The sequence below is a fragment of the Vibrio splendidus genome, from assembly GCF_003345295.1.
GTDB lineage: Bacteria > Pseudomonadota > Gammaproteobacteria > Enterobacterales > Vibrionaceae > Vibrio > Vibrio splendidus_K.
Map to the genome: position 1 here is coordinate 2,997,251 of NZ_CP031055.1, position 115,343 is coordinate 3,112,593.

Annotated in this window: 74 protein-coding genes, 13 tRNA genes, 18 rRNA genes, 1 pseudogene and 1 riboswitch (1 of these 107 cut by a window edge); of the genes and pseudogenes, 23 read left to right on the forward strand and 83 right to left on the reverse strand. The window is 45.8% G+C overall.

From position 1 onward, the window contains the following. Nucleotides 1–856: the 3' portion of a D-2-hydroxyacid dehydrogenase gene (locus DUN60_RS13380; RefSeq protein ID WP_065207437.1), read on the forward strand. Its footprint begins 71 nt before the window's first position; the window shows 856 of its 927 coding nt (coding positions 72–927); its start codon lies off the left edge, out of view; it ends in the stop codon at nucleotides 854–856. Further along, nucleotides 856–1,449, forward strand: a complete 594-nt coding sequence (locus DUN60_RS13385; RefSeq protein ID WP_114634095.1) for a uracil-DNA glycosylase family protein — start codon at nucleotides 856–858, stop codon at nucleotides 1,447–1,449. Before DUN60_RS13380 ends, DUN60_RS13385 begins: the two co-directional genes overlap by 1 nt. A 108-nt stretch (nucleotides 1,450–1,557) precedes the next feature. On the opposite strand, the gene hemE is transcribed toward DUN60_RS13385, so the two are convergent. After that, nucleotides 1,558–2,625: a uroporphyrinogen decarboxylase gene (gene hemE, locus DUN60_RS13390; protein ID WP_004729761.1), complete on the reverse strand. Its 1,068-nt coding sequence runs from the start codon at nucleotides 2,623–2,625 to the stop codon at nucleotides 1,558–1,560. 299 nt (nucleotides 2,626–2,924) lie between these two features. Beyond that, the gene (gene nudC / locus DUN60_RS13395; protein ID WP_054548254.1) at nucleotides 2,925–3,734 is read right to left on the reverse strand and encodes an NAD(+) diphosphatase; all 810 of its coding nucleotides are present in this window, start codon (nucleotides 3,732–3,734) and stop codon (nucleotides 2,925–2,927) included. Between the two features lie 165 nt (nucleotides 3,735–3,899). Between nudC and DUN60_RS13400 the strand changes: the two genes are divergently transcribed. Continuing rightward, on the forward strand, nucleotides 3,900–4,397 hold the full coding sequence (locus DUN60_RS13400) for an Rsd/AlgQ family anti-sigma factor (RefSeq protein ID WP_054548255.1): 498 nt from the start codon (nucleotides 3,900–3,902) through the stop codon (nucleotides 4,395–4,397). 349 nt (nucleotides 4,398–4,746) lie between these two features. Here DUN60_RS13400 and rpoC read toward each other — a convergent pair whose 3' ends face one another. The 13 genes from rpoC to DUN60_RS13465 form a co-directional block, all read right to left on the reverse strand. Further along, complete coding sequence (rpoC, locus tag DUN60_RS13405; protein ID WP_029222058.1) at nucleotides 4,747–8,949, reverse strand: DNA-directed RNA polymerase subunit beta'; 4,203 nt, start codon at nucleotides 8,947–8,949, stop codon at nucleotides 4,747–4,749. Between the two features lie 90 nt (nucleotides 8,950–9,039). Next, a complete protein-coding gene (gene rpoB, locus DUN60_RS13410; RefSeq protein WP_029222057.1) occupies nucleotides 9,040–13,068 on the reverse strand; it encodes a DNA-directed RNA polymerase subunit beta in 4,029 nt (1,342 codons plus the stop codon). A gap of 235 nt (nucleotides 13,069–13,303) precedes the next feature. Continuing rightward, nucleotides 13,304–13,669 carry a 50S ribosomal protein L7/L12 gene (gene rplL / locus DUN60_RS13415; protein ID WP_054548256.1) on the reverse strand — a complete coding sequence of 122 codons (366 nt, stop codon included), beginning with the start codon at nucleotides 13,667–13,669 and terminating at the stop codon, nucleotides 13,304–13,306. Between the two features lie 57 nt (nucleotides 13,670–13,726). Continuing rightward, complete coding sequence (gene rplJ, locus DUN60_RS13420; protein WP_017077558.1) at nucleotides 13,727–14,221, reverse strand: 50S ribosomal protein L10; 495 nt, start codon at nucleotides 14,219–14,221, stop codon at nucleotides 13,727–13,729. 243 nt (nucleotides 14,222–14,464) lie between these two features. Then, nucleotides 14,465–15,169 (reverse strand): 50S ribosomal protein L1, encoded by a 705-nt coding sequence (rplA, locus tag DUN60_RS13425; RefSeq protein ID WP_017077557.1) that lies wholly within the window; start codon nucleotides 15,167–15,169, stop codon nucleotides 14,465–14,467. A 4-nt stretch (nucleotides 15,170–15,173) separates the two neighbouring features. Next, nucleotides 15,174–15,602, reverse strand: a complete 429-nt coding sequence (gene rplK / locus DUN60_RS13430; protein ID WP_010435555.1) for a 50S ribosomal protein L11 — start codon at nucleotides 15,600–15,602, stop codon at nucleotides 15,174–15,176. 212 nt (nucleotides 15,603–15,814) lie between these two features. After that, nucleotides 15,815–16,363: a transcription termination/antitermination protein NusG gene (gene nusG, locus DUN60_RS13435; protein ID WP_012605006.1), complete on the reverse strand. Its 549-nt coding sequence runs from the start codon at nucleotides 16,361–16,363 to the stop codon at nucleotides 15,815–15,817. A 13-nt stretch (nucleotides 16,364–16,376) separates the two neighbouring features. After that, complete coding sequence (secE, locus tag DUN60_RS13440; RefSeq protein ID WP_017073785.1) at nucleotides 16,377–16,754, reverse strand: preprotein translocase subunit SecE; 378 nt, start codon at nucleotides 16,752–16,754, stop codon at nucleotides 16,377–16,379. 223 nt (nucleotides 16,755–16,977) lie between these two features. Further along, on the reverse strand, nucleotides 16,978–18,162 hold the full coding sequence (gene tuf, locus DUN60_RS13445; protein ID WP_012604914.1) for an elongation factor Tu: 1,185 nt from the start codon (nucleotides 18,160–18,162) through the stop codon (nucleotides 16,978–16,980). A gap of 95 nt (nucleotides 18,163–18,257) precedes the next feature. Continuing rightward, a tRNA-Thr gene (locus tag DUN60_RS13450) sits at nucleotides 18,258–18,333 on the reverse strand. 14 nt (nucleotides 18,334–18,347) lie between these two features. Then, nucleotides 18,348–18,422, reverse strand: a tRNA-Gly gene (locus tag DUN60_RS13455). Nucleotides 18,423–18,460: 38 nt separating this feature from the next. Continuing rightward, nucleotides 18,461–18,545 (reverse strand) — tRNA-Tyr (locus tag DUN60_RS13460). A gap of 45 nt (nucleotides 18,546–18,590) precedes the next feature. Next, nucleotides 18,591–18,666, reverse strand: a tRNA-Thr gene (locus tag DUN60_RS13465). 210 nt (nucleotides 18,667–18,876) lie between these two features. On the opposite strand from DUN60_RS13465, the gene coaA reads away from it, so the two are divergent. Continuing rightward, nucleotides 18,877–19,800, forward strand: a complete 924-nt coding sequence (gene coaA, locus DUN60_RS13470) for a type I pantothenate kinase (RefSeq protein WP_065605265.1) — start codon at nucleotides 18,877–18,879, stop codon at nucleotides 19,798–19,800. A gap of 7 nt (nucleotides 19,801–19,807) precedes the next feature. Here coaA and birA read toward each other — a convergent pair whose 3' ends face one another. Together birA and murB are read right to left on the reverse strand one after the other, a co-directional pair. Then, on the reverse strand, nucleotides 19,808–20,773 hold the full coding sequence (gene birA / locus DUN60_RS13475) for a bifunctional biotin--[acetyl-CoA-carboxylase] ligase/biotin operon repressor BirA (RefSeq protein WP_114634096.1): 966 nt from the start codon (nucleotides 20,771–20,773) through the stop codon (nucleotides 19,808–19,810). Further along, on the reverse strand, nucleotides 20,770–21,816 hold the full coding sequence (gene murB, locus DUN60_RS13480; protein WP_114634097.1) for a UDP-N-acetylmuramate dehydrogenase: 1,047 nt from the start codon (nucleotides 21,814–21,816) through the stop codon (nucleotides 20,770–20,772). The genes birA and murB overlap by 4 nt, the downstream gene beginning before the upstream one ends. Nucleotides 21,817–21,882: 66 nt before the next feature. On the opposite strand from murB, the gene DUN60_RS13485 reads away from it, so the two are divergent. Both DUN60_RS13485 and pssA read left to right on the forward strand, forming a co-directional pair. Next, entirely contained in the window at nucleotides 21,883–22,314 is a 432-nt protein-coding gene (locus DUN60_RS13485) for a GNAT family N-acetyltransferase (RefSeq protein ID WP_114634098.1), read from the forward strand. Between the two features lie 91 nt (nucleotides 22,315–22,405). Then, entirely contained in the window at nucleotides 22,406–23,746 is a 1,341-nt protein-coding gene (gene pssA / locus DUN60_RS13490) for a CDP-diacylglycerol--serine O-phosphatidyltransferase (RefSeq protein ID WP_114634099.1), read from the forward strand. Nucleotides 23,747–24,367: 621 nt separating this feature from the next. Here the strand turns inward: pssA and DUN60_RS13495 are convergent. The 18 genes from DUN60_RS13495 to DUN60_RS13595 form a co-directional block, all read right to left on the reverse strand. Then, nucleotides 24,368–24,444, reverse strand: a tRNA-Asp gene (locus tag DUN60_RS13495). A gap of 67 nt (nucleotides 24,445–24,511) precedes the next feature. After that, nucleotides 24,512–24,627, reverse strand: a 5S ribosomal RNA gene (rrf, locus tag DUN60_RS13500). Nucleotides 24,628–24,722: 95 nt separating this feature from the next. Continuing rightward, nucleotides 24,723–27,615 (reverse strand): 23S ribosomal RNA (locus tag DUN60_RS13505). A 370-nt stretch (nucleotides 27,616–27,985) separates the two neighbouring features. Continuing rightward, nucleotides 27,986–28,061 (reverse strand) — tRNA-Val (locus DUN60_RS13510). Nucleotides 28,062–28,093: 32 nt separating this feature from the next. Continuing rightward, nucleotides 28,094–28,169: transfer RNA gene (locus DUN60_RS13515), tRNA-Lys, on the reverse strand. A 2-nt stretch (nucleotides 28,170–28,171) separates the two neighbouring features. Then, nucleotides 28,172–28,247: transfer RNA gene (locus tag DUN60_RS13520), tRNA-Glu, on the reverse strand. A 90-nt stretch (nucleotides 28,248–28,337) separates the two neighbouring features. Further along, nucleotides 28,338–29,892: ribosomal RNA gene (locus DUN60_RS13525) — 16S ribosomal RNA — on the reverse strand. A 397-nt stretch (nucleotides 29,893–30,289) separates the two neighbouring features. Then, nucleotides 30,290–30,405, reverse strand: a 5S ribosomal RNA gene (gene rrf / locus DUN60_RS13530). 95 nt (nucleotides 30,406–30,500) lie between these two features. Further along, nucleotides 30,501–33,394, reverse strand: a 23S ribosomal RNA gene (locus DUN60_RS13535). 300 nt (nucleotides 33,395–33,694) lie between these two features. Next, a tRNA-Ala gene (locus DUN60_RS13545) sits at nucleotides 33,695–33,770 on the reverse strand. Between the two features lie 21 nt (nucleotides 33,771–33,791). After that, a tRNA-Ile gene (locus DUN60_RS13550) sits at nucleotides 33,792–33,868 on the reverse strand. A 67-nt stretch (nucleotides 33,869–33,935) separates the two neighbouring features. After that, nucleotides 33,936–35,490, reverse strand: a 16S ribosomal RNA gene (locus DUN60_RS13555). Between the two features lie 413 nt (nucleotides 35,491–35,903). Further along, nucleotides 35,904–36,019 (reverse strand): 5S ribosomal RNA (gene rrf, locus DUN60_RS13560). 98 nt (nucleotides 36,020–36,117) lie between these two features. Beyond that, nucleotides 36,118–39,010: ribosomal RNA gene (locus tag DUN60_RS13565) — 23S ribosomal RNA — on the reverse strand. Between the two features lie 355 nt (nucleotides 39,011–39,365). Next, nucleotides 39,366–40,920 (reverse strand): 16S ribosomal RNA (locus tag DUN60_RS13575). 397 nt (nucleotides 40,921–41,317) lie between these two features. Beyond that, a 5S ribosomal RNA gene (gene rrf / locus DUN60_RS13580) occupies nucleotides 41,318–41,433 on the reverse strand. A 95-nt stretch (nucleotides 41,434–41,528) separates the two neighbouring features. Further along, nucleotides 41,529–44,422, reverse strand: a 23S ribosomal RNA gene (locus DUN60_RS13585). Between the two features lie 355 nt (nucleotides 44,423–44,777). Beyond that, a 16S ribosomal RNA gene (locus DUN60_RS13595) occupies nucleotides 44,778–46,332 on the reverse strand. The 16S, 23S and 5S rRNA genes sit together here with 6 tRNA genes alongside, the layout of an rRNA operon. A 627-nt stretch (nucleotides 46,333–46,959) precedes the next feature. On the opposite strand from DUN60_RS13595, the gene DUN60_RS13600 reads away from it, so the two are divergent. Next, nucleotides 46,960–47,412: an RNA recognition motif domain-containing protein gene (locus tag DUN60_RS13600; protein WP_004736687.1), complete on the forward strand. Its 453-nt coding sequence runs from the start codon at nucleotides 46,960–46,962 to the stop codon at nucleotides 47,410–47,412. Here DUN60_RS13600 and murI read toward each other — a convergent pair. Genes murI through DUN60_RS13615 form a run of 3 tightly spaced genes read right to left on the reverse strand, consistent with a single transcriptional unit; the run spans nucleotide 47,375 to nucleotide 50,806 of the window. Then, a complete protein-coding gene (gene murI / locus DUN60_RS13605; protein ID WP_114634101.1) occupies nucleotides 47,375–48,181 on the reverse strand; it encodes a glutamate racemase in 807 nt (268 codons plus the stop codon). The genes DUN60_RS13600 and murI overlap by 38 nt on opposite strands. A 60-nt stretch (nucleotides 48,182–48,241) precedes the next feature. Continuing rightward, nucleotides 48,242–48,907, reverse strand: coding sequence for a Dph6-related ATP pyrophosphatase (locus tag DUN60_RS13610; RefSeq protein WP_114634102.1), 666 nt, complete (start codon nucleotides 48,905–48,907; stop codon nucleotides 48,242–48,244). A 48-nt stretch (nucleotides 48,908–48,955) separates the two neighbouring features. Continuing rightward, nucleotides 48,956–50,806 carry a TonB-dependent receptor domain-containing protein gene (locus tag DUN60_RS13615; RefSeq protein ID WP_114634103.1) on the reverse strand — a complete coding sequence of 617 codons (1,851 nt, stop codon included), beginning with the start codon at nucleotides 50,804–50,806 and terminating at the stop codon, nucleotides 48,956–48,958. A gap of 40 nt (nucleotides 50,807–50,846) precedes the next feature. After that, nucleotides 50,847–51,050, reverse strand: a riboswitch (cobalamin riboswitch). Between the two features lie 155 nt (nucleotides 51,051–51,205). Between DUN60_RS13615 and trmA the strand changes: the two genes are divergently transcribed. Then, the gene (gene trmA, locus DUN60_RS13620; protein ID WP_102482035.1) at nucleotides 51,206–52,315 is read left to right on the forward strand and encodes a tRNA (uridine(54)-C5)-methyltransferase TrmA; all 1,110 of its coding nucleotides are present in this window, start codon (nucleotides 51,206–51,208) and stop codon (nucleotides 52,313–52,315) included. A gap of 97 nt (nucleotides 52,316–52,412) precedes the next feature. Here trmA and DUN60_RS13625 read toward each other — a convergent pair whose 3' ends face one another. From DUN60_RS13625 to DUN60_RS13635, 3 genes are read right to left on the reverse strand one after another with little or no spacing between them, the layout of a single operon-like run. Next, nucleotides 52,413–52,784 carry a YijD family membrane protein gene (locus DUN60_RS13625; protein ID WP_004736696.1) on the reverse strand — a complete coding sequence of 124 codons (372 nt, stop codon included), beginning with the start codon at nucleotides 52,782–52,784 and terminating at the stop codon, nucleotides 52,413–52,415. Next, nucleotides 52,784–53,425, reverse strand: coding sequence for an HTH-type transcriptional repressor FabR (gene fabR, locus DUN60_RS13630; RefSeq protein ID WP_004736697.1), 642 nt, complete (start codon nucleotides 53,423–53,425; stop codon nucleotides 52,784–52,786). The genes DUN60_RS13625 and fabR overlap by 1 nt, the downstream gene beginning before the upstream one ends. Further along, nucleotides 53,422–53,613, reverse strand: coding sequence for a hypothetical protein (locus tag DUN60_RS13635; RefSeq protein WP_004736698.1), 192 nt, complete (start codon nucleotides 53,611–53,613; stop codon nucleotides 53,422–53,424). The genes fabR and DUN60_RS13635 overlap by 4 nt, the downstream gene beginning before the upstream one ends. A gap of 139 nt (nucleotides 53,614–53,752) precedes the next feature. On the opposite strand from DUN60_RS13635, the gene sthA reads away from it, so the two are divergent. Further along, nucleotides 53,753–55,153 (forward strand): Si-specific NAD(P)(+) transhydrogenase, encoded by a 1,401-nt coding sequence (sthA, locus tag DUN60_RS13640; RefSeq protein ID WP_004736699.1) that lies wholly within the window; start codon nucleotides 53,753–53,755, stop codon nucleotides 55,151–55,153. 190 nt (nucleotides 55,154–55,343) lie between these two features. Here the strand turns inward: sthA and dinF are convergent, their stop codons facing one another. The 4 genes from dinF to DUN60_RS13665 form a co-directional block, all read right to left on the reverse strand. After that, a complete protein-coding gene (dinF, locus tag DUN60_RS13645; protein WP_208638344.1) occupies nucleotides 55,344–56,699 on the reverse strand; it encodes an MATE family efflux transporter DinF in 1,356 nt (451 codons plus the stop codon). Between the two features lie 117 nt (nucleotides 56,700–56,816). Next, complete coding sequence (locus tag DUN60_RS13650; RefSeq protein WP_029404910.1) at nucleotides 56,817–57,695, reverse strand: class I SAM-dependent methyltransferase; 879 nt, start codon at nucleotides 57,693–57,695, stop codon at nucleotides 56,817–56,819. 97 nt (nucleotides 57,696–57,792) lie between these two features. After that, nucleotides 57,793–58,413 (reverse strand): transcriptional repressor LexA, encoded by a 621-nt coding sequence (lexA, locus tag DUN60_RS13655; protein WP_004736702.1) that lies wholly within the window; start codon nucleotides 58,411–58,413, stop codon nucleotides 57,793–57,795. A 94-nt stretch (nucleotides 58,414–58,507) separates the two neighbouring features. Then, complete coding sequence (locus DUN60_RS13665) at nucleotides 58,508–58,870, reverse strand: diacylglycerol kinase (protein ID WP_114634104.1); 363 nt, start codon at nucleotides 58,868–58,870, stop codon at nucleotides 58,508–58,510. Between the two features lie 220 nt (nucleotides 58,871–59,090). Here DUN60_RS13665 and plsB point away from each other — a divergent pair, with 220 nt between their 5' ends. Beyond that, nucleotides 59,091–61,514: a glycerol-3-phosphate 1-O-acyltransferase PlsB gene (gene plsB / locus DUN60_RS13670; RefSeq protein ID WP_004736704.1), complete on the forward strand. Its 2,424-nt coding sequence runs from the start codon at nucleotides 59,091–59,093 to the stop codon at nucleotides 61,512–61,514. A gap of 103 nt (nucleotides 61,515–61,617) precedes the next feature. Here the strand turns inward: plsB and ubiA are convergent. Next, nucleotides 61,618–62,471 (reverse strand): annotated as a pseudogene (gene ubiA, locus DUN60_RS13675) (4-hydroxybenzoate octaprenyltransferase). Beyond that, a complete protein-coding gene (locus tag DUN60_RS13680) occupies nucleotides 62,472–63,014 on the reverse strand; it encodes a chorismate lyase (protein ID WP_004736706.1) in 543 nt (180 codons plus the stop codon). 162 nt (nucleotides 63,015–63,176) lie between these two features. Between DUN60_RS13680 and DUN60_RS13685 the strand changes: the two genes are divergently transcribed. After that, complete coding sequence (locus DUN60_RS13685; RefSeq protein WP_004736708.1) at nucleotides 63,177–63,584, forward strand: flagellar basal body-associated protein FliL; 408 nt, start codon at nucleotides 63,177–63,179, stop codon at nucleotides 63,582–63,584. Nucleotides 63,585–63,670: 86 nt separating this feature from the next. Here DUN60_RS13685 and glpG read toward each other — a convergent pair whose 3' ends face one another. The 6 genes from glpG to ftsY all read right to left on the reverse strand — a co-directional run bounded on the left by glpG (nucleotide 63,671) and on the right by ftsY (nucleotide 69,323). After that, complete coding sequence (glpG, locus tag DUN60_RS13690; protein ID WP_114634105.1) at nucleotides 63,671–64,516, reverse strand: rhomboid family intramembrane serine protease GlpG; 846 nt, start codon at nucleotides 64,514–64,516, stop codon at nucleotides 63,671–63,673. 58 nt (nucleotides 64,517–64,574) lie between these two features. Next, entirely contained in the window at nucleotides 64,575–64,895 is a 321-nt protein-coding gene (gene glpE, locus DUN60_RS13695; protein WP_004736711.1) for a thiosulfate sulfurtransferase GlpE, read from the reverse strand. Nucleotides 64,896–65,324: 429 nt separating this feature from the next. Next, nucleotides 65,325–66,182: an RNA polymerase sigma factor RpoH gene (gene rpoH, locus DUN60_RS13705; protein ID WP_026012297.1), complete on the reverse strand. Its 858-nt coding sequence runs from the start codon at nucleotides 66,180–66,182 to the stop codon at nucleotides 65,325–65,327. 177 nt (nucleotides 66,183–66,359) lie between these two features. Beyond that, nucleotides 66,360–67,328: a permease-like cell division protein FtsX gene (gene ftsX, locus DUN60_RS13710; RefSeq protein ID WP_114634106.1), complete on the reverse strand. Its 969-nt coding sequence runs from the start codon at nucleotides 67,326–67,328 to the stop codon at nucleotides 66,360–66,362. After that, nucleotides 67,315–67,992, reverse strand: a complete 678-nt coding sequence (gene ftsE, locus DUN60_RS13715) for a cell division ATP-binding protein FtsE (protein WP_004736585.1) — start codon at nucleotides 67,990–67,992, stop codon at nucleotides 67,315–67,317. The genes ftsX and ftsE overlap by 14 nt, the downstream gene beginning before the upstream one ends. Nucleotides 67,993–68,069: 77 nt before the next feature. Beyond that, nucleotides 68,070–69,323 (reverse strand): signal recognition particle-docking protein FtsY, encoded by a 1,254-nt coding sequence (gene ftsY, locus DUN60_RS13720; RefSeq protein WP_114634107.1) that lies wholly within the window; start codon nucleotides 69,321–69,323, stop codon nucleotides 68,070–68,072. Nucleotides 69,324–69,553: 230 nt separating this feature from the next. Between ftsY and rsmD the strand changes: the two genes are divergently transcribed. Both rsmD and DUN60_RS13730 read left to right on the forward strand, forming a co-directional pair. Then, the gene (gene rsmD, locus DUN60_RS13725; RefSeq protein WP_016796095.1) at nucleotides 69,554–70,156 is read left to right on the forward strand and encodes a 16S rRNA (guanine(966)-N(2))-methyltransferase RsmD; all 603 of its coding nucleotides are present in this window, start codon (nucleotides 69,554–69,556) and stop codon (nucleotides 70,154–70,156) included. Nucleotides 70,157–70,166: 10 nt separating this feature from the next. Continuing rightward, nucleotides 70,167–70,433, forward strand: a complete 267-nt coding sequence (locus DUN60_RS13730; RefSeq protein ID WP_004736590.1) for a DUF1145 domain-containing protein — start codon at nucleotides 70,167–70,169, stop codon at nucleotides 70,431–70,433. Between the two features lie 73 nt (nucleotides 70,434–70,506). Here the strand turns inward: DUN60_RS13730 and DUN60_RS13735 are convergent, their stop codons facing one another. The 4 genes from DUN60_RS13735 to DUN60_RS13755 form a co-directional block, all read right to left on the reverse strand. Further along, entirely contained in the window at nucleotides 70,507–71,091 is a 585-nt protein-coding gene (locus DUN60_RS13735; RefSeq protein ID WP_009848232.1) for a YhgN family NAAT transporter, read from the reverse strand. Between the two features lie 218 nt (nucleotides 71,092–71,309). Further along, nucleotides 71,310–71,546 (reverse strand): YecH family metal-binding protein, encoded by a 237-nt coding sequence (locus tag DUN60_RS13740; RefSeq protein ID WP_017061034.1) that lies wholly within the window; start codon nucleotides 71,544–71,546, stop codon nucleotides 71,310–71,312. A gap of 90 nt (nucleotides 71,547–71,636) precedes the next feature. Beyond that, a complete protein-coding gene (locus tag DUN60_RS13745; RefSeq protein ID WP_054548363.1) occupies nucleotides 71,637–72,257 on the reverse strand; it encodes a lysoplasmalogenase in 621 nt (206 codons plus the stop codon). 927 nt (nucleotides 72,258–73,184) lie between these two features. Then, nucleotides 73,185–73,559, reverse strand: a complete 375-nt coding sequence (locus tag DUN60_RS13755; protein WP_004736595.1) for a hypothetical protein — start codon at nucleotides 73,557–73,559, stop codon at nucleotides 73,185–73,187. Nucleotides 73,560–73,803: 244 nt separating this feature from the next. On the opposite strand from DUN60_RS13755, the gene DUN60_RS13760 reads away from it, so the two are divergent. After that, a complete protein-coding gene (locus DUN60_RS13760; RefSeq protein WP_114634108.1) occupies nucleotides 73,804–74,133 on the forward strand; it encodes a DUF2500 domain-containing protein in 330 nt (109 codons plus the stop codon). A gap of 59 nt (nucleotides 74,134–74,192) precedes the next feature. On the opposite strand, the gene DUN60_RS13765 is transcribed toward DUN60_RS13760, so the two are convergent. The 7 genes from DUN60_RS13765 to rhtB all read right to left on the reverse strand — a co-directional run bounded on the left by DUN60_RS13765 (nucleotide 74,193) and on the right by rhtB (nucleotide 80,823). Beyond that, nucleotides 74,193–75,206: an acyltransferase gene (locus DUN60_RS13765; protein ID WP_114634109.1), complete on the reverse strand. Its 1,014-nt coding sequence runs from the start codon at nucleotides 75,204–75,206 to the stop codon at nucleotides 74,193–74,195. A 169-nt stretch (nucleotides 75,207–75,375) separates the two neighbouring features. Continuing rightward, nucleotides 75,376–76,596 carry an organoarsenical effux MFS transporter ArsJ gene (gene arsJ / locus DUN60_RS13770; RefSeq protein ID WP_108118488.1) on the reverse strand — a complete coding sequence of 407 codons (1,221 nt, stop codon included), beginning with the start codon at nucleotides 76,594–76,596 and terminating at the stop codon, nucleotides 75,376–75,378. Between the two features lie 97 nt (nucleotides 76,597–76,693). After that, nucleotides 76,694–77,185, reverse strand: a complete 492-nt coding sequence (locus tag DUN60_RS13780) for a cyclin-dependent kinase inhibitor 3 family protein (RefSeq protein WP_114634110.1) — start codon at nucleotides 77,183–77,185, stop codon at nucleotides 76,694–76,696. Nucleotides 77,186–77,341: 156 nt separating this feature from the next. Further along, on the reverse strand, nucleotides 77,342–78,343 hold the full coding sequence (locus DUN60_RS13785) for an ArsJ-associated glyceraldehyde-3-phosphate dehydrogenase (protein ID WP_012605037.1): 1,002 nt from the start codon (nucleotides 78,341–78,343) through the stop codon (nucleotides 77,342–77,344). A gap of 157 nt (nucleotides 78,344–78,500) precedes the next feature. Next, a complete protein-coding gene (locus DUN60_RS13790) occupies nucleotides 78,501–78,842 on the reverse strand; it encodes a metalloregulator ArsR/SmtB family transcription factor (RefSeq protein WP_017104736.1) in 342 nt (113 codons plus the stop codon). 99 nt (nucleotides 78,843–78,941) lie between these two features. Then, nucleotides 78,942–80,162, reverse strand: a complete 1,221-nt coding sequence (locus DUN60_RS13795) for an EAL and HDOD domain-containing protein (protein ID WP_102461879.1) — start codon at nucleotides 80,160–80,162, stop codon at nucleotides 78,942–78,944. A 43-nt stretch (nucleotides 80,163–80,205) separates the two neighbouring features. Beyond that, nucleotides 80,206–80,823 (reverse strand): homoserine/homoserine lactone efflux protein, encoded by a 618-nt coding sequence (gene rhtB, locus DUN60_RS13800; RefSeq protein ID WP_004736604.1) that lies wholly within the window; start codon nucleotides 80,821–80,823, stop codon nucleotides 80,206–80,208. 81 nt (nucleotides 80,824–80,904) lie between these two features. Between rhtB and DUN60_RS13805 the strand changes: the two genes are divergently transcribed. Then, nucleotides 80,905–81,885: an alpha/beta fold hydrolase gene (locus DUN60_RS13805; protein WP_114634111.1), complete on the forward strand. Its 981-nt coding sequence runs from the start codon at nucleotides 80,905–80,907 to the stop codon at nucleotides 81,883–81,885. Nucleotides 81,886–82,092: 207 nt separating this feature from the next. Further along, a complete protein-coding gene (locus DUN60_RS13810) occupies nucleotides 82,093–82,920 on the forward strand; it encodes a Cof-type HAD-IIB family hydrolase (protein ID WP_114634112.1) in 828 nt (275 codons plus the stop codon). Nucleotides 82,921–83,007: 87 nt separating this feature from the next. Here the strand turns inward: DUN60_RS13810 and DUN60_RS13815 are convergent, their stop codons facing one another. Further along, entirely contained in the window at nucleotides 83,008–83,475 is a 468-nt protein-coding gene (locus tag DUN60_RS13815) for an EVE domain-containing protein (protein ID WP_017096078.1), read from the reverse strand. Between the two features lie 39 nt (nucleotides 83,476–83,514). Here DUN60_RS13815 and DUN60_RS13820 point away from each other — a divergent pair, with 39 nt between their 5' ends. Beyond that, nucleotides 83,515–85,059, forward strand: a complete 1,545-nt coding sequence (locus DUN60_RS13820) for a COG3650 family protein (protein WP_114634113.1) — start codon at nucleotides 83,515–83,517, stop codon at nucleotides 85,057–85,059. A 2-nt stretch (nucleotides 85,060–85,061) separates the two neighbouring features. Continuing rightward, the gene (locus tag DUN60_RS13825) at nucleotides 85,062–85,658 is read left to right on the forward strand and encodes a tRNA-uridine aminocarboxypropyltransferase (protein WP_114634114.1); all 597 of its coding nucleotides are present in this window, start codon (nucleotides 85,062–85,064) and stop codon (nucleotides 85,656–85,658) included. A gap of 180 nt (nucleotides 85,659–85,838) precedes the next feature. Here the strand turns inward: DUN60_RS13825 and DUN60_RS13830 are convergent, their stop codons facing one another. From DUN60_RS13830 to lptM, 8 genes are all read right to left on the reverse strand, one after another. After that, nucleotides 85,839–88,319, reverse strand: coding sequence for a bifunctional diguanylate cyclase/phosphodiesterase (locus DUN60_RS13830; protein WP_114634115.1), 2,481 nt, complete (start codon nucleotides 88,317–88,319; stop codon nucleotides 85,839–85,841). Nucleotides 88,320–88,511: 192 nt separating this feature from the next. Next, nucleotides 88,512–91,010 (reverse strand): bifunctional diguanylate cyclase/phosphodiesterase, encoded by a 2,499-nt coding sequence (locus DUN60_RS13835; protein WP_065205725.1) that lies wholly within the window; start codon nucleotides 91,008–91,010, stop codon nucleotides 88,512–88,514. Nucleotides 91,011–91,180: 170 nt separating this feature from the next. Further along, the gene (gene yigB / locus DUN60_RS13840; protein ID WP_054548356.1) at nucleotides 91,181–91,897 is read right to left on the reverse strand and encodes a 5-amino-6-(5-phospho-D-ribitylamino)uracil phosphatase YigB; all 717 of its coding nucleotides are present in this window, start codon (nucleotides 91,895–91,897) and stop codon (nucleotides 91,181–91,183) included. A 15-nt stretch (nucleotides 91,898–91,912) separates the two neighbouring features. Then, nucleotides 91,913–92,845 (reverse strand): tyrosine recombinase XerC, encoded by a 933-nt coding sequence (xerC, locus tag DUN60_RS13845; protein ID WP_114634116.1) that lies wholly within the window; start codon nucleotides 92,843–92,845, stop codon nucleotides 91,913–91,915. After that, nucleotides 92,814–93,512 (reverse strand): DUF484 family protein, encoded by a 699-nt coding sequence (locus DUN60_RS13850; RefSeq protein ID WP_065205723.1) that lies wholly within the window; start codon nucleotides 93,510–93,512, stop codon nucleotides 92,814–92,816. The genes xerC and DUN60_RS13850 overlap by 32 nt, the downstream gene beginning before the upstream one ends. Before the next feature lie 44 nt (nucleotides 93,513–93,556). Next, entirely contained in the window at nucleotides 93,557–94,387 is an 831-nt protein-coding gene (gene dapF, locus DUN60_RS13855) for a diaminopimelate epimerase (protein WP_004736615.1), read from the reverse strand. Nucleotides 94,388–94,398: 11 nt separating this feature from the next. Then, entirely contained in the window at nucleotides 94,399–95,652 is a 1,254-nt protein-coding gene (gene lysA, locus DUN60_RS13860) for a diaminopimelate decarboxylase (RefSeq protein ID WP_004736616.1), read from the reverse strand. Between the two features lie 42 nt (nucleotides 95,653–95,694). Continuing rightward, nucleotides 95,695–95,811: an LPS translocon maturation chaperone LptM gene (gene lptM, locus DUN60_RS25030; protein WP_407829960.1), complete on the reverse strand. Its 117-nt coding sequence runs from the start codon at nucleotides 95,809–95,811 to the stop codon at nucleotides 95,695–95,697. 75 nt (nucleotides 95,812–95,886) lie between these two features. On the opposite strand from lptM, the gene cyaY reads away from it, so the two are divergent. After that, entirely contained in the window at nucleotides 95,887–96,201 is a 315-nt protein-coding gene (gene cyaY, locus DUN60_RS13870; RefSeq protein WP_114634117.1) for an iron donor protein CyaY, read from the forward strand. 68 nt (nucleotides 96,202–96,269) lie between these two features. On the opposite strand, the gene DUN60_RS13875 is transcribed toward cyaY, so the two are convergent. Further along, nucleotides 96,270–98,798, reverse strand: a complete 2,529-nt coding sequence (locus DUN60_RS13875; RefSeq protein WP_017084846.1) for a class I adenylate cyclase — start codon at nucleotides 98,796–98,798, stop codon at nucleotides 96,270–96,272. A gap of 344 nt (nucleotides 98,799–99,142) precedes the next feature. Here DUN60_RS13875 and hemC point away from each other — a divergent pair, with 344 nt between their 5' ends. The 4 genes from hemC to DUN60_RS13895 are packed head-to-tail and all read left to right on the forward strand — an operon-like array spanning nucleotide 99,143 to nucleotide 103,239. Continuing rightward, entirely contained in the window at nucleotides 99,143–100,081 is a 939-nt protein-coding gene (hemC, locus tag DUN60_RS13880) for a hydroxymethylbilane synthase (RefSeq protein ID WP_009848205.1), read from the forward strand. A gap of 2 nt (nucleotides 100,082–100,083) precedes the next feature. Next, a complete protein-coding gene (locus tag DUN60_RS13885; protein WP_054548359.1) occupies nucleotides 100,084–100,812 on the forward strand; it encodes a uroporphyrinogen-III synthase in 729 nt (242 codons plus the stop codon). A 19-nt stretch (nucleotides 100,813–100,831) separates the two neighbouring features. Then, nucleotides 100,832–102,058: a uroporphyrinogen-III C-methyltransferase gene (locus tag DUN60_RS13890; protein ID WP_114634118.1), complete on the forward strand. Its 1,227-nt coding sequence runs from the start codon at nucleotides 100,832–100,834 to the stop codon at nucleotides 102,056–102,058. Next, nucleotides 102,058–103,239 carry a heme biosynthesis protein HemY gene (locus DUN60_RS13895; RefSeq protein WP_114634119.1) on the forward strand — a complete coding sequence of 394 codons (1,182 nt, stop codon included), beginning with the start codon at nucleotides 102,058–102,060 and terminating at the stop codon, nucleotides 103,237–103,239. Before DUN60_RS13890 ends, DUN60_RS13895 begins: the two co-directional genes overlap by 1 nt. A 920-nt stretch (nucleotides 103,240–104,159) precedes the next feature. On the opposite strand, the gene DUN60_RS13900 is transcribed toward DUN60_RS13895, so the two are convergent. The 9 genes from DUN60_RS13900 to DUN60_RS13940 all read right to left on the reverse strand — a co-directional run bounded on the left by DUN60_RS13900 (nucleotide 104,160) and on the right by DUN60_RS13940 (nucleotide 114,967). Continuing rightward, nucleotides 104,160–104,236, reverse strand: a tRNA-Asp gene (locus DUN60_RS13900). A gap of 67 nt (nucleotides 104,237–104,303) precedes the next feature. Next, nucleotides 104,304–104,419 (reverse strand): 5S ribosomal RNA (rrf, locus tag DUN60_RS13905). Nucleotides 104,420–104,517: 98 nt separating this feature from the next. Beyond that, a 23S ribosomal RNA gene (locus DUN60_RS13910) occupies nucleotides 104,518–107,411 on the reverse strand. Between the two features lie 300 nt (nucleotides 107,412–107,711). After that, nucleotides 107,712–107,787: transfer RNA gene (locus DUN60_RS13915), tRNA-Ala, on the reverse strand. A 21-nt stretch (nucleotides 107,788–107,808) separates the two neighbouring features. Then, nucleotides 107,809–107,885: transfer RNA gene (locus DUN60_RS13920), tRNA-Ile, on the reverse strand. 67 nt (nucleotides 107,886–107,952) lie between these two features. Next, nucleotides 107,953–109,507 (reverse strand): 16S ribosomal RNA (locus DUN60_RS13925). A gap of 411 nt (nucleotides 109,508–109,918) precedes the next feature. Next, nucleotides 109,919–110,034: ribosomal RNA gene (rrf, locus tag DUN60_RS13930) — 5S ribosomal RNA — on the reverse strand. 98 nt (nucleotides 110,035–110,132) lie between these two features. After that, nucleotides 110,133–113,025: ribosomal RNA gene (locus DUN60_RS13935) — 23S ribosomal RNA — on the reverse strand. 387 nt (nucleotides 113,026–113,412) lie between these two features. Further along, nucleotides 113,413–114,967 (reverse strand): 16S ribosomal RNA (locus DUN60_RS13940). Nucleotides 114,968–115,343: the final 376 nt, after the last annotated feature.

The window sequence follows — 115,343 nt, forward strand, 5'->3', positions numbered from 1 at the left end:
CCAAGGGTTACCTGACCTCGAAATCACTCAAAACCCCGAATTAGCTGAGATCGTGCTGGCTTCTCCTCCTTTAATCGCGGAGCGACTTAATGAGTTTAAACATCTAGATTGGGTGCAAAGTACCTACGCAGGAATCAATAAACTCACTCAGCCGGATCTGCGTCAAGATTATACGCTGACCAACGTCAAAGGCATCTTCGGCCCTGCGATTGCTGAATACGTGTTAGGTTACACGATCAGCCACTGTAGACACTTCCCTCACTACCACCAGCAACAAGCACAACGAAGCTGGCAACCACAGCTATATACTAGCCTAACTGACAAAACCATGGTGATTTTAGGGACAGGTTCAATCGGCAGTCATTTAGCGAAAACCGCAGCTGCCTTTGGTATTCATACCATTGGAGTCAACCGTACCGGCATTCCATCAAAGCAAGAGACCTTTAAAGACACTTTCCACATCAATGAGATAGAGGCTGCCCTTAAGCAAGCGGATATCGTGGTCAACACCTTGCCATCAACAGATGAAACCTATCAATTACTCAATCAAACGACCTTAAGTTACTGCTCGAATGTGCTGCTCTTTAATGTTGGCAGAGGAGAGAGCTTAGATAACAAAGCCTTGCTGCTTGCGATTAAGAATAAGTGGGTTGAGCATGCTTTCTTGGATGTGTTTGAAAGTGAACCCCTCTCGCAGGAGCACCCTTTCTGGACATTGCCGCAAGTGACCATCACCCCGCACATTGCAGCGCTGAGTGAGCCAAGGCAGGTGGTAGAGATCTTCGCCGAGAATTACCAACAGTGGCGAGATGGCTTTAAACTTAACCATGTCATCGATTTTGATAAAGGCTACTGATGCCCTCATCGTTACTCAAAGAGATTCGACAGTGCCGAGCTTGTGAACCTCACCTATCACACGGTGCTAACCCGGTGATTCAAGCGAATCCAAACGCGCGCTTGCTTATTATTGGGCAGGCACCCGGCATCAAGGTTCATGAGTCATCGATCCCTTGGAATGATGCCAGTGGCGAACGATTAAGAGAATGGTTAGGGATAGATAGCGATACGTTTTATGACGAACAAAAAGTCGCGATTGTTCCTATGGGGTTTTGTTATCCGGGAAAGGGAAAGAGTGGCGATCTCCCACCACGTAAAGAGTGTGCGGAGCTTTGGCATAACAAAGTGCTGCAATCGCTACCCAACATCCAAATGACACTGCTGATTGGTCAGTACGCACAAAACCATTACCTAACAAACAAAACCACCAGCACACTGACCGCAACCGTACGTGATTGGCAAAGGTGGGCGCCTGAGTTTTTGCCTCTACCTCACCCTTCGCCACGCAATAATATCTGGCTAAAGAAGAACCCTTGGTTTGAGAGTGACGTTATTCCTTACATCCAAAAGCACATCTCGGAGCACTTGGCCTACTATGATCCAAATACCTAATTAGCTGCACATCCACGATGATTAAGCCGATATTGGATGTAGATAAACAGATAATAAAAAAGCGCTGCCGATTTCTCGACAGCGCTTTTTCTAAAAACACATACTGAATTACTTATGGTATGGCTTAGATAGGTCGTGAACTGCGTCCACAAATACACCAGCATTTTCTGGTGGCACATCTAGGTGAATACCATGGCCAAGGTTAAATACGTGACCAGTACCGCCGTCACCAAAACCTTCAAGGATAGTGCCGACTTCTTCACGAATACGCTCAGGTTGTGCGTAAAGCACTGATGGGTCCATGTTGCCTTGTAGAGCCACTTTATCGCCAATACGCGCTTTTGCATCCGCAATATTGATTGTCCAGTCTAGACCCACCGCATCACAGCCAGTCGCTGCGATAGATTCTAGCCACATGCCACCGTTCTTAGTGAACAGAGTAACCGGTACACGGCGACCTTCGTTTTCACGGATTAGGCCATCTACAATTTTATGCATGTACTGTAGTGAGAACAGGTTGTAGTCACGCGGAGTAAGTACACCACCCCATGTGTCGAATACCATTACCGATTGTGCACCCGCTTTAATTTGCGCGTTCAGGTATTCAATAACGGTGTCAGCCAGTTTATCTAGAAGTAAATGCAGTGTTTGTGGCTCTGCGTACATCATCTTCTTGATCTTAGTAAACGCCTTCGAGCTGCTGCCTTCAACCATGTAAGTTGCCAGTGTCCAAGGGCTACCAGAGAAACCAATCAATGGCACTTCGCCTTTCAGATCTTTACGGATCTGACGAACGGCATTCATTACGTATTGAAGCTCTCCTTCTGGATCAGGTAGGCCAATCTTCTCTACGTCAGCTTTACATGTGATAGGACGTTCAAACTTAGGACCTTCACCAGTTTCAAAGTACAAGCCTAAGCCCATTGCATCAGGGATAGTTAGGATGTCAGAGAACAAGATTGCCGCATCAAGCGGGAAACGACGTAAAGGTTGAAGTGTTACTTCTGATGCCAGTTCAGCGTTTTTGCACAAAGACATGAAATCGCCAGCTTCAGCGCGCGTTGCTTTGTACTCTGGAAGATAGCGGCCAGCTTGGCGCATCATCCATACTGGTGTGTAATCAACAGGCTGTTTTAAAAGTGCGCGTAAATAGCGATCGTTTTTTAATTCGGTCATTCCGTTAAATTCCAATTCAATCTTGTCTAGTTTTGATGGCAAGTATTCTAACACTGATTGAAGGGTAAAAGCTGTGTGCTTTGCAACCTAGATCAAGTTATTAACTTTTAAATCAATGCTTAATTTGCACCCAATTGCAGGAGCATGTTAAAAATTTGTTCGCTAGCGAAAATTACAATTATAACACCTGAGTAGTCACTACTCAGCATCTCATAACGACATCTTACTTACCCCCTCCACTTGTGGAGGGTTTTTTTTAGCTTTTGACCACCTATAGGCCAAATACTATCATAGGTATATTAGTACTCTATCGTCTGCTCCGTCACATCATCTTTCGCCACGTCACCCACAGTTTTCTCAATCAATTGTCTCGCAATCGTTCCTACAGGTGCAACATCAGGCAGGCTTGTTACATCAAACCATTGGGCATCCGACAATTCACTATAATCTGGTTTAAGCGTTCCACCAGCATAGTCAGCCAGAAAGGCCATCATCATACTCGACGGAAACGCCCATGGCTGGCTGCTAAAGTAACGAATATTAGCAACATCGATACCAGTTTCCTCTTTGACTTCTCTTGCCACACACTGCTCTAAGGTTTCTCCGACCTCTAGGAAGCCCGCTATCACGGTATACATACCAGTTTTATGCCTTGGGTGCTGTGCAAGCAATATCTTGTTGTCGTTACGTACAGCGACAATGATGCACGGGAAGATACGAGGATAATGAAGCGTTCGGCAATCTCCGCATTGCATCGCCACCTGATTATGATTGAGGTGATTACGACCGCCACACTGAGGACAAAAACGCATACTTTGCGTCATGTGCCCATACTGGATAGCTTTGCTTGCTGTCAGAAAACTCGATTCAGGCCAGTGTAATAACTCACGTAGGTTTATCATGGTCAACTCACTCTCAACATCACAGTCGTTGAGCCAATACACCTTACGACCTTGATGCTGACCAATACAGATTGCATGCTCGACACTCAGCCCTAGCTCCTCTGCTGAGCCATAAGGAAACTGATCATTATTAACCCAAATATCACTACCTGAAACGACGCACCAATAAGCTTGCTCTGTCATTTTGTTATCACTTTTTTTTAACATCCCTATGCCTCATTGCTTGCAGTTCGTTCATTTTACTGGCAATCTAATTTCATACTAGAGTTGTAGCAGAGAATATTTCAAGCTATTACTTTTAGTAGTTACCAATAAACGGACCTTGCTTAGGCAATTACCATGATCACAAGGTTGTGATCAGATCATGAGGACATGGTCATGCTAAATAAATTCAAACAAATACAAGAACAATGGGGTGGCTCTAATGAGGTCATCGATCATTGGCTCGAAACTCGACAGTCTCTAATCGTTGAGTATTGTAAGCTTGCCGCTCTACAGCCTTCATCGTCGAAAGCAACGGCAATCACCGAACTGCCTTCTCCAGAAGAACTCCAAAAATTCAGCCAACACCTTGTTGATTACATCTCCGAAGGTCATTTCAAAATCTATGACATGGTGATGGACAAATGGCAGTCTACTGGCTTCAAAGCAACAGACGAAATCAACCAGTCTTATGGTCATATCGTCCTTACCACGGACCCTCTGCTCAACTTCACCGATAAGTACGCCGCCATTGAAGCTAGTGATACATTAGAAAGCTTTGATAGTGAGCTGTCACTTATAGGTGAGATTCTTGAGGCTAGGTTTGCGGTTGAAGACCAGCTGATACAACAAATTGCCGACAGCCTAGCGGTTCCACCAGGAGCTTAATGGCTTAACACCTTCTAAGCTTGCCTCTGTGCAAGCTTTTTGTTTTGTCTGTAGCGTTACCTAACACATCCAACTCTTTTACCAGAGCCTATTGGTTCCTCCCTACTCTGATGTTTTGCGATAACCCGACGTAACACTTCTCACCAGTTTCATCCTCAGCGCCTCCCTGTAAACACGTAAACTACCTTAGAGAAAGTACTATCGACTAAGTCCACCAGCCAAGCAATCGACAAGCAAGCATACCTATCAACTTCGAATCGATAAGCCTCTCGTTAAACACTTATACGCCAGATACAAAAAAGGCACCCGAAGGTGCCTTTTCTTATCTCTTAGAGACTACTCGTAGAGCTTACTCTTCTGAAGAGAAACCAGCGTTTAGAAGTGCTGCTAGATTGTCAGTAGCTTGTTCAGCTGAAGGACCTTCTTGCTCTTCTTCACGTTGCTTTTGACGCTCTTGGTGGTATGCGAAACCAGTACCAGCTGGGATCAGACGACCAACAATTACGTTCTCTTTCAGGCCGCGAAGGTCATCACGCTTACCAGAAACCGCAGCTTCTGTTAGTACGCGAGTCGTTTCTTGGAACGATGCAGCTGAGATGAATGACTCAGTTGCAAGAGATGCTTTAGTAATACCTAGTAGATCACGTTCGAAACGTACTAGTTCTTTACCTTCAGCTTCTAGCTTACGGTTAGCAATCTTAACATTGTGGTACTCAACTTGTTCGCCAGGTAGGAACGGAGAGTCACCAGAATGAGTGATTGTACACTTACGTAGCATTTGACGAACGATAGTCTCAATGTGCTTATCGTTAATCTTTACGCCTTGTAAGCGGTAAACTTCTTGAACTTCGTTCGCGATGTACTGAGTTACTGCGTGGATACCACGTAGACGCAGGATATCGTGTGGAGTTTCAGGACCGTCGGCGATTACATCACCACGTTCAATCTTCTCACCTTCGAACACGTTCAATTGACGATGCTTAGGAATCATCTCTTCGTAAGCGTCACCGCCTTCACGAGTGATTACTAGACGACGCTTACCTTTCGTTTCTTTACCGAAAGACACAGTACCTGTGTGCTCAGCAAGGATCGCAGGCTCTTTAGGCTTACGAGCTTCGAATAGGTCAGCTACGCGTGGTAGACCACCGGTGATATCTTTGTTTCCGCTCGATTTTTGAGGGATACGAGATAGTGTGTCACCAATGCCAACTTCAGCGCCATCTTCGATGTTTACAATCGCTTTGCCAGGTAGGAAGTAGTGAGCTGGCATATCAGTACCAGGGATCATTACGTCGTTACCTTGCTCATCAACAAGTTTGATAGCTGGACGCATATCTTTACCTGCTGCTGGGCGAGCTGCTGCGTCTGTAACTTCACTTGAAGAAAGACCCGTTAGATCGTCAGTGTTACGAGAAACTGTAATACCATCGATCATATCTACGAATTGGATACGACCTGCCACTTCAGTGATGATTGGCATGGTATGCGCTTCCCAGTTAGCTACAACTTCACCAGCAGTAACTGCTGCGTTGTCGCCTTTGGTTAGCATCGAACCGTAAGGAAGTTTGTGCTTCTCTTTCGTACGGCCGAATTCATCAATAATCGTCATCTCAGATGCACGAGAAGTGATAACCAGTTTCTTATCTTTGTTAATTACGAACTTAGCATTGTGAAGCTTCACAGTACCAGTTGTCTTAGCTTGGATGCTGTTCTCTGCTGCTGCAGTAGATGCCGCACCACCGATGTGGAACGTACGCATCGTTAGCTGTGTACCCGGTTCACCGATAGATTGTGCAGCGATAACACCAACTGCTTCACCTTGGTTCACTAGGTGACCACGTGCTAGGTCACGACCGTAACACTGTGCACAACAACCGAAGTCTGCATCACAGGTAACAACAGAGCGCACTTTCATGCTATCTACTGAGTTGTCTTCCATGATTTGACACCACTTCTCATCAATCAGAGTATTACGTGGAATCAGTACATCTTCAGTACCAGGCTTAAGAACATCTTCAGCAACAACACGACCAAGAGCAAGCTCAGAAAGTGCAACTTTAACGTCACCACCTTCGATGTGAGGCATCATGTCGATACCTTCATGCGTGCCACAGTCATGTTCGTGTACTACAACGTCTTGAGCAACGTCTACTAGACGACGAGTTAGGTAACCCGAGTTTGCTGTTTTCAGTGCTGTATCCGCAAGACCCTTACGAGCACCGTGCGTTGAGATAAAGTACTGAAGGACGTTTAGACCTTCTTTAAAGTTCGCAGTGATCGGCGTTTCGATGATTGAACCATCTGGACGCGCCATCAGACCACGCATACCTGCTAGCTGACGAATCTGAGCTGCAGAACCACGTGCGCCCGAGTCGGCCATCATGTAGATGCTGTTGAACGATTCTTGCTGTTCTTCTTCGCCGTCACGGTTAATAACTGTTTCAGAAGATAGGTTATCCATCATTGCTTTCGCAACGCGGTCATTCGTAGATGCCCAGATATCGATAACTTTGTTGTAACGCTCACCCGCAGTAACAAGACCAGATTGGAATTGCTCTTGGATTTCGCGAACTTCTTCTTCAGCAGATTCAATCTCGTCGTATTTCGCTTGAGGAACAACCATATCGTTGATACCTACAGAAACACCAGAAAGAGCCGCGTATGCGAAACCTGCGTACATAATTTGGTCAGCAAATACTACTGTATCTTTTAGACCAAGCTTACGGTAACACTCGTTAAGAAGAGTAGAAATCTGCTTCTTACCTAACTTTTGGTTAACGATGCTGTACGGAAGGCCTTTAGGAACGATCTGCCATAACATTGCACGACCTACAGTCGTATCTACTAGGCCAGTATTCGTTGTGCTATTGCCGTCTTCGTCTACTACTGTTTCAGTGATACGTACTTTAACGCGAGCGTGTAGCTCAGCAGTCTTAGTACGGTATGCCTTTTCAGCCTCAGCAGGGCCAGCAAGGTACATACCTTCACCTTTCACGTTGATCTTGTCACGTGTCATGTAGTAAAGACCCAATACAACGTCCTGAGAAGGTACGATGATCGGATCACCTGATGCTGGCGACAGAATGTTATTCGTCGACATCATTAGGGTACGAGCTTCAAGCTGTGCTTCTAGAGTTAGAGGCACGTGTACAGCCATTTGGTCACCATCGAAGTCGGCGTTGTATGCCGCACACACTAGTGGGTGAAGCTGAATCGCTTTACCTTCGATTAGTACTGGTTCAAACGCTTGGATACCTAGACGGTGAAGTGTAGGTGCACGGTTAAGCAGTACTGGGTGTTCACGGATAACTTCGTCTAGGATATCCCAAACGATCGCTTCTTCGCGCTCTACCATTTTCTTAGCAGCTTTGATTGTCGTAGCCATGCCACGAGTCTCTAGCTTGCTGTAGATGAACGGCTTAAATAGCTCAAGTGCCATCTTCTTAGGAAGACCACACTGATGTAGACGAAGGTATGGACCTACTGTGATTACAGAACGGCCAGAGTAGTCTACACGTTTACCTAGAAGGTTCTGACGGAAACGACCTTGTTTACCCTTGATCATATCAGCAAGAGATTTCAGAGGACGCTTGTTAGAACCCGTGATCGCACGACCGCGACGACCGTTATCTAGAAGGGCATCAACAGACTCTTGCAACATACGCTTTTCGTTACGTACGATGATGTCTGGAGCCGCTAGCTCTAGAAGACGCTTCAAACGGTTGTTACGGTTAATCACACGACGGTAAAGGTCGTTCAGATCTGAAGTCGCAAAACGACCGCCATCTAGAGGTACTAGAGGGCGAAGATCTGGCGGTAGCACTGGAAGTACAGTTAGGATCATCCACTCAGGCTTGTTGCCTGACGAGATGAACGCTTCAACTAGCTTCAAACGCTTAGTAACTTTCTTACGCTTAGTTTCAGAGTTAGTTGTTTCCAACTCTTCGCGCATTTCTTCCACTTCTTGATGAAGGTCCATTGTTGAAAGCAGATCTTTGATCGCTTCAGCACCCATCTTAGCAGTGAATTCGTCACCCCACTCTTCTAGACGATCCAGGTACTCTTCTTCAGTAAGCATCTGAGATTTTTCTAGATCAGTCATACCCGGTTCAGTTACTACGTACATTTCGAAGTAAAGAACACGTTCGATATCACGCAGAGGGATATCCATTAGTAGACCGATACGAGACGGTAGTGATTTTAGGAACCAGATGTGAGCAACTGGTGAAGCAAGCTCGATGTGGCCCATACGGTCACGACGAACTTTAGTTTGTGTAACTTCAACGCCACACTTCTCACAGATAACACCACGGTGCTTCAGGCGCTTGTATTTGCCACAAAGACATTCGTAGTCTTTAACTGGACCAAAAATACGTGCACAGAACAGACCATCACGTTCAGGTTTGAACGTACGATAGTTAATTGTTTCTGGCTTTTTAACTTCACCAAAAGACCACGAACGGATCGTGTCTGGTGAAGATAGACCGATTTTGATTGCATCAAATTCTTCGGTCTTATGCTGTGCTTTTAGAAAGTTTAATAAGTCTTTCACGTTCAGCTCCTGTAAGGAGTTAAAGGAGCTCACCGACTAAAGTGAGCCCCCTTTACCAAGTAATCCAATCTTCTTTATAAAAAAGAAGGATTACTCTTCGTCTTCTAGCTCGATGTTGATACCTAGCGAGCGAATCTCTTTCAACAGTACGTTGAACGACTCTGGCATGCCAGGTTCCATGCTATGGTTGCCATCTACGATGTTCTTATACATCTTAGTACGGCCGTTAACGTCATCCGACTTAACTGTTAGCATTTCTTGTAGAGTATATGCAGCACCGTATGCTTCTAGTGCCCATACTTCCATCTCACCGAAACGCTGACCACCGAACTGAGCTTTACCACCAAGTGGTTGCTGAGTTACTAGGCTGTAAGAACCAGTTGAACGAGCATGCATCTTGTCATCAACCAAGTGGTTCAGTTTCAGCATGTACATGTAACCAACAGTTACAGGACGCTCAAACGAATCACCAGTACGACCATCAAACAGTTTAAGCTGACCAGATTCTGGCAGATCACCCAGTTTAAGTAGTTCTTTGATTAGAGACTCAGAAGCACCGTCGAACACAGGAGTAGCAATCGGTAGACCGCCACGTAGGTTCTTAATCAGTGTACGAACTTGATCATCAGACAGTTCAGCAATATCAACTTTCTGACGAGTATCACCAAGATCATAAACCTTCTGTAGGAACTCACGGAACTTATGCAGTTCTTGTTGTTCCTTAACCATTTGGTTGATCTTGTCACCGATACCTTTCGCAGCCAAACCTAAGTGAACTTCTAGGATCTGACCGATGTTCATACGCGATGGTACACCCAGCGGGTTAAGTACGATGTCTACAGGCTGACCTTTCTCATCGTATGGCATGTCTTCAACAGGGTTAATCTTAGAGATTACACCTTTGTTACCGTGACGACCGGCCATCTTATCACCAGGCTGGATACGACGTTTAACCGCTAGGTAAACTTTAACAATCTTAAGAACGCCAGGCGCTAGATCATCACCTTGAGTGATTTTACGACGCTTAGTTTCAAACTTCTTATCGAAGTCTGCTTTTAGCTCATCCCACTGCTCAGCAAGTTGCTCAAGCTGTGTTTGTAGCGCATCGTCTTCTAGAACTTGCTCTAGCCATTGCTTACGACCGATAGTATCAAGCTTAGCTTCAGAGTAACCACCAGACAGAAGTACAGCTTTAACACGGTTAAGAAGACCACCCTCAAGAATTTGGAACTCTTCAGTTAGATCTTTCTTAGCTTCTTTAAGCTGCATCTGTTCGATTTCAAGTGCACGTTTGTCTTTCTCTACGCCATCGCGAGTGAAGACTTGTACATCGATGATAGTACCCGAAACAGAGTTTGGTACACGTAGAGAAGTATCTTTAACATCAGATGCTTTCTCACCGAAGATAGCACGTAATAGCTTCTCTTCAGGAGTCAGTTGAGTTTCACCTTTAGGGGTTACTTTACCAACTAGGATGTCGCCACCCTTAACTTCAGCACCAATGTAAACGATACCTGACTCGTCTAGTTTAGACAGAGCAGACTCACCTACGTTTGGAATATCAGCTGTGATCTCTTCAGAACCCAGCTTAGTATCACGAGCCACACAAGATAGTTCTTGAATGTGGATTGTCGTGAAACGGTCTTCTTGAACTACGCGCTCAGATACTAAGATCGAGTCTTCGAAGTTGTAGCCGTTCCAAGGCATGAATGCGATACGCATGTTTTGGCCAAGAGCAAGTTCACCAAGGTCAGTTGAAGGACCATCAGCAAGAACATCACCGCGTGCAACTGGTTCACCAGGAAGTACAGTTGGACGTTGGTTAATACATGTGTTTTGGTTCGAACGCGTGTACTTAGTTAGGTTGTAGATATCGATACCAGCTTCGCCAGGTACCAATTCATCTTCGTTAACCTTAACTACGATACGAGAAGCGTCTACAGACTGAACTTGACCACCACGTTTAGCAACCGCTGTAACACCAGAGTCAACTGCGATGTTACGTTCAATACCAGTACCTACTAGAGGCTTATCAGCTCTAAGTGTTGGTACCGCTTGACGTTGCATGTTGGCACCCATCAATGCACGGTTCGCATCATCGTGTTCTAGGAACGGGATAAGCGAAGCAGCGATAGATACTACTTGGTTTGTCGCAACGTCCATGTAGTCAACGTGCTCGCGTGGGTGAAGACCAGATTCACCTTTTTGACGAGCTGTGATTAGCTCATCTGCAAACGTACCTTCTTCTGTAAGAATAGTGTTTGCTTGCGCGATTACGAATTGACCTTCCTGGATTGCAGACAGGTAATCAACTTCTTCTGTTACTACACCATCTACTACACGACGGTACGGAGTTTCTAGGAAACCGTAATCGTTACAACGTGCAAACGCAGATAGCGAGTTAATTAGACCGATGTTTGGACCTTCAGGCGTTTCGATCGGACATAGACGACCGTAGTGAGTTACGTGAACGTCACGTACTTCGAAGCCTGCGCGCTCACGAGTAAGACCACCAGGACCTAAAGCAGAGATACGACGTTTGTGCGTAACTTCTGACAATGGGTTGTTTTGGTCCATAAACTGTGAAAGCTGTGAAGAGCCAAAGAATTCTTTAACTGCAGCAGAGATCGGCTTAGCGTTGATAAGATCTTGAGGCATGATTGCATCAAGGTCACCAAGGCTTAGGCGCTCTTTAACGGCACGTTCTACACGAACTAGACCAACACGGAATTGGTTTTCTGCCATTTCACCTACAGAACGGATACGACGGTTGCCAAGGTGGTCGATATCGTCCACTTCACCAATACCGTTACGGATGCCGATCAGTTTCTTCATCACTTCGATGATGTCTGATTCATCCAGAGTACCGCGCTCTTCTTCTTCTTCACGCTCGATAGAGCTGTTGAATTTCATACGGCCTACAGTTGATAGGTCGTAACGATCTTCAGAGAAGAATAGGCTTTCGAACAATGATTCTGCAGCTTCTTTCGTTGGTGGCTCGCCAGGGCGCATCATGCGGTAGATTTCTACCAATGCAGAGATGCGATCTACTGTGCTATCCGCACGTAGAGTGTCTGACATGAATGGACCATGGTCTAGGTCATTCGTGAACAGCACTTCTAGAGTCTTGTGACCTGCTTGAGACAGGTTAGCAAGTGCTTCTAGGCTAATCTCTTGGTTTGCGCCAACGATGATCTCGCCAGTTGCTTCGTTGATGTAATCTTTCGCAGCAATCTTTTCAACGATGTACTCTACTGGTACTTCGATGTGCTCAACGCCATCTTTTTCAAGTTGACGGATATGGCGAGCAGTAACACGACGACCAGTCTCAACGTAAGTTTTACCGTTTGATTCGATGTCGAATGACGCAGTTTCACCACGTAGACGATCAGGAACCAACTCCATAAGTAGAGTTTGGTCTTTAACTTCGAAGTTCACCTTGTCGAAGAACAGATCTAGGATCTCTTCAGTCGATTTACCAAGTGCACGAAGAATAATCGATGCAGGTAGCTTACGACGACGGTCGATACGTACGAATAAGTTATCCTTAGGATCGAACTCAAAGTCTAACCATGAGCCACGGTAAGGAATTACACGTGCGTTATAAAGAACTTTACCTGATGAGTGGGTCTTACCCTTATCACTGTCGAAGAACACGCCTGGGCTTCGGTGCAGCTGGGATACGATAACCCTCTCGGTACCATTAATTACGAAAGTACCATTGTCTGTCATAAGCGGAATTTCGCCCATGTAGACTTCTTGCTCTTTAATGTCTTTTACAGTGCCTGCTGGTGCGTCTCGATCAAAGATAACTAGACGTAGTTTTACGCGTAGTGGCTTTGAGTAAGTTACACCGCGGATTTGACATTCTTTAACGTCAAAAACTGGCTCACCAAGACGGTAGCTAACGTATTGCAGCTCAGAATTGCCGTTGTAGCTCTGAATTGGAAATACAGAACGGAAAGCAGCTTCAAGACCGTATTGACCTTCTGGATCCTGTTCGATGAATTTATCGAAAGAATCAAGCTGGATCGATAACAGGTATGGAATGTCCAAAACTTGTGGACGAGTACCAAAATCCTTACGGATGCGCTTTTTCTCGGTATAAGAGTAAACCATGGGGTTCCTCAGCTCGCTGATAAGTGACCCAAACCACCCAAAACACTCTTCAGAGGGGGCGGTGACAAACAGCTGTTTACTGTAGTTGAACAATCATTTCGAAAAAATGACTGTTTTTTTGCTCGGATTATGACGGTTAAACAGCGGGAAATTCGTCATAGCCCTACAGCGCAAAAAGGCCGGTGGTTAATAAACCACCAGCCAATAGCCTTGCGGCTAGGAAATTAAGTAATAATTACTTGATTTCAACAGAAGCGCCAACTTCTTCTAGCTGTGCTTTAAGAGCTTCAGCTTCAGCTTTGTCAACGCCTTCTTTAAGCGCTGCAGGAGCTGAGTCTACAAGACCTTTAGCTTCTTTAAGACCTAGGCCAGTTGCGCCACGTACAGCTTTGATAACTTGTACTTTGTTAGCGCCAGCAGCAGTAAGGATAACGTCGAATTCAGTTTGCTCAGCAGCAGCTTCAGCAGAAGCACCACCAGCTACAACTGCAGCAGCAGCAGTAACACCGAATTTTTCTTCCATAGCTTCGATAAGCTCAACAACTTGCATTACAGACATTTCTGCAACTGCGTCTAGGATTTGCTCGTTAGTAATAGACATAACAATTCTCTTTTAAGTCAACAATAAGTTTAAATAGCAACCAGTGAAAAGCAAGGCTTATGCCGCAGCTTCTTCTTTTTGGTCGCGAACAGCAGCGATAGTACGAACCAGCTTGCCAGCAGAAGCTTCTTTCATGCACATCATTAGGCGTGCGATAGCTTCGTCGTAAGTTGGTAGTGTCGCTAGTACATCAGCATCAGTAACTGCGCCTTCAAATGCAGCAGCTTTGATCTCGAATGTTTTGTTCTCTTTAGCGAAGTCTTTGAAAAGACGCGCTGCAGCACCAGGGTGCTCGTTAGAGAACGCAAGTAGGCTAGGACCAGTAAATGTGTCTTGTAGACACTCATACTCAGTACCTTCTACTGCACGGCGTGCTAGTGTGTTACGAACAACTCTCATGTAAACACCCGCTTCGCGAGCTTGTTTACGTAGAGAAGTCATCGCGCCAACAGTAACGCCACGAGAGTCAGCTACAACTGCAGAAAGTGCACCACTGGCTGCTTCGTTGACTTCAGCAACAATTGCTTTTTTGTCTTGAAGATTTAAAGCCATTTGGATTAACCTCTGGTTGTGATTACAGCACTCAATATAAAATACATTGAGCGTTTACGATGTTATTCAAAAATGAATAAATTCATTTCAAACGACAACATCGCCTACGTAGGTTTTATTAAGCTTCACCTTAAAAGGTTCAGCGCCTACGGTCTTGGGATAGACAGTTATGAATTGCTTCAAAAACCACCCAACCACAAATATTAGGCGCAGAAGTATACACTAAATCTGCGCCAAAGCAAATTAGTTTGCTTGAGTGTCAAGACTAGCTTGATCAACAGTAACACCAGCACCCATCGTAGTAGAGATGCTTACTTTCTTCAGGAAAGTACCTTTCGCTGAAGAAGGCTTAGCTTTCTTAAGAGCCACTAGAAGTGCTTCTAAGTTCTCTTGAAGCTGGTTAGCTTCGAAAGACGCTTTGCCGATAGTAGTGTGGATGATACCGTTCTTGTCGTTACGGTAACGAACCTGACCAGCTTTAGCGTTCTTAACCGCTTCAGCAACGTTAGGAGTTACAGTACCAACTTTAGGGTTTGGCATTAGACCGCGTGGACCTAGGATTGTACCTAGTTGACCAACAACGCGCATTGCATCAGGAGAAGCAACAACAACGTCAAAGTCCATTACGCCTTTTTTCACTTGCTCAGCAAGATCTTCCATACCAACGATATCTGCGCCAGCTGCTTTAGCTGCTTCTGCGTTTGCACCTTGAGTGAACACAGCAACGCGGATTTCACGGCCAGTACCGTGAGGTAGCACAGTTGCGCCACGTACGTTTTGGTCAGATTTACGAGCATCGATGCCTAGGTTAACAGCAACATCTACAGACTCAACGAATTTAGCAGTCGCTAGTTCTTTAAGAAGAGCAACAGCTTCGTTGATTTCGTATTCTTTAGTTACTTCAACTTTGTCGCGGATTACGCGCATACGCTTAGTAAGTTTTGCCATGATCTTATCCCTCTACCACTAGGCCCATTGAACGAGCAGTACCAGCAATAGAACGCTTCATTGCTTCGATGTCAGCACCAGTCATATCAGCAGCTTTAGTTTCTGCGATTTCCTGAACTTGAGCGTCAGTTACAGTACCAACTTTCTCAGTGTTTGGACGACCTGAACCAGACTTAACGCCAGCAGCTTTCTTAAGAAGAACAGCAGCAGGTGGAGTCTTAGTTACGAACGTGAAAGAACGGTCGTTGTAAACAGTAATAACTACTGGAGTAGGTAGACCTTTCTCAACAGATTCTGTTTTTGCGTTGAACGCTTTACAGAATTCCATGATGTTCACGCCGTGTTGACCTAGAGCAGGACCAACAGGTGGACTTGGGTTTGCCATACCAGCTGCAACTTGCAGTTTGATATAAGCTTCAACTTTCTTAGCCATGATATTTCCTAATTTTTGGGTACATGCGCTAGCCCTAAGGCAAGCTCCCCTTAATTTCAATTAACTCTTTCTTACTTCGATAGAAGCAAAAAGGCGCGAAATTATAATCATAATTCGCGCCTTTAACAACCCTAAAAAGGTGGTTTTTTATACTCTTTTATTTTGAACAACTTATGAAGCATTTATCCACAGCTTGTTCAAAAGTTAGAGTTTTAGTCTAGCTTTTCAACTTGACCAAATTCAAGCTCAACCGGTGTTGCACGACCAAAGATCGATACAGATACCTTAATGCGGCTTTTCTCGTAATCTACTTCTTCAACTGTACCGTTGAAATCAGCAAACGGACCATCGTTCACACGAACCACTTCACCCGCTTCGAACATTGTCTTAGGACGTGGAGACTCGCTCGCTTTCTCTAGACGGTTCAAGATAGCATCAGCTTCTTTGTCAGTGATTGGTGCAGGACGATCAGAGGTACCACCAATGAAGCCCATAACACGAGGGATACTGCGCACTAAGTGCCATGATTCATCATTCATGATCATTTGCACTAATACGTAGCCAGGGAAGAACTTACGTTCGCTTTTACGGCGTTGACCTGCACGCATTTCCACTACTTCTTCAGTAGGTACTAAAACGTCACCAAAGAACTCTTCCATGTCGTGCATTTTAATATGTTCGCGTAGCGATTGAGATACACGACCTTCATAGCCAGAAAAGGCTTGAACTACATACCAACGTTTTTTTGGAGCTTCACTCATGAATCAGAACCCTCTACACCCCAGTCGCTAGAGAAACTAAACGGACCATAATGCCGTCAATTCCCCAAAGCACTAGAGACATAACAATACATACAGCTAAAACGATCAATGTAGTTTGCATAGTTTCTTGGCGAGTAGGCCAAACAACTTTACGAATCTCCATACGAGATTCTTTTGCAAAATCGATCGCAGCTTTACCTTTAACTGTTGTTGCTGCAACGCCTAGTGCGGCAGCAATCAGCACAACTACACCTGCAGCGCGAATTACAACAGACAATTCACCATACAGGTAATTACCCACAACAGCAGCAGCCAACAGTACAAAAGCGACTACCCACTTCATTGTATCTGCTGCACCTGAGCTATCAGGAGTTTCAGCGTTTGCTTTCATAAAACCAACCTGTGATAAGTCTTAAATATAGACGACAATAACCCCGCTGTTGCAGGGCACATTCCTTTGCGTTGCAAAACAACACATCTAACAGTCATTTTAGTCAAAAAGACCGTTTAATTCTTTGCTAAGAGCTAAAATTGATGCCAAAACATCCAACTCTTTTTTCAGCGAAGAAAAAGGGCATCAAATGATGCCCTTTTTACTAGTGGTTCGTCAAATCTTATGCAAAGATTTTAGCTACAACACCAGCACCAACTGTACGGCCACCTTCGCGGATTGCGAAACGTAGACCTTCGTCCATTGCGATTGGAGCGATTAGCTCAACAGTCATTTGAACGTTGTCACCTGGCATTACCATTTCTACGCCTTCTGGTAGAGTGATATCGCCTGTTACGTCAGTTGTACGGAAGTAGAACTGTGGACGGTAACCCTTGAAGAAAGGAGTGTGACGGCCGCCTTCGTCTTTAGAAAGTACGTATACTTCAGACTCAAACTTAGTGTGTGGGTTGATTGAACCTTTAGCAGAAAGTACTTGGCCACGTTCAACGTCATCACGCTTAGTACCACGTAGAAGTGCACCAACGTTCTCACCTGCACGACCTTCGTCAAGCAGTTTACGGAACATTTCAACACCAGTACAAGTAGTAAGAGTAGTTTCTTTGATACCAACGATTTCTACTTCGTCACCTACACGTAGGATACCGCGCTCGATACGACCAGTAACTACTGTACCACGACCTTGGATTGAGAATACATCTTCAATAGGAAGTAGGAACGGTAGATCAACAGCACGCTCTGGAAGTGGAATGTAAGAATCTAGTGCTTCTGCAAGCTCAACAATCTTGTCTTCCCACTGCTTTTCGCCGTTTAGAGCGCCAAGTGCAGAACCTTGAATTACTGGAAGGTCGTCTCCTGGGTACTCGTACTCAGAAAGAAGTTCACGTACTTCCATTTCTACTAGCTCAAGTAGCTCTTCGTCATCAACCATGTCACATTTGTTCATGAATACGATGATGTAAGGGATACCAACTTGACGACCAAGTAGGATGTGCTCACGTGTTTGTGGCATAGGGCCATCTGTAGCAGCAACAACTAGGATACCGCCGTCCATTTGAGCAGCACCAGTGATCATGTTTTTAACATAATCGGCGTGTCCAGGACAGTCTACGTGTGCGTAGTGACGTTCAGGAGTATCGTACTCAACGTGAGAAGTTGCGATTGTGATACCGCGCTCGCGCTCTTCTGGAGCGTTATCGATAGATGCGAAATCTTTAGCAACACCGCCGTACACTTTTGCAAGTGTAGTACAGATAGCAGCAGTTAGAGTTGTTTTACCGTGGTCAACGTGGCCGATAGTACCAACGTTTACGTGCGGTTTCGTACGTTCAAATTTTTCTTTAGACATGGGGTGTCCCTCTAGGTACGGATTAGGTGGCTTAAAATAAGACCACGCAACCAAAAAAAATGGTTTTTTTATTAAAAGGAGAAGAAGCTTTAGACTGGTGCTAATACCCAGAGTCGAACTGGGGACCTCACCCTTACCAAGGGTGCGCTCTACCGACTGAGCTATATCAGCACACAAAAATGAGTTGGAGCGTGCAGCGGGAATCGAACCCGCATCATCAGCTTGGAAGGCTGAGGTAATAGCCATTATACGATGCACGCAACACGTAACTCTTTTGAGCTATTTAACCTTTAGAATATGGTGGAGGGAGACGGATTCGAACCATCGAAGGCAGTGCCGGCAGATTTACAGTCTGCTCCCTTTGGCCACTCGGGAACCCCTCCAAATTTTGATCTTTCTCTCGCTCTCTATAAATAGAGGGGAGAAAGTGGTGCCGACTACCGGAGTCGAACTGGTGACCTACTGATTACAAGTCAGTTGCTCTACCTACTGAGCTAAGTCGGCACAAGTGGGGCGCATTTTATTGAATGATTTTCCACCTTGCAATAGTAAATTGCAAAAAAGTGAAAAATTCTCTTATCAAATTCATATATACGGTTATTTAGCTCAAGGTTTCTGCCTTTAATCCGCATCTAGTAAAGGAAGATATTTAATTTATCTATCTCTTGATGTATTTTCCATGCACTTGTTTTGTTATCCACTATAGAGTTTTGTATGAGCCCATTTATGTCATTTGACCGCGCGCAGTGGTCTGAACTAAGGAATTTAGTTCCAATGACACTTTCTGAGAGCGATTTGAAAGAGCTTCAAGGCATCAATGAAAAGCTGACAATGGAAGAAGCAGTAGAGATTTATCTACCGCTATCGCGCCTATTGAACCTCTATGTGGCCGCTCGACAAAATAGAAACTCAGTGCTCCATCAATTTCTGGATAAGAAAGAAACTGCGCCACCATTCATCATTGGTATTGCTGGCAGTGTAGCAGTAGGGAAAAGTACAACAGCTCGTCTATTGAAAGCTTTGCTATCTCGTTGGGAAAACCACCCTAAAGTTGAACTGGTTACGACAGATGGCTTCTTATATCCAAATGAAATATTGGAAGAAAAAGGATTAATGAGTAAGAAAGGGTTCCCTGAGTCCTATGATATCAAAGCGCTAGTCAATTTTGTTTCAGACGTAAAGGCATGTAAGCGTAATGTGACTGCACCTGTGTACTCTCATCTCACCTACAACATTACCAAGGAAGTAAAAGAGGTCGACTTACCCGATGTGCTCATTATTGAAGGGCTCAACGTTTTACAAAGCGGTATGAATTACCCACATGAGCCTCATAGAGTCTTCATTTCAGACTTCCTCGACTTCTCATTGTATGTCGATGCTGAAAGCGCTCAAATTCAACAATGGTATGTAAATCGTTTTATGAAGTTTCGTGAAGGTGCCTTCGCTAAACCTGGTTCATATTTCGGGCACTACACTAAATTATCAGATCTTGCCGCTAAGGAAAAAGCAGAAGGTATTTGGCAATCAATCAATGGTTTAAACCTAGAGCAGAATATCCTTCCGACCAGAGAAAGGGCTCACCTGATTTTACGCAAAGGCACAGATCATATGGTTGAGGAAGTGTTACTAAGAAAATAATAACCTCTTAGTCCCCTTTTCTTAGGGATATCTCTCCACCGATATAGCTCTCAACACCGTTCTCAGTTTTAAGCAGCACGGCACCTTGTTCATCGATACCCTGTACAACACCTTCAATTTCTCTAGGTCCAATAATCAACCTTACGTTGCGACCTAAGAAATTATCTAAGCGGTTCCACCGTTCGACAAAATTAGACATTCCTTTCAGCTCATAGTCGGTAAGTGACTTGTCCCAAGCATTGATCAGAGCCTGTGCTAACTGGTTACGGTCGGGCACTTTTCCATCACAGGCCTCTTTGAGAGACGTCCACGGCTGACCAATACCTGATGTTGTCGGGTCCATGGACAGGTTTAGTCCCAAACCAATAACAATATGAGCAGCGCCACCAGACTGTCCTGACAACTCGACTAAAATACCCGCGAGTTTCTTGTCATTATGGTAAAGATCATTCGGCCATTTCAGTTTAACACCTTCAACACCCATCTCTTCCAAGGCTTCAACAACAGCAACGCCAACGACAAGGCTTAACCCCATAGCGGCAGCCATGCCTGCATCAAGCCTCCAATACATTGAAAGGTAAAGATTTGCACCAAATGGCGATACCCACTCTCTTCCACGACGTCCACGACCTGCAGCTTGATATTCAGCAATACAGACCGACCCCGATTCGAGGGTATTAGTACGCTCTAACAGGTGTTGGTTTGTTGAACCTATGATTGGAATGAGTTCAAGAGAAGCATCACGACTCACAGCAGACAATTTTTCTTGGTCAAGCATATCTAAACGACTGGCTAGCTTATAACCTTTGCCTTGTACTCGATAGATATCTAACCCCCACTCTTGGATACCTTTAATGTGCTTACTGATAGCCGCTCGTGATACACCGATCATTTCACCTAAGTCTTCACCAGAATGAAACTCACCATCAGCAAGACATTTTAGCAATGTAAGCTTGGTGCTGTGTTCTCTCATACCATCGCCTCCAAGGCCTTGTCTAAGTTTGTCTCACTGTCTTGACCCATGAAGCGAACTTCGTGTTCCAATGATATGTCGAACTTGTCTAGGACAGCTTGACGTACTCGTGCCGCAAGTCTGAGGATGTCCGTAGCAGACGCTTCATCATAATTGATGATAACTAATGCTTGATTTGGGTGAACTTGAGCACCGCCTTCTGTCACGCCTTTGAACTGGCATTGATCAATCAGCCAGCCTGCAGCTACTTTGATCATGCTATTACTCTCATAGCCGACAATGTTGGGATATAGAGCTAACAAGCGATCAAAATGATCTTTGGTGATCACAGGATTTTTGAAGAAGCTACCCGCATTGCCTTGGACTCTAGGATCTGGCAACTTACTTGAACGGATAGCGCATACTTCATCAAATATAGTACGAGGAGAGAGAGCCTCAGCCGGTAGGCTTTTTAACGGACCATAGTGATTACATGGATTCCACTCTTTAGGTAGGGTCAAACCAATCGCAACAACAATCGCTTTGCCATAGAGAGCGTGTTTAAAAATAGAATCTCGGTAGCCAAAGAGACATTCCTCTTTGCTTAACCGCTTAACTGTATAAGTATCCAGATACAGAATATCAACATATTCGCATACGTCTTGCAGTTCAACACCATACGCACCAATATTCTGAATCGGAGCAGAACCTGAACAACCAGGGATCATTGCGAGGTTTTCTAGACCACCCAGACCTTTATCAACACTCCACTCAACCAAGCTTGGCCAATCCTCACCACCACTCACATGCAGAAGGTGATGACGGTCCGTCTCGGTCAGCTCAATCCCAGCTAATTTATTCACAATGATCAAACCAGCGAAATGCTTGGTAAAAAGCATATTGCTGCCCTTACCCAGAATTAACTTAGGTGAAGTTGACCATTTAGGATTCCTATAAACCGAAATCAGTTCGTCGATCGTAGTTACTTCAACCAACGCATCACAGGTCTGATCGATAGAAAAAGTATGAACATTTTTTAAACTAGCATTGAGATGGAATTGCATGGCGATATTCAATTAACTTACACTGCCATCATTCTACAGCAGATAAACCAATGGCGCAGTGACTGAATGAACAATGTCATCATTACTCAATTAGACCCAATAAAGGTTCCCCTAGTTAAACGTTTCTATAAGGAACATTATCCAACGGGAAAAGCGAACAAGAGTGAACTGATCTATTCGTTATTACTAGATAACGAGCTTTGTGGTGTCGTGCGTTTTCGCACCATTGAAGATAATCGCTTACTTACTGGTATGGCGATATCAAAACAACATCGTGGTAAGCAATTAGGCTCTCTGCTTATGGACTATTGTGTGAAACATACGCTAACAGCAAGCGATTATTGCTTTGCTTATGCTCATCTCACCAACTTTTACTCTCGACACAAGTTCATGCAAGTAGACCCGACAGATCTTCCTAATGGCCTAAGAGTTTTGTACGAGCGCTATTCGAATAGCGGAAAAGATCTCATTCCTATGCATTATCAGCAAAATTGTTAGAGAATGCCTCGATTATCTAGTATTTGATGCTATCCCTTTGGTAAAATTAAAGGTTCGCAATTTTGCATATTTTTAAGGTAAAACAGTCAATATGATTGCCAGTAGGAATCCATTCATACAGTTGCCAACCATAGCGCAGAATCCTGACAAGTTTGAAGTACTACTATCAGCGCAAGAGTTTAGAGCTCGCTTACTTGATGAGATATCTCGCGCAACAACTCGTATTAGTTTAGTCGCTTTGTATCTTGAAGATGATGAGGCTGGCCGTGAGATCCTAACTGCCTTATATGAAGCAAAGCAAAAGAATCCAGAATTAGATGTGAGTGTGTGTGTCGATTGGCACAGAGCTCAACGTGGATTGATTGGCGCGGAGTCTTCTGAAGGCAATGCAGCCATGTATAAAGAATTTGCGGAAAAATATCAGCACTCTGTACCTGTTTATGGCATTCCAGTTCGCGGCAAAGAAGTCTTTGGCGTATTGCACTTAAAAGGCTTTATCGTCGATGACAGCGTGATATACAGCGGTGCAAGCCTTAACAATATCTATTTAAGTTATCATGATCGTTACCGTTTCGATCGCTACCATGTTTTAAACAACACAACACTTGCTGACTCAATGTTCTCCTATGTCCAAGAACAAATGATCTCAGACATCGCTGTTTATGATCTGGCTGATAAGAACAAACCGCTAACTCAAGAGTTAAAGCCAGCAATCCGTCAATTCAGAGCATCGTTAGCACGCTCTCAATACAAGTTCGACTCTCAAGATGTCTCCGCAGAACAAGTGGCCGTAACTCCTTTAGTTGGTATAGGTAAGAGACGTAACCGCCTAAATCAGGGAATTAACCAACTGGTTGCTCAAGCTAAAGATGAAATTTTCATTTGTACGCCATATTTCAATTTTCCGCCTAGCCTAGCGAAAGAAGTGAAGAGAGCACTTAAGCGTGGCGTAAAGGTCACGATTGTTGTCGGCGATAAGACAGCCAATGACTTCTTTATCTCACCAGAGGAAGAGTTTAAAACGATTGGTGGCTTGCCTTACTTATACGAATTGAACCTGCGTCGATTTGCGAAGGCAAATGAAGCGAATATAGCAAGTCGTAACCTGTCTATCCGACTTTGGCAACACGATTCCAACAGCTTCCATTTGAAGGGCATTTGGGTTGATAAACGCTACATGCTACTCACAGGTAATAACCTAAACCCACGCGCATGGAAGTTGGACTTAGAAAATGGCATATTCATCCAAGATAACTATCATCATCTAACGGATAAATTCCAAGCTGAGGTTGATAATATTGTTCAACACACACAGCTAATCTGCACTTATAAGCAATTGGACAAGATTGAGAGCTATCCGATGGAGGTTCAGAAGTTGATTCGTAAGATCACTCGTGTCAAAGCCGATAGAGTCCTTAAACAAATATTGTAGTCGATGTATTAGAAACATTATTTATCAACGCCTAGCAAACGCTAGGCGTTTTTGTATCTGCGAGATAAGTTTGTTTGTTGTAATTTCGCTATTTACTCAAGACTAATGCCAACGCCTAAATCTCAAAGTATCTACCTTTCTAATCAGCCTAATAATTAAGGCTATCAGATACAAATAACAACCAAGTAAGATACCAACTCAATCGACAATTACTTTCTGTATCCTAATCGCCACTCCTTACAGCGAGGAACTAGCATGATAGTCCTCACTTGTACTCAGATTAGTCTAATTTGATGCTCAATTTTCTTTAAAGGCAGTAGCAAAAAGAGTTAGAAGTAATCATCTCAATTCATCAGGTTTAAATGTAAAACAGCACGAGCCTCCCACTATCTAGAGAGATACCTCATAGGTAGTGATAAGGATCTGCGGCCAAACTCCAAAACACATACGTCAGAAACGACGAAAGCCTAGTCGTCAGACTAGGCTTTCTAATAAGTAGCGGAATGGACGGGATTGTGGGCTTCAGGCAAACCCTTTGTGGGACTCTTCGGACGAAGGGCAAAACACTTTTCTTGAGATGTAAAAAAGCCCTGCTATTTCTAGCAGGGCTTTTCTAATAAGTGGCGGAGTGGACGGGACTCGAACCCGCGACCCCCGGCGTGACAGGCCGGTATTCTAACCAACTGAACTACCACTCCGCAGTGGTCAACTCACTAAGTGAGCGTCCATATCTCCAGGTCGGTCAACCTAAAGATTTAATTTAAAGCCTGGCGATGTCCTACTCTCACATGGGGAAACCCCACACTACCATCGGCGCTATTGTGTTTCACTTCTGAGTTCGGCATGGAATCAGGTGGGTCCACAATGCTATGGTCGCCAAGCAAATTTTAAAATTCGGAAAGCTTATCTAAAAGTTATTTCTCTTCAAACGCATTCAAGGTCTGTCTTTGAGTCCACAAAACCCCTTGGGTGTTGTATGGTTAAGCCTCACGGGCAATTAGTACAGGTTAGCTCAATGCCTCGCAGCACTTACACACCCTGCCTATCAACGTCGTAGTCTACGACAACCCTTTAGGACACTTATAGTGCCAGGGAAAACTCATCTCAAGGCTCGCTTCCCGCTTAGATGCTTTCAGCGGTTATCGATTCCGAACTTAGCTACCGGGCAATGCCATTGGCATGACAACCCGAACACCAGAGGTTCGTCCACTCCGGTCCTCTCGTACTAGGAGCAGCCCCTTTCAATTTTCCAACGCCCACGGCAGATAGGGACCGAACTGTCTCACGACGTTCTAAACCCAGCTCGCGTACCACTTTAAATGGCGAACAGCCATACCCTTGGGACCGACTTCAGCCCCAGGATGTGATGAGCCGACATCGAGGTGCCAAACACCGCCGTCGATATGAACTCTTGGGCGGTATCAGCCTGTTATCCCCGGAGTACCTTTTATCCGTTGAGCGATGGCCCTTCCATTCAGAACCACCGGATCACTATGACCTGCTTTCGCACCTGCTCGAATTGTCATTCTCGCAGTCAAGCGGGCTTATGCCATTGCACTAACCACACGATGTCCAACCGTGTTTAGCCCACCTTCGTGCTCCTCCGTTACTCTTTGGGAGGAGACCGCCCCAGTCAAACTACCCACCAGGCACTGTCCGTAATCCCGATTCAGGGACCAACGTTAGAACATCAAAACTACAAGGGTGGTATTTCAAGGACGACTCCATCACATCTAGCGACGCAATTTCATAGTCTCCCACCTATCCTACACATGTAGGTTCAATGTTCAGTGCCAAGCTGTAGTAAAGGTTCACGGGGTCTTTCCGTCTAGCCGCGGGTACACTGCATCTTCACAGCGATTTCAATTTCACTGAGTCTCGGGTGGAGACAGCGTGGCCATCATTACGCCATTCGTGCAGGTCGGAACTTACCCGACAAGGAATTTCGCTACCTTAGGACCGTTATAGTTACGGCCGCCGTTTACCGGGGCTTCGATCAAGAGCTTCGACCGAAGTCTAACCCCATCAATTAACCTTCCGGCACCGGGCAGGCGTCACACCGTATACGTCATCTTACGATTTTGCACAGTGCTGTGTTTTTAATAAACAGTTGCAGCCACCTGGTATCTGCGACTCTCGTCTGCTCCATCCGCAAGGGACTTCACTGATAAGAGCGTACCTTCTCCCGAAGTTACGGTACCATTTTGCCTAGTTCCTTCACCCGAGTTCTCTCAAGCGCCTTGGTATTCTCTACCCGACCACCTGTGTCGGTTTGGGGTACGATTCCTTACAATCTGAAGCTTAGAGGCTTTTCCTGGAAGCATGGCATCAATGACTTCACTACCGTAGTAGCTCGACATCGTATCTCAGCGTTAAGAAAGTCCGGATTTACCTAAACTTTCCGCCTACATACTTGAACCTGGACAACCGTCGCCAGGCCCACCTAGCCTTCTCCGTCCCCCCATCGCAATTGTAAGAAGTACGGGAATATTAACCCGTTTCCCATCGACTACGCCTTTCGGCCTCGCCTTAGGAGTCGACTTACCCTGCCCCGATTAACGTTGGACAGGAACCCTTGGTCTTCCGGCGAGGGAGTTTTTCACTCCCTTTATCGTTACTCATGTCAGCATTCGCACTTCTGATACCTCCAGCAGCCCTTACAGACCACCTTCAACGGCTTACAGAACGCTCCCCTACCCCACATACCCTAAGGTACGTAGCCGCAGCTTCGGTGTATAGCTTAGCCCCGTTACATCTTCCGCGCAGGCCGACTCGACCAGTGAGCTATTACGCTTTCTTTAAATGATGGCTGCTTCTAAGCCAACATCCTGGCTGTCTGAGCCTTCCCACATCGTTTCCCACTTAGCTATACTTTGGGACCTTAGCTGGCGGTCTGGGTTGTTTCCCTCTCCACGACGGACGTTAGCACCCGCCGTGTGTCTCCCGGATAGTACTTACTGGTATTCGGAGTTTGCAAAGGGTTGGTAAGTCGGGATGACCCCCTAGCCTTAACAGTGCTCTACCCCCAGTAGTATTCGTCCGAGGCGCTACCTAAATAGCTTTCGGGGAGAACCAGCTATCTCCAGGTTTGATTGGCCTTTCACCCCTAGCCACAAGTCATCCGCTAATTTTTCAACATTAGTCGGTTCGGTCCTCCAGTTGATGTTACTCAACCTTCAACCTGCCCATGGCTAGATCACCTGGTTTCGGGTCTAATCCTAGCAACTGTACGCCCAGTTAAGACTCGGTTTCCCTACGGCTCCCCTAAACGGTTAACCTTGCTACTAAAATTAAGTCGCTGACCCATTATACAAAAGGTACGCAGTCACACCACGAAGGTGCTCCTACTGCTTGTACGTACACGGTTTCAGGTTCTATTTCACTCCCCTCACAGGGGTTCTTTTCGCCTTTCCCTCACGGTACTGGTTCACTATCGGTCAGTCAGTAGTATTTAGCCTTGGAGGATGGTCCCCCCATATTCAGACAGGATATCACGTGTCCCGCCCTACTCGTTTTCACTGATTATGAGATGTCGACTACGGGGCTATCACCCTTTACTGCGGCACTTTCCAGAGCCTTCGTCTGTCTCATTAAAAGCTTAAGGGCTAATCCAATTTCGCTCGCCGCTACTTTCGGAATCTCGGTTGATTTCTCTTCCTCGGGGTACTTAGATGTTTCAGTTCCCCCGGTTTGCCTCCTGTTGCTATGTATTCACAACAGGATACTTGCTTATGCAAGTGGGTTTCCCCATTCAGGAATCCCAGACTCAAAAGGTTATTACTACCTAATCTGGGCTTATCGCAAGTTATTACGCCTTTCATCGCCTCTGACTGCCAAGGCATCCACCGTGTACGCTTAGTCACTTAACCATACAACCCGAAAGGGTCTTAGTGTATGGCAACTAACCAAGGTTTTTGGTTGTCATCAAGAAGGGTTAATTCTCAATGACTGTTTGCCGGACTCAATTGTGAATCAATGTAAACATTGATTCGAATACAAGACACTTGAATGTGTTTGTTGTGTTTATCTAATGAAAGATAAACATTGAGAACTTTTAAATTTGATTGAATTACTCGTAAGTAATCAAATCAGTCAGCTTTCCAAATTGTTAAAGAGCATGAGACTTTAAGAACCAGTGTTCTAAAATTCACATTTTCTAAAGACTCTCAGGGTCAAACATACCAACCAGCGACAAAAGAAGTGGTTTGGACATTTTAATAACCAAGAATATTTAGAGAATGGTGGGCGATACCGGGCTCGAACCAGTGACCCCCTGCTTGTAAGGCAGGTGCTCTCCCAACTGAGCTAATCGCCCACGATAGTTTTAATTCCTTCGCGGAGAAAGAATGGTGGGTCGTGCAGGATTCGAACCTGCGACCAATTGATTAAAAGTCAACTGCTCTACCAACTGAGCTAACGACCCAATGGTATCCCGTAGGGGAGTCGAACCCCTGTTACCGCCGTGAAAGGGCGGTGTCCTAGGCCTCTAGACGAACGGGACACTGGATATTGAAGAACTTGGGAGTTCTTCGTCTCTTTACTTTTCTAAACCTAATCAATCTGTGTGGACACTCATCGTGGTATCTTCGTATAAGGAGGTGATCCAGCCCCAGGTTCCCCTAGGGCTACCTTGTTACGACTTCACCCCAGTCATGAACCACAAAGTGGTGAGCGTCCTCCCCGAAAGGTTAAACTACCCACTTCTTTTGCAGCCCACTCCCATGGTGTGACGGGCGGTGTGTACAAGGCCCGGGAACGTATTCACCGTGACATTCTGATTCACGATTACTAGCGATTCCGACTTCATGGAGTCGAGTTGCAGACTCCAATCCGGACTACGACGCACTTTTTGGGATTCGCTCACTATCGCTAGCTTGCTGCCCTCTGTATGCGCCATTGTAGCACGTGTGTAGCCCTACTCGTAAGGGCCATGATGACTTGACGTCGTCCCCACCTTCCTCCGGTTTATCACCGGCAGTCTCCCTGGAGTTCCCGACATTACTCGCTGGCAAACAAGGATAAGGGTTGCGCTCGTTGCGGGACTTAACCCAACATTTCACAACACGAGCTGACGACAGCCATGCAGCACCTGTCTCAGAGCTCCCGAAGGCACACCTGCGTCTCCGCTGGCTTCTCTGGATGTCAAGAGTAGGTAAGGTTCTTCGCGTTGCATCGAATTAAACCACATGCTCCACCGCTTGTGCGGGCCCCCGTCAATTCATTTGAGTTTTAATCTTGCGACCGTACTCCCCAGGCGGTCTACTTAACGCGTTAGCTCCGAAAGCCACGGCTCAAGGCCACAACCTCCAAGTAGACATCGTTTACGGCGTGGACTACCAGGGTATCTAATCCTGTTTGCTCCCCACGCTTTCGCATCTGAGTGTCAGTGTCTGTCCAGGGGGCCGCCTTCGCCACTGGTATTCCTTCAGATCTCTACGCATTTCACCGCTACACCTGAAATTCTACCCCCCTCTACAGCACTCTAGTTCACCAGTTTCAAATGCAGTTCCGAGGTTGAGCCCCGGGCTTTCACATCTGACTTAATGAACCACCTGCATGCGCTTTACGCCCAGTAATTCCGATTAACGCTCGCACCCTCCGTATTACCGCGGCTGCTGGCACGGAGTTAGCCGGTGCTTCTTCTGTTGCTAACGTCAAGATATGCAGCTATTAACTACACACCCTTCCTCACAACTGAAAGTACTTTACAACCCGAAGGCCTTCTTCATACACGCGGCATGGCTGCATCAGGCTTTCGCCCATTGTGCAATATTCCCCACTGCTGCCTCCCGTAGGAGTCTGGACCGTGTCTCAGTTCCAGTGTGGCTGATCATCCTCTCAGACCAGCTAGGGATCGTCGCCTTGGTGAGCCATTACCTCACCAACTAGCTAATCCCACCTAGGCATATCTTGACGCGAGAGGCCCGAAGGTCCCCCTCTTTGGCCCGTAGGCATTATGCGGTATTAGCCATCGTTTCCAATGGTTATCCCCCACATCAAGGCAATTTCCTAGGCATTACTCACCCGTCCGCCGCTCGACGCCCATTAACGCACCCGAAGGATTGTTAGTGTCGTTTCCGCTCGACTTGCATGTGTTAGGCCTGCCGCCAGCGTTCAATCTGAGCCATGATCAAACTCTTCAATTTAAGATTTTGTGACTCAACGAATACTGACTTCAAAACTAATATTCATGTAAACATGAACATGTAATTCTAAAGCTATTACCATTCCAACAGAATGGTAATGAATTGACTGTGCCAAAATTAAGTAAACTTAACTTTGTATTGGTCACTCAGTTCATTGAAATCAAGTTTGTTACCGAAGTAACTGTTTTATCCAAAGGATAAAACGTTTTGATATTCATCAACGAGTGCCCACACAGATTGATAGGTTTAAATTGTTAAAGAGCTTTGCTTTCAGTGCCTTAGCACGTAAGCAGGACGCGTATAATACGCTTTCCACTTTGAAAGTCAACATAAAACTCTAAGAAAACTTAGAACTCTATGGTGACTTGTCTATTAAATAGACAAAGTCGAAATTAAAGCCTGGCGATGTCCTACTCTCACATGGGGAAACCCCACACTACCATCGGCGCTATTGTGTTTCACTTCTGAGTTCGGCATGGAATCAGGTGGGTCCACAATGCTATGGTCGCCAAGCAAATTTTAAAATTCGGAAAGCTTATCTAAAAGTTATTTCTCTTCAAACGCATTCAAGGTCTGTCTTTGAGTCCACAAAACCCCTTGGGTGTTGTATGGTTAAGCCTCACGGGCAATTAGTACAGGTTAGCTCAATGCCTCGCAGCACTTACACACCCTGCCTATCAACGTCGTAGTCTACGACAACCCTTTAGGACACTTATAGTGCCAGGGAAAACTCATCTCAAGGCTCGCTTCCCGCTTAGATGCTTTCAGCGGTTATCGATTCCGAACTTAGCTACCGGGCAATGCCATTGGCATGACAACCCGAACACCAGAGGTTCGTCCACTCCGGTCCTCTCGTACTAGGAGCAGCCCCTTTCAATTTTCCAACGCCCACGGCAGATAGGGACCGAACTGTCTCACGACGTTCTAAACCCAGCTCGCGTACCACTTTAAATGGCGAACAGCCATACCCTTGGGACCGACTTCAGCCCCAGGATGTGATGAGCCGACATCGAGGTGCCAAACACCGCCGTCGATATGAACTCTTGGGCGGTATCAGCCTGTTATCCCCGGAGTACCTTTTATCCGTTGAGCGATGGCCCTTCCATTCAGAACCACCGGATCACTATGACCTGCTTTCGCACCTGCTCGAATTGTCATTCTCGCAGTCAAGCGGGCTTATGCCATTGCACTAACCACACGATGTCCAACCGTGTTTAGCCCACCTTCGTGCTCCTCCGTTACTCTTTGGGAGGAGACCGCCCCAGTCAAACTACCCACCAGGCACTGTCCGTAATCCCGATTCAGGGACCAACGTTAGAACATCAAAACTACAAGGGTGGTATTTCAAGGACGACTCCACCACATCTAGCGACGCGGTTTCATAGTCTCCCACCTATCCTACACATGTAGGTTCAATGTTCAGTGCCAAGCTGTAGTAAAGGTTCACGGGGTCTTTCCGTCTAGCCGCGGGTACACTGCATCTTCACAGCGATTTCAATTTCACTGAGTCTCGGGTGGAGACAGCGTGGCCATCATTACGCCATTCGTGCAGGTCGGAACTTACCCGACAAGGAATTTCGCTACCTTAGGACCGTTATAGTTACGGCCGCCGTTTACCGGGGCTTCGATCAAGAGCTTCGACCGAAGTCTAACCCCATCAATTAACCTTCCGGCACCGGGCAGGCGTCACACCGTATACGTCATCTTACGATTTTGCACAGTGCTGTGTTTTTAATAAACAGTTGCAGCCACCTGGTATCTGCGACTCTCGTCTGCTCCATCCGCAAGGGACTTCACTGATAAGAGCGTACCTTCTCCCGAAGTTACGGTACCATTTTGCCTAGTTCCTTCACCCGAGTTCTCTCAAGCGCCTTGGTATTCTCTACCCGACCACCTGTGTCGGTTTGGGGTACGATTCCTTACAATCTGAAGCTTAGAGGCTTTTCCTGGAAGCATGGCATCAATGACTTCACTACCGTAGTAGCTCGACATCGTATCTCAGCGTTAATGAAAGTCCGGATTTACCTAAACTTTCCGCCTACATACTTGAACCTGGACAACCGTCGCCAGGCCCACCTAGCCTTCTCCGTCCCCCCATCGCAATTGTAAGAAGTACGGGAATATTAACCCGTTTCCCATCGACTACGCCTTTCGGCCTCGCCTTAGGAGTCGACTTACCCTGCCCCGATTAACGTTGGACAGGAACCCTTGGTCTTCCGGCGAGGGAGTTTTTCACTCCCTTTATCGTTACTCATGTCAGCATTCGCACTTCTGATACCTCCAGCATGCCTTACAGCACACCTTCAACGGCTTACAGAACGCTCCCCTACCCCACATACCCTAAGGTACGTAGCCGCAGCTTCGGTGTATAGCTTAGCCCCGTTACATCTTCCGCGCAGGCCGACTCGACCAGTGAGCTATTACGCTTTCTTTAAATGATGGCTGCTTCTAAGCCAACATCCTGGCTGTCTGAGCCTTCCCACATCGTTTCCCACTTAGCTATACTTTGGGACCTTAGCTGGCGGTCTGGGTTGTTTCCCTCTCCACGACGGACGTTAGCACCCGCCGTGTGTCTCCCGGATAGTACTTACTGGTATTCGGAGTTTGCAAAGGGTTGGTAAGTCGGGATGACCCCCTAGCCTTAACAGTGCTCTACCCCCAGTAGTATTCGTCCGAGGCGCTACCTAAATAGCTTTCGGGGAGAACCAGCTATCTCCAGGTTTGATTGGCCTTTCACCCCTAGCCACAAGTCATCCGCTAATTTTTCAACATTAGTCGGTTCGGTCCTCCAGTTGATGTTACTCAACCTTCAACCTGCCCATGGCTAGATCACCTGGTTTCGGGTCTAATCCTAGCAACTGTACGCCCAGTTAAGACTCGGTTTCCCTACGGCTCCCCTAAACGGTTAACCTTGCTACTAAAATTAAGTCGCTGACCCATTATACAAAAGGTACGCAGTCACACCACGAAGGTGCTCCTACTGCTTGTACGTACACGGTTTCAGGTTCTATTTCACTCCCCTCACAGGGGTTCTTTTCGCCTTTCCCTCACGGTACTGGTTCACTATCGGTCAGTCAGTAGTATTTAGCCTTGGAGGATGGTCCCCCCATATTCAGACAGGATATCACGTGTCCCGCCCTACTCGTTTTCACTGATTATGATGTGTCGGTTACGGGGCTATCACCCTTTATTGCGAGACTTTCCAGACTCTTCACCTGCATCATTAAAAGCTTAAGGGCTAATCCAATTTCGCTCGCCGCTACTTTCGGAATCTCGGTTGATTTCTCTTCCTCGGGGTACTTAGATGTTTCAGTTCCCCCGGTTTGCCTCCTGTTGCTATGTATTCACAACAGGATACTTGCTTATGCAAGTGGGTTTCCCCATTCAGGAATCCCAGACTCAAAAGGTTATTACTACCTAATCTGGGCTTATCGCAAGTTATTACGCCTTTCATCGCCTCTGACTGCCAAGGCATCCACCGTGTACGCTTAGTCACTTAACCATACAACCCGAAAGGGTCTTAGCGTATGGCAACTAACCAAGGTTTTTGGTTGTCATCAAGAAGGGTTAATTCTTGATAACTGTTTGCCGGACTCAATTGTGAATCAAACTTTAGTTTGATTCGAATACAAGACACTTGAATGTGTTTGTTGTGTTTATCTAATGAAAGATAAACATTGAGAACTTTTAAATTTGATTGAATTACTCGTAAGTAATCAATCAGTCAGCTTTCCAAATTGTTAAAGAGCTAGATTTCTTTCGAAACCATTTTTAAATATTTTCAGATAAAAACACTTAAAGATGGTGGAGCTATGCGGGATCGAACCGCAGACCTCCTGCGTGCAAGGCAGGCGCTCTCCCAGCTGAGCTATAGCCCCATCTTTGTATCTAGTCGATATTGGTGGGTCTGAGTGGACTCGAACCACCGACCTCCCGCTTATCAGGCGAGCGCTCTAACCAGCTGAGCTACAGACCCAATATCGTCTCTTTTACTTTCTAAACCTAATCAATCTGTGTGGACACTCATCGTGACTATCTTCGTATAAGGAGGTGATCCAGCCCCAGGTTCCCCTAGGGCTACCTTGTTACGACTTCACCCCAGTCATGAACCACAAAGTGGTGAGCGTCCTCCCCGAAAGGTTAAACTACCCACTTCTTTTGCAGCCCACTCCCATGGTGTGACGGGCGGTGTGTACAAGGCCCGGGAACGTATTCACCGTGACATTCTGATTCACGATTACTAGCGATTCCGACTTCATGGAGTCGAGTTGCAGACTCCAATCCGGACTACGACGCACTTTTTGGGATTCGCTCACTATCGCTAGCTTGCTGCCCTCTGTATGCGCCATTGTAGCACGTGTGTAGCCCTACTCGTAAGGGCCATGATGACTTGACGTCGTCCCCACCTTCCTCCGGTTTATCACCGGCAGTCTCCCTGGAGTTCCCGACATTACTCGCTGGCAAACAAGGATAAGGGTTGCGCTCGTTGCGGGACTTAACCCAACATTTCACAACACGAGCTGACGACAGCCATGCAGCACCTGTCTCAGAGCTCCCGAAGGCACACCTGCGTCTCCGCTGGCTTCTCTGGATGTCAAGAGTAGGTAAGGTTCTTCGCGTTGCATCGAATTAAACCACATGCTCCACCGCTTGTGCGGGCCCCCGTCAATTCATTTGAGTTTTAATCTTGCGACCGTACTCCCCAGGCGGTCTACTTAACGCGTTAGCTCCGAAAGCCACGGCTCAAGGCCACAACCTCCAAGTAGACATCGTTTACGGCGTGGACTACCAGGGTATCTAATCCTGTTTGCTCCCCACGCTTTCGCATCTGAGTGTCAGTGTCTGTCCAGGGGGCCGCCTTCGCCACTGGTATTCCTTCAGATCTCTACGCATTTCACCGCTACACCTGAAATTCTACCCCCCTCTACAGCACTCTAGTTCACCAGTTTCAAATGCAGTTCCGAGGTTGAGCCCCGGGCTTTCACATCTGACTTAATGAACCACCTGCATGCGCTTTACGCCCAGTAATTCCGATTAACGCTCGCACCCTCCGTATTACCGCGGCTGCTGGCACGGAGTTAGCCGGTGCTTCTTCTGTTGCTAACGTCAAGATATGCAGCTATTAACTACACACCCTTCCTCACAACTGAAAGTACTTTACAACCCGAAGGCCTTCTTCATACACGCGGCATGGCTGCATCAGGCTTTCGCCCATTGTGCAATATTCCCCACTGCTGCCTCCCGTAGGAGTCTGGACCGTGTCTCAGTTCCAGTGTGGCTGATCATCCTCTCAGACCAGCTAGGGATCGTCGCCTTGGTGAGCCATTACCTCACCAACTAGCTAATCCCACCTAGGCATATCTTGACGCGAGAGGCCCGAAGGTCCCCCTCTTTGGCCCGTAGGCATTATGCGGTATTAGCCATCGTTTCCAATGGTTATCCCCCACATCAAGGCAATTTCCTAGGCATTACTCACCCGTCCGCCGCTCGACGCCCATTAACGCACCCGAAGGATTGTTAGTGTCGTTTCCGCTCGACTTGCATGTGTTAGGCCTGCCGCCAGCGTTCAATCTGAGCCATGATCAAACTCTTCAATTTAAGATTTTGTGACTCAACGAATACTGACTTCAAAACTAATATTCATGTAAACATGAACATGTAATTCTAAAGCTATTACCATTCCAACAGAATGGTAATGAATTGACTGTGCCAAAATTAAGTAAACTTAACTTTGTATTGGTCACTCAGTTCATTGAAATCAAGTTTGTTACCGAAGTAACTGTTTTATCCAAAGGATAAAACGTTTTGATATTCATCAACGAGTGCCCACACAGATTGATAGGTTTAAATTGTTAAAGAGCGTGTTCTCTAAAAAGAGAACGCTTTCAGTGCCTTAGCACGTAAGCAGGACGCGTATAATACGCTTTCCACTTTGAAAGTCAACATAAAACTCTAAGAAACTTAGAACTCTATGGTGACTTGTCTATTAAATAGACAAAGTCGAAATTAAAGCCTGGCGATGTCCTACTCTCACATGGGGAAACCCCACACTACCATCGGCGCTATTGTGTTTCACTTCTGAGTTCGGCATGGAATCAGGTGGGTCCACAATGCTATGGTCGCCAAGCAAATTTTAAAATTCGGAAAGCTTATTTAAAAGTTATTTCTCTTCAAACGCATTCAAGGTCTGGTACTTCTGAGTCCACAAAACCCCTTGGGTGTTGTATGGTTAAGCCTCACGGGCAATTAGTACAGGTTAGCTCAATGCCTCGCAGCACTTACACACCCTGCCTATCAACGTCGTAGTCTACGACAACCCTTTAGGACACTTATAGTGCCAGGGAAAACTCATCTCAAGGCTCGCTTCCCGCTTAGATGCTTTCAGCGGTTATCGATTCCGAACTTAGCTACCGGGCAATGCCATTGGCATGACAACCCGAACACCAGAGGTTCGTCCACTCCGGTCCTCTCGTACTAGGAGCAGCCCCTTTCAATTTTCCAACGCCCACGGCAGATAGGGACCGAACTGTCTCACGACGTTCTAAACCCAGCTCGCGTACCACTTTAAATGGCGAACAGCCATACCCTTGGGACCGACTTCAGCCCCAGGATGTGATGAGCCGACATCGAGGTGCCAAACACCGCCGTCGATATGAACTCTTGGGCGGTATCAGCCTGTTATCCCCGGAGTACCTTTTATCCGTTGAGCGATGGCCCTTCCATTCAGAACCACCGGATCACTATGACCTGCTTTCGCACCTGCTCGAATTGTCATTCTCGCAGTCAAGCGGGCTTATGCCATTGCACTAACCACACGATGTCCAACCGTGTTTAGCCCACCTTCGTGCTCCTCCGTTACTCTTTGGGAGGAGACCGCCCCAGTCAAACTACCCACCAGGCACTGTCCGTAATCCCGATTCAGGGACCAACGTTAGAACATCAAAACTACAAGGGTGGTATTTCAAGGACGACTCCATCACATCTAGCGACGCAATTTCATAGTCTCCCACCTATCCTACACATGTAGGTTCAATGTTCAGTGCCAAGCTGTAGTAAAGGTTCACGGGGTCTTTCCGTCTAGCCGCGGGTACACTGCATCTTCACAGCGATTTCAATTTCACTGAGTCTCGGGTGGAGACAGCGTGGCCATCATTACGCCATTCGTGCAGGTCGGAACTTACCCGACAAGGAATTTCGCTACCTTAGGACCGTTATAGTTACGGCCGCCGTTTACCGGGGCTTCGATCAAGAGCTTCGACCGAAGTCTAACCCCATCAATTAACCTTCCGGCACCGGGCAGGCGTCACACCGTATACGTCATCTTACGATTTTGCACAGTGCTGTGTTTTTAATAAACAGTTGCAGCCACCTGGTATCTGCGACTCTCGTCTGCTCCATCCGCAAGGGACTTCACTGATAAGAGCGTACCTTCTCCCGAAGTTACGGTACCATTTTGCCTAGTTCCTTCACCCGAGTTCTCTCAAGCGCCTTGGTATTCTCTACCCGACCACCTGTGTCGGTTTGGGGTACGATTCCTTACAATCTGAAGCTTAGAGGCTTTTCCTGGAAGCATGGCATCAATGACTTCACTACCGTAGTAGCTCGACATCGTATCTCAGCGTTAAGAAAGTCCGGATTTACCTAAACTTTCCGCCTACATACTTGAACCTGGACAACCGTCGCCAGGCCCACCTAGCCTTCTCCGTCCCCCCATCGCAATTGTAAGAAGTACGGGAATATTAACCCGTTTCCCATCGACTACGCCTTTCGGCCTTGCCTTAGGAGTCGACTTACCCTGCCCCGATTAACGTTGGACAGGAACCCTTGGTCTTCCGGCGAGGGAGTTTTTCACTCCCTTTATCGTTACTCATGTCAGCATTCGCACTTCTGATACCTCCAGCAGCCCTTACAGACCACCTTCAACGGCTTACAGAACGCTCCCCTACCCCACATACCCTAAGGTACGTAGCCGCAGCTTCGGTGTATAGCTTAGCCCCGTTACATCTTCCGCGCAGGCCGACTCGACCAGTGAGCTATTACGCTTTCTTTAAATGATGGCTGCTTCTAAGCCAACATCCTGGCTGTCTGAGCCTTCCCACATCGTTTCCCACTTAGCTATACTTTGGGACCTTAGCTGGCGGTCTGGGTTGTTTCCCTCTCCACGACGGACGTTAGCACCCGCCGTGTGTCTCCCGGATAGTACTTACTGGTATTCGGAGTTTGCAAAGGGTTGGTAAGTCGGGATGACCCCCTAGCCTTAACAGTGCTCTACCCCCAGTAGTATTCGTCCGAGGCGCTACCTAAATAGCTTTCGGGGAGAACCAGCTATCTCCAGGTTTGATTGGCCTTTCACCCCTAGCCACAAGTCATCCGCTAATTTTTCAACATTAGTCGGTTCGGTCCTCCAGTTGATGTTACTCAACCTTCAACCTGCCCATGGCTAGATCACCTGGTTTCGGGTCTAATCCTAGCAACTGTACGCCCAGTTAAGACTCGGTTTCCCTACGGCTCCCCTAAACGGTTAACCTTGCTACTAAAATTAAGTCGCTGACCCATTATACAAAAGGTACGCAGTCACACCACGAAGGTGCTCCTACTGCTTGTACGTACACGGTTTCAGGTTCTATTTCACTCCCCTCACAGGGGTTCTTTTCGCCTTTCCCTCACGGTACTGGTTCACTATCGGTCAGTCAGTAGTATTTAGCCTTGGAGGATGGTCCCCCCATATTCAGACAGGATATCACGTGTCCCGCCCTACTCGTTTTCACTGATTATGAGATGTCGACTACGGGGCTATCACCCTTTACTGCGGCACTTTCCAGAGCCTTCGTCTGTCTCATTAAAAGCTTAAGGGCTAATCCAATTTCGCTCGCCGCTACTTTCGGAATCTCGGTTGATTTCTCTTCCTCGGGGTACTTAGATGTTTCAGTTCCCCCGGTTTGCCTCCTGTTGCTATGTATTCACAACAGGATACTTGCTTATGCAAGTGGGTTTCCCCATTCAGGAATCCCAGACTCAAAAGGTTATTACTACCTAATCTGGGCTTATCGCAAGTTATTACGCCTTTCATCGCCTCTGACTGCCAAGGCATCCACCGTGTACGCTTAGTCACTTAACCATACAACCCGAAAGGGTCTTAGCGTATGGCAACTAACCAAGGTTTTTGGTTGTCATCAAGAAGGGTTAATTCTTGATAACTGTTTGCCGGACTCAATTGTGAATCAAACTTTAGTTTGATTCGAATACAAGACACTTGAATGTGTTTGTTGTGTTTATCTAATGAAAGATAAACATTGAGAACTTTTAAATTTGATTGAATTACTCGTAAGTAATCAATCAGTCAGCTTTCCAAATTGTTAAAGAGCATAAAGCAAAAAGCTTTAATCAATAACTTACGTTATTAATTAAAGCTCTGGCTTTAACTAAATCTAAACCATCAATCTGTGTGGACACTCATCGTAAGTATCTTCGTATAAGGAGGTGATCCAGCCCCAGGTTCCCCTAGGGCTACCTTGTTACGACTTCACCCCAGTCATGAACCACAAAGTGGTGAGCGTCCTCCCCGAAAGGTTAAACTACCCACTTCTTTTGCAGCCCACTCCCATGGTGTGACGGGCGGTGTGTACAAGGCCCGGGAACGTATTCACCGTGACATTCTGATTCACGATTACTAGCGATTCCGACTTCATGGAGTCGAGTTGCAGACTCCAATCCGGACTACGACGCACTTTTTGGGATTCGCTCACTATCGCTAGCTTGCTGCCCTCTGTATGCGCCATTGTAGCACGTGTGTAGCCCTACTCGTAAGGGCCATGATGACTTGACGTCGTCCCCACCTTCCTCCGGTTTATCACCGGCAGTCTCCCTGGAGTTCCCGACATTACTCGCTGGCAAACAAGGATAAGGGTTGCGCTCGTTGCGGGACTTAACCCAACATTTCACAACACGAGCTGACGACAGCCATGCAGCACCTGTCTCAGAGCTCCCGAAGGCACACCTGCGTCTCCGCTGGCTTCTCTGGATGTCAAGAGTAGGTAAGGTTCTTCGCGTTGCATCGAATTAAACCACATGCTCCACCGCTTGTGCGGGCCCCCGTCAATTCATTTGAGTTTTAATCTTGCGACCGTACTCCCCAGGCGGTCTACTTAACGCGTTAGCTCCGAAAGCCACGGCTCAAGGCCACAACCTCCAAGTAGACATCGTTTACGGCGTGGACTACCAGGGTATCTAATCCTGTTTGCTCCCCACGCTTTCGCATCTGAGTGTCAGTGTCTGTCCAGGGGGCCGCCTTCGCCACTGGTATTCCTTCAGATCTCTACGCATTTCACCGCTACACCTGAAATTCTACCCCCCTCTACAGCACTCTAGTTCACCAGTTTCAAATGCAGTTCCGAGGTTGAGCCCCGGGCTTTCACATCTGACTTAATGAACCACCTGCATGCGCTTTACGCCCAGTAATTCCGATTAACGCTCGCACCCTCCGTATTACCGCGGCTGCTGGCACGGAGTTAGCCGGTGCTTCTTCTGTTGCTAACGTCAAGATATGCAGCTATTAACTACACACCCTTCCTCACAACTGAAAGTACTTTACAACCCGAAGGCCTTCTTCATACACGCGGCATGGCTGCATCAGGCTTTCGCCCATTGTGCAATATTCCCCACTGCTGCCTCCCGTAGGAGTCTGGACCGTGTCTCAGTTCCAGTGTGGCTGATCATCCTCTCAGACCAGCTAGGGATCGTCGCCTTGGTGAGCCATTACCTCACCAACTAGCTAATCCCACCTAGGCATATCTTGACGCGAGAGGCCCGAAGGTCCCCCTCTTTGGCCCGTAGGCATTATGCGGTATTAGCCATCGTTTCCAATGGTTATCCCCCACATCAAGGCAATTTCCTAGGCATTACTCACCCGTCCGCCGCTCGACGCCCATTAACGCACCCGAAGGATTGTTAGTGTCGTTTCCGCTCGACTTGCATGTGTTAGGCCTGCCGCCAGCGTTCAATCTGAGCCATGATCAAACTCTTCAATTTAAGATTTTGTGACTCAACGAATACTGACTTCAAAACTAATATTCATGTAAACATGAACATGTAATTCTAAAGCTATTACCATTCCAACAGAATGGTAATGAATTGACTGTGCCAAAATTAAGTAAACTTAACTTTGTATTGGTCACTCAGTTCATTGAAATCAAGTTTGTTACCGAAGTAACTGTTTTATCCAAAGGATAAAACGTTTTGATATTCATCAACGAGTGCCCACACAGATTGATAGGTTTAAATTGTTAAAGAGCTTTGCTTTCAGTGCCTTAGCACGTAAGCAGGACGCGTATAATACGCTTTCCACTTTGAAAGTCAACATAAAACTCTAAGAAAACTTAGAACTCTATGGTGACTTGTCTATTAAATAGACAAAGTCGAAATTAAAGCCTGGCGATGTCCTACTCTCACATGGGGAAGCCCCACACTACCATCGGCGCTATTGTGTTTCACTTCTGAGTTCGGCATGGAATCAGGTGGGTCCACAATGCTATGGTCGCCAAGCAAATTTTAAAATTCGGAAAGCTTATCTAAAAGTTATTTCTCTTCAAACGCATTCAAGGTCTGTCTTTGAGTCCACAAAACCCCTTGGGTGTTGTATGGTTAAGCCTCACGGGCAATTAGTACAGGTTAGCTCAATGCCTCGCAGCACTTACACACCCTGCCTATCAACGTCGTAGTCTACGACAACCCTTTAGGACACTTATAGTGCCAGGGAAAACTCATCTCAAGGCTCGCTTCCCGCTTAGATGCTTTCAGCGGTTATCGATTCCGAACTTAGCTACCGGGCAATGCCATTGGCATGACAACCCGAACACCAGAGGTTCGTCCACTCCGGTCCTCTCGTACTAGGAGCAGCCCCTTTCAATTTTCCAACGCCCACGGCAGATAGGGACCGAACTGTCTCACGACGTTCTAAACCCAGCTCGCGTACCACTTTAAATGGCGAACAGCCATACCCTTGGGACCGACTTCAGCCCCAGGATGTGATGAGCCGACATCGAGGTGCCAAACACCGCCGTCGATATGAACTCTTGGGCGGTATCAGCCTGTTATCCCCGGAGTACCTTTTATCCGTTGAGCGATGGCCCTTCCATTCAGAACCACCGGATCACTATGACCTGCTTTCGCACCTGCTCGAATTGTCATTCTCGCAGTCAAGCGGGCTTATGCCATTGCACTAACCACACGATGTCCAACCGTGTTTAGCCCACCTTCGTGCTCCTCCGTTACTCTTTGGGAGGAGACCGCCCCAGTCAAACTACCCACCAGGCACTGTCCGTAATCCCGATTCAGGGACCAACGTTAGAACATCAAAACTACAAGGGTGGTATTTCAAGGACGACTCCATCACATCTAGCGACGCAATTTCATAGTCTCCCACCTATCCTACACATGTAGGTTCAATGTTCAGTGCCAAGCTGTAGTAAAGGTTCACGGGGTCTTTCCGTCTAGCCGCGGGTACACTGCATCTTCACAGCGATTTCAATTTCACTGAGTCTCGGGTGGAGACAGCGTGGCCATCATTACGCCATTCGTGCAGGTCGGAACTTACCCGACAAGGAATTTCGCTACCTTAGGACCGTTATAGTTACGGCCGCCGTTTACCGGGGCTTCGATCAAGAGCTTCGACCGAAGTCTAACCCCATCAATTAACCTTCCGGCACCGGGCAGGCGTCACACCGTATACGTCATCTTACGATTTTGCACAGTGCTGTGTTTTTAATAAACAGTTGCAGCCACCTGGTATCTGCGACTCTCGTCTGCTCCATCCGCAAGGGACTTCACTGATAAGAGCGTACCTTCTCCCGAAGTTACGGTACCATTTTGCCTAGTTCCTTCACCCGAGTTCTCTCAAGCGCCTTGGTATTCTCTACCCGACCACCTGTGTCGGTTTGGGGTACGATTCCTTACAATCTGAAGCTTAGAGGCTTTTCCTGGAAGCATGGCATCAATGACTTCACTACCGTAGTAGCTCGACATCGTATCTCAGCGTTAATGAAAGTCCGGATTTACCTAAACTTTCCGCCTACATACTTGAACCTGGACAACCGTCGCCAGGCCCACCTAGCCTTCTCCGTCCCCCCATCGCAATTGTAAGAAGTACGGGAATATTAACCCGTTTCCCATCGACTACGCCTTTCGGCCTCGCCTTAGGAGTCGACTTACCCTGCCCCGATTAACGTTGGACAGGAACCCTTGGTCTTCCGGCGAGGGAGTTTTTCACTCCCTTTATCGTTACTCATGTCAGCATTCGCACTTCTGATACCTCCAGCAGCCCTTACAGACCACCTTCAACGGCTTACAGAACGCTCCCCTACCCCACATACCCTAAGGTACGTAGCCGCAGCTTCGGTGTATAGCTTAGCCCCGTTACATCTTCCGCGCAGGCCGACTCGACCAGTGAGCTATTACGCTTTCTTTAAATGATGGCTGCTTCTAAGCCAACATCCTGGCTGTCTGAGCCTTCCCACATCGTTTCCCACTTAGCTATACTTTGGGACCTTAGCTGGCGGTCTGGGTTGTTTCCCTCTCCACGACGGACGTTAGCACCCGCCGTGTGTCTCCCGGATAGTACTTACTGGTATTCGGAGTTTGCAAAGGGTTGGTAAGTCGGGATGACCCCCTAGCCTTAACAGTGCTCTACCCCCAGTAGTATTCGTCCGAGGCGCTACCTAAATAGCTTTCGGGGAGAACCAGCTATCTCCAGGTTTGATTGGCCTTTCACCCCTAGCCACAAGTCATCCGCTAATTTTTCAACATTAGTCGGTTCGGTCCTCCAGTTGATGTTACTCAACCTTCAACCTGCCCATGGCTAGATCACCTGGTTTCGGGTCTAATCCTAGCAACTGTACGCCCAGTTAAGACTCGGTTTCCCTACGGCTCCCCTAAACGGTTAACCTTGCTACTAAAATTAAGTCGCTGACCCATTATACAAAAGGTACGCAGTCACACCACGAAGGTGCTCCTACTGCTTGTACGTACACGGTTTCAGGTTCTATTTCACTCCCCTCACAGGGGTTCTTTTCGCCTTTCCCTCACGGTACTGGTTCACTATCGGTCAGTCAGTAGTATTTAGCCTTGGAGGATGGTCCCCCCATATTCAGACAGGATATCACGTGTCCCGCCCTACTCGTTTTCACTGATTATGAGATGTCGACTACGGGGCTATCACCCTTTACTGCGGCACTTTCCAGAGCCTTCGTCTGTCTCATTAAAAGCTTAAGGGCTAATCCAATTTCGCTCGCCGCTACTTTCGGAATCTCGGTTGATTTCTCTTCCTCGGGGTACTTAGATGTTTCAGTTCCCCCGGTTTGCCTCCTGTTGCTATGTATTCACAACAGGATACTTGCTTATGCAAGTGGGTTTCCCCATTCAGGAATCCCAGACTCAAAAGGTTATTACTACCTAATCTGGGCTTATCGCAAGTTATTACGCCTTTCATCGCCTCTGACTGCCAAGGCATCCACCGTGTACGCTTAGTCACTTAACCATACAACCCGAAAGGGTCTTAGCGTATGGCAACTAACCAAGGTTTTTGGTTGTCATCAAGAAGGGTTAATTCTTGATAACTGTTTGCCGGACTCAATTGTGAATCAAACTTTAGTTTGATTCGAATACAAGACACTTGAATGTGTTTGTTGTGTTTATCTAATGAAAGATAAACATTGAGAACTTTTAAATTTGATTGAATTACTCGTAAGTAATCAATCAGTCAGCTTTCCAAATTGTTAAAGAGCATAAAGCAAAAAGCTTTAATCAATAACTTACGTTATTAATTAAAGCTCTGGCTTTAACTAAATCTAAACCATCAATCTGTGTGGACACTCATCGTAAGTATCTTCGTATAAGGAGGTGATCCAGCCCCAGGTTCCCCTAGGGCTACCTTGTTACGACTTCACCCCAGTCATGAACCACAAAGTGGTGAGCGTCCTCCCCGAAAGGTTAAACTACCCACTTCTTTTGCAGCCCACTCCCATGGTGTGACGGGCGGTGTGTACAAGGCCCGGGAACGTATTCACCGTGACATTCTGATTCACGATTACTAGCGATTCCGACTTCATGGAGTCGAGTTGCAGACTCCAATCCGGACTACGACGCACTTTTTGGGATTCGCTCACTATCGCTAGCTTGCTGCCCTCTGTATGCGCCATTGTAGCACGTGTGTAGCCCTACTCGTAAGGGCCATGATGACTTGACGTCGTCCCCACCTTCCTCCGGTTTATCACCGGCAGTCTCCCTGGAGTTCCCGACATTACTCGCTGGCAAACAAGGATAAGGGTTGCGCTCGTTGCGGGACTTAACCCAACATTTCACAACACGAGCTGACGACAGCCATGCAGCACCTGTCTCAGAGCTCCCGAAGGCACACCTGCGTCTCCGCTGGCTTCTCTGGATGTCAAGAGTAGGTAAGGTTCTTCGCGTTGCATCGAATTAAACCACATGCTCCACCGCTTGTGCGGGCCCCCGTCAATTCATTTGAGTTTTAATCTTGCGACCGTACTCCCCAGGCGGTCTACTTAACGCGTTAGCTCCGAAAGCCACGGCTCAAGGCCACAACCTCCAAGTAGACATCGTTTACGGCGTGGACTACCAGGGTATCTAATCCTGTTTGCTCCCCACGCTTTCGCATCTGAGTGTCAGTGTCTGTCCAGGGGGCCGCCTTCGCCACTGGTATTCCTTCAGATCTCTACGCATTTCACCGCTACACCTGAAATTCTACCCCCCTCTACAGCACTCTAGTTCACCAGTTTCAAATGCAGTTCCGAGGTTGAGCCCCGGGCTTTCACATCTGACTTAATGAACCACCTGCATGCGCTTTACGCCCAGTAATTCCGATTAACGCTCGCACCCTCCGTATTACCGCGGCTGCTGGCACGGAGTTAGCCGGTGCTTCTTCTGTTGCTAACGTCAAGATATGCAGCTATTAACTACACACCCTTCCTCACAACTGAAAGTACTTTACAACCCGAAGGCCTTCTTCATACACGCGGCATGGCTGCATCAGGCTTTCGCCCATTGTGCAATATTCCCCACTGCTGCCTCCCGTAGGAGTCTGGACCGTGTCTCAGTTCCAGTGTGGCTGATCATCCTCTCAGACCAGCTAGGGATCGTCGCCTTGGTGAGCCATTACCTCACCAACTAGCTAATCCCACCTAGGCATATCTTGACGCGAGAGGCCCGAAGGTCCCCCTCTTTGGCCCGTAGGCATTATGCGGTATTAGCCATCGTTTCCAATGGTTATCCCCCACATCAAGGCAATTTCCTAGGCATTACTCACCCGTCCGCCGCTCGACGCCCATTAACGCACCCGAAGGATTGTTAGTGTCGTTTCCGCTCGACTTGCATGTGTTAGGCCTGCCGCCAGCGTTCAATCTGAGCCATGATCAAACTCTTCAATTTAAGATTTTGTGACTCAACGAATACTGACTTCAAAACTAATATTCATGTAAACATGAACATGTAATTCTAAAGCTATTACCATTCCAACAGAATGGTAATGAATTGACTGTGCCAAAATTAAGTAAACTTAACTTTGTATTGGTCACTCAGTTCATTGAAATCAAGTTTGTTACCGAAGTAACTGTTTTATCCAAAGGATAAAACGTTTTGATATTCATCAACGAGTGCCCACACAGATTGATAGGTTTAAATTGTTAAAGAGCGCTAGCGTTTTGTGATTTACATCTCAGTCGCTAGGGGTGCGTACTATACCTGCACCACTTAGAGAGTCAAGGATTATTTTTAACTCCTTTTTCTCTACCGATTTCACTGTGTGACTTTCGTCTCACTCCGTGTCGGTGAGGCGGCATTATAGAGAGATCGACATAGAGCACAAGGGCTTTTTTGAATAAAATTTTTGTTCGCCTAAAAAGCCACCAGATCCGCATTTTTCGAATAAAAACTAAACATTTGAGACGTATCACAGCAATACATTGGCAAAATGGAAACCATGAACGTAAGATTCATGTATCTATTTTGTTAAGAGTAGATGCGTCTATTTCGTTTATTAATATGTAGTATTCCGATATGAACTCAAAAAAATCGATGTTGTTAATTGTCGCACTAGCTGTTCTAGGTGGCATTGTTTTCTCTCAGGTAGATATATCGCCTGCAATTACCTTTATCCTTGGTGTCTTGGCTTCCGCTTTTGTTGTTAACTTTTCAAGCACCGACTCAAAATCAGATTCAGAACCTAAGGCATCAACAAAAACACTTTATGTAGGTAACCTTCCATACAAAGCGAATGAATCACACGTACGTGAATTATTCTCAGAGTATGGTGAAGTATTTGCAGTACGCTTAATGAAAGACAAACGTACTGGTAAAAGAAGAGGCTTTGGATTTGTCGTAATGGCTAGCAATGATGTGAATCATGCTATTTCAGAACTCAACGATAAAGATTACATGCAACGAACTTTAAAAGTGCGAGTTGCAAATGATCCTAAACATCCAGAAACGGACGAAGCTGAACTGAGCTAAATCCTAACTGCTTTAACATGCTATTTAGTGCACTTTCTTTCTTAGGAAGTGCACTACAAAAAACCTCGCGCACTCCTCCTTCTCTATTACCACTTTCCAAATCCAATAAATCTTGAACTCGCTTCGCAATCGCTTTACCGGAATCAACCAATAAAACACTCTTACCTAAGACTTGTTGAATCTCTGATTTTATCAGCGGGAAATGTGTGCATCCTAAAACGGCCACATCAATTGTATTGATCATCGGTTGAAGGATGAGTTGCAGCTCTTCAAGGTCAATCGTCTCCCCCCTGAGTTTGTCTTCGGCCATATCCACCAGCCGAGTAGAACCTAACAGTTCGACTCTTTTATTACTCGAGAAGTTTTTGATGAGCTCGTGTGTGTATTCACGAGTAATCGTTGCGGGAGTAGCAATCAGACCCACCGCTTTATTGGCAAGTAGGGATGCAGGTTTGATTGCCGGAACAACGCCAACAATTGGGATTAGATTATTAGCACGCAGTGTAGGTAAGACAATCGTACTTGCGGTATTGCAGGCTATTACTACGATATCAATAGCGTGGCTAGCCACAAAGCTAGCGACGATACTTTGGACTCTGCGGACAAGAACTTGTTGATCGAGTTCACCGTATGGGTAAGCCTCGTTATCGAATACATAAGTATAGTTATGATTCGGTAGTAACTGGCTTATCTCCTTATATACAGATAGGCCACCCACTCCAGAATCAAAGACCAATATATTTTTTTGTAGACTATCCGACACAACGATTACCTATAATAAGTTTCGCTGCAATGATACTCCTTCGCTTAGTTTTCGCCAATCCTCACTCTATATAATGCAAGCTTGATAACGTTGATGAACAAAGCGCTCACCTTGCTCTACATTTTCTAGATCTATCTTGAGCTTACCTTTAAAGCATGGCGCTGACATCACTAAGGTATGGAACTCACCATCTTCGCCACATGGATCGACACGACTCGGTAAACTGTCTATTAGTTCAAGCGTGTATTTTTTCCCGCAATAGCTCATGTCTAATGCATCGCTATCGACCGTGACGAGAAAGGTTTCAATTCCTCTGTCTATTATTTCACTCGCAAGTGCCTGACTGCTCTCTCCCATTAAGGGAAACACACACTCCCACCCCGCAGGTTCTATATAGCTTCTTCGATAATCGGCAATGCCATTACAAAACATGTCTCCAAACGCGACCGCATCGATTGATAAGCCAGAACCTTTAAGTGCGGAGACAATGGTACTTTGATAAATCTCATTACTAGGAAACACTTCCGGGAGCTCAATCGTGATGAGTGGCAAACCGACTAATTGCGCCTGCATGGCAACCACATCAATGGGAGTCACTTGGAAAGGAACTTCATCTCCAACATATGTCGTGTATAGAGCGACAACTTCATATTCGGAGCTTTCAAGTAGACGCTCTAGCGTTAATGTCGAGTCTTTACCTGACGACCAACTCATGACGACTTTCTTTTTCATTGATATACCCAATAAGAAAAAACCGCCCGGAGGCGGTTTAGGTGTAAATTAGAATTGGTAAGAAGCTGATATAAAGTATTCACGACCAGGCGTCGCGTAACCGCTATACATTTCATAGTCTTTATCGAATGCGTTACTCAGTTTTCCTTTCACCTTTAGATCTGCCGAAACTGCGTACTCAGCAGTAAAGTTCCAAAGGCTGTAACTTGCCAATCGTGTCGTCCCGTTAAAGCGCTCGCCTTGATAAAGGTACTGAGAGCCTAAGATCCAATCACCAAATTCAGCAAAAGCATTCCACTTAGCACCTTGTTTGGAACGGTATGCTAACTGTTGTTCTTTGCCATTAGATTTGTCTACTGGATCTTTCCAGTCTAAGTAGAACTGATGTGTAACAATTGAGGTGTCAAAACCTAAGCCCAGTTCAACGCCTTTGATTTCAGCCTCTCCAATATTAGTCATGCCTGAGCCTTGCCACATCAACATGTTATCAATCTTGTTGATGAAACCAGTAATCGACCAATCTAGATAAGAATGTGAACCTTCTAGCGTTAGCTCTGTATTTTGAGAATCTTCTGCTTTGAGATTAGGTGCTTCAAAGCCCGGATAATAGAGGTCCAAAAAGGTAGGTGCTCTGAAGGCTGTGCCATGGCTTGCTTTAAGCTCATAATTATCAAGGAATGTCCAACCCGCCGCTGCTTGCCATGTCGTGTTGTTTCCATATTGGCTGTTCTCATCGTTTCGAGCACTTGCTTCAAGTGTCCAGCTATCTATGGTGTATTGACTAATAACACTCACACCATAGTTTTCACGAGGGTTTTCTTCAGGTTTGTAGTAACTAGAACCTGTATATCCTTCATCTAACTCTTCACGTCGATAATCTAAACCACCACCCAAAGCCAACTGCTCGTTTACTCGGTATGAATTCAACCAAGCAGCATTGATTTGGTTAATCGATGTGATACCGCCACTCTTCTTACTCTTACCTACAATATAATCGTAGTTGTCTTGCTCTGCATAAGTAAGATCTAAGGTTGAAGTGAGGTTATCTTCGTTATAAGCCAAATTTGTATTGATTGAACGAAATTCAGTTCGGCCAACTTTTTCTTCATGTCGAGCTGGCCCCCAAGGAGAAGCGGTCGAACTATTGTCGTACTCACCTTCATTGTCGTAAGCCACGACATTAACAAAAGCATTAACTGTCTTAGTTAGCTGATTTTGGTAGCCGATATTTACATTGTATGACTCAAAACCGTGTTCATCACCATCGTTGATACCCTCAATCGGCTTAACATTAAACCCATCATCTTTTTCATAACCAATAACAGCTTTAATATGTTGGCTGTCATCAATCTTATGCAGAGCAGCTAAAGAGGTTACATAATGATTGTTTGTACCATACCCGCCATACACTTTAACGGCATCTTCATTCACATCTGCTCTGGTAATAATATTGATGACACCAGAAATAGCTTCTGAACCATAGATAGAGGCACGAGCACCACGAATGAATTCAATTCTTTCAATTGAGTTAACTGGCAAAGAGTTAAAATCAACACCGCCCATCATAGCTCTTGGTAAGCGGGTACCATCCATTAGAACTAGTACTTGAGAAGAACTACCTCCTCGCACATAGAACGAGGCTGTTTGCCCACGACCACCATATTGAGCAACTTCAACGCTTGGCAACGTTCGAAAAACTTCAATAAGGCTATTTGCTTGAAGTTTTGAGATATCTTCTTTGGTAACGACAACAGTTTGAGCTAATACAGCACCGTCAACTTGCTCAAAACGGTTAGCCGTAACCACCATGGTTTCGTCAGTAGATGCTTCTTGGGCGTGTAAATTGGAGATAGGTGAAAGTAGCGATGCTACAGCAACCGCTAAAAGGGATTTGTTCATGTTGTGATCCTAAATCGCGTAAAGTCCTACCAAGCCACATTGTATGGCTTAGCCGCTGGCAGGTATTCGGACTCAAGAGCACAACCTTATGGTTTACCTCATATTCGACTTCCCACAAAAAGCTATTTGCAGTGTCTTTGAATACTCGTTCTCTCTTACCGCTGCGCGTCAGTTCTGGATTTACACCAGATTCCCTCTTCAGCCATCTATACATCCAAATGGCACCAGCTTGCGGGAGATAGTATTAACCTATGAATCATTTGTCTAGTCTAAGATAGTTATAAGCTATAGTTTTCATGCTCGATTTACATTGAATAGCTCTCAACACTGGACAAGCGCCTGTGATTGAATAAAATCTGCGCTCTTGATTTAAAAGCACGACAGCAAAAAGGCATAACAATGGCGAATTTAGATGTAAACCCGCAACGCTACCAAGAACAACTAGCAGAAAAGACTGAGCGTCTTACTGAAATGTTCTCACAATACGATGTGCCTGAGTTGGAAGTGTATGAATCTCCAGAACAACACTACCGCATGCGTGCTGAATTTCGCGTGTGGCATGAAGGTGACGATATGTATTACGTCATGTTCAATCAAGAGACCAAAGAAAAATACCGTGTAGACCAGTTCCCAGCAGCTAGCCGCCTTATCAACGATTTAATGCCTCTACTAACAGATGCAATGAAAGACAACCACTCTCTACGCCATAAGCTATTCCAAGTAGATTTTCTTTCTACGTTGAGTGGTGAGATTTTGGTATCACTGCTTTACCACCGTCAATTGGGTGAGCAATGGATTCAAGATGCTAAAGCACTGAAGCAGCAATTGAATGATGAAGGTTTTAACCTAAACCTGATTGGCCGTGCGCGTAAGATGAAAATCGTCCTTGATCGCGACTACGTAATTGAAAAGCTAGATGTGAATGGTGATAGCTATATATACCAGCAAGTAGAGAACAGCTTTACTCAACCAAACGGCAAAGTAGCAGAGAAAATGCTGGAATGGGCTGTCGACTGCACTCAAGGCAGCAAAGGTGACTTGTTAGAGCTTTACTGTGGCAACGGTAACTTCTCATTAGCTCTGGCACAAAACTTTGAGCGTGTACTTGCAACTGAGCTAGCGAAGCCATCTGTTGAGTCTGCTCAATACAACATTGCGGCGAACAAGATTGATAATGTTCAGATTATCCGTATGTCTGCGGAAGATTTTACCGTAGCAATGGAAGGTAAGCGTGAATTCCGCCGCCTACAACAAGCAAACATCGATCTGAAGAGCTACAACTGCAACACTATCTTTGTTGATCCACCGCGTTCAGGTATGGACGTTGATACTTGTAAGATGGTTCAAGGCTACGAGCGCATCATGTACATCTCTTGTAACCCTGAGACATTGAAAGAGAACCTAGACATTCTAAGCGAAACACACGACATCACTCGTTTTGCTCTATTTGATCAGTTCCCTTATACGCACCACATGGAAGCCGGTGTATTCCTAGAGCGTAAAGCGTAAGTCTCGCTATCTAGGTCGAGGTCGAAGTCGAAGCTAAACAGCAGATACAAAAAACGAGCCAATTGGCTCGTTTTTTTATTTATACGTTGACGTTGGTTTAAGCGGTTTTACCGATAAAGCCTAGCTTCTTACCTACCCAAGCGAGTAGCAGCATCGCGACAATAATCGCAAAGAAGTTTGATCCTGCATCAGGGTGTTGTGCTTTCACAAAAGCCGAATGGCCAAATGCACCTACAAAGAAACAAGCTAAACCCACTAATGGAATATCTTCAGATACTGGATTCGTTAGGTATTCTTGGTAAAGCGCTTGTACAGCCAAAACTAAAGCAATCAATGGGAAAATAGAGAAGCCCACTTCGCTCATTGTTACCCAAGATAACAGTGCATCACCACACACACCTGCAACAACAGCAAGTACGAGTGTCTTTCTTTCAGAACCACGGTTTACAGTATTATTTTCATTCGACATTATTCAATCCCGCCTTTTAATCGGTTACGTTCACGTTCTTTACGATACCAAAAAGCACCTTTGGCCATCATTCGCAATTGCATGATCAAGCGATCAGCCAATTCATCTCGCTGACGTCGATCTAAATCTAATGCTTCTGCCCCTGAGTTGAAGACCAAAATGACGGAGGCTTCAGCTTGAGTAAAAGCTTCATCTCGTGTCATGCCAGTCGTTATCAAATATTCGGTTAACTCAGCAGAGAAGTGCTGTATCTCACGAGCTACCGCAGCACGAAACTCAAAAGAGGTTCCTGAGCGCTCTCGCAATAACAGTCTGAATACGTTTGGGCTGCTTTCAATGAATTCCATAAAGGTTTCAACCGAGGTACGAATCACACTACCTTCTTTTACTATGCGTTGCCTAGCTTGACGCATTAGCTGACGCAACAGTAAGCCACCTTCATCAACCATGGTTAAGCCAAGCTCATCCATGTCTTTGAAATGACGATAAAAGGAAGTCGGCGCTATTCCAGCCTCACGAGCAACTTCTCTCAAGCTTAGGTTGGAAAAGCTACGATCGGCACTGAGCTGGCTAAATGCTGCGTCGATTAAGCTACGACGAGTTTTTTCTTTTTGCTGCGCGCGAATGCCCATTGGTTTCATACTTTATCAAACTCTTCTTTTACAGCCAAAACAGGCATGCCTAATACTCTGTTCAATATAACGCGAATCACATATTTATATAAGGCACTCTGGTTATATAAGACACTAAACACACCTCTTTGTTCACGTACCGAAGTAAATACGTTCGAAGAAAAAATTTCAATATCCACACTGTCATTTGGAGACATACAACATACCAAATATTATTTTTTCGATAACACTGCGTGATCCCACCGACTCTCTGATGCCCTTTTCATGTACCCAAGAACAGAATCAGTTAAAATCTCGCTAAAGCAATGTTAATCAAATATAACAAGGAAGATATCTATGCCGCACTCCAACCACTTTGATGTAATCGTAATTGGTAGTGGCCCCGGAGGAGAAGGGGCAGCGATGGGATTAACCAAAGCCGGGTTGAACGTTGCAATCATTGAAAAAGAGAGCAGCGTTGGTGGTGGTTGCACCCACTGGGGAACGATTCCTTCAAAAGCACTGCGTCATGCAGTAAGCCGCATCATTGAATTCAATAGCAACCCGCTGTTTTGTCAGAACAATAAAAGCATTCACTCAACCTTCTCCAACATTCTGGGTCATGCTAAATCAGTCATCGACAAACAGACTCGATTGCGTCAAGGCTTCTACGACCGTAACCAGTGCACATTGGTGTTTGGTACTGCGCGTTTTATCGATACTAACACTATCTCTGTCATGCAGAGCGATGGTACTGAAGAACATTACAGCGCAGACAAATTTGTTATCGCAACAGGTTCTCGTCCTTATCAACCAGACAACGTCGACTTTCTGCATGAACGTATCTACGACAGCGACTCGATTCTTTCTCTTAAACACGACCCTCAACACATCATCATCTATGGGGCTGGCGTTATTGGTTGTGAATACGCTTCAATCTTCCGTGGTTTAGGCGTTAAAACCGATCTTATTAATACTCGCGATCGCCTGTTGTCATTCTTAGACAATGAAACCTCGGATGCTCTGTCTTATCACTTCTGGAACAGCGGCGTTGTTATTCGCAACGATGAAACCTTTGAGAAAATTGAAGGTACTGACGACGGTGTAATCATTCACTTAGAGTCTGGTAAGAAAATGCGTGCCGACTGTCTACTGTATGCCAATGGCCGAACGGGTAATACTGACAAGCTGAATCTTGGTGCCGTTGGCTTAGAAGCGGACTCTCGAGGACAAGTATCAGTCAACAGCAACTACCAAACCAGTGTTGAACATGTTTACGCTGTTGGTGATGTGATTGGTTATCCTAGCCTAGCAAGTGCTGCTTATGACCAAGGTCGATTCGTGGCCCAAGCCGTGGTGAAAGGTGAAGCAGAACGACACCTTATCGAAGACATCCCAACAGGTATCTATACCATTCCTGAGATCAGCTCTGTCGGTAAAACAGAACAAGAGCTTACTGCGGCTAAAGTACCTTATGAAGTGGGACGATCTTCATTCAAACACTTAGCTCGTGCTCAAATCGCAGGTAAAGATATTGGTAGCTTGAAGATACTTTTCCATCGTGAAACTAAAGAGATTTTAGGTATCCACGTTTTTGGTGAGCGTGCTGCTGAGATCATCCACATCGGTCAGGCGATCATGGAACAGAAAGGCGAAGCCAATACCATCGAGTACTTTGTGAATACTACCTTCAACTATCCAACAATGGCCGAAGCGTATCGCGTCGCAGCGCTGAACGGACTTAACCGTTTGTTCTAAACAAAGGACCAATAGGACTATTTGACCACCTGTAGGCCAAATATATAAACAGCAAGCTATGAGCTTGCTGTTTTTATTTAAACTACTGAATTATATAGTCATACCGGTAATTAGATCATGATGTTCTAAATGCCACTTTACCTGCACAGCTTCTCTTTTTCGCTCCCTGAACTAAGCTATCTAATCTAAGCTAAGCGAGAAACTCACCTTTCTTCCACTGAGAGATAAATAGAACACCAAGACCAATGCCGCGCATTGCCATAAAGCTCAACATTGCTAGCCACAGTGCATGGTTCTCTAAACCTGATGCTAAGTAGAAAATCGCAAAGAAACTGCAGGTGGCCACAAACATACTGTTGCGCATATCCTTGCCTTTGGTAGCGCCCACGAAAATACCGTCTAGCAAGAAGCACCACATAGAAACGAGCGGCATCGCAATCAGCCATGGCAGATACACCTCAGCCTGACTCTTAACCTCTGGAATTGTAGTAATCATATTAATCAAACTAGACCCAGCAATCGCGAACGCTATGGTCAGTACCAAACAAATATTGAAGCTCCAGAAGAAAGTGCCAATCAAAGACTGATTTAACTCTTCTTTATCTTTCGCGCCAATCGCCTTTCCGACCATAGCTTCCATTGCATAAGCAAAACCATCCATCCCATAAGAAATGATCATCAAGAAGCTCATCAATACCGCATTAGCCGCCACCACATCATCACCAAAACTTGCACCTTGGAACGTCATAAAAGTGAAAGTCGCTTGCAGACAAAGCGAGCGCAGAAAGATATCGCGATTCAGTTTTACGAAACGACTCAAACCTTGGCTGGTTTTCTTAAGCAACTCCCATGGAGATGGCAGTTGCCTCTTCATCCAGATTCGATAAACACAAATTAAGCCAAACGTTAGACCCGCATAGTCCGCAATTACCGATGCCAATGCCGCACCTTCAACTTGCCATCCAAGGCCAATCACAAAAACGATATCCAAAACGATGTTGGTGATATTAGTGATAATCACCATCCACATTGGCGCTTTGGCATTTTGGGTTCCGAGCAACCAACCTAACAGCACAAAGTTAGTTAGCGCAGCAGGTGCACTCCAGGCACGGATAGAGAAGTACTGCAGGCCATAATGTTTGACTTGCTCGCTGGCACTGCTCAATGAGAAAACCGCATCCGCAACAAAGCTGTGTAAAAGCAAAAAGACACCAGCAAACCCTAAGGCCATAGTCACGCCTTGCACAAAGACTAAACCAAGCTGCTTACCATCATTCGCACCATAAGATTGCGCGGCCAATCCAGTCGTTGACATACGCAGGAAACCAAGCAACCAGAAGGTCACACTGATCATGGTGCCGCCTAAGGCCACACCACCTAAATACCAAGAATGCTCTAGGTGACCGATAACTGCAGCATCAACTAAGCCCAGCAGTGGAACCGTAATATTAGAGAGAACCATCGGGATCGCGAGTAATAGCACTTTTTTGTGCATCGCCTGATTGGATAGCGTTTGAAAAATAGTTTGGGGATTAAATAGCTTCACGATCACCTCTTTGATTAGAGGCGATAGTTTAACCTAGTGGGTGGGCTTTCACTATGTTGTGGGGTTTTACTTATCTTGATACTTCTATTCAGCTACCTGCAAACAAAGTCGCTAGCACTACCACTTAACAAGCACCAACTGTGGCGTTAAGCGCTTTTTGACCTGAGAGATCTTACACAGTAATCGCTGCCACAATTTCCAACGATTGCATTGTTGATCAAGTGGAGAAAACGCTTTTACCCATTGCGCCCATGGCAGCCAATTAAGAACACTGTCTACTGGAGAAGATAAGCCATGTGCATATTTTCCTGAACCAAGCTTTTGCCCAAGAGCACTAGAGCTTTTGTCTCCAGCTAACACTAAACACGCGTGTGCATGAGTAAAGTAACGACTCAATGACTGAATAAAATATGCGGTTTGTTGTTCATTGCAATCAAGCAAAGCATGTTCGCACACCACCATCACTGAGGCTTGTTCTGGGATGTTGAGCTCATCCAACCAAGTCAGATCGTCAACCGAACCACACTCCAAACGGTAGCGTTCATTCTTGTGGAACAGGCGTTGGCGCCAAACTAGATTTTCAGTTACATCCAATTCAACCCAATGACAGCGGCCATTATCTAAACGGTAGAAACGAGTATCGAGGCCTGCCCCAACATTGATAATCCAAGCATCTGGGTTATGAGATAGAAATTGTTGAACTTGAGAGTCACAAAGCTGAGTCAATGTTGCGTAGAGAAGTTGTTGTTGGTCGAGTTCACCAGTAAGACATTCTGGTGCTAATTGGCAGCGCTTGCAGGCTTGAGCTGCGATAGGGTCATAGACTAGGCCGTCATCGGCAAGGCTTTCGCGGCTGCGAAACCAAAGATGTTGAACGAGATCCGTCGGAACTTGGAATTCCTGATGTGCAGACCCTTGATCAAAAGGAGCCTTTTGAACAGAAGAGCGCGGCTTAGGAATAAGCGGCTTTATTTGAGGTTTGGTTGGATTTGGCATCATCATCTTCCTTGTATCTCGACAAAGAAGATGATAATGAATATCAATTACAATAACAAGTTATTGAGAATAAATATCAATAAGCTGTTTGTACTGATTACATCCAGTCAGTGTTGCGGATAATACCAACAGCCAGCCCTTCAATAGACAAGTGTTGAGATTCTAGATCGACATGGATTGGAGAAAACTCTTCATTTTCAGCGTGTAACAGCACCGTTGAACCTTTACGTTCTAGGCGTTTTACCGTTACATCATCATCGACACGAGCCACGACAACCTGACCATCGCGGACATCTTGTGTTTTATGAACAGCTAATAGATCACCGTCCATAATACCGATGTCTTTCATACTTTCGCCATTTACACGAAGTAAGAAGTCAGCTTGTGGTTTAAACATGCCTGGATCAACTTGATAATGCATTTCTACATGCTCTTGAGCCAAAATAGGCTCACCAGCGGCAACCTGACCGATTAGTGGTAAACCTTGCTCTTCATTCGCTGCATCTTCAAGCAAAATACGAATACCACGAGACGCACCCGGGATAATCTCAATCGCTTCTTTACGAGCAAGAGCTTTTAAATGTTCTTCTGCAGCATTAGCAGAACGGAAGCCAAGTTCGCGCGCGATTTCTGCACGTGTCGGTGGCATACCGAAATCTTCGATCTTACTTTTGATAAGGTCAAAAACTTGTTGCTGGCGGGGCGTTAACGGCTTCATGATTCACCTGTCTTTTTATACAGTTGACTGTGAGTATATCCAGTAACTGAACAAAAGCAAAGCAATTGGTTGTTTTTAGTTCATTTTTAGCGAATTACAAAAACAAGATCTCTAGCCACACGTAACCCGCTAATACTAAACAGATAAAAACTGCAGCTGAGCCAACATCTTTCGCCATCCCAGAAAGCTCATGATGTTCACTACCGATTCGGTCAACGACCGCTTCAATCGCGGTATTGATCAACTCGACAACCATCACCAACACGACGGCTGAAATCATCAAGATTCTCTCAACTTGGCTTACATCTAAGTAAAACGCCAACGGAATAAGCACTGCGGCCATGAATACTTCTTGTCGAAATGCCGCCTCGTTTTTAAACGAGCTCGTGATGCCTTGCCATGAAAAGCCCGCCGCTTTCACGATACGTTTGAATCCGGTGTTTGAATTTTTGGTCATTTTTAACCCTATACTCAATCAGTCGATGAATGATTTTCCACAAACTTAACGGCAATATGACTATTTCCATTAAAAGGTTAGACCAGTTTCTGGTATTCTTGCATCGATTAAATTTACGCCTAGGCTTATCCCTATTTCACTCACAGGATTTATCCTTTTCATCATAGAAATAGAGATACGCTTGAGCACATTGAAATAACTATTGAGGCAGTGAACCTATATGTCTTCTGGACAATCTTTTTCACGTTCATTAATGAAGCTACCTTTATCCGTATTGGTAAAGGGCACATCAATTCCTTCAAACCCTGTTGAGGATTTGAACATTGATTTGAGCAAACCGATTGTATACGCCTTACCATTTCGCTCAAGTGTAGACATTCTTACATTGCAAAAACATGCACTTGAATTAGGGTTACCTGATCCGTTGAGCAAGCTTGAAATCAATGGCAAATCACTGCAACGCTACGTTTTTATCTCTTCTCGCAAAACTCTACTGCAAGACGATGATTATGTACCAAGCTCATCAATTGAAGTCTTCTCTGAGCTGCTTTCACTGCATGCTGAAGACTCTGATCTCGACGTTCAAGTTATCCCTGCCACTGTATTGTGGGGTCGTAAACCAGGTAAAGAGAATAACCAGAAACCTTACCTACAAGCAATGAACGGCTTAGAGAAATCAAAAGCGGTATTACTGGCAGGTCGTGACTGCTTGGTTCGCTTTAGTCCTGTGGTTTCTCTACGTTACATGGCTAACTCACACGGCACCGACAACACCATCGCACACAAACTGGCGCGCGTAGCACGTATTCACTTTTCTCGCCAAAAATTGGCGGCATCAGGTCCTAACCTGCCAAGTCGCCAAGCTCTGTTTGACCGCCTACTAAAATCTGAAGCGATCAAGAAAGCGATTGAAGATGAAGCACAAGCAAAGAACATCTCGATCGAGAAAGCGAGCAAAGAAGCTCAAGACATCATGGACGAGATTGCTGCGAACTTCTCTTACTCGCTAATCAAACGCGGTGAGAAGATTCTTGGTTGGTTGTGGAATAAGTTGTATCAAGGCCTGCATATCAGCAACGCTTCAACCGTTCGTAAGCTAGCTCAAGATGGTCACGAGATTGTTTATGTGCCTTGTCATCGTAGTCACATGGATTACTTACTGCTTTCTTACGTGCTTTACCACGAAGGCATGGTGCCACCGCATATCGCTGCGGGTATCAATCTGAACTTCTTCCCTGCCGGTCCTATTTTCCGTCATGGTGGTGCGTTCTTTATTCGTCGTAGCTTCAAAGGCAACAAGCTGTACTCGACTATTTTCCGTGAATATCTGGCGGAATTGTTCGCCAAAGGTTACTCGGTCGAGTATTTCAGTGAAGGTGGTCGCTCTCGTACAGGTCGCCTACTACAAGCTAAAACCGGCATGTTGGCGATGACTATTCAGGCTATGCTGCGCGGCATGAACCGTCCAGTGACGTTAGTACCTGTGTACATCGGCTATGAGCACGTAATGGAAGTGGCGACCTACGCAAAAGAACTTCGCGGTAAGCGCAAAGAAAAAGAAAATGCGAGCCTAGTGATTCGTACGCTCCGTAAACTGCGCAATTTTGGTAAAGGCTACGTGAACTTTGGTGAGCCGATTCAGCTTAACCAATATCTGAACGAGCACGCTCCAGAGTGGACTAAAGATATCGATCCAATGGGAACCAGCAAGCCACAATGGATGAATCCAGTGGTTAATGACCTAGCAACCAAAATGATGACACACATTAACGATGCGGCAGCGACCAACGCACTAACACTTTGTGCAACGGCGTTACTGGCTTCAAGACAGCGTGCATTGTCTCGTGATTCTTTGGTTTCTCAGATCAACTGTTACCTATCTCTGCTTAAGAACGTACCTTACTCTGATACATTTACGGTACCAAAAGACAGCGCTGAAGATCTGGTAAAACACGCTGAATCGCTGAACAAGTTCCTAATTGAATCAGACTCAATGGGCGACATCATTTCGCTAGACCGTCACCAGTCAATTCTGATGACCTACTACCGTAATAACATCATTCATTTGTTTGCTCTACCATCATTAATTGCTCAGATGACCATTCGTCAGCACGGCCTAACCATTGACACGATTCAAGAGAACGTTGCTGCTATCTACCCGTTCTTGAAGAAAGAGTTGTTCTTAAGCTACGACGAAGATCAGCTTGAAAGCGTGGTGGCGAACATCATTGAAGAGCTTGTTGGCCAAGGTATGCTTGTGGTTTCGGACAACCAAGTCACCATCAACCAGTCAAACAGCCAAGCACTGATGCTGTTAGGCCGTACGATTTCAGAAACGCTACAGCGCTACTCTATTGCTCTGAACCTATTGGCAGAGAACCCTGATCTGGATAAATCTGATCTTGAGCAGAAGAGCCAAGACATCGCACAACGACTGGGACGTCTACAAGGCATTAATGCACCAGAGTTCTTCGATAAAGGTGTGTTTGCGTCGATGTTCGCAACTTTGAAACAGCAGCAATATTTGGATAACGATGGTAACTGCGATTTAGAAAAGACTCAGCAATTCGCTAAGCTTCTTTACTCAATGCTTTACCCAGAGGTCCGTCTGACGATTCAAGAGAGTATCCACCAAGCAGAGTAATCGCTTGGTTAGCAATTGCTTTAATCACTAGACTGAACACGATCAAAAAAGGCACCCATTGGGTGCCTTTTTATTGAGCGTTAGTTTTGCAAAAAACTCGTGCTTACCAGAAGGTGATGAATAAGCCTGCTGTCACTGCCATTCCAACATAATTGTTGTTTAGGAAAGCTTGGAAACATAAATCTCGATCACGGTGGCGCATCAGATGTTGTTGATACACAAACAAGCCCCCGCAACCAGCAGTGCCCAATAAAAGGTATCTCCTAATTGGTAATGCATGCCTAACGCTATTAACATCGCCAGTGTCACTAGCTGTAAGAAGCCAACGATAAGCTTGTCGAAACGACCAAATAGAATAGCCGTCGATTTGATGCCAATTTTTAAGTCATCATCTCGGTCAACCATTGCATATTGCGTGTCGTAGGCAATCGTCCACAGCGCATTGATAATGAAAATAAACCAGACCACACTAGGTAGCTCATTAGTTTGCGCCGCCCAAGCCATTGGGATTGCCCAACTAAACGCTAAGCCGAGGAACAACTGTGGAAGGTGCGTAAAACGCTTCATAAAAGGATAAATGAAGGCTAAGCCAACACCGATAACAGAAAGCTTAATCGTCAGCGGATTCATGGTTAGCACCAGCAAGAACGAAACCATGGCTAGCACTAAAAAGAGCAGAATAGCTTCCTTACTGGAAACCAAACCGGAAGGTAATGGACGCTGCTTGGTGCGTTTTACATGGCCATCCACTTTACGGTCAGCAAAATCATTGATCACACAGCCAGCTGAACGCATCAATACCACGCCGAGTACGAAAACAACCAAGACATCAAAATCAGGCATACCTTTCGCGGCGATAATCAGCGACCATAAGGTCGGCCAAAGGAGTAACAGGGTACCAATCGGGCGATTCATTCGCGTTAATTGCCAATACGCCTTCGCTTTGGTGGCAAACATTTACACACTCTCCTTAGAGTAAATGGGTGATGTTGGCAAAAACAGTTCTGCCACAAGCATCGGTTTATGGTTCATCCATAATCGAGAACGACGCGCGAGCAGTCGCTCATCGCCTGCGATAACCCAACCGACTTGCAGCGCATCTCGCTCCACGTTCTCAGCGCTGAACACGGTTAAACCAAGTGGGACATTACCTTGTTGAGAAAGGTCAGAGTGCTGATGATCTTCTAATGTGACTCGAGGAATCAAGGTTCGCCCTAACACCCACGGCTCATCATCACCCTTCAAAATTACTTTACGCAGTAAGCAATCAAACGATGATAAAAGAAGTTCCTCGTCCTGTTGTAGCATTGAGCGTTCTACAACTTGATTATGAAGCAACTCAACAGACAGGTGCTGACAGCTCTTGCCCAACTTGCGGGAAAGAGAACCTTGCTCCAAAAGCCACTCTCTGGTGATTTTATTAGGAAAATCAAATGTTTCTGTACTTTGCCAATCTACATTCATTAACGAATTAAGATACAGCGATATTGGCTGATTCATACTAGTATTCAATAGGTGACTTTACACGTACAATAAAGCTTCAACTTTCGAACAAAATTAAAGCGTTCTTCGAATTGTAAACGTATTTAGATTTAGACCGCTCATTGTAACAAGACTAATGCGTTTCGAATATCGCGAATAAACTAAAGAAAAGTCACAAATATGCACAAACGTTATGTAGCCCAAATATTTCTTGCGATTACCCTACTCTTTTCAGCATCAAGTTTCGCTGAAGAGGAATCGGCACCCAAACTAGCCTACTTCACGCTAGAGCCTGACCTGACCACCAATTTTTACACTAAAGGTAAAAAACTGGGCTACATTCAGGTTCGCCTCGATATTATGGTTGCGAATAGTAACGACTTGGCAGCCATTGAGCACCACCAACCACTGATTCGTGATGCTGTGATTGAATTGCTCGGTAAACAAAACGAAGAAACCATTAAGTCTCTATCTGGTCGTGAAGATTTAAGAAAAACCTTAGTTGAACATCTCAACAAGGTATTGCTTCCTGAAACAGGCAAAACCCTCATTGCTGACCTACTGTTTACCAAATACCTTTATCAGTAATAATGATGTAAAAACGAATCCAAATAAAAAAGCGGCTCATCTGGCCGCTTTGTTGTCTCTATTATTTAGCTACTGCCAAAAAACATCTACTCGCTTCGTGCTGAACTCGGTGCTTTCATAGCATCAATCCAACCAATAATGACACCAGCGGCTAGGCCAGCCAAATGAGCGGTGTTTGCAATGGCCATGAACGGTTGCATGTACCCAAGCACTAGCCACACCAACATAAAGCCGACGATCTGTCTTGGAATGCCTAAACCAAGCTGAGGGGCTTTTGCACCCACCACCCATAAATAGCCAACCAAGGCATACACAACACCAGACAAACCACCGAAATTCGCCCCTTCAACCCAGTACTGCCCAGCACCTGAAAGCGCAGAAGAGACAGCAAAGATCTGAAGTAGCTTGAGGCTGCCTAGTTTTTTTTCAATGTCTCCACCTAACTGCCACCACCACAAAATATTAAATGCGATATGCATAACAGAGAAGTGCAGAACAGCATGGCTTAACCAACGCCACAACTGCCATTGTTGTCCGTCAACCGCAGGGAAATGTAGGGCGTTGAAAATAGCTTGACCAAAACCGACTTGCTGCAGTGCAAAAATCACCACACACACCAACATCAGGCTGAGTGTAACTGGGCCCGCTTTGGCTTTTATCATGCTCATAAAACTTGGCGTGTGATAATGAAAGTTGCTCTTTCTGGTCTCTGCCATGTCCCAAGACGCTGCTTGATAGCGTTTATGATTGGGTTCCGATAGGAAACGATTGAGCTCAGCCTCGGTTTCAACCTGATATTGACCATCAAGAAGCCAAAGAGCAAAACGCCCTTCTCCCTCAGGTGACATCTGAATAGGGATCTGACGAGAGGCCATATAATCAATAAACGCTTGAGCAAGACGTGGATTGTCTAACACCATCAATCTAATCATTGTTACTTCCTATTCATGCTATGAGAGATGCTTGAAGCGGTTCAAGTGATAAAGGCTATTAACCCGCGATCACTGGAAGTTCAGCACGATGCCAAGCTTCAAATCCACCATCAACACTATATACCTCTTCAAAGCCTTGGTTCACTAAATATTGTGCCGCACCTTGGCTACTAATACCGTGATAACACATCACTAAGATTGGCTGTTCGAACTCAACCTCATCCATGAACGACACCATGGTATCGTTAGTAAGATGGTAAGCGGTTTTTGAGTGAGCTACCGCAAAAGACTGCGGGTCACGTATATCGACAAGTCGAGCTTCGCCTTGTTCAATAAGGGCTTGAGCACCTTTAACATCAATATGTTTAAACTGGTCCATGACTTTCTCTTTTATACTGATTTACTTTGCTGCCATTGTAACCTATCCCAAGGCTAACAATCACATCCACTTAATAAGGTTATCCACCAGCGATCACTTTTACACCATTTGTGGATAAACCTGTGAATTGCGTGAATAAAGTGCTTTTTTAAAAATGGATCCACAACATGTAGTAATGATCCTGATCTAGCTGTGGGTTAACTGAAACATATCCCCACTCGAAAAACCCCTTCAAAGCCTTACTACACCCTGCTTTTAGACAGCTGACGAATAAACTTCTCACAGAGTTATCCACAAAATCACTTTGCAAATTTCGATCGCAAAAATTGAGAAATCGATCCAAAACAAAAAGGCCGAGATCTCTCGATCTCGGCCTTTTCAAAATTCAGCTATTTGTTAGCTCTACTATTAGATAGAAACTAGATGCTATTAGAAATCGCCAACGGCTTGTTTCAATTTCTTCATCGCATTCTTTTCTAACTGGCGAACACGCTCTGCAGAAATGCTGTAGGTATCCGCTAAGTCTTGTAGTGTCGACTTATTATCATCTAACCAACGTGAGCGCACAATGTGCTGGCTGCGTTCGTCTAAGCTCTTCAATGCGAGTCCTAGGCGATTGTTGGTATGAGATTCCCAGTTAGCCGCTTCAACCGTTTCTGCAACGTCTGACGCTTTGTCTTCTAGGTAGTAAACTGGAGCCGTGTAAGCAGAACCACCGTCATCGTCATCCATCGGAGCTTCAAACGTAGCATCTTGTGCCGCTAAACGTGATTCCATCTCACGAACTTCTGAAGGCTCAACACCCAACTCACGTGCAACCGTCTCAACTTCGCCGTTATTGAACCAACCTAAACGCTTTTTAGACTTACGAAGGTTAAAGAACAATTTACGTTGTGCTTTCGTTGTTGCGATCTTAACGATACGCCAGTTACGCAAAACGTACTCATGAATCTCAGCTTTGATCCAGTGAACAGCAAAAGAGACTAGACGAACACCAACTTCTGGATTGAAGCGCTTAACAGCCTTCATCAAGCCGATGTTACCTTCTTGGACGAGATCAGCCATTGGTAGCCCGTAGCCAGAGTAGCCTCTTGCAACGTGCACCACGAATCTTAGGTGGGAAAGGATCAAGCCTTTCGCAGCGTCGATCTCACCTTTGTAATGTAATCGCTCTGCAAGTCCACGTTCCTCTTCAGGAGTCAGCATAGGGTAGCTGTTCGCTGAGCGGATATAGCTATCTAAACTATCTTGTGTGACTAAAGCCATTTGATACGCTTGGTTTGCCATTCGGTTCCTCATCAATCTCTGATCTGGAGTAATACATCTATTAAAACCCGACAATCTTGAACCTAAAATGAACAGGTTTCAAGGAGGGGGGAGTAATTATGCATAATCAATTCGTCTATACAAGGCAAAAACTGGTTAAGAACTGCCTATTTTTCGTATAAATATGACTCTATTCACCTAAACTGGTTCAATTTCTTTTAGGTGACGCTGTGCAGAAAGCTTCGCAGCCACACTACCAAGCAGGGTTCCGACGATCAAAAGTAATAAAGATTCATCCCAACTCAGGCCAATTAAGCGGAAATGGCTATCATAAAGCTGAGCCAAATCATCCACTGCACTGTTGAGCAATACGGTAATCAATGCCGTCATTACCCAAGCACTAATCGAACCTAAAACACCAAACCACATCCCAGCATAAAGGTATGGTCGAAGAATGTAGCTGTCAGTAGCACCAATCAGCTTCATGGTTTGAATCTCGTCTTTATGCGCCAACACATTAAAGCGTAATGTATTGCCAATAATCAAAAATACCGCGCCCAACATCAATACCGTTAGAGTAATCACGATTACCGCAGCTAATGCTTTGATCGCATCTAATCGAGCTAACCAATCTTCGTCTAAACGAACATCGGTCACTAGATCTTGCTTTTTAACGTTGCTTGCTAATTCTTTGATTAAGACATCACTGTGTACGCTTGGCGTAATCACCAACACACCAGGCAATGAATAGTCATCTAGGCTAGTCAGGGCATCTTCAAAACCAGAATATTGGCTTAGATCCGCAAGCCCTTGTTGCGGTGAAATGTATTCCACCAGCTCGACTTGCTCCCAACTTTCAATTTCATCCTTAAGCACCATTACTCTCGGCTCAGGAATACCATCCTCTACATAAGCACTTATTTGTGACGGGCTGGTGACATCTTGAGCCACTTCACCAACGTTCTTGCCCAGTAGGTACAAACAAGCTGGCATCGCCAAAGCCATTGAGATCACCGCAAGGGTCAACAAGTTGCCCAACGGACGTTGCCACATTTGCGAGAACGATGACTTAGCTTGTTTCCAATGAACAACAAAGAAACCGTCGCTTGAAGCCCGGTTTGCTGCTCGATTGGATTGAGGTTTCTTGATGCGCTTATTCGCGGCCATAATCTTCAACCTCACTCAAAAAGCCTTGGTTTAACTCAAGATGACGGTACTGAGGGCGAGTGTTCACTAACCCGATATCGTGAGTCGCTAGGATGATCGTGACACCTGCGCGGTTGAATTCTTCAAACAAACGTAATACACGGTTAGATAATTCAGGATCGAGGTTACCGGTCGGCTCATCCGCTAAAAGCAGAGTTGGACGGTTAACCACAGCGCGAGCGATACCCACGCGTTGCTGCTCACCACCAGAAAGCTGGCTTGGCAAACAACGGGCTTTGTCTAGTAAGCCGGTTTTATCCAACGCAGCACTGACTCGGCGTTTTATTTCGTTTTCAGAAATAGATTCAATGCGCATAGGCAGAGCAACGTTATCAAAAATCGAGCGATCCATCAGTAGGCGATGGTCTTGAAAGACAATCCCGATGTTACGACGTAAGAAGGGAATGTCTTTAGCTGGGATACGAGTGATATCGTGATCGTTAAACCAAACACGTCCGTCAGTTGGACGCTCGATGGCGCAGATCAACTTCAGCAAGGTACTTTTACCAGCGCCAGAGTGACCACCCAAAAAAGCCATCTCTCCACGTTTAAGATGAAAATCTACTTTTTGGAGCGCTTGTCGCCCACCTCGGTAGGCTTTACTCACTTGCTGAAATTTGATCACCGAAAATTCCTCTTACGATCACTCATATCAAATTTAAAACGGTAGCAGGTTAAGGATAAACCACTTTGCTACTCGCGTTACTCTTCGCGGCTAAATAGTGCTTCAATAAAGTCTTTAGACTCAAATGGACGCAGGTCATCAATGCCTTCACCCACACCAATGTAGCGGATTGGAATCTGGAACTGGTCAGCAATTGAGAAAATCACGCCGCCTTTCGCCGTACCATCTAGCTTAGTGAGCGTAATACCCGTTACTGGTGCCACGTCACTGAACAGCTTCGCTTGGCTGATAGCATTCTGACCGGTACCTGCATCGAGCGTTAACATGATTTCGTGCGGTGCAGAGTCATCAATCTTCTTCATTACACGAACAATCTTACGCAGCTCTTCCATCAAGTTACTCTTGTTCTGCAAACGACCTGCAGTATCGGCAATCACAACATCAACACCACGCGCTTTCGCCGCTTCAATGGCATCGTAGATAACAGACGCGCTATCGGCACCTGTGTGCTGAGCGATCACAGGAACATTATTACGTTGGCCCCAAACCTGAAGTTGTTCAACCGCTGCCGCACGGAAGGTATCACCCGCCGCCAACATCACTTTCTTGCCTTCACTTTGGAATTGTTTAGCCAGCTTACCGATGGTGGTTGTCTTACCGACACCGTTCACACCAACCATTAAAATAACGTAAGGTGTTTTAGTCGTATCAACAACCAATGGCTGTTCCACTTGGCTTAAGATATCCGCCATCTCTTCTTTGAGCAGACCATATAGAGCTTCACCGTCTTTTAGGTCATTACGAGATGCTTTTTCTGTCAGATTTTCAATGATCTTAACCGTGGTATTCATACCCACGTCTGCAATCAGAAGTTGCTCTTCTAGTTCTTCAAACAGATCTTCATCGATTTGTTTACCCTTGAACAAGCCAAAGAAGCCAGCACCGATGTTTGCTTTAGTGCGGCTAAGACTACGCTTAAGGCGCGCAAAGAAACTTTCTGTCGGCTTATCTTGAACTTCTTCAACCTGAGCTTGAGGAACAGCAACATCTTCCTGTTCTGCTTCTGCTTCTGCTTCTGCTTCTGCTTCTGCTACGACAGGCTGCTGCTCTTGCTGAATCTCTTCAAGCGCTTGCTCTGAATCAACTGGCTTAGATTCAACTGGCGTAGTTACCTCTAGTTCAGACTCGGCTTGTTCAACCTCGACTTGTGATTCAACTTCAGTTTGATCTTCAACGTTTTCTACGTTCGCTTCATTCTGAGTTTTTGGGCTTTGTTCTTCGTCACCAAAACCAAGCCACGATAATAATCCGCGCTTCTTTTTTTCCGTCATCAGAGGAGTTTCCTAGATCTACTAATTAGCTGTATTGACTTAATACACGTCGACTCTTTGCTATTGTTATACAATACAAGCTTGTACAAACGAATAGTAAAGAAAAATGACAAAGCAGTGATAAGTTTGCTTTTAGCTTGATACACTTTGTCATTGCAAATTTATTTAATACTCGAACCCACTTAAATTGGGCTCGGTATAGTATCACTTTATTAGCGGTCAAAAAATCTATGGTAAGACGTCGCCAGCAAAACACATCACAAAAAAAGCCATCCGGAGGCTTTGTTCGAATTATTAGTGGCTCATGGAGAGGTAGAAAGCTGCCTGTTCATGATTTAGAAGGATTACGCCCAACCATTGACCGAGTAAAAGAGACACTCTTTAACTGGGTGGCTCAAGATATCCCACATTCAACTTGCTTGGATGTATTTGCCGGTTCTGGCGGTCTAGGTTTTGAAGCAGCTTCTCGCCAAGCAAAAATGGTGACACTGCTCGAAATGAATCAAAAGGCAGCCAAACAGCTTTCTGATAACGCGAAAGAGCTCAAAGCAGACAACATCAGTGTCGTGAATACTGATGCTATCTCTTTCCTTAAGAAGCCAGGTACTCCTTACGATATGGTTTTCCTAGATCCACCATTTCGTAAAGGCTTACTTGCAGAAACTGTACAACTGCTTGAGAGCAATGGCTGGTTGGCAGACAACGCCATCATTTACGTAGAGACAGAAAAAGAGCTGCAGCTTGAGGCTATGCCAGAGAACTGGGAATTGCATCGCGATAAGACCACTGGCCAGTCTAGCTACCGACTGTTTAATCGAACCACTGAAGAATAGGAGTTATTGAATGAAGTTCTTACTTCCACTAGCAAAAGTAGCCATCGCCTTTGTTTGGTTTATCTTAATCGTAAATATTTTCTACCCATTCCCAGGTAATGCTGCGATTGCGCTTTATATCATGACAGCATTCTTGTTCTTCATGCACGGCCTGCAGATGCTGATTTTCATCGGTGCTTTTGGCGATAAGATCGAAATGTCACGTTGGGAGAAGTGGTCAATATTGATTTTCGGAGTCTTTGCTCTCCTCGATATCAGACGCAAACACATGATGTAATAAAACTTAAGCTCAGATACAAAAACGCCGCTCATTTGAGCGGCGTTTTTTTTATTCAGCAATGATACTGATGTTAGCCCATGTAGCCTTTTACACCATCTAGGAACATTTGCGTCGACAACATAACCAACAACAAGCCCATCAAGCGTTCGATGGCTTTAAGGCCTCGCTCACCCAGCACTCGCAGGAAGAAACCATTAAACATCAGAATAAAGAAGGTCGCGCCCCAAGCCAGCATCACTGCGCCTGAAAGCTCTAACATGTTGTCAGGGTGCTGTGTCGACAACAGAATCAATGCAGCAATCACCGACGGGCCTGCAATCATAGGGATCGCCATCGGCACGATAAACGGTTCTTCACCCGCCGCTAGGCCGGTAATACTGCCCGCACTTGGGAAAATCATCTTAATCGCGATGATGAACAGAATAATACCGCCAGAAATGCTCAAGGTTTCAGGCTGCACGTGCAGGAAGTTCATGATGCTTTGACCGGCAAACAAGAACAACAGCAGGATAATCAGCGCAAACATCAGTTCACGAACAAGAACAATACGGCGACGCTTCGGATCAATATGCTTAAGGATAGAGAGCACGATTGGTAGATTGCCAAGCGGATCCATAATAAGAAACAGCATGGTCGCTGCAGATAAAATTTCCATAAGTTTGTCTCGAAAAGCGTAAGTGCGCGGAGTATAGCAGCCTCAACATTGATTTTCGAACGCAGTAATAAAAGGATTAACTTACGTAATTAGAAGGGAATTTTGCGAGAGCAGATAGAAAGCTAGAAGAGATAATTTAAAGAGTGGAGCCGAAAACATCGCATCCACTCATCTTATATAAAAGTCAAAAGGCTCAAAAAACCAGTTGTTACTCGAGATTAGTGGTTACACACACGTTCGCGATTGGTGCAAAGTTTGTCATCAATAACCACGACCTTTTCCATCTTCAGGAAAAATTTCAGCAAGCCATCCAAATCCAGACCATTTAGCTTACACGTATGGAAGCGAGCTTCTGCGCCGTAAGTTTGAGCGAGCTCTTGCGTCAACTCTTCACGAGTCAGGGGCTTTTCACTCAGTAGGTTTAAAACGTTGTGTGCATGAATTTCGGTAGTCATAACTCTATCTCATGTTTAATGAAGTAGACGTAGAGTACCTACTTTCATCTTAGCTGCTTTGATGTAGCTCAGAGTTAAGCGAGCTCTACCCTAAATGGTAAGGGAAGCAACAATGAGAGCGTGCGCGAGAAAGTAACTGCCCGTCACCCAAAAGTAGGCACCCTTAATTGGGCTACGATAGAAATTTAGCGCATACGCCAGGGCCGAAAGTAGTAACACGCTACAGCCAGCAAAACCAACCGCATGTGACAATTGAGGATCAAGCAACCAGAGCTCACCAGAAGCCCATGCAAGCTGAATAAGCACGATACCCATGATAACCACAGGAAAGACGAGTTTGTCTAAGCGAGGCAGAAGTAAGAAGAAAGCAACGACACAAGCCGCTAATAGAAGCGCGAACAACCACCAGACCATTTCTCCTGATAGCTGTAACCAAAATGCCTTGCTATAACAAAGTTGAGCCAATAAAAAACAGACAAAATGAAGTGGTCGTTTTTGAGTCACCGTATGTAGAACATCAGCCACAGCCGAGATAGCTAAGCCAGCGACAATCCAATAAGTATATTCAGCAACGATCGATTGAGTGACCGCCACTACCGCCAACAAAACAAAGGTAAACACCTTGTACACTAAGGCCTGACCGATATGTCCATGTTTCGTTCCTGCTATTGCTCCGATACCAGATAAGGAAACCGCCAACCAACTCCACATACCATTTGCCCCATTGCTTTAAATCGTCGCCAGTCTAGGCACACGAGTGTTGATGTAAAGCCTCAGCCCCTCAAAATTGGATCTTGATTACGCTTCCACTAAAAAGAGCCTCTTTAGATTGAAGTCGTAACAATTACTATGATGACTATGGCTATTCTTTTAAAACTAGAGCGATTCATCGACAAACTTATTTAAATTGGCATTAGAGCGTCCAGACTTGAATTTTAGTCACTTCTAACCTATAGACTCCTTATAAAACCCCCATATATCATCAAATACCACACTTGAAAATTTAAAAAACACCGCACTTAAGGTCAATTATAACAATAACTTAAACAAACAAACCCAGAATTAATAGGGGAATGAAAACACCACATCACTCTAGACTTACAAAGTAAGTGGCTTGCTTTCTTAAAACCCAACTTTGTCAGGTTTTTTCAAGTCCTCTGTAAAAATTCCTACAAAAATCAATCCGAAAAATTTAAAACGGAACAAAATCAAAGCCAGAAACCACCAACCCCTATTAATACAGTTTAACAACCTTTAACAATATAAATTACACAAAATGACCATTACAAAACAATAACTTAAATCAAAAATGGATAAACATGAAGCACAACGTATAAAATAAGAACACACCAAAAGACACAGTTAAACACACCCAAACAAGCCAAAAACCAATAGTTTTCTACTACTTTTAAAGCTTTCGAAAGTAATTCTTGATCTAAACCTATAAGTAGTGCTATTCTTTAAAACATAGCGAGAGACAACCAAATTTAGGAGTAGTGTTATGATTTCATCTTCGCAAAGACAAGGACTTGTAATGATCGCGGTAGTTGTAGGTCTAATGACACTACCGATGATGTACTAAGCAAGTTACAAATAAAAAAAGGGACGCCATGAGCGTCCCTTTTTTGTTCAATTTTTTCACTTCGAAAACAGATGCAGTGTTAGCACATCCCAGTTCGCATAATAGAAACCCGCGGCTGCTAAAGTCATTGCCATCATCAGTAAGATCGCAACTCGCCAGATAAAACGACCACTACGTGGAGTCAGCTCCTTCTCACAGTCGTTACACATCATGATGAACTTATGTTGGTCTTCCAACTTAGCCTCATGTTCATTGACTACCTTATTACGACACGTTGCGATATAACGCAGCTTGCTCACCATATCGTGCGGTAGCCTTTCTTCACAGCTTGTTACAAGCTCATGCAATCCTTCGCCTTCGGCATGATATTGAAGCCTCAATAACTTCTCTATATTGCGAGTTCTTGTCACCACTTTTTCAATATCGGTCATCTTGGCCCTCCCACTCCACACTATAATTCTAGTCGAGCATTCCCTTATTTTTATACAAATTTACTGATATTTACGTGAGAAAGAGACAATAAATAACAATGCTTTATCCCAAACAAGCCACTAAATGTGATGTCTGCCGAAAAATAATCAGCTTGGCTTACAACAGTTCACGAATAACAGCTTTAAACACATATCCCTATTGCTTGAAAGACTAGAATAACCATCACGACTACATGGAGGTTATATGCCTAATTCACTCTTTTTTGCCATCTTTGCACTTGCTGGTCTAGCGGCTTGGGTATTTATTGGTTTCTATCGAAAACACTCGCAAGGTGAAAATGCGCCAGAAAAGAAAGTGAATGTCACGGTGTTAGACAAACAATCCATCGACCTTCCTGACGCAGAACCTGGCCAAGAAGATCAAGAGTACTGGATTTACGTTCAACGTGGTGTCGTTGGTCCAAAACGAGAATTCCAAGTCGGCATCCACTACTTCCACGCCCTTAACCCTGGCGACAAAGGAACCTTAACCTACAAAGGCGATAAGTTCTTACACTTTGCGTTGAAGCGCTAACCCTAGCCGCCTCAACTTTCTCTTCTAAGCAATCCATCAGAAAGCCTTAGCACCCACCGCTAAGGCAATAACCAACGCGTTCTCTCTGACTTAGAGACCAACCAGCTCATCCATAACGCGCCAGCTCCGCTGATCACGATCCATAATGGAATAACCCAAGCAGGGTGTCCTTGGTACCAACCGAACTCTTTCATTGGCCACAAGAAAATCGGGTGCAGCAGATAAATACCTAAGCTGTGTTTACTGATAAAACCAACCACTTGATTGCTCTTCTCAGACAAACCTTCACCATAGTAACGGCACACCATGAACACCATGCTCGCCGCTAATACGGTATTCAACGTCTTGTAAGATAACCAACGCCCTACTGTGTACTCTTCTGCTACCAAGCTTGCATCAACCACCATGTAAACCGTGGTCAGTAACGCTAACCCACCAAGTAACACACTCACGCCGACGGTCATCTTGTTAAGTGGCACAATCTTATACAGCAAGTAACCCAATGGTAAGTAGCCGGTGTACAACCACAATTCATGGCTCCAAGGGCCATCGATTTTCAATAAGAACAATAACGTAGTGAACAACCATACCGCCGTAAAGGCATAGACCGATCTATCACCGTACTTTCTGACCATGATCTGTAAAAAAGGAATCACAAAGTAGAGTGGGATAAAGTAATAAAAGAAGCCAAGGTGATAGTAGGTATAGTGATGATAGCTATTGAGTAGCACATCCCAACTAACTTCAGCATCAAAGCCCATCGCAGACCAACCCGATAGGTAGGTATAGAACAGCGACCAGACAATGAAAGGGATCAGCACCTTACCCAGACGACGCTTGAGGTAGTACTTAGCGTCAAACGGGCGCTGATCACTCAGCATCAGAGCACCAGTAATCAAGATGAACACCGGCACCGCCCAACGACTGAAACCGTTCACCGTAATGGCGGTCAGCCACTCACCGAAAGGAATGGTGCCTAATTCATTCCGATAAGGCGCCAAAACATGAATCGCGATAACTGCTATGGCCGCGACACATCGTGCTAAATCAAAAAAGAGAATTCGCTGCTTCATGTAAATACCTGATTAATATTCAATCATTCTACTATAGCAATAAAAAAGCTGACCGGAATAAATACCAAGTCAGCTTACTGTTAAAGGAGAGGCTTATCGCGAATTTAGCTCGTGCGGCTTAAGCTTATGCGACTTTCACTCTTACAAATGAGGCTCATGCGGTTGAAGCTTATGCCGCTGAGATTTGCGGCACTTTAGGTAAACGCAGAGAGATCACCGTCGTTATCGCTAAGAACGCAAAAGATACCCACAGACACGCAGACAAACCGGCCATTTGGAATACCAACCCTGACAAGATAGTGCCAATCAAACGGCCCATTGCATTTGCCATGTAATAGAAACCGACATCAAGAGAAACGCCATCGCCTTTCGCATAACTCACAATAAGGTATGAGTGCAGCGATGAATTCACCGCAAAGATGGCACCAAACACCATCAAGCCACCGATAATAACGAACTCGGGTTGCCAGCCAATTTGCACCGCATAGGCAATACCTGCAGTCACGATAGCCAACGCCAACGCCCATAATAGCGCTGCATGTCCATCAGGCACCTTGCCTTGTGCTTTACCAGTAATCTTAGGTGCAATGCCCTGCACAAAGCCATATGCGATGGTCCAAACCGCTAAGAAGCCACCCACCCATGAGTGATCCCATCCAAACACGCTGCCTAGGTAAATCGGCAAAGCAATCACAAACCACACATCACGAGCACCAAACAGGAACATACGCGCAGCAGATAGGATGTTGATGGATTCAGACTTAGAGAAGATCTGTTTGAATTTAGGTTTAGTTTTCGCTTTACCCATGTCCGCTTCTAAGCTCACCAAGCTGCCGATGAACACTAATGTCAGTACAGCAGCCATCGCAAGCACTGCATATTGGAAACCAATTGTAGAAAGCAGCAAACCACCAATAAAGAACCCAGCACCTTTCAGTGCATTCTTAGATCCGGTCAGAATCGCAATCCACTTATAAAGCGCACCCTGCTGCTCATCCGGAACCAAGGTTTTGATTGAGCTCTTGGCACTCATCTTATTGAGGTCTTTAGCAATACCAGACAACGCCTGCGCCGCCATGACCCAAGGAATAGTCAACATTGCGCTTGGCACCGCGAGCATACCCAAGGCGACGACTTGCATCCCTAACCCGATGTTCATGGTCTTATTGAGCCCAAGACGCGCCCCTAACCAGCCACCGATTAGGTTGGTCACCACACCAAAGAATTCATAGAAAAGGAACAGTGAGGCGATTTCTAGTGAACTGTAGCCAAGGTCGTAAAAATACAGAACCACCAGCATACGAAGTGCACCATCAGTAATGGTGAAGTTCCAGTAGTTGAAAGTCACCAACATGTATTGGCGAACGCTCTTACTTAGATTTGAAAACATAACGCTATCTCTGCAATCTAAACAAAAAGAGCTTTTGGATCATGATGAGTTCAACACTCCAGATATCAAAAGCTCCTTGTATAACAACAATGGCTTATTAGCTGTTCGCTACGCCATTAATGTATTCAACCTGAATAGGCTTAGTAAATGCGCCCGGACGAAGTGATTGTACTTCTTGAACAATCTTGCTCAGATCCCAGTTCTTTTCTAGCAATAGGTGTGCAGCGAGTAAACCAGTGCGACCAGAACCGCCCATACAGTGCATCGCTACCTTGCCGCCGTTATCAACGATGTTATGTAGCTCAGGGCTAGCCACTTGCCACTTCGCAGCAAAATCAGCACCTGGCGCACAATCGTCTTCGATTTCGATTTGGAACCACTGCATGCCTAGTGCTTGCGCTTTCTCGCCTAGCTCAGATACGTTCTTGCTCGCCAGTTCTTCACTGTCTAGAGCTGTCACAATCGCTTCCACGCCTTGTGCTTTCAGTTGCGCTAGAGATGCATCTAAGTCAGCACCTTTGGTACCTGGACATGGAGTAAGCACTAACGCACCAGTTTCTAAATCTAGTTGCCATGTTGGATGTGTCATTGTGTATTCTCTTAAATTCTTATAGAACCAATACTCAAAATAACTGGAGTTGCAGCTAGGCAACAAGTAAGTTCAGCCCTATGAGCATAGGTGTTCTATGTGATTAGGGTGAACTTACGCAGTTAACAACGCTTGCAGCTTCAAGTATGAAGAGTATTAAGCTAGGCCAACTGTACGTACTAGCTCTGCCGTACGTGTCGCGTAACCCATCTCGTTGTCGTACCAAGCGTAGATCTTAACCATGCGCTTACCCACTAACATGGTTGAGAGTGCATCTACGATGGTTGAACGTTGGTCGCCTTTGTAATCGATAGAAACCAGTGGACGCTCTTCAAAACCAAGAATGCCTTTTAGTTCGTTCTCAGACGCTTCTTTCAGCATCGCGTTGACTTCTTCTGCCGTGGTGTCTTGCTTCACTTCAAAGATAATGTCAGTTAGAGACGCATTAGCTAGTGGTACACGAACCGCGTGGCCATTGATGCGGTTTTCAAGCTCAGGGAAGATCTCAACAATCGCTTTAGCACTGCCCGTTGTTGTCGGAATAAGGCTCATGCCACATGCACGAGCACGACGTAAATCTTTATGGGGCGCATCAAGAATAGTTTGCGTATTGGTTAGATCGTGAATAGTGGTGAAAGCTGCATTTTCGATACCCAGCTTCTCGTTGATCACTTTAACCACTGGCGCGAGACAGTTGGTTGTACAAGATGCTGCGGTTACGATTTTATGTACAGCTGGGTCGAAGATATTGTCGTTCACACCGACAACGATGTTTGCAATGCCTTCTTCTTTCACTGGCGCCGATACCACAACGCGCTTCACACCTTGCTCAAGGTATTTATTTAGGAAAGATGCCTTACGGTGAACACCGGTCGCTTCAAGGACAACATCGCAACCAGACCAATCGATCGCATCGATGTCGCGCTCTTGCGTAGTTCTAATGCGTTGACCGTTGATGATCATCTCATCGCCTTCAACCGCGACTTCGTGGTTCCAGCGACCTTGAACCGAATCGAACTCAAGAAGGTGAGCCAATGTCGCGGTGTCGCCAGCCACATCGTTAATCTGTACGAACTCGATTTCCGCCCAATCAAACGCTGCGCGAAGTGCTAAACGGCCGATACGACCAAAACCATTAATACCTACTTTGACTGTCATTTTCTGTTCTCTCAGTTAATTGCTTTCATATTTGAAGCCGCAGCGTTGTTGACTGCGTTCACTTACCCTAATCACATAGGACATCTATGCTCATAGGGATAAGTTCACTTGTCGCCTAGCTGCAACTCCAACTATTTCGCAATAAGTTTTAATGTATTTAAACGCAACATTGAGGGCGTGAAGTCATGGCTTCTAAGCGCTCAATATCTTGCTGGTATTCAGTTTTCAAACAGTTCGATGCGATAAGGTCGTCAATTAACTTTAGCATCCAACCTGGTAAATCTTGTGACAGGCGGTAAAACACCCACTGCCCCTGGCGAACATCAGTCAAAATGCCGTTTGAACGCAACTGCGCAAGATGGCGTGAAACCTTTGGCTGACTTTCTTGCAATGCCTGAGTCAACTCACCAACCGATAAGCACTCATTGCGAACTATCAACATTAAGCAACGCACTCGCGTTTCATCGGACAGTAATTTAAAAAATTGGTGAGGAAGCATAATTACATACTCATATATGGATATGCATATATGATAGGTGTAAAAAAACGCACGTCAAGGCGTGCGTTATAATTGTCATAAAAGTTTAACGAAGATAAATCAGAGCTGATTGGTTACGTTATGACTCCAGCGTCGAGCTTCGGTGAGCTCAGTTTTAACCTGTTCCACACTCAATCCTAAATGAGCACAGTGCTCATCCATCTGCTGCCAATCGGCATGTTCAAAGCTCTCTTCAAGGGCCAACAAGGTCCCATATGGCCCTTCTCTACGCAGCAGAGCCACCTTGATACTTTTACACAAGGGCAGTTGCTCAACTAAATTCTCTAACGACAAGTCGAGCAGCGCATCAAGCAACGAGAACAAACCAATCATAAAAGCTTGCTCGGCATGCCCTTCAAATGCCTGATAACGAGACATACGTTGGCAGAACTGAGCTCGCTGAAGCGATAAACCATATAGCTCTTTTGGCTTTTTATCAGAGACATAAGACGCCACCGCCAACGAGACAAACATTTTCAGCTTCTCTTGCCCCAGATAAACCAAAGCCTGGCGGAACGAAGATATGGTGACCTCAAGGCGAGGTGACATGGTATTCACAAAACGCAGTAACTTATACGACAAGGCAACATCTTTCGCGACGATGCTTTCGACACGTTGGAAGTTGACTTCCGGCTTACACACTTCTTGGAACAACTCCATCGCAATCACTTGCTCAGGGCTAATGTACTTGGTCTTGATGATTTCAGGTTTGCTGAAGAAGTACCCTTGGAAGAACTTAAAACCCGCCTCTTTCGCTTGCTTAAACTCTTGCTCAGTTTCGACTCTTTCAGCCAGAAAGCTAAACTTCTTCCCTTGATGAGCTTTGACCAAATCACACGCCTCATCCAAGCCCATTTGCATGATATCGAGCTTAACAATATGCGTGTATTTAAGGAATCGTTCCCATTCTGGCGTAGAGGTAAAGTCATCTAGGGCAATCATGTACCCCGCTTGATAGAGCTCTTTGACCGCCTCTAACAGCTCATCCGTCGGTTGGCAGGTTTCAAGAATCTCGACCACCACCTTGTCTTTCGGCAAGCCTAAAGGAAGTCGACGAATCAAGCTTTGATGAGGGAAATTAATAAAACAGCGCGAAGATGGAATCGAAGGGTTATGCCCAACCGATAAGAAGTTCTCAACAATCAGACGATACGTTGCTCGATTAGACTCAATATGCGCTGGGTAGGCATTCCTTTCTCCGTCGCGAAACAACAGCTCATAACCAAGCGTGTTCTTGTTACGGTTTAAGATAGGTTGTCGAGCAACGTAGGTAGCGGTCATTTATCTATAACTCTATTGATTTATCTATAACTGTATTGCTTTACTAAGCTTTAGCGGCAGCAAGCAAGGCACCGCAACCCATGAACATACCACCAAATATTTTATTTATCTTACTCATTATACGATCAGAACGAATAAAACGTCCCATTTGTGAAGCTAATGAGGTGTAACCCAACATAACAACACTATCAATGAATACTGTTGTAACTCCTAGCACTAATAACTGCGGTGCTTGCGGTTGTGTAGGATCGATAAATTGAGGAAACAAAGCCACCAAAAACACGATAGATTTTGGGTTAGTTAGATTGATAAGCACGGCATTTCTAAGCAGCTTACCACTCGATAGCGTTGAGCTTTCTTCTGAAGCCACCAAGCTAGAATTATCACGCCATTTTTGAATACCCAACCAAACAAGGTAAACCACGCCTACCCATTTGATGATGGTGAACGCCAACGCAGATTGAGCCACCAATGCACCAATACCTGCACCCACCAGCATGATGTGAAATGCAAGACCGAGCTGTAAGCCGGCGATCGACGCAAGTGACTTCTTGGTGCCATAACTTAGCCCATTGCTGATTGAGTTAACGGTACCTGAGCCCGGAGCCAAACTAAACAATATCGCCGTGACGACATAAGCAAGCCAAACATGAGTATCCATTTGCATTTCCTTACTAGTTCTTTAATCTAACAACATTAGTAGCGATAAAGCTCTCACATGCATCAGTTCAGGTAATTTCCCATGGAAAACCACAGTGCCGCCCCATTTTCGTACACGCAAGAACCTGAGTTCGAGCAAGCGATTAAACACCCGATCCCTGCCCTTTGGCAACAACGTAAAGATGGGTATGTCACATCATCAGGTAAAAAGAAGCTGTACTGGTGTAGCCTAACCTCACCAATGCACACCAAAGCCATTGTTATTTCAAATGGCCGCATTGAGTGTTGCTTGAAATACCAAGAACTCTTTTATGATTTTTATCAGCAAGGCTATGACGTTTATTCATTTGACCACCAAGGTCAAGGCCAGTCGGAACGTATGGTAACAGACTCTGACATTGGTCACATTCATGAGTTTGATGATTACGCCTCAGACATGTCTGACGTCATTGCCAGTTTTGACCTAAGCCGATACTCCAATCGCTACCTACTGGCACATTCAATGGGCAGCACCATAGCTACTCGCTATCTACAAACTCACCCCGATCACCCATTTGACAAAGTTACTCTGTGCGCTCCGATGTTTGGGATTAAGACTGAATGGTACTTCAAGCCCATCGCGATGGTTGTTGGGCAAGTACTCACCGCTTTCTATGCTAAGCCGACTTATGCCCCGGGGCAGCAAGCGTACTACTCTAAGCCCTTCGAAAATAACTTACTCAGCCACAGCAAGGTACGCTATCACTGGTTCCGTTGCTTGTATGACGGATCCCCTTCTTTGCAGGTTGGCGGACCAAGCACTCGCTGGGTATGGCAAGGGTTAATGGCAGCGAAGCAGGCGATACAACAAACTCGTCAAATCAAGATCCCACTGTTATTGATTCAAGCTGGAGAAGAGAAGATTGTCAGCAACAGCGCTCAAGTGAAGTTCATCAATAAACTGAAGAAAACCAACTCAGCCTGCCAGTTTAAGGCCATTGAAGGGTCTAAGCATGAGGTGCTGTTTGAGAAAGACGAATATCGCAATCAAACACTGAATGCTATCAATCAGTTTTTTGCCTAGAGCTAATAAACTAATAAGCGAATAAGCGAATAAGCTGAGTAACCGACCAAGAACATAAGTGCTAAAGAGGAAGAGAAGTAAGTGAGCTTTGCCCTCTTTTCTTGCATGAAATTGGCATACAATTTCTACCTAGAGATATTGTAGTTAAAACGATTCTAGCGTTGGCTAGCGTCGATATTGGTTAAGCATTTTTGCAATGAGGGTTAAATGAGTATTCCTGCACTAAAAGATTCCGTGAAAATTGTTGCTTCTGATTTAGATGGTACGCTTTTGGCTCCCAACCATCAGCTAAGCGACTTTACCAAGCTAACACTTAAGAAATTACACGACCAAGGTTATACCTTTATCTTCGCTACGGGTCGTCACCACGTCGATGTGGCGGGTATTCGTCAGATCGCAGGTATTCCGGCGTACATGATCACTTCAAACGGTGCACGCGTGCATGACCAGAACGATCAACTGATGTATAGCCAGAACGTGCCTCAGGAACTCGTTCAACCTGTTATCGATATTGTTCGCCAAGATCCAAATCTCTTTATTCACATGTACCAGAATGAAGATTGGCTACTGGACCGTGAAGACGAAATGCTGGCAAAATTCCACAGTGAGTCTGGCTTTAGCTACAAGCGCTTTGAAGCAGAAAATGCACCAAGCGAAGGTATTGCGAAAGTCTTTTTCACTCACCCAGAACAGGACCACGAATATCTCGTCACGTTTGAACAAAAGCTAAGAGATACTTTTGGCGACAAGCTGAACATCGCCTTTTCAACGCCTTGGTGTTTAGAAGTGATGGCCGCTGAAGTTTCTAAAGGCCATGCCTTAGACGCTGTTGCGAAGTCACTGAACCTGACACTGGATAACTGTATTGCCTTTGGTGACGGAATGAACGATGCCGAGATGCTGGCTATGGCAGGCAAAGGCTTAGTGATGGGTACATCGCATGAGAAAGTGTTTAAAGCTTTGCCAGACAATGAAGTGATTGGCAGCAGCGCAGACGACGCCGTTGCGCACTACCTAGAAAAGCACCTGCTCTAACCTCATCTCGTCGAAGAGATCTGAATAAATAAAAAGGCAGCCAATGGCTGCCTTTTTTGAACCTTACGTAAAAAGCTCTCTCTAACGCTAACGAGAACCTAGCACTTCTTTGCTTAAGATCGCCTGCCACTCTTGCTCTGTAACCGGCATGATGGATAAGCGATTGCCCCGTTTAACCAACGGCATCTCTGCTAGCTCAGGCATCGCTTTAAGCGTTGCCAAAGGAATTAAGCGCTCAGTCACTCGCACAAACTCGACATCCACCATTATCCAACGTGGGTTGTCTGGCGAAGACTTGGCATCGTAGTAATCACTTTCTGGATCGAATTGAAAATGGTCTGGGTAGGCTTCTCTAGTTACTTTAGCGATCCCCGCTACGCCAACTTTTTTACATGATGAATGGTATATCATCACCAGGTCTCCAAGCTTAACGTCATCGCGCATCATGTTTCGAGCCTGATAGTTGCGTACACCCTCCCAACAAGAGGTTTTTTGTACTCTCAGAGTCTGAATAGAGAAGGTGTCAGGTTCTGTTTTAAATAACCAATATGCCATAATAAATCCAATTAACGGTTGCTCCGAGGAAGATATAACATGAAGGTAATGAAAAACCCAGTGACATGGCTAGTCGCATTCGCTCTACAAGGCTGTGTCACAGCACCAGATTCCCCCCAAAAGCCAGAACTACCACCAGCAACCTTGGATGAGCCACTAAGCATTCAACCGCAAACCTTCATCATGCGTGGCCAGGTGGTGGTTGGCCATGAAAGCCGAACCTTCACACCTTGCGGTAGCCAACAACAATACTGGTTAGATTTAACGCCAGAACTCGCATTAGAAGCTCAAGGACTCTCAACGAGACCTTACCAAGCCTTATACGGCGAGCTGATTGGTCATCTAACCGTACCGAGCCAAACAGGGTATAACGCAGATTTCACGGCACGTTTCGTGGTTGATCAAGTGAATATCCTCACCGCAGAAAACCCTGATCGTTGTGACCAACCCCTGCGTTCAACACGTGTATTCGGCAATGAACCTTTCTGGTCAGCAAACTTCGATAAGGACCAGCTCAAATACACTAAGATGGGCGAGCAGCCACAGATCCTCGATATTGAATCAAGCCGCACCACACCAAGCAGTCGTGATTACCAATTAGAAGGTAAAGCAGCGCAAGGCAAACTCAACCTTACAAAAGAGAGTTGCAGCGACGGCATGAGCGATTCTATCTATGGATGGCATGCCAAGCTTAACCTCAATGACAGTAACTATAATGGCTGTGCAACGGTCTCTAACCAAGATCCAACATTGGACTGGAGCGGACTCTACTTCGCTAGCTCAACGCAGAACACTGGATTCTCTATCAACCTTGAGCTCAACGATGACCACAGCGCCATTACGACATACTCGTACAGCAATGGCGACCCCTCTATTGTTGAACAAGGCTTCTGGCAGCAACTGAACCAAAATCAGGTACAAGTGGTTATGACTCGCCACCAGCAACAGTATTTAATCTCCGAGCGCATCTTCACGCTCGATAACGGCAAGCTGGTCGCTGAAAAAGAGAAAGTGGGCAACGTTGTCTACCCGATTGCCAATGGCGGTCTGGTGCTATTCGAAGCTAAGAGTGCACAAGCGCAAGTCAACACCACCGCTAACGTTGATCTAACCGCAAAGCAGGTGAACTCCAGAGATCAACTTGATCAAAAAGTCGACCAAGCGATCCGTGAGTATTTTAAGATCAACAACAGCTCACCTGACGATACCAAGTACCGCTGGTTAACCTACGACTTAAATGGCGATGGTAAAGAAGAACTGTTTGCCCTGCTCGATTGGTGTGGCTCTGGTGGCTGTACACTGCTTATTTTTGAAAATCATCAAGATAACTGGCGCTTCAATAGTCGAGTGACATTGGTTAAGGGCGACATACGCTTAGGTAAATCACAAAACCACGGTTGGCAAGATCTGATCTTCAATGTCAGCGGCGGCGGTGCAACACCTGCGAAACACACATTGTCATACTCTGGTGTGAGCTACCCACTCAACCCAAGTGTTGCTCCAATTGCGGATGATGCTGATATCAGCGATGTGGTTTTGTTTGCTGATGGTGTATCACCTACACAAAGTGGAGTTAAGCTGTAAAGATGAGTAACCAACAAGCTTGCCATGGTTGTGGCTTCACTCACCAGTGCGTTTGTCATCTAATACCGACGGTTGAAAGCCAAACCGATCTTGTACTACTGACTCATGAGAATGAGCTGTCGCGAGACACCAACACCGGAAAGTTGCTTGAGCAATCCCTTGAGCAGTGTCAGTCCTTGATATGGCAAAGGAAAGCACCACCAGCCGAGCTAATGGCGCTGCTTGAAGATGAAACACGACAACCGTTTCTTTTATTCCCGAGTGATCAAAGCATCGAGTGTCAGCAAGCAATGACGACCCAAGCCATGAGTCGAAAACCGCTATTCATTATCTTGGATGGCACATGGCAAGAAGCGAAGAAGATGCTTAACAAGAGCTCGTGGTTACAAGCTGTCCCACAAGTTCACCTCAACATTACCAGCGAATCCTCTTACACCTTGCGCCGCAATCAAGACAGTGGCCACCTGTGTACTTGCGAAGTGGGTATTGAGTTACTCAAATCTTTAGGTGAAAGTGAACCTGCCAAGCTCATTGATGACTACTACCAACAGTATCTAAAAGTATTCCACGCCGACAAATGTGGCCACGCTCTCAAATAGATCAAGCAGGAGCGTAGGAAGGCAATAAGCACATTTCAGGGCGGGACAGATACTAAAAACAAAAAGGGTGAGCCGTAAGCTCACCCTTTTCACATCGTACTTTAATCTATTGAACCATTTAGTGTTTCACGTGAAACGCACACGCTGGCTGTTCGCTGAAAAGAGATTTTACTCTCCCTATCAGAATAAGCGTTGAGGCTGACCAAAGTAGTAACCCTGCAAATAATCGACCCCCATATCCTCTGCGATTCGACACACCTGTTCGTTATGAACAAATTCAGCCACCGTCTTAGCATTCAGAATCTGACATAAGCTCACCAGCTGTTGCGCTATCTTGCGTTGCTTTTTATCCTTATCGATATTGCGAATTAAACTGCCATCAAGCTTTATCACTTGTGGTTCCAGTTTCAATATCTCATCAATGTTCGAATAGCCTGAACCAAAGTCATCGACAATAATATTCACACCAAGATCTCGGAAGTGATTACACACCTCGATCAAGCGACCGTAATCCTGAATTTGCTCGGTTTCCAACACTTCTAAACCAATACGCTGTGGGTGACTGATTTTTTTGATGGCTTGTTCAAGGTGAAGAATGGTTTTCTCATTGCTGAAATCTTGTGGCGCCAAGTTAATTGAGAACGAATCGGTTCTCTGACTCATAAAATCAAAGGTGCGCGTTATCATCTGGCGACTTAAACGCGTATAGAGATGAGTTCCTTCAATGATTGGCAAGAACTTACCCGGCGCAATCAACTGACCATCCTCTTCAATTCGAACTAAGCACTCATAGCTTTCTACCTGATGGCTATGCGCCGATACAATAGGTTGAGAGCACGCAACAATATTTTGATTGAGCACTGCGCGGCTCACACACGATAGCCAGCCGAGTTGCTCTTGGCGATGCTTCTCCAGTTGAATTAACGTCTTGGCACTCACCAGATGTTTATTCTGGCTCACCGCACTGCGTCGAGCTTCAATCGCTTTCAGTAATAAATCATCAATGGAGGTCGTAGGGAAATCGCGACGACTCGCGACACCTGCGCAGACCGAAACCGAAAGATAATCGATATCGGGTAGCCCCATCGGCTCAAAATTAACATGCTCGGTTTGATCTGAAAATTCAGAGAAACGCTGATGAATGTGTTCTTGGCTGGCCCAACTATCAAACACCACCGCCCACTCACCAATACCAATACTGTAGAGCTGGCAACCCTCATCAAAAAACTGCCACAGTGCTTTCTGAAAGTACTCACTCAGATCATGCAGAAGTTTGTCACCTACTGGATAACCATACTTCTCATTGATTTGACCAAATGTGGTGACCTTCAAAGCCAACAAATGACTGTCAGAGCTCATTTGTGACAGCTTCTCACGCAGTACACTTCTATTGGGTAACCCAGTGCGACGATCAATTCGGTAGCTCGCCGTCAATGCGGTCGCTTGCTGCTGAATCTTACTCGCCATGCTATTGTTCATGTCATCAACATCAAGCAGTGCATTTCGAATCAATGAAAACAGAGGCGATATGTTGGTCGTGGGTTGTGTCTCTAATGGCTGTACAGCCTTGCCTTCACCTTCTCTAAGCGCGAGATAAGTGAGGCTATGATGCAGGATTCGTTGTTGGCCACGATCTTGATAGAGTTCTCCCATGCAGTACACACCATAGGTGTCTGCGAGCTTCTGGAAGACTTCTACTTCTTGGTTACCATCAATAAAATCGATACGAGAGGTGCAGTTGTAGATAAAAAACTGCTCCGGTCTATGAGAGGCAATCTGTTGAACACCGAGTCGGATCTGCTCCAAGGTCAGTGAAGGGTGGTCGTAACAAAACCTGACCTCATCACCAATCTGAAAATGATCACTAAATTCTATCTCTCCACATTCTCTCACCTTGAGTGGCAAGTGAATGTTTTGCTCTTTCGGGTCGCCGACCATCAAGGGGAAATTATGCAGTTGCTCGAAAGGTACTTCGAGGCCATCAGCAAGGTAGCGATTATAAAGATCGCGAACAGGCATACCATCCAATTCAGCCAACCGGTTATCTTGAGCACCAGTGACACGAAAAGTGCGGCCAATAGGGTTCCACTCGGTGTAATAACCCTTGGTGGTTACGAGCTCGACACTGTGCAACGCCAACATCACATAAGCATTCTCATAGCAAATGCCGTCTAGCATTACCCATCGCCCATTATCTGTGATGGTCGATGCACCGCCACAAATAGGCAATGAATATCTCGATTGTTCAAACGCTGAAAATAAGTCGCGGTTGTTTATCTGCAAGCGATCGGCGAAACAGATGATATTTTGAGTATTGGTATTACACTCAAGCTGCTGCCACATCGATTGACTATCTAATAGTGGTTGCTTGCTGTATTCGACAACGCCACAAGTGTAAGAGGTCGCATCGAAGCGAGTGACAATAAGATAGAGACCTTGATGCAGGATGACGCCTTGGCTGATGTAGTGGTTTGCACTACAGCCAATCAGCCTAGCATTAGGGAAAGTCGCTTGAATCACTTGGCAGGCAGCCAAAACCGAACCTTTCTCGAAAGAAGAAAACACCTGAATCAGTAGGTCTTCATGTTGATGAAAATCTATCTTTTGCAATTCACGCTGGGTTTGCTTTATATCTTGTATCAGGAGAGAGGTCGATTGCATATTCACATTAATCGTTACGTTAATGATTGGTTATTGTGCTTATTATAGATAAGGCTTGCACGGAATACTTACGATCGTCTTATAAATAATGTGACGTTAGTTAGACATCATTGATTCCACCCAAAACAGTCACCAATAGCGGCAGAACACTTTTTAAAGCAAGTCACAATAGGATACGGAAAGCTTTAACAACTAAAACAGTCGCTTAGGCTCACCAAAGTAGTAACCCTGCAGATAATCGACACCCATTTGCTCTGCTATCTCACAAACCTGTTGGTTATGGACAAATTCAGCGACGGTTTGCGCATTAAACACCTGGCATAAGCGAACCAACTGAGAGGCGATATTTCTTTGTTTTTGGTCTTTGTCGATGTTGCGAATCAGACTACCGTCGAGCTTGATAATCTGCGGCTCAAGCTTAATGATCTCATCAATATTGGAATAGCCAGACCCAAAGTCATCAACAATGATTCTCGCCCCAAGAGCACGGAAGTGATCACACACCTCAATCATACGACCGTAATCTTTAATCTGCTCAGACTCAAGAACCTCTAGGCCAAGTCGAGTGGGATCGTTCATAGCACTGATGGCGGTCTCGAGTACCTCAAGCGTCTTGTCGCTCAACAAATCTTGTGGGGATAGATTGATAGAAAATGAGCTTTGCTTATCCGCCATATAACCGATGGTGTTCTTAATCATGTGTCGGCTGAGGCGAGTGTAAAGGTGCGTGTCGGCAATGATAGGTAAGAACTTACCTGGTGGCACAATGGTACCGTCTGACTCCATGATTCTGACCAAGCACTCTTGGCCAATCATTTCGTGAGTACCGGACGCCACAATTGGCTGGGAATAAGTGATGATGTTCTGATCTAAAATCGCACGACTTACACAGCTCAGCCAACCGAGTTGCTCTTTACGATCTTCTTCACTCACCTGAATGTCTTTAGCATTGGTGATGTGAGTGTTATTCCTGACCCCATAACGTCGAGCTTCGATCGCTTTCAATAAGATCTCATCACCACTATCAGTTAGGAAGTCGCAACGACTAGCGAAGCCGCCACACAGAGAAACTGACAGATAATCAATATCAGCCAAGCCATACGGCTCAAAATTGATGTGCTCAATATCGTCAGCAAACTCAACGAAACGTTGCTCTATCTTATCGCAGCCAACATTGGCGTTAAAAATGATCGCCCATTCGCCGACACCAATGCTGAACAGCTCTACTTTCACCTGAGATTCCTTAGCCACACTAAGGTGTAATCGCTCGACAAAATGATTAGATAAATCAAGTAACAACTGGTCACCCACTTGGTAACCATACTTCTCGTTAACTTGATGGAAATTAGTCAGCTTTAACGTCAGTAAGTGCTCACTGAAGAGAATCGTATTGAGGCGCTCTTTTAATACGATACGGTTGGGTAGCCCGGTGCGAGAATCAATACGGTAGCTTTCGGTTAAACGACGCGCCTGTTGATGAAGTTTTTTCTCCATCTGCGTGTTCATACTGTCGAGATCAGCCACTGCATTTCTGACGAGATTAAGCAGTGGCGATACCGTTGAGTCACGCTGGAAATCTTCACAACGAAACTCATTAATCTCGTCCGACTCTCTCATCGCAATATAGGTGAGGCTGTGATGCAGTATCTCTTGGCGATCGTCGTTGCGGTATAGCTCGCCCATGCAGTATGCGCCGCACGCGTTTACTATCCCCTCAAATGGCTTGAGCTCAAGTTTACTGTCGATGAATTCAAGTCGAGAGACGCAGTTATAGATGATCACCGATTCCGGCTGATGCATGGCAAGCATCTCAGCGCCGTGACGCACTTTTTCTGCGGTCAAAGAAGGATGGTTATAACAAAACTGTGCCTCTTCGCCGACATGCCAAGGACTATCAAACTCGATACTGCCATCATCATTAATGCGCAGCGGTGTCGATATGCCCTTCTTTCTGCCAAGCTCTCGATAAAGCGGAAAGCTCATCAGCTGACTGAAAGGGAGATCTTTACCATCAGCAAGGTAATGTTTGAATACGTCGATAGCCGGCTTGTCGTTCAACGCGTATAAGCGATTTCCGACTGCATGTGTGACTCGTAGCTTCATCCCGATCGGGTTCCACTCAGAATAGGCATCTGACCAAACCTTCAATCTGGGGTTAGTCAGAGCCACCGCCACACAAGCGTGTTGGTAGGTCTGTTCATTATGCATAACCCAACGCCCGTATTCATTCTCATGACACAAGCCACCAGCAACAGGCAATGTATAGGGTAGGTTTTCAAAGGCGCTATAGATAGGGTAATCACGACCTTCAACCTGATCGCATAGGCTGATGACCGTTTTCGCATCTTTCGAGAGATCTAGTTGAGAAGCGAGCTCTTGGCTGTCTTGGTTTGGGTTGCCTGTAAAAGGCTGAACCGCGGAGGTTAAACGGGTTTCATTAAACTCACTGATAATGATTAAGGTACAACGACTCTCAAGACAATTGTCACAGATAACATGACGAGCACTCTGGCCAATTAAGGTGGCATTTCTTAGGCGATTGAGAGCAACACTCGCGATTCGACGAGCCATATCAGAAGATTGGGTAGAGAAAAGTTGAATAAGATATTGTTTGCTGTCACACCACTCTCGCTGATCAAATTGAGATTTAAATAGCTCCTCAGTATTTGCGAGAAATGTAAATGTTTGCATGCCAGCCCTTGATCGAAATAGAGTGAAGTGAAGAACCCGCAACCACTGCTATGACTGAAATGAATCGATAAAAAGTAGTCGCCAATTATCCTAGCCTAAACAGGCATTTAATTGCGACTAATGTAACAATTCAATATCATAAATGCGACACAATAAGCTTACAGAGGTCTTTAAATTAGTCGCATGAGATCGCTAAGTTGCTCTATTTCAACATCAGGCAGCACACTCGCCTTCGAAGAGAGGTATAAATTGGAACCAATGTCATTAAACCAGCATGCTTGGAAGCCATTTTGCTTAGCTCCGTAAACATCCGTTCTAAGGTGATCGCCGACATGAAGAATGTTGATGGCATCAACATCTAAGTATTGTTGCGCTTTATCAAACATATCTGGGTAAGGTTTTGCTCTACCGTTTGGGCCAGCTTTAAGGATTCGTTGAAAATACTGCCCTAAACCAATTTTATGTGGATCGACATTGCCATTGGTAATCGCAACCAAAGGAATGCGTTGGCTAAGTTCTGCCATCACTCGATGCGTTTCTTGAGGAACATCGACTTGATTGCGCAACCACAAAGCATGTTCTATCCCCTCACGAGCCGCCTGTTCAGCTTGCTGCTGAGAGTAGCCCAACTGCAGTAAGCCACTCTTAATCTGTGTTTCACGCCAAACGGTAACATCATGCTTTAAAGTTGGGTTTTCAGAGGCGACTTGCTGCTTAATGCCCTGCCACTCTTCAAGCGATAAAGAAGCCGACACTGGGTGCTTTTGGTAAAGCCACTGCGCCATCTCTTTTTCTACCTTCATGATTACAGGCCAGTTGTCATACAGGGTGTCATCCAAGTCAAAGGTCATGGCTTTGATGGGCTTCAACCCTCGATAAATTCGCATAGTAAAACCTTTAATCTAATCTTTATTCTTCTTACGTGCTCGAGGGTGAGCCTGATCGTACGCTTGAGCTAAGTGCTGGAAGTCCAAGTGAGTATAAATTTGGGTGGTCGAGATGTTTTCATGCCCCAACAACTCTTGGACAGCACGAAGATTCTGGCTCGATTCAAGCACGTGAGTTGCAAAGGAGTGACGCAGTTTATGCGGGCTAATATGACTCGCGACGGATTGCTTCTTACCCCACTCTTCCATGCGCTTTTGCACACTGCGATGAGAGATCCGGGTCCCTAACTTGGACACAAACAGGGCCTTTTCTCCCGGAGAAGCAAGATCACCGCGCACTTTGAGCCATTTATCGACCCACTCTTTAGCCAGTCCTGAAAACGGCGCTTTGCGTTCTTTGTCGCCCTTACCAATCACTCGGATTTCGCCTTGCCGGCCCAGCACATCTTTAAGATTGATGCCAACCAGTTCAGCGAGACGTAAACCTGCACCATACATCACCTCCATCATCGCTCGATCACGAATCGATAATGGATCGTCTTCATTCACGTCAAGCAACTGTCCGACTTCATCGACATCGAGATTTTTAGGTAAAGGACGCTGTTTGCGAGGTGCAGAAACCCCTTTGGCTGGGTTTGCAGTCATTTCGCCACGTAACACTAGGAAATCAAAGAAGCTGCGTAGTGAAGATAAGCGCGTCGCGATACTGCTCGCTTTCATTCCTTCACGCATGCCTTTGCTGGCAAGTTGTCTTACCCACGCCGCGTCTACTTGGCCCCAATCTTTCAGTCCAAGTGTGACCAAATGAGAAGCCATAGTTTCAAGTTGTTGTTTGTAATTACGTTGGGTGTGCAGGCTGAGTCCCTTCTCGCTTCTGAGATATTCATAGAAGCGAGAAAGTGGCTTTTGAAGGCTGTTAGGAAGAGGTATTTTGGGCTCTAGGCTCATTATTTATCTGCCAAGGTAAGGTGTCCGCCAAATGAGACACAACAAGTGCTAAATGGCGTAAAAATAGCGTATCCATATGAGGTTGGAAATGTCCGCCATCTTCACTAGAAAAGGCAAGCAAACCCAATGGAGACTGCTTAGCAAGTGGTAGTACTACATAAGAGCCTAGCTCTGGAACTTGGAAATCACCAAACAAATCGTGTCTGTCGGCTTTTCTCAAGCGTCCTAGATAAGCATCTTTACCATTGAAATGGTTGAGCGAAAACTTCGAATAGCGGTCTTCACTCAGCTTATAAAAGCCAGGTTGCGAGAGAATTCGTACATGGGCCTTCAACCCTAAATCTAACGCTTTTTGTTCAACAGCCTTGATAACCTGCATAAAGTCACTGCATTTCAGCACGTGAGCTTGCAGATCCATAAATTCATAGAAGGTTTTATCGTTATTCGCTGCCAACGACATCAAGCCAGTGATTTCTTCCTCTAGCTCTTCGATTCGGTGGCGTTGGCGTTTAAGCTGAACCTCCACCAGAGAAACAGCACCCTGCTCAACATTATTGATAGCAAGGCGATCAACCAAACCTTTCCTGTCTTGGAAAAAATCTGGGTTATCACGTAAATATTCCGCGACCACTTCTGCGGTGAGTGCGTCGGCTTGAACGTAAGACAAAACCTATCCTTTATTTTTATGAATCTATTGGTTATGAATGTTTATTAGCAAGAAAGTTGACCATCAAACACATGGGTTGCTGGGCCAGTCATAAATAGAGGTTTACCCGGACCTTGCCAACTAATCTGCAAATCACCACCAGGTAGACGAACTTTCACATTCTCAGCCAGCAAACCTTGATTGATACCAACCGCAACCGCGCCACATGCACCGCTGCCACACGCCTGAGTTTCACCCGCACCGCGTTCATAAACACGCAAGCGAACCTCTTCACGGTTAATCACTTGCATAAAGCCAGCATTAACACGCTCAGGGAAGCGTTCATGTGATTCAAGAAGCGGACCTAAGGTCTCCACGTCTGCAGTATCGACATCATCAACAACGGTAACCACATGCGGGTTACCCATGCTTACGGCACCACAGAACAAGGTATGTACATCCGTTCTTAAGATATACGTCTTCTCAGGCTGCTTTGCCTTGAATGGGATTTTGCCAGGTTCAAACTCAGGAATGCCCATGTTGACAGTGATCTGGTCATTGTCTTCAATCTTGAGAACCATTTTACCTTTCTTGGTGCTCACGTTGATGCTGTACTTATTCGTTAAGCCTTTCATGCGAACAAATCGAGCAAAACAACGCGCACCATTACCACACTGCTCCACCTCACTGCCATCCGCATTGAATATGCGGTAATGGAAGTCGGTTTCTGGATCATAGGGAGCCTCGACCACAAGTAGCTGATCAAAGCCCACACCAGTGTGACGATCCGCCAAACGACGGATCAAATCTGGAGAAAAGAAAATATTTTGAGTAATGCAGTCCACGACCATGAAATCATTGCCCAAACCATGCATTTTAGAAAAGTGGAAGTGCATAACGCTTAAAATTACTCCGGAAGAATGTTTTCAAGTTCCCACAGACTCGTAAGCTCTTCACGCTGACGAACCAAGTGAGTTTTATCGCCATCAACCATCACTTCAGCCGCACGCGAACGAGTGTTGTAGTTAGATGACATAGCGAAGCCATAAGCACCAGCAGAACGAACGGCCAGTAGATCGCCTTCTTCAAGAACAAGGTCACGATCCTTACCTAGGAAGTCACCCGTCTCACAGATAGGGCCAACCAAGTCGTAAGTCACCGCTTCACCCTGACGCGGGCTCACTGGCACAATATCCTGCCAAGCTTGGTAAAGTGCCGGGCGCATCAGATCGTTCATTGCCGCATCGATGATGGCAAAGTTTTTATGCTCTGTTGGCTTCAGGAACTCGACTTTCGTTAATAATACACCAGCGTTCGCAGCAATCGCTCTTCCAGGCTCGAAAATCAACTCTAGATCAGAATGATTGTCTAAACGAGCCAACAAAGCCTTCGCGTAATCTGAAGGTTGTGGTGGTAATTCATCTCGGTAAACCACGCCCAAACCGCCACCAACATCAAGGTGCTTGATGTTGATATCATTGGCACGTAGTTGGTCGATCAGTGCAAGTAGACGATCAGTGGCATCGATAAAAGGTTCGATATCCGTTAATTGGGAACCGATGTGGCAATCAATACCGTGGATAGACAAGTTATCGAGTGTTTTTGCAAACGCATAAACAGCAGGAGCACGGTCGAAGGCAATGCCGAACTTGTTATCACGCAGACCCGTAGAAATGTAAGGGTGAGTGTTCGCATCAACATCAGGGTTGATACGCAGTGAAATCGGCGCTTTAACACCAAGCTCACCAGCCACTTTATTCAGTCGCTCCAGTTCTGGCTCAGACTCTACGTTGAAACATTTAATGTTCAACTCAAGCGCACGCTTCATTTCAGCGGCTGTTTTGCCAACACCAGAAAACACAACTTTAGCCGGATCGCCACCCGCAGCAACCACACGCTCTAGCTCACCGCCAGAAACGATGTCGAAACCTGAGCCCATGCGAGCCAAAGTATTCAACACGCCAAGGTTCGAGTTAGCTTTAACGGCATAACACACCAAGTGTGGATGCTCACCAACCGATGAATCAAACGCATTCCAGTGGCGTTCTAATGTTGCACGAGAATATACGTACAACGGAGTACCATATTGCTCTGCTAGTTGTGAAAGTGCGACGTCCTCAGCCCAAAGCTGGCCATCTTCCTGATAGTTGAAGTAATCCAAAGTTCTTATCCCTTATAAATAACGATTTCTGCGTGTTTTCACTTATTGTGATTGTTCAGTCTGCTGAACTTCATCAGGATCGTACAAAGGACCCGTTTGACCACAACCAGAAAGTCCAATAACGGACACCATAAACAGAGCGGTAATTAATTTTTTCATTTTGCATATCGTGATTATTAACTCAATGCCCCCTATAATCGCACCACACTCAGGAAAAGCAATAGGATAGAAAGGATGAACGAGACTGAATTTCATCAACTGGTCGATATACAGATGCAAAACATCGAAGAAGCTATCGATGAATCAGAGGCAGATATTGATTACGAAGTGACTGGTAACGTAATGACGCTGGAGTTTGAGAACCGCAGCCAAATCATTATCAACCGCCAAGAACCAATGAAAGAAATCTGGTTAGCGTCTAAATCTGGTGGTTTTCATTTCAAGCTAATCGACGACAAGTGGACATGTTCTAAGACGGGCATTGAATTGTTTGAGATGGTTAAAGAAGAATGCGCGAAGCACGCAGATGAAGCGATCAATTGGGTCTAATTATTGGTAAAAAACAAAAAGGAGTGAATCAATCACTCCTTTCTTAATATCAATTATCGAGAATAAACCTAGATGTTGACTATCTTTGAGCTCCGAGAAGCTAAAGTCGCATCATTACGGTAAGGCACCACGTAAGAGTTACCTTCTTCAGGATGAACAATTTGGTAGTACTGAGGTAGATTGAAATTAATCAACTTAGATGACACCTTCGACTCATCTTTTACTGAAGTGTAGAAAGAATTCACGCTCGCGATCATCTCATCTTTTTCACCGCTGTATTGGTGATACACCTCAACTTGATTCGACTCGTCCAATACATAAATATTGAAACCTTTGTCGGTATCCTCAAAGAAAAATTGAATTAAACCTTCACTCGCAAAACCATCAACCACTTCTGGTAGCTGATACTCTTGCTCTTTATCGAGCATCAGTAAAGGTGAGCCCTTCAGCTTATTCGTCGAGATACTACGATAGAAATCGACCGAGTTTTCCAGCATCTGCACCGAAACGCCACGACGTTCAAAGAACAGGCCAAACATCTTATTTGCCAGACGAATAGCCTTGAAGCGGCGGCGCTTCTCCGGCTCAATCGGTTTCAATCGTAAGTCGATACACTCAGCAAGCAGTTGATACACCATATTACGCATCACACCACGCAGGTTTTTGCTGTAACAGAACACATCGACCGATTCTGGCGGTAAAGCATCTTGGTGCATTTTACCAAGTACCGTCTTCAACGCGTCGAGCATTGCAGTATCACCTTGGAAATGAAGCGTACGTACTTCATGCCAAGAGTTACGATAAACCAGATCAACACTGCCGACTAAACTCTTACCCTCTTCACCAAAACTGAAGATATCGGCGTTCTTAAGATCAACCTTCAACGCACGACCACTTAATTCAGAAGTTGGGTCACTTTCAAAATTGATGAACATCGCCAGCTGGCTTATTTCACACGGGCTCGCCAGTGCTTGCATGCTCGGGCGGCGCTTACGTAAAGAGAAGGTATTGCGCAGATCGCTCACCATTTGATAGAACTTATCGATATCAATCTGAGCATCACGTACCACAGAGTGCAAACGCGTCGACTCTGTAATCAAGCCATTAAAGAATGACCAAGCAACCAGTTTACTCAAGTACTCATGGTGCTCAAGTGAAGGCTGACCAAGAATACGATGCGCTACCAGTGGCTGCTTATACAAGTACCAACCGGCTTTATTCGACTGACCCTGACGAACTTCGATGAAGCTCAAGTCTGGTTCATGAAGATCAGGAGAGATTTGTGGGTTCAGTAGTGTCACTTTACCCGGCAACACCTCAAACGCAGCGTAAAGCTTACGAGCCAAAATACTGATATCTTGTGGGCTGATTGCCGAAGTGATGTCGTTACGACGCGCAAATTGAATCAGATTGCGGTAGCTCAGCATCAAGGCATCAAGCAGTGCATGGTGTACCACTTTAACTTGCTCTACCTTCCAGTTACGGCGGTTATCGAGCTCAGCAATGGTTTCATGTCCCCAATTCCAAGACTTAGTCATCTCAGTTAAGGCTTCACGACGCCACGCAACAGAACCAATGCCCGCATCTCGTGACAACTTCTCGTGGGTCTTAAGGTAGAAACAGCGTCTCACCAAGTCCAATCGAGTGTGGTCGTTAATGCGTTCTAGATAGCGCGTTACCTTCTCGAGCATCAGATAGTAGCTATCCATGCCATACAGATCCGGTTCATCCGCGAAGAAGCGACGCTTGGTATCAATACTAAGCAGTTGGGTGTTTGGGTATTCCCATGAATAAGCTTCTAACAGGATCGCCTTCAAAACCGATTTATACGGTGAGTCGATACTCTTATAGAGCTGCCATAGGTTTGAACCAAAGTACTCTTCAGCAGGGATGCGGTTCAGCTTGCCGAAATCGATCCACTGCGAGCAATCAAGATAACCATCCTGACACAGGCCTTGGACATACTCGTCGTAACACTCTTCCATTTCTGGCGGAATTATTTGCCACAACAAACGCTGGCCAGCCAAACGAACGGCAGAGCGATAGAACTCATCAAGCAGTAATAAGTGCTGTGAAGAACCACAGTTATCACCGGTCATCTCTTCAGAATGGTTTGAGCGGAAACGCTGTTCATCCATCAAGAAGAAGTTAGCTTCAACCCCTAAGGTTTCAGCCCAGTCGGTAATCAACAGACATTTGTTGGTCAGGCTGTCGCGAGATGCGCCATCCATATCCGGAGAAACACACACCCAGATATCGAGATCACTTGAAGTGCTTTGGCCAATAGAAGAAGTACTACCCATGGTGTACAAGCCCAGGATTGCCGGTTCAGCAGCCTCGGTGAGTTTTCCACCCAGCGTTAATTCGGTATCAGAGACAAATTGCTTTTGGAATTCATTAGGCGTGAAGCTACGAATTCCAAAAGGAACTTGTTGGTCATAATAACCAGGCATCATGGGATGATTGAAGTGAAGTAGTGCAGGAATAAGGTTGAAAACTCGTTGGCCTTGGACATTCATCAACGCCAACGCACGATCAATGCGCTGCTGATTAAGGTTGTCTAATCGTTGAATCAAAGTCTGAGTGTAAGCCTGCAAGGTAAGTCCTTGGTTTGAGATTAAATGCACTTCTGTTTAGTTACTGAACGAAAGGAGCAACAAAACGTGATCAATTTAACACTTTTACCCTTAATGGTAAAGCAAAGGAACCTGTCATACTGGCCAATGCCTTGATGACAAAAAGTTAAACTCACGGCGCCGTAGTGTCCTCTTTATTACCTATTTCTAATAATAGCCCATGTTTCAAATGAGATACCAATCACACTATTTTGGTGAACTCATGAAAATCCCTCAGCTATCAAAGCATGGAATGATCAAACAGTAAGAATTTTCCCCTCACAATGGTAGGATTAGCCTATTACAGAACCTATATCGGAAACACCATGACAAATTCAGCACCAATCCGTATCGCGACCAGAAAAAGCCCTCTTGCCCTTTGGCAGGCATACTTTGTAAGGGATGCACTGCAAGCTGCTCACCCTGGTTTAGAGGTTGAGTTGGTAACTATGGTGACCAAAGGTGACATCATCCTAGATACCCCGCTGGCTAAAGTGGGTGGTAAAGGACTGTTCGTTAAAGAACTCGAAGTAGCCATGCTAGAAGGCCGTGCTGACCTAGCCGTTCACTCAATGAAAGATGTACCGGTCGACTTCCCAGAAGGTCTAGGTCTAGTAACTATCTGTGAACGTGAAGACCCTCGTGATGCTTTCGTTTCAAACACTTACAACAACATCGACGAGCTACCACAAGGTGCTGTCGTGGGTACATGTAGCCTGCGTCGTCAATGTCAGTTGCTAGAATACCGCCCAGATCTCATCATCAAAGAACTGCGCGGCAATGTTGGTACTCGTCTAGGTAAACTCGATGATGGTCAATACGACGCGATCGTACTGGCTGCTGCTGGTCTTAAACGTCTAGAGCTAGAAGAGCGTATTCGTAGCTTCATCGAACCAGAGCAGTCTCTACCTGCTGTTGGCCAAGGCGCTGTTGGTATTGAGTGTCGCCTTGATGACGAGCGTCTGATTAAACTTCTTGAACCACTGAATCATAAAGACACGGCTGATCGTGTACTGTGCGAACGTGCAATGAACCTTACCCTAGAAGGTGGTTGTCAGGTTCCTATTGGCAGCTACTCATTATTAGATGGCGATAATATCTGGCTACGTGCATTAGTAGGCGAACCGGATGGTTCTAAAATGGTTCGTGGTGAGATCTCTGGCCTTCGCAAAGATGCAGAAGCGCTTGGCGTTACTCTGGCAAATCAATTGCTGGATGATGGCGCGAGAGAAATCTTAACCAAGCTCTACGCTGACCAAGAATAATCATGACAGTGTTGGTGACACGTCCCGGCTCAGAGGGGCAATCGCTTTGCCAACAACTAGCGGATGAAGGGATTCAAGCAATCCATCATCCGCTTATTCGTATCGTTGATAATCCACACTCATCGGATTTAAGCACCCAGCTTAATAACAGCGATATCATTATTGCAGTCAGTCACCACGCTGTGACCGCTGCCCAAAGCATCCTTTCGAAAACTTCATCTATTTGGCCAACTTCGCCGCTTTATCTTGGCGTTGGTCAAAAAACTGCGCACGTTTTAAGCAAAGTTAGTAAACAAAAAGTAAACTATCCCCAAGTGAGTGATAGTGAACATCTTCTCAAACTTACTGAACTTAATGGCGTAGATAATAAATCCATTTTGATACTGCGTGGAAATGGTGGGCGTGAGCTCATTAGAGATTCTTTACTCAATCGAGGTGCACAAGTCTCTTATTGTGAGACCTACCGTAGAGAATATATTCCCATTAACGATCACAATATCTATCAAACATGGATAAACAAAAAAACGTCCAAAGTTGTCATCACTAGTCAGGAACAATTGGAGTATCTCTGCTCAATTACCCCTGATGAGTATTTGGCTTGGCTTTCAACGAGACAACTATTTGTCCCAAGCCAGCGCATAGTAGAACGAGCACAACAACTCGGTTTCTCGAACGTGACCAATACTCACAGTGCTACGAACCAAATATTACTGGCTGCTCTCCGGCCCTAGCTAGAAACAGGAAATAAGCATGACAAGCAAAAAAAATAATGAGCATATTGAACCTGGAAAGAAACAAGACACTCAGCCAGTAGTTGTTGAAAACGAAAAAGCTGAATCTACAGAGACAAAACAGCCTGAAAAAAAACTTGATGCCTCTGCGTCAAATACGGTTCAAAGTGAACAGCCTCAAGTTGAGCATAAAGAGCAAATCGAGAAAGCAGAAAAGCAAGGTAAGCGCGGTGTCAAACTAGGCGCTATTGCGATCGCTATTTCTATTATTTTCAGTGGCGGTATCGCATTTCAAATGCAGCAAAAGAGCGCTGAATACTCGGCTCAAATCTCGGCTCTTCAAACACAACTGCAAAATACCCAATCTGCAGTAAATAAAGACCTGCAAACCATCAAGCAAGAGACTATCCAAGAAGCTTCTCACGCAGTGGAGAAAACTCAGGTCGTACAATCCCAGCAACAAAAGAGTATTCAAAGTCTGCAGTTAGCAGTAGCTGACGTTAAAGGCCGTCGACCAAATGACTGGTTGCTTGCTGAAGCCGATTACCTAGTAAAACTAGCAGGTCGTAAATTGTTCCTTGAGCATGATGCCGTTAGCGCAACCAAACTAATGGAAAGCGCCGATCAACGTATCGCAGCACTAAATGACCCAAGCTTAGTATCACTGCGCCAATCAATGACCAATGACATTACTAAGCTTCGCACTATCCCTCTTATCGACCGCGATGGCTTAGTTCTACGCATCACAAGTCTACAACAGCAAGTCGATACGCTACCGCTTGCCAATGCAATTCTTCCAGAAGCTGCAGTTGTTGAGAAAAAAGCGGTATCGAAAGATATTAATGATTGGCAGAACAACCTGATGACGTCGATGAAAGACTTCTCAGAAAACTTCATCACCTTCCGTAGTCGTGATGGTGAAGTCATCCCTCTACTCTCTCCTGAGCAACACTTCTACCTACGTGAGAATATCAAGGGAAAATTAGAGACCGCAATTCGCGCTGTCTACAAAGAGCAAGGTGATGTCTACAGTGCAGCACTTAATACCGCTAGCGAGTGGTCGAAAGCGTACCTAAACCAAGATAACAACTCAGTGATTGAATTTGAGAAGGCGATTAAACAGTTAAGTGAGCAGAATATCTCTGTGAAATACCCTGTAAAACTTGAGTCTCAAAATGAGTTGTCAGATGTTATACGTGAGCGCCTACGTCGTGAAGTGACCGTTATGACCACGGAGGAGAAATAATGATTCGCTGGATTTTTCTTTTTCTCGTTCTAGGTGCCGGACTAGTTGTCGGTACCCAGTTCTCAGGTCAACAAGGTTATGTCCTGATTTCGATAGCAAATAAGACCATTGAGATGAGTGTGACAACACTGGTTATATTTGTCATTGCTCTTCTAGCTGCTCTATTCGGCTTGGAGTACCTATTCAAAAAGCTTATGTACGCAAGTTCAACGACTTGGAACTGGTTCAGTGTTCGTAAACTAAAACGCTCTCGTCGTTATACCAATGAAGGCATCATCAAGCTTCTTGAAGGTGATTGGAAAGGCGCAGAGAGGAAAGTAACTCGTTGGGCTAATCATCACGACATGCCTCTGCTTTGTTATTTAGTCGCTTCTCAAGCTGCTCATGAACAAGGTAATACGAGTGAGCGTGATAAGTACATCGAGCTCGCTAGCCAACAAGAGAACTCTCTACTGGCCGTTGAGCTAACTAAAGCAAAACAACAGATCAGTGAGTCGAACTACGAAGCCGCATTCGACACACTTTCGACCTTAAAAGGTACATATCCTAATAACACCGCTGTACTTGGCCTATTAAAAACCACCTACATTCAGCTTAAACTCTGGCAGCCATTACTAGAGTTAACGCCTAAGCTAGCTAAAAACAAGCTTCTTACGGCTGATGAGCAAGTTGAGTTAGAACAAAAAGCACAATGCGGCTTGCTTCACGATGTGGCACAGCAGCAAGGTAGCGAAGGTTTAATCAGCCATTGGAACAAGCTTTCAAGAAAGCAGAAACAAAGCTCTCACCTTGTTTCCTGCTTTGTGAAGCAACTGCTCGCTCGTAAAGCTGACTCAGAAGCCTTCACTGTGATCAAAGAGAACATTGCGAAGAGTGGTTCAAATGAGCTCTACATGTTGCTTCCAGAGCTTAACCTTGCCGATCACCACCCAGTCGTTGTGATGCTAGAGCGCGCCATCAGTAAAGATGGTGGCAATGCCGAAGCACACAGCGCATTGGCTCAGTTCTACCTAAGAGAACAGAAGTGGGCAGAAGCACAAGGCCACTTCGAGAAAGCACTAGCACTTCGCTCAAACGTATCAGATTACGGATACCTATCTGATGCACTAGAAAAGCAAAACTTAACGAAGGCAGCTCACGAAGTTTCTCGTAAGGCACTCGCTCTGGTTCAACCAGCTTAAACTGATACAACTAACATGAAGCCGATGCCTAGCATCGGCTTTTTTGTATCTACTGTTTACCTTAAGTAACTTGCTCAGTACGAATAAGCAAACACTAGAGATGGTAGTAAAAGTCTTCCATCCAGATCCCTTCTCCACACCCAGCTTATTGCTGACCGAAGCATCGTCCATTTTTAATAGGACCTACCTAGCTCGTAACAATCCATAAGTCACACATCTTGATCATGGATTTTCAAATGCTATTAATGCTTTATAAGTACTGATTTTAAGTCATGAGGTTAAATCTTCTTGGAATCCCCCCGCAAGGTTTCCTAAAAAACACTGAGGGATACTTTAGATATATCCGTATGTAGTTTTAGCCAATTATAAAACAAGCTGTTTAGAATCCATTTGAGCTAACTGACAACCTTTATATAGATTTTTGAAGGAATAACGATCAGATAGCTTGGTTTAAGATTGAAGAAGTGAATGTATAGCAGCCGAGTTTCAGACTCTAGACGAAATCAATTCTGGGACACAGCAAAACTCCGAAGTTTAAAGCGCGGCTTAATCATCACTCAACAGAAGTAATTAAGAAGCCACAGCTACTGAGAAAACTCCTGCTAACTTATTAATTAAAATCAATTTGTCATGTTAGATCGCAAAGCCCGGCTATTGCTTAGCACAGCTTTCTAATCAATCGTCGATTCAACGATTACTAGCCAAAACAACCTTTTACGGAAGCCAAAGCCAAGAGTTAAAACACATACCCCAGAAACGACGAAAGCCTAGTCGTCAGACTAGGCTTTCTAATAAGTAGCGGAATGGCCGGGTTGCGGACTTCAAGCAACCCCTTTGTGGGACTCTTCGGCCGAAGGGCAAAACACTTTTCTTGAGATGTAAAAAAGCCCTGCTATTTCTAGCAGGGCTTTTTTAATAAGTGGCGGAGTGGACGGGACTCGAACCCGCGACCCCCGGCGTGACAGGCCGGTATTCTAACCAACTGAACTACCACTCCGCAGTGGTCAACTCACTAAGTGAGCGTCCATATCTCCAGGTCGGTCAACCTAAAGATTTAATTTAAAGCCTGGCGATGTCCTACTCTCACATGGGGAAACCCCACACTACCATCGGCGCTATTGTGTTTCACTTCTGAGTTCGGCATGGAATCAGGTGGGTCCACAATGCTATGGTCGCCAAGCAAATTTTAAAATTCGGAAAGCTTATTTAAAAGTTATTTCTCTTCAAACGCATTCAAGGTCTGGTACTTCTGAGTCCATAAAACCCCTTGGGTGTTGTATGGTTAAGCCTCACGGGCAATTAGTACAGGTTAGCTCAATGCCTCGCAGCACTTACACACCCTGCCTATCAACGTCGTAGTCTACGACAACCCTTTAGGACACTTATAGTGCCAGGGAAAACTCATCTCAAGGCTCGCTTCCCGCTTAGATGCTTTCAGCGGTTATCGATTCCGAACTTAGCTACCGGGCAATGCCATTGGCATGACAACCCGAACACCAGAGGTTCGTCCACTCCGGTCCTCTCGTACTAGGAGCAGCCCCTTTCAATTTTCCAACGCCCACGGCAGATAGGGACCGAACTGTCTCACGACGTTCTAAACCCAGCTCGCGTACCACTTTAAATGGCGAACAGCCATACCCTTGGGACCGACTTCAGCCCCAGGATGTGATGAGCCGACATCGAGGTGCCAAACACCGCCGTCGATATGAACTCTTGGGCGGTATCAGCCTGTTATCCCCGGAGTACCTTTTATCCGTTGAGCGATGGCCCTTCCATTCAGAACCACCGGATCACTATGACCTGCTTTCGCACCTGCTCGAATTGTCATTCTCGCAGTCAAGCGGGCTTATGCCATTGCACTAACCACACGATGTCCAACCGTGTTTAGCCCACCTTCGTGCTCCTCCGTTACTCTTTGGGAGGAGACCGCCCCAGTCAAACTACCCACCAGGCACTGTCCGTAATCCCGATTCAGGGACCAACGTTAGAACATCAAAACTACAAGGGTGGTATTTCAAGGACGACTCCACCACATCTAGCGACGCGGTTTCATAGTCTCCCACCTATCCTACACATGTAGGTTCAATGTTCAGTGCCAAGCTGTAGTAAAGGTTCACGGGGTCTTTCCGTCTAGCCGCGGGTACACTGCATCTTCACAGCGATTTCAATTTCACTGAGTCTCGGGTGGAGACAGCGTGGCCATCATTACGCCATTCGTGCAGGTCGGAACTTACCCGACAAGGAATTTCGCTACCTTAGGACCGTTATAGTTACGGCCGCCGTTTACCGGGGCTTCGATCAAGAGCTTCGACCGAAGTCTAACCCCATCAATTAACCTTCCGGCACCGGGCAGGCGTCACACCGTATACGTCATCTTACGATTTTGCACAGTGCTGTGTTTTTAATAAACAGTTGCAGCCACCTGGTATCTGCGACTCTCGTCTGCTCCATCCGCAAGGGACTTCACTGATAAGAGCGTACCTTCTCCCGAAGTTACGGTACCATTTTGCCTAGTTCCTTCACCCGAGTTCTCTCAAGCGCCTTGGTATTCTCTACCCGACCACCTGTGTCGGTTTGGGGTACGATTCCTTACAATCTGAAGCTTAGAGGCTTTTCCTGGAAGCATGGCATCAATGACTTCACTACCGTAGTAGCTCGACATCGTATCTCAGCGTTAATGAAAGTCCGGATTTACCTAAACTTTCCGCCTACATACTTGAACCTGGACAACCGTCGCCAGGCCCACCTAGCCTTCTCCGTCCCCCCATCGCAATTGTAAGAAGTACGGGAATATTAACCCGTTTCCCATCGACTACGCCTTTCGGCCTCGCCTTAGGAGTCGACTTACCCTGCCCCGATTAACGTTGGACAGGAACCCTTGGTCTTCCGGCGAGGGAGTTTTTCACTCCCTTTATCGTTACTCATGTCAGCATTCGCACTTCTGATACCTCCAGCAGCCCTTACAGACCACCTTCAACGGCTTACAGAACGCTCCCCTACCCCACATACCCTAAGGTACGTAGCCGCAGCTTCGGTGTATAGCTTAGCCCCGTTACATCTTCCGCGCAGGCCGACTCGACCAGTGAGCTATTACGCTTTCTTTAAATGATGGCTGCTTCTAAGCCAACATCCTGGCTGTCTGAGCCTTCCCACATCGTTTCCCACTTAGCTATACTTTGGGACCTTAGCTGGCGGTCTGGGTTGTTTCCCTCTCCACGACGGACGTTAGCACCCGCCGTGTGTCTCCCGGATAGTACTTACTGGTATTCGGAGTTTGCAAAGGGTTGGTAAGTCGGGATGACCCCCTAGCCTTAACAGTGCTCTACCCCCAGTAGTATTCGTCCGAGGCGCTACCTAAATAGCTTTCGGGGAGAACCAGCTATCTCCAGGTTTGATTGGCCTTTCACCCCTAGCCACAAGTCATCCGCTAATTTTTCAACATTAGTCGGTTCGGTCCTCCAGTTGATGTTACTCAACCTTCAACCTGCCCATGGCTAGATCACCTGGTTTCGGGTCTAATCCTAGCAACTGTACGCCCAGTTAAGACTCGGTTTCCCTACGGCTCCCCTAAACGGTTAACCTTGCTACTAAAATTAAGTCGCTGACCCATTATACAAAAGGTACGCAGTCACACCACGAAGGTGCTCCTACTGCTTGTACGTACACGGTTTCAGGTTCTATTTCACTCCCCTCACAGGGGTTCTTTTCGCCTTTCCCTCACGGTACTGGTTCACTATCGGTCAGTCAGTAGTATTTAGCCTTGGAGGATGGTCCCCCCATATTCAGACAGGATATCACGTGTCCCGCCCTACTCGTTTTCACTGATTATGATGTGTCGGTTACGGGGCTATCACCCTTTATTGCGAGACTTTCCAGACTCTTCACCTGCATCATTAAAAGCTTAAGGGCTAATCCAATTTCGCTCGCCGCTACTTTCGGAATCTCGGTTGATTTCTCTTCCTCGGGGTACTTAGATGTTTCAGTTCCCCCGGTTTGCCTCCTGTTGCTATGTATTCACAACAGGATACTTGCTTATGCAAGTGGGTTTCCCCATTCAGGAATCCCAGACTCAAAAGGTTATTACTACCTAATCTGGGCTTATCGCAAGTTATTACGCCTTTCATCGCCTCTGACTGCCAAGGCATCCACCGTGTACGCTTAGTCACTTAACCATACAACCCGAAAGGGTCTTAGCGTATGGCAACTAACCAAGGTTTTTGGTTGTCATCAAGAAGGGTTAATTCTTGATGACTGTTTGCCGGACTCAATTATGAATCAATGTAAACATTGATTCGAATACAAGACACTTGAATGTGTTTGTTGTGTTTATCTAATGAAAGATAAACATTGAGAACTTTTAAATTTGATTGAATTACTCGTAAGTAATCAATCAGTCAGCTTTCCAAATTGTTAAAGAGCTAGATTTCTTTCGAAACCATTTTTAAATATTTTCAGATAAAAACACTTAAAGATGGTGGAGCTATGCGGGATCGAACCGCAGACCTCCTGCGTGCAAGGCAGGCGCTCTCCCAGCTGAGCTATAGCCCCATCTTTGTATCTAATCGATATTGGTGGGTCTGAGTGGACTCGAACCACCGACCTCCCGCTTATCAGGCGAGCGCTCTAACCAGCTGAGCTACAGACCCAATATCGTCTCTTTTACTTTCTAAACCTAATCAATCTGTGTGGACACTCATCGTAAGTATCTTCGTATAAGGAGGTGATCCAGCCCCAGGTTCCCCTAGGGCTACCTTGTTACGACTTCACCCCAGTCATGAACCACAAAGTGGTGAGCGTCCTCCCCGAAAGGTTAAACTACCCACTTCTTTTGCAGCCCACTCCCATGGTGTGACGGGCGGTGTGTACAAGGCCCGGGAACGTATTCACCGTGACATTCTGATTCACGATTACTAGCGATTCCGACTTCATGGAGTCGAGTTGCAGACTCCAATCCGGACTACGACGCACTTTTTGGGATTCGCTCACTATCGCTAGCTTGCTGCCCTCTGTATGCGCCATTGTAGCACGTGTGTAGCCCTACTCGTAAGGGCCATGATGACTTGACGTCGTCCCCACCTTCCTCCGGTTTATCACCGGCAGTCTCCCTGGAGTTCCCGACATTACTCGCTGGCAAACAAGGATAAGGGTTGCGCTCGTTGCGGGACTTAACCCAACATTTCACAACACGAGCTGACGACAGCCATGCAGCACCTGTCTCAGAGCTCCCGAAGGCACACCTGTGTCTCCACTGGCTTCTCTGGATGTCAAGAGTAGGTAAGGTTCTTCGCGTTGCATCGAATTAAACCACATGCTCCACCGCTTGTGCGGGCCCCCGTCAATTCATTTGAGTTTTAATCTTGCGACCGTACTCCCCAGGCGGTCTACTTAACGCGTTAGCTCCGAAAGCCACGGCTCAAGGCCACAACCTCCAAGTAGACATCGTTTACGGCGTGGACTACCAGGGTATCTAATCCTGTTTGCTCCCCACGCTTTCGCATCTGAGTGTCAGTGTCTGTCCAGGGGGCCGCCTTCGCCACTGGTATTCCTTCAGATCTCTACGCATTTCACCGCTACACCTGAAATTCTACCCCCCTCTACAGCACTCTAGTTCACCAGTTTCAAATGCAGTTCCGAGGTTGAGCCCCGGGCTTTCACATCTGACTTAATGAACCACCTGCATGCGCTTTACGCCCAGTAATTCCGATTAACGCTCGCACCCTCCGTATTACCGCGGCTGCTGGCACGGAGTTAGCCGGTGCTTCTTCTGTTGCTAACGTCAAGATGCGCAGCTATTAACTACACACCCTTCCTCACAACTGAAAGTACTTTACAACCCGAAGGCCTTCTTCATACACGCGGCATGGCTGCATCAGGCTTTCGCCCATTGTGCAATATTCCCCACTGCTGCCTCCCGTAGGAGTCTGGACCGTGTCTCAGTTCCAGTGTGGCTGATCATCCTCTCAGACCAGCTAGGGATCGTCGCCTTGGTGAGCCATTACCTCACCAACTAGCTAATCCCACCTAGGCATATCTTGACGCGAGAGGCCCGAAGGTCCCCCTCTTTGGCCCGTAGGCATTATGCGGTATTAGCCATCGTTTCCAATGGTTATCCCCCACATCAAGGCAATTTCCTAGGCATTACTCACCCGTCCGCCGCTCGACGCCCATTAACGCACCCGAAGGATTGTTAGTGTCGTTTCCGCTCGACTTGCATGTGTTAGGCCTGCCGCCAGCGTTCAATCTGAGCCATGATCAAACTCTTCAATTTAAGATTTTGTGACTCAACGAATACTGACTTCAAAACTAATATTTACCGAAGTAAACATGTAATTCTAAAGCTATTACCATTCCAACAGAATGGTAATGAATTGACTGTGCCAAAATTAAGTAAACTTAACTTTGTATTGGTCACTCAGTTCATTGAAATCAAGTTTGTTACCGAAGTAACTGTTTTATCCAAAGGATAAAACGTTTTGATATTCATCAACGAGTGCCCACACAGATTGATAGGTTTAAATTGTTAAAGAGCGTGTTCTCTAAAAAGAGAACGCTTTCAGTGCCTTAGCACGTAAGCAGGACGCGTATAATACGCTTTCCACTTTGAAAGTCAACATAAAACTCTAAGAAACTTAGAACCCTATGGTGACTTGTCTATTAAATAGACAAAGTCGAAATTAAAGCCTGGCGATGTCCTACTCTCACATGGGGAAACCCCACACTACCATCGGCGCTATTGTGTTTCACTTCTGAGTTCGGCATGGAATCAGGTGGGTCCACAATGCTATGGTCGCCAAGCAAATTTTAAAATTCGGAAAGCTTATTTAAAAGTTATTTCTCTTCAAACGCATTCAAGGTCTGGTACTTCTGAGTCCACAAAACCCCTTGGGTGTTGTATGGTTAAGCCTCACGGGCAATTAGTACAGGTTAGCTCAATGCCTCGCAGCACTTACACACCCTGCCTATCAACGTCGTAGTCTACGACAACCCTTTAGGACACTTATAGTGCCAGGGAAAACTCATCTCAAGGCTCGCTTCCCGCTTAGATGCTTTCAGCGGTTATCGATTCCGAACTTAGCTACCGGGCAATGCCATTGGCATGACAACCCGAACACCAGAGGTTCGTCCACTCCGGTCCTCTCGTACTAGGAGCAGCCCCTTTCAATTTTCCAACGCCCACGGCAGATAGGGACCGAACTGTCTCACGACGTTCTAAACCCAGCTCGCGTACCACTTTAAATGGCGAACAGCCATACCCTTGGGACCGACTTCAGCCCCAGGATGTGATGAGCCGACATCGAGGTGCCAAACACCGCCGTCGATATGAACTCTTGGGCGGTATCAGCCTGTTATCCCCGGAGTACCTTTTATCCGTTGAGCGATGGCCCTTCCATTCAGAACCACCGGATCACTATGACCTGCTTTCGCACCTGCTCGAATTGTCATTCTCGCAGTCAAGCGGGCTTATGCCATTGCACTAACCACACGATGTCCAACCGTGTTTAGCCCACCTTCGTGCTCCTCCGTTACTCTTTGGGAGGAGACCGCCCCAGTCAAACTACCCACCAGGCACTGTCCGTAATCCCGATTCAGGGACCAACGTTAGAACATCAAAACTACAAGGGTGGTATTTCAAGGACGACTCCATCACATCTAGCGACGCAATTTCATAGTCTCCCACCTATCCTACACATGTAGGTTCAATGTTCAGTGCCAAGCTGTAGTAAAGGTTCACGGGGTCTTTCCGTCTAGCCGCGGGTACACTGCATCTTCACAGCGATTTCAATTTCACTGAGTCTCGGGTGGAGACAGCGTGGCCATCATTACGCCATTCGTGCAGGTCGGAACTTACCCGACAAGGAATTTCGCTACCTTAGGACCGTTATAGTTACGGCCGCCGTTTACCGGGGCTTCGATCAAGAGCTTCGACCGAAGTCTAACCCCATCAATTAACCTTCCGGCACCGGGCAGGCGTCACACCGTATACGTCATCTTACGATTTTGCACAGTGCTGTGTTTTTAATAAACAGTTGCAGCCACCTGGTATCTGCGACTCTCGTCTGCTCCATCCGCAAGGGACTTCACTGATAAGAGCGTACCTTCTCCCGAAGTTACGGTACCATTTTGCCTAGTTCCTTCACCCGAGTTCTCTCAAGCGCCTTGGTATTCTCTACCCGACCACCTGTGTCGGTTTGGGGTACGATTCCTTACAATCTGAAGCTTAGAGGCTTTTCCTGGAAGCATGGCATCAATGACTTCACTACCGTAGTAGCTCGACATCGTATCTCAGCGTTAAGAAAGTCCGGATTTACCTAAACTTTCCGCCTACATACTTGAACCTGGACAACCGTCGCCAGGCCCACCTAGCCTTCTCCGTCCCCCCATCGCAATTGTAAGAAGTACGGGAATATTAACCCGTTTCCCATCGACTACGCCTTTCGGCCTCGCCTTAGGAGTCGACTTACCCTGCCCCGATTAACGTTGGACAGGAACCCTTGGTCTTCCGGCGAGGGAGTTTTTCACTCCCTTTATCGTTACTCATGTCAGCATTCGCACTTCTGATACCTCCAGCAGCCCTTACAGACCACCTTCAACGGCTTACAGAACGCTCCCCTACCCCACATACCCTAAGGTACGTAGCCGCAGCTTCGGTGTATAGCTTAGCCCCGTTACATCTTCCGCGCAGGCCGACTCGACCAGTGAGCTATTACGCTTTCTTTAAATGATGGCTGCTTCTAAGCCAACATCCTGGCTGTCTGAGCCTTCCCACATCGTTTCCCACTTAGCTATACTTTGGGACCTTAGCTGGCGGTCTGGGTTGTTTCCCTCTCCACGACGGACGTTAGCACCCGCCGTGTGTCTCCCGGATAGTACTTACTGGTATTCGGAGTTTGCAAAGGGTTGGTAAGTCGGGATGACCCCCTAGCCTTAACAGTGCTCTACCCCCAGTAGTATTCGTCCGAGGCGCTACCTAAATAGCTTTCGGGGAGAACCAGCTATCTCCAGGTTTGATTGGCCTTTCACCCCTAGCCACAAGTCATCCGCTAATTTTTCAACATTAGTCGGTTCGGTCCTCCAGTTGATGTTACTCAACCTTCAACCTGCCCATGGCTAGATCACCTGGTTTCGGGTCTAATCCTAGCAACTGTACGCCCAGTTAAGACTCGGTTTCCCTACGGCTCCCCTAAACGGTTAACCTTGCTACTAAAATTAAGTCGCTGACCCATTATACAAAAGGTACGCAGTCACACCACGAAGGTGCTCCTACTGCTTGTACGTACACGGTTTCAGGTTCTATTTCACTCCCCTCACAGGGGTTCTTTTCGCCTTTCCCTCACGGTACTGGTTCACTATCGGTCAGTCAGTAGTATTTAGCCTTGGAGGATGGTCCCCCCATATTCAGACAGGATATCACGTGTCCCGCCCTACTCGTTTTCACTGATTATGATGTGTCGGTTACGGGGCTATCACCCTTTATTGCGAGACTTTCCAGACTCTTCACCTGCATCATTAAAAGCTTAAGGGCTAATCCAATTTCGCTCGCCGCTACTTTCGGAATCTCGGTTGATTTCTCTTCCTCGGGGTACTTAGATGTTTCAGTTCCCCCGGTTTGCCTCCTGTTGCTATGTATTCACAACAGGATACTTGCTTATGCAAGTGGGTTTCCCCATTCAGGAATCCCAGACTCAAAAGGTTATTACTACCTAATCTGGGCTTATCGCAAGTTATTACGCCTTTCATCGCCTCTGACTGCCAAGGCATCCACCGTGTACGCTTAGTCACTTAACCATACAACCCGAAAGGGTTTCTATTTGCTTTCACTTTAAAAAGTGAAGACAAATAAGCGTATGGCAACTAACCAAGGTTTTTGGTTGTCATCAAGAAGGGTTAATTCTTGATGACTGTTTGCCGGACTCAATTGTGAATCAAATAAATTTGATTCGAATACAAGACACTTGAATGTGTTTGTTGTGTTTATCTAATGAAAGATAAACATTGAGAACTTTTAAATTTGATTGAATTACTCGTAAGTAATCAATCAGTCAGCTTTCCAAATTGTTAAAGAGCATAAAGCAAAAAGCTTTAATCAATAACTTACGTTATTAATTAAAGCTCTGGCTTTAACTAAATCTAAACCATCAATCTGTGTGGACACTCATCGTAAGTATCTTCGTATAAGGAGGTGATCCAGCCCCAGGTTCCCCTAGGGCTACCTTGTTACGACTTCACCCCAGTCATGAACCACAAAGTGGTGAGCGTCCTCCCCGAAAGGTTAAACTACCCACTTCTTTTGCAGCCCACTCCCATGGTGTGACGGGCGGTGTGTACAAGGCCCGGGAACGTATTCACCGTGACATTCTGATTCACGATTACTAGCGATTCCGACTTCATGGAGTCGAGTTGCAGACTCCAATCCGGACTACGACGCACTTTTTGGGATTCGCTCACTATCGCTAGCTTGCTGCCCTCTGTATGCGCCATTGTAGCACGTGTGTAGCCCTACTCGTAAGGGCCATGATGACTTGACGTCGTCCCCACCTTCCTCCGGTTTATCACCGGCAGTCTCCCTGGAGTTCCCGACATTACTCGCTGGCAAACAAGGATAAGGGTTGCGCTCGTTGCGGGACTTAACCCAACATTTCACAACACGAGCTGACGACAGCCATGCAGCACCTGTCTCAGAGTTCCCGAAGGCACACCTGTGTCTCCACTGGCTTCTCTGGATGTCAAGAGTAGGTAAGGTTCTTCGCGTTGCATCGAATTAAACCACATGCTCCACCGCTTGTGCGGGCCCCCGTCAATTCATTTGAGTTTTAATCTTGCGACCGTACTCCCCAGGCGGTCTACTTAACGCGTTAGCTCCGAAAGCCACGGCTCAAGGCCACAACCTCCAAGTAGACATCGTTTACGGCGTGGACTACCAGGGTATCTAATCCTGTTTGCTCCCCACGCTTTCGCATCTGAGTGTCAGTGTCTGTCCAGGGGGCCGCCTTCGCCACTGGTATTCCTTCAGATCTCTACGCATTTCACCGCTACACCTGAAATTCTACCCCCCTCTACAGCACTCTAGTTCACCAGTTTCAAATGCAGTTCCGAGGTTGAGCCCCGGGCTTTCACATCTGACTTAATGAACCACCTGCATGCGCTTTACGCCCAGTAATTCCGATTAACGCTCGCACCCTCCGTATTACCGCGGCTGCTGGCACGGAGTTAGCCGGTGCTTCTTCTGTTGCTAACGTCAAGATGCGCAGCTATTAACTACACACCCTTCCTCACAACTGAAAGTACTTTACAACCCGAAGGCCTTCTTCATACACGCGGCATGGCTGCATCAGGCTTTCGCCCATTGTGCAATATTCCCCACTGCTGCCTCCCGTAGGAGTCTGGACCGTGTCTCAGTTCCAGTGTGGCTGATCATCCTCTCAGACCAGCTAGGGATCGTCGCCTTGGTGAGCCATTACCTCACCAACTAGCTAATCCCACCTAGGCATATCTTGACGCGAGAGGCCCGAAGGTCCCCCTCTTTGGCCCGTAGGCATTATGCGGTATTAGCCATCGTTTCCAATGGTTATCCCCCACATCAAGGCAATTTCCTAGGCATTACTCACCCGTCCGCCGCTCGACGCCCATTAACGCACCCGAAGGGTTGTTAGTGTCGTTTCCGCTCGACTTGCATGTGTTAGGCCTGCCGCCAGCGTTCAATCTGAGCCATGATCAAACTCTTCAATTTAAGATTTTGTGACTCAACGAATACTGACTTCAAAACTAATATTTACCGAAGTAAACATGTAATTCTAAAGCTATTACCATTCCAACAGAATGGTAATGAATTGACTGTGCCGAATAACTACAAGTAGTTAAACGTATTGGTCACTCAGTTCATTGAAATCAATTTTGATTCCGAAGAATCTGTTTTATCTAACGATAAAACGTTTTGATATTCATCAACGAGTGCCCACACAGATTGATAGGTTTAAATTGTTAAAGAGCTTCACTTGTTGAGCGTTCCTTTTAAGTAAGGAGCCTCTCTAAGTGGACGGCCATTCTAGCGAATTAACATTCAGTGTCAAACACTTTTTGAAAATTAATTTTTTGTCGCTTTCCGT

Bases quoted from the DNA above. Each gene is read 5' to 3' on its own strand.
- DUN60_RS13765 (WP_114634109.1), bottom strand. From the start codon at position 75,206: ATGAAGCAGCGAATTCTCTTTTTTGATTTAGCACGATGTGTCGCGGCC.
- DUN60_RS13830 (WP_114634115.1), bottom strand. From the start codon at position 88,319: ATGCAATCGACCTCTCTCCTGATACAAGATATAAAGCAAACCCAGCGT.
- pssA (WP_114634099.1), top strand. From the start codon at position 22,406: ATGATTGCCAGTAGGAATCCATTCATACAGTTGCCAACCATAGCGCAG.
- yigB (WP_054548356.1), bottom strand. From the start codon at position 91,897: ATGCGAATTTATCGAGGGTTGAAGCCCATCAAAGCCATGACCTTTGAC.
- secE (WP_017073785.1), bottom strand. From the start codon at position 16,754: ATGAAAGCAAACGCTGAAACTCCTGATAGCTCAGGTGCAGCAGATACA.
- DUN60_RS13810 (WP_114634112.1), top strand. From the start codon at position 82,093: ATGAGTATTCCTGCACTAAAAGATTCCGTGAAAATTGTTGCTTCTGAT.
- DUN60_RS13785 (WP_012605037.1), bottom strand. From the start codon at position 78,343: ATGACAGTCAAAGTAGGTATTAATGGTTTTGGTCGTATCGGCCGTTTA.
- rsmD (WP_016796095.1), top strand. From the start codon at position 69,554: ATGGTAAGACGTCGCCAGCAAAACACATCACAAAAAAAGCCATCCGGA.
- lexA (WP_004736702.1), bottom strand. From the start codon at position 58,413: ATGAAGCCGTTAACGCCCCGCCAGCAACAAGTTTTTGACCTTATCAAA.
- nudC (WP_054548254.1), bottom strand. From the start codon at position 3,734: ATGTTAAAAAAAAGTGATAACAAAATGACAGAGCAAGCTTATTGGTGC.
- DUN60_RS13825 (WP_114634114.1), top strand. From the start codon at position 85,062: ATGAGTAACCAACAAGCTTGCCATGGTTGTGGCTTCACTCACCAGTGC.
- DUN60_RS13815 (WP_017096078.1), bottom strand. From the start codon at position 83,475: ATGGCATATTGGTTATTTAAAACAGAACCTGACACCTTCTCTATTCAG.
- DUN60_RS13755 (WP_004736595.1), bottom strand. From the start codon at position 73,559: ATGACCGATATTGAAAAAGTGGTGACAAGAACTCGCAATATAGAGAAG.
- DUN60_RS13835 (WP_065205725.1), bottom strand. From the start codon at position 91,010: ATGCAAACATTTACATTTCTCGCAAATACTGAGGAGCTATTTAAATCT.
- DUN60_RS13795 (WP_102461879.1), bottom strand. From the start codon at position 80,162: ATGACCGCTACCTACGTTGCTCGACAACCTATCTTAAACCGTAACAAG.
- tuf (WP_012604914.1), bottom strand. From the start codon at position 18,162: ATGTCTAAAGAAAAATTTGAACGTACGAAACCGCACGTAAACGTTGGT.
- DUN60_RS13740 (WP_017061034.1), bottom strand. From the start codon at position 71,546: ATGACTACCGAAATTCATGCACACAACGTTTTAAACCTACTGAGTGAA.
- DUN60_RS13895 (WP_114634119.1), top strand. From the start codon at position 102,058: ATGATTCGCTGGATTTTTCTTTTTCTCGTTCTAGGTGCCGGACTAGTT.
- DUN60_RS13730 (WP_004736590.1), top strand. From the start codon at position 70,167: ATGAAGTTCTTACTTCCACTAGCAAAAGTAGCCATCGCCTTTGTTTGG.
- DUN60_RS13615 (WP_114634103.1), bottom strand. From the start codon at position 50,806: ATGAACAAATCCCTTTTAGCGGTTGCTGTAGCATCGCTACTTTCACCT.
- DUN60_RS13745 (WP_054548363.1), bottom strand. From the start codon at position 72,257: ATGTGGAGTTGGTTGGCGGTTTCCTTATCTGGTATCGGAGCAATAGCA.
- glpE (WP_004736711.1), bottom strand. From the start codon at position 64,895: ATGGACCAGTTTAAACATATTGATGTTAAAGGTGCTCAAGCCCTTATT.
- DUN60_RS13600 (WP_004736687.1), top strand. From the start codon at position 46,960: ATGAACTCAAAAAAATCGATGTTGTTAATTGTCGCACTAGCTGTTCTA.
- rpoH (WP_026012297.1), bottom strand. From the start codon at position 66,182: ATGGCAAACCAAGCGTATCAAATGGCTTTAGTCACACAAGATAGTTTA.
- DUN60_RS13680 (WP_004736706.1), bottom strand. From the start codon at position 63,014: ATGAATCAGCCAATATCGCTGTATCTTAATTCGTTAATGAATGTAGAT.
- DUN60_RS13820 (WP_114634113.1), top strand. From the start codon at position 83,515: ATGAAGGTAATGAAAAACCCAGTGACATGGCTAGTCGCATTCGCTCTA.
- DUN60_RS13485 (WP_114634098.1), top strand. From the start codon at position 21,883: ATGAACAATGTCATCATTACTCAATTAGACCCAATAAAGGTTCCCCTA.
- xerC (WP_114634116.1), bottom strand. From the start codon at position 92,845: ATGAGCCTAGAGCCCAAAATACCTCTTCCTAACAGCCTTCAAAAGCCA.
- rplL (WP_054548256.1), bottom strand. From the start codon at position 13,669: ATGTCTATTACTAACGAGCAAATCCTAGACGCAGTTGCAGAAATGTCT.
- DUN60_RS13635 (WP_004736698.1), bottom strand. From the start codon at position 53,613: ATGTCTCCAAATGACAGTGTGGATATTGAAATTTTTTCTTCGAACGTA.
- DUN60_RS13385 (WP_114634095.1), top strand. From the start codon at position 856: ATGCCCTCATCGTTACTCAAAGAGATTCGACAGTGCCGAGCTTGTGAA.
- hemC (WP_009848205.1), top strand. From the start codon at position 99,143: ATGACAAATTCAGCACCAATCCGTATCGCGACCAGAAAAAGCCCTCTT.
- cyaY (WP_114634117.1), top strand. From the start codon at position 95,887: ATGAACGAGACTGAATTTCATCAACTGGTCGATATACAGATGCAAAAC.
- DUN60_RS13760 (WP_114634108.1), top strand. From the start codon at position 73,804: ATGCCTAATTCACTCTTTTTTGCCATCTTTGCACTTGCTGGTCTAGCG.
- ftsY (WP_114634107.1), bottom strand. From the start codon at position 69,323: ATGACGGAAAAAAAGAAGCGCGGATTATTATCGTGGCTTGGTTTTGGT.
- DUN60_RS13805 (WP_114634111.1), top strand. From the start codon at position 80,905: ATGGAAAACCACAGTGCCGCCCCATTTTCGTACACGCAAGAACCTGAG.
- DUN60_RS13735 (WP_009848232.1), bottom strand. From the start codon at position 71,091: ATGGAAATTTTATCTGCAGCGACCATGCTGTTTCTTATTATGGATCCG.
- rpoB (WP_029222057.1), bottom strand. From the start codon at position 13,068: ATGGTTTACTCTTATACCGAGAAAAAGCGCATCCGTAAGGATTTTGGT.
- DUN60_RS13610 (WP_114634102.1), bottom strand. From the start codon at position 48,907: ATGAAAAAGAAAGTCGTCATGAGTTGGTCGTCAGGTAAAGACTCGACA.
- rplJ (WP_017077558.1), bottom strand. From the start codon at position 14,221: ATGGCTTTAAATCTTCAAGACAAAAAAGCAATTGTTGCTGAAGTCAAC.
- birA (WP_114634096.1), bottom strand. From the start codon at position 20,773: ATGAGAGAACACAGCACCAAGCTTACATTGCTAAAATGTCTTGCTGAT.
- glpG (WP_114634105.1), bottom strand. From the start codon at position 64,516: ATGATTAGATTGATGGTGTTAGACAATCCACGTCTTGCTCAAGCGTTT.
- trmA (WP_102482035.1), top strand. From the start codon at position 51,206: ATGGCGAATTTAGATGTAAACCCGCAACGCTACCAAGAACAACTAGCA.
- plsB (WP_004736704.1), top strand. From the start codon at position 59,091: ATGTCTTCTGGACAATCTTTTTCACGTTCATTAATGAAGCTACCTTTA.
- ftsX (WP_114634106.1), bottom strand. From the start codon at position 67,328: ATGGCCGCGAATAAGCGCATCAAGAAACCTCAATCCAATCGAGCAGCA.
- nusG (WP_012605006.1), bottom strand. From the start codon at position 16,363: ATGAGTGAAGCTCCAAAAAAACGTTGGTATGTAGTTCAAGCCTTTTCT.
- DUN60_RS13685 (WP_004736708.1), top strand. From the start codon at position 63,177: ATGCACAAACGTTATGTAGCCCAAATATTTCTTGCGATTACCCTACTC.
- DUN60_RS13665 (WP_114634104.1), bottom strand. From the start codon at position 58,870: ATGACCAAAAATTCAAACACCGGATTCAAACGTATCGTGAAAGCGGCG.
- hemE (WP_004729761.1), bottom strand. From the start codon at position 2,625: ATGACCGAATTAAAAAACGATCGCTATTTACGCGCACTTTTAAAACAG.
- DUN60_RS13890 (WP_114634118.1), top strand. From the start codon at position 100,832: ATGACAAGCAAAAAAAATAATGAGCATATTGAACCTGGAAAGAAACAA.
- coaA (WP_065605265.1), top strand. From the start codon at position 18,877: ATGAGCCCATTTATGTCATTTGACCGCGCGCAGTGGTCTGAACTAAGG.
- DUN60_RS13780 (WP_114634110.1), bottom strand. From the start codon at position 77,185: ATGACACATCCAACATGGCAACTAGATTTAGAAACTGGTGCGTTAGTG.
- DUN60_RS13625 (WP_004736696.1), bottom strand. From the start codon at position 52,784: ATGTCGAATGAAAATAATACTGTAAACCGTGGTTCTGAAAGAAAGACA.
- DUN60_RS13400 (WP_054548255.1), top strand. From the start codon at position 3,900: ATGGTCATGCTAAATAAATTCAAACAAATACAAGAACAATGGGGTGGC.
- sthA (WP_004736699.1), top strand. From the start codon at position 53,753: ATGCCGCACTCCAACCACTTTGATGTAATCGTAATTGGTAGTGGCCCC.
- DUN60_RS13885 (WP_054548359.1), top strand. From the start codon at position 100,084: ATGACAGTGTTGGTGACACGTCCCGGCTCAGAGGGGCAATCGCTTTGC.
- dapF (WP_004736615.1), bottom strand. From the start codon at position 94,387: ATGCACTTCCACTTTTCTAAAATGCATGGTTTGGGCAATGATTTCATG.
- lptM (WP_407829960.1), bottom strand. From the start codon at position 95,811: ATGAAAAAATTAATTACCGCTCTGTTTATGGTGTCCGTTATTGGACTT.
- rhtB (WP_004736604.1), bottom strand. From the start codon at position 80,823: ATGGATACTCATGTTTGGCTTGCTTATGTCGTCACGGCGATATTGTTT.
- fabR (WP_004736697.1), bottom strand. From the start codon at position 53,425: ATGAAACCAATGGGCATTCGCGCGCAGCAAAAAGAAAAAACTCGTCGT.
- murB (WP_114634097.1), bottom strand. From the start codon at position 21,816: ATGCAATTCCATCTCAATGCTAGTTTAAAAAATGTTCATACTTTTTCT.
- rplA (WP_017077557.1), bottom strand. From the start codon at position 15,169: ATGGCAAAACTTACTAAGCGTATGCGCGTAATCCGCGACAAAGTTGAA.
- rplK (WP_010435555.1), bottom strand. From the start codon at position 15,602: ATGGCTAAGAAAGTTGAAGCTTATATCAAACTGCAAGTTGCAGCTGGT.
- DUN60_RS13650 (WP_029404910.1), bottom strand. From the start codon at position 57,695: ATGCCAAATCCAACCAAACCTCAAATAAAGCCGCTTATTCCTAAGCCG.
- DUN60_RS13790 (WP_017104736.1), bottom strand. From the start codon at position 78,842: ATGCTTCCTCACCAATTTTTTAAATTACTGTCCGATGAAACGCGAGTG.
- arsJ (WP_108118488.1), bottom strand. From the start codon at position 76,596: ATGTTTTCAAATCTAAGTAAGAGCGTTCGCCAATACATGTTGGTGACT.